The 112,997-nt window shown below is 73.2% G+C and carries 104 protein-coding genes and 1 pseudogene (1 of these 105 running past the window's edge); 64 read left to right on the top strand and 41 right to left on the bottom strand.

The genetic code is table 11. From position 1 onward, the window contains the following. Nucleotides 1–64, top strand: the 3' portion of a protein-coding gene (locus ACFPZN_RS27725; RefSeq protein WP_378285149.1) for a GSU2403 family nucleotidyltransferase fold protein. It extends 779 nt beyond the left edge of the window; the window shows 64 of its 843 coding nt (coding positions 780–843); the start codon falls outside the window, past its left edge; the stop codon is at nt 62–64. Here the strand turns inward: ACFPZN_RS27725 and ACFPZN_RS27720 are convergent. Together ACFPZN_RS27720 and ACFPZN_RS27715 are read right to left on the bottom strand one after the other, a co-directional pair. After that, nucleotides 61–2,202, bottom strand: coding sequence for a bifunctional polysaccharide deacetylase/glycosyltransferase family 2 protein (locus ACFPZN_RS27720; RefSeq protein ID WP_378285148.1), 2,142 nt, complete (start codon nt 2,200–2,202; stop codon nt 61–63). The two genes, ACFPZN_RS27725 and ACFPZN_RS27720, sit on opposite strands and share 4 nt — an antisense overlap. A 2-nt stretch (nt 2,203–2,204) precedes the next feature. Next, entirely contained in the window at nt 2,205–2,738 is a 534-nt protein-coding gene (locus ACFPZN_RS27715; protein ID WP_378285147.1) for a hypothetical protein, read from the bottom strand. Nucleotides 2,739–2,926: 188 nt separating this feature from the next. Here ACFPZN_RS27715 and ACFPZN_RS27710 point away from each other — a divergent pair, with 188 nt between their 5' ends. The 3 genes from ACFPZN_RS27710 to ACFPZN_RS27700 all read left to right on the top strand — a co-directional run bounded on the left by ACFPZN_RS27710 (nt 2,927) and on the right by ACFPZN_RS27700 (nt 5,850). Further along, nucleotides 2,927–3,733 (top strand): LOG family protein, encoded by an 807-nt coding sequence (locus ACFPZN_RS27710; RefSeq protein WP_378285146.1) that lies wholly within the window; start codon nt 2,927–2,929, stop codon nt 3,731–3,733. Beyond that, the gene (locus ACFPZN_RS27705; RefSeq protein WP_378285145.1) at nt 3,733–4,335 is read left to right on the top strand and encodes an LOG family protein; all 603 of its coding nucleotides are present in this window, start codon (nt 3,733–3,735) and stop codon (nt 4,333–4,335) included. Before ACFPZN_RS27710 ends, ACFPZN_RS27705 begins: the two co-directional genes overlap by 1 nt. Before the next feature lie 192 nt (nt 4,336–4,527). Next, a complete protein-coding gene (locus ACFPZN_RS27700) occupies nt 4,528–5,850 on the top strand; it encodes an alkaline phosphatase PhoX (protein WP_378285144.1) in 1,323 nt (440 codons plus the stop codon). Between the two features lie 101 nt (nt 5,851–5,951). Here the strand turns inward: ACFPZN_RS27700 and ACFPZN_RS27695 are convergent, their stop codons facing one another. Then, nucleotides 5,952–6,287 carry a hypothetical protein gene (locus tag ACFPZN_RS27695; RefSeq protein ID WP_378285143.1) on the bottom strand — a complete coding sequence of 112 codons (336 nt, stop codon included), beginning with the start codon at nt 6,285–6,287 and terminating at the stop codon, nt 5,952–5,954. 49 nt (nt 6,288–6,336) lie between these two features. On the opposite strand from ACFPZN_RS27695, the gene ACFPZN_RS27690 reads away from it, so the two are divergent. Genes ACFPZN_RS27690 through ACFPZN_RS27680 form a run of 3 tightly spaced genes read left to right on the top strand, consistent with a single transcriptional unit; the run spans nt 6,337 to nt 7,862 of the window. Then, entirely contained in the window at nt 6,337–6,792 is a 456-nt protein-coding gene (locus ACFPZN_RS27690) for a hypothetical protein (protein WP_378285142.1), read from the top strand. Then, nucleotides 6,789–7,277 (top strand): SRPBCC family protein, encoded by a 489-nt coding sequence (locus tag ACFPZN_RS27685; protein ID WP_378285141.1) that lies wholly within the window; start codon nt 6,789–6,791, stop codon nt 7,275–7,277. The genes ACFPZN_RS27690 and ACFPZN_RS27685 overlap by 4 nt, the downstream gene beginning before the upstream one ends. Nucleotides 7,278–7,286: 9 nt before the next feature. Further along, nucleotides 7,287–7,862, top strand: a complete 576-nt coding sequence (locus ACFPZN_RS27680; protein ID WP_378285140.1) for a DNA-3-methyladenine glycosylase I — start codon at nt 7,287–7,289, stop codon at nt 7,860–7,862. Nucleotides 7,863–7,878: 16 nt separating this feature from the next. Here the strand turns inward: ACFPZN_RS27680 and ACFPZN_RS27675 are convergent, their stop codons facing one another. Together ACFPZN_RS27675 and ACFPZN_RS27670 are read right to left on the bottom strand one after the other, a co-directional pair. Next, complete coding sequence (locus tag ACFPZN_RS27675; protein WP_378285139.1) at nt 7,879–10,479, bottom strand: FtsX-like permease family protein; 2,601 nt, start codon at nt 10,477–10,479, stop codon at nt 7,879–7,881. Between the two features lie 5 nt (nt 10,480–10,484). Continuing rightward, entirely contained in the window at nt 10,485–11,252 is a 768-nt protein-coding gene (locus ACFPZN_RS27670; protein ID WP_378285138.1) for an ABC transporter ATP-binding protein, read from the bottom strand. Between the two features lie 222 nt (nt 11,253–11,474). On the opposite strand from ACFPZN_RS27670, the gene ACFPZN_RS27665 reads away from it, so the two are divergent. From ACFPZN_RS27665 to ACFPZN_RS27650, 4 genes are read left to right on the top strand one after another with little or no spacing between them, the layout of a single operon-like run. Further along, nucleotides 11,475–12,716 (top strand): glycosyltransferase 87 family protein, encoded by a 1,242-nt coding sequence (locus tag ACFPZN_RS27665; protein WP_378285137.1) that lies wholly within the window; start codon nt 11,475–11,477, stop codon nt 12,714–12,716. After that, a complete protein-coding gene (locus ACFPZN_RS27660; RefSeq protein ID WP_378285136.1) occupies nt 12,701–13,816 on the top strand; it encodes a glycosyltransferase family 4 protein in 1,116 nt (371 codons plus the stop codon). The genes ACFPZN_RS27665 and ACFPZN_RS27660 overlap by 16 nt, the downstream gene beginning before the upstream one ends. Next, nucleotides 13,813–15,075, top strand: coding sequence for a sensor histidine kinase (locus ACFPZN_RS27655; protein ID WP_378285135.1), 1,263 nt, complete (start codon nt 13,813–13,815; stop codon nt 15,073–15,075). Before ACFPZN_RS27660 ends, ACFPZN_RS27655 begins: the two co-directional genes overlap by 4 nt. Next, nucleotides 15,063–15,713 carry a response regulator gene (locus tag ACFPZN_RS27650; RefSeq protein WP_378285134.1) on the top strand — a complete coding sequence of 217 codons (651 nt, stop codon included), beginning with the start codon at nt 15,063–15,065 and terminating at the stop codon, nt 15,711–15,713. The genes ACFPZN_RS27655 and ACFPZN_RS27650 overlap by 13 nt, the downstream gene beginning before the upstream one ends. Here ACFPZN_RS27650 and ACFPZN_RS56800 read toward each other — a convergent pair. After that, the gene (locus ACFPZN_RS56800; RefSeq protein ID WP_464041763.1) at nt 15,710–17,170 is read right to left on the bottom strand and encodes an enoyl-CoA hydratase-related protein; all 1,461 of its coding nucleotides are present in this window, start codon (nt 17,168–17,170) and stop codon (nt 15,710–15,712) included. The genes ACFPZN_RS27650 and ACFPZN_RS56800 overlap by 4 nt on opposite strands. Nucleotides 17,171–17,328: 158 nt before the next feature. Here ACFPZN_RS56800 and ACFPZN_RS27635 point away from each other — a divergent pair, with 158 nt between their 5' ends. Next, nucleotides 17,329–17,496 carry a DUF3117 domain-containing protein gene (locus ACFPZN_RS27635; RefSeq protein WP_378285133.1) on the top strand — a complete coding sequence of 56 codons (168 nt, stop codon included), beginning with the start codon at nt 17,329–17,331 and terminating at the stop codon, nt 17,494–17,496. 176 nt (nt 17,497–17,672) lie between these two features. Further along, nucleotides 17,673–19,148, top strand: coding sequence for a leucyl aminopeptidase (locus ACFPZN_RS27630; RefSeq protein WP_378285132.1), 1,476 nt, complete (start codon nt 17,673–17,675; stop codon nt 19,146–19,148). Between the two features lie 55 nt (nt 19,149–19,203). Here ACFPZN_RS27630 and ACFPZN_RS27625 read toward each other — a convergent pair whose 3' ends face one another. Both ACFPZN_RS27625 and ACFPZN_RS27620 read right to left on the bottom strand, forming a co-directional pair. Next, nucleotides 19,204–19,833 carry a hypothetical protein gene (locus tag ACFPZN_RS27625; RefSeq protein WP_378285131.1) on the bottom strand — a complete coding sequence of 210 codons (630 nt, stop codon included), beginning with the start codon at nt 19,831–19,833 and terminating at the stop codon, nt 19,204–19,206. An 11-nt stretch (nt 19,834–19,844) separates the two neighbouring features. Further along, nucleotides 19,845–20,447, bottom strand: coding sequence for an O-methyltransferase (locus ACFPZN_RS27620; protein ID WP_378285130.1), 603 nt, complete (start codon nt 20,445–20,447; stop codon nt 19,845–19,847). 254 nt (nt 20,448–20,701) lie between these two features. On the opposite strand from ACFPZN_RS27620, the gene sigE reads away from it, so the two are divergent. The 5 genes from sigE (at nt 20,702) to ACFPZN_RS27595 (ending at nt 26,238) form a co-directional block, all read left to right on the top strand. After that, the gene (gene sigE / locus ACFPZN_RS27615) at nt 20,702–21,484 is read left to right on the top strand and encodes an RNA polymerase sigma factor SigE (RefSeq protein ID WP_378285129.1); all 783 of its coding nucleotides are present in this window, start codon (nt 20,702–20,704) and stop codon (nt 21,482–21,484) included. A gap of 51 nt (nt 21,485–21,535) precedes the next feature. Beyond that, on the top strand, nt 21,536–22,234 hold the full coding sequence (locus ACFPZN_RS27610) for an anti-sigma factor family protein (protein WP_378285128.1): 699 nt from the start codon (nt 21,536–21,538) through the stop codon (nt 22,232–22,234). Then, on the top strand, nt 22,231–23,544 hold the full coding sequence (locus tag ACFPZN_RS27605; protein WP_378285127.1) for a sigma-E factor regulatory protein RseB domain-containing protein: 1,314 nt from the start codon (nt 22,231–22,233) through the stop codon (nt 23,542–23,544). Before ACFPZN_RS27610 ends, ACFPZN_RS27605 begins: the two co-directional genes overlap by 4 nt. Before the next feature lie 221 nt (nt 23,545–23,765). Then, nucleotides 23,766–25,736 carry a S1C family serine protease gene (locus ACFPZN_RS27600; protein ID WP_378285126.1) on the top strand — a complete coding sequence of 657 codons (1,971 nt, stop codon included), beginning with the start codon at nt 23,766–23,768 and terminating at the stop codon, nt 25,734–25,736. A 139-nt stretch (nt 25,737–25,875) separates the two neighbouring features. Beyond that, nucleotides 25,876–26,238, top strand: a complete 363-nt coding sequence (locus tag ACFPZN_RS27595) for a sec-independent translocase (RefSeq protein WP_378285125.1) — start codon at nt 25,876–25,878, stop codon at nt 26,236–26,238. A gap of 198 nt (nt 26,239–26,436) precedes the next feature. On the opposite strand, the gene ACFPZN_RS27590 is transcribed toward ACFPZN_RS27595, so the two are convergent. Further along, complete coding sequence (locus tag ACFPZN_RS27590; RefSeq protein WP_378285124.1) at nt 26,437–27,576, bottom strand: Mrp/NBP35 family ATP-binding protein; 1,140 nt, start codon at nt 27,574–27,576, stop codon at nt 26,437–26,439. Nucleotides 27,577–27,635: 59 nt separating this feature from the next. On the opposite strand from ACFPZN_RS27590, the gene ACFPZN_RS27585 reads away from it, so the two are divergent. Beyond that, nucleotides 27,636–28,178, top strand: coding sequence for a MarR family winged helix-turn-helix transcriptional regulator (locus ACFPZN_RS27585; protein WP_378285123.1), 543 nt, complete (start codon nt 27,636–27,638; stop codon nt 28,176–28,178). Here the strand turns inward: ACFPZN_RS27585 and ACFPZN_RS27580 are convergent. Together ACFPZN_RS27580 and ACFPZN_RS27575 are read right to left on the bottom strand one after the other, a co-directional pair. Then, nucleotides 28,129–28,626, bottom strand: coding sequence for a DUF1003 domain-containing protein (locus ACFPZN_RS27580; RefSeq protein ID WP_378285122.1), 498 nt, complete (start codon nt 28,624–28,626; stop codon nt 28,129–28,131). The two genes, ACFPZN_RS27585 and ACFPZN_RS27580, sit on opposite strands and share 50 nt — an antisense overlap. Nucleotides 28,627–28,697: 71 nt before the next feature. Beyond that, a complete protein-coding gene (locus tag ACFPZN_RS27575; protein WP_378285121.1) occupies nt 28,698–30,044 on the bottom strand; it encodes a magnesium transporter MgtE N-terminal domain-containing protein in 1,347 nt (448 codons plus the stop codon). Between the two features lie 198 nt (nt 30,045–30,242). Here ACFPZN_RS27575 and ACFPZN_RS27570 point away from each other — a divergent pair, with 198 nt between their 5' ends. Both ACFPZN_RS27570 and ACFPZN_RS27565 read left to right on the top strand, forming a co-directional pair. Continuing rightward, nucleotides 30,243–30,836, top strand: a complete 594-nt coding sequence (locus ACFPZN_RS27570; RefSeq protein WP_378285120.1) for a carboxymuconolactone decarboxylase family protein — start codon at nt 30,243–30,245, stop codon at nt 30,834–30,836. Continuing rightward, complete coding sequence (locus ACFPZN_RS27565) at nt 30,833–31,786, top strand: RNA polymerase sigma-70 factor (RefSeq protein ID WP_378285119.1); 954 nt, start codon at nt 30,833–30,835, stop codon at nt 31,784–31,786. The genes ACFPZN_RS27570 and ACFPZN_RS27565 overlap by 4 nt, the downstream gene beginning before the upstream one ends. 72 nt (nt 31,787–31,858) lie before the next feature. Here the strand turns inward: ACFPZN_RS27565 and ACFPZN_RS27560 are convergent, their stop codons facing one another. Next, a complete protein-coding gene (locus ACFPZN_RS27560; RefSeq protein ID WP_378285118.1) occupies nt 31,859–32,464 on the bottom strand; it encodes a hypothetical protein in 606 nt (201 codons plus the stop codon). A gap of 43 nt (nt 32,465–32,507) precedes the next feature. Here ACFPZN_RS27560 and ACFPZN_RS27555 point away from each other — a divergent pair, with 43 nt between their 5' ends. Together ACFPZN_RS27555 and ACFPZN_RS27550 are read left to right on the top strand one after the other, a co-directional pair. Next, the gene (locus tag ACFPZN_RS27555) at nt 32,508–33,449 is read left to right on the top strand and encodes an HpcH/HpaI aldolase/citrate lyase family protein (protein ID WP_378285117.1); all 942 of its coding nucleotides are present in this window, start codon (nt 32,508–32,510) and stop codon (nt 33,447–33,449) included. Between the two features lie 603 nt (nt 33,450–34,052). Continuing rightward, the gene (locus tag ACFPZN_RS27550) at nt 34,053–35,111 is read left to right on the top strand and encodes a CPBP family intramembrane glutamic endopeptidase (protein ID WP_378285116.1); all 1,059 of its coding nucleotides are present in this window, start codon (nt 34,053–34,055) and stop codon (nt 35,109–35,111) included. A gap of 15 nt (nt 35,112–35,126) precedes the next feature. Here ACFPZN_RS27550 and ACFPZN_RS27545 read toward each other — a convergent pair whose 3' ends face one another. Together ACFPZN_RS27545 and ACFPZN_RS27540 are read right to left on the bottom strand one after the other, a co-directional pair. Further along, complete coding sequence (locus ACFPZN_RS27545; RefSeq protein ID WP_378285113.1) at nt 35,127–35,789, bottom strand: hypothetical protein; 663 nt, start codon at nt 35,787–35,789, stop codon at nt 35,127–35,129. 42 nt (nt 35,790–35,831) lie between these two features. Then, complete coding sequence (locus tag ACFPZN_RS27540; RefSeq protein ID WP_378285111.1) at nt 35,832–36,221, bottom strand: NUDIX hydrolase; 390 nt, start codon at nt 36,219–36,221, stop codon at nt 35,832–35,834. A gap of 108 nt (nt 36,222–36,329) precedes the next feature. On the opposite strand from ACFPZN_RS27540, the gene ACFPZN_RS27535 reads away from it, so the two are divergent. The 4 genes from ACFPZN_RS27535 (at nt 36,330) to ACFPZN_RS27520 (ending at nt 39,587) form a co-directional block, all read left to right on the top strand. Further along, nucleotides 36,330–36,977, top strand: coding sequence for a DUF6758 family protein (locus ACFPZN_RS27535; protein WP_378285109.1), 648 nt, complete (start codon nt 36,330–36,332; stop codon nt 36,975–36,977). Nucleotides 36,978–37,005: 28 nt separating this feature from the next. Further along, the gene (locus ACFPZN_RS27530; protein WP_378285107.1) at nt 37,006–37,857 is read left to right on the top strand and encodes a PHP domain-containing protein; all 852 of its coding nucleotides are present in this window, start codon (nt 37,006–37,008) and stop codon (nt 37,855–37,857) included. Nucleotides 37,858–37,955: 98 nt separating this feature from the next. Further along, nucleotides 37,956–38,666 carry an MBL fold metallo-hydrolase gene (locus ACFPZN_RS27525; protein ID WP_378285106.1) on the top strand — a complete coding sequence of 237 codons (711 nt, stop codon included), beginning with the start codon at nt 37,956–37,958 and terminating at the stop codon, nt 38,664–38,666. A 33-nt stretch (nt 38,667–38,699) separates the two neighbouring features. Continuing rightward, nucleotides 38,700–39,587: a RecB family exonuclease gene (locus tag ACFPZN_RS27520; protein WP_378285105.1), complete on the top strand. Its 888-nt coding sequence runs from the start codon at nt 38,700–38,702 to the stop codon at nt 39,585–39,587. A gap of 381 nt (nt 39,588–39,968) precedes the next feature. On the opposite strand, the gene ACFPZN_RS27515 is transcribed toward ACFPZN_RS27520, so the two are convergent. Next, a complete protein-coding gene (locus tag ACFPZN_RS27515; protein WP_378285104.1) occupies nt 39,969–40,877 on the bottom strand; it encodes an oxygenase MpaB family protein in 909 nt (302 codons plus the stop codon). A 96-nt stretch (nt 40,878–40,973) separates the two neighbouring features. Continuing rightward, a complete protein-coding gene (locus ACFPZN_RS27510) occupies nt 40,974–41,852 on the bottom strand; it encodes an alpha/beta fold hydrolase (protein WP_378285103.1) in 879 nt (292 codons plus the stop codon). A 69-nt stretch (nt 41,853–41,921) separates the two neighbouring features. On the opposite strand from ACFPZN_RS27510, the gene ACFPZN_RS27505 reads away from it, so the two are divergent. After that, nucleotides 41,922–42,653: a glycerophosphodiester phosphodiesterase gene (locus tag ACFPZN_RS27505; protein ID WP_378285102.1), complete on the top strand. Its 732-nt coding sequence runs from the start codon at nt 41,922–41,924 to the stop codon at nt 42,651–42,653. Nucleotides 42,654–42,855: 202 nt separating this feature from the next. On the opposite strand, the gene ACFPZN_RS27500 is transcribed toward ACFPZN_RS27505, so the two are convergent. Continuing rightward, nucleotides 42,856–44,529, bottom strand: coding sequence for a DEAD/DEAH box helicase (locus ACFPZN_RS27500; RefSeq protein ID WP_378285101.1), 1,674 nt, complete (start codon nt 44,527–44,529; stop codon nt 42,856–42,858). A 455-nt stretch (nt 44,530–44,984) separates the two neighbouring features. On the opposite strand from ACFPZN_RS27500, the gene ACFPZN_RS27495 reads away from it, so the two are divergent. Further along, complete coding sequence (locus tag ACFPZN_RS27495) at nt 44,985–46,829, top strand: serine/threonine-protein kinase (RefSeq protein ID WP_378285100.1); 1,845 nt, start codon at nt 44,985–44,987, stop codon at nt 46,827–46,829. Next, nucleotides 46,826–48,748 carry a serine/threonine-protein kinase gene (locus ACFPZN_RS27490; RefSeq protein ID WP_378285099.1) on the top strand — a complete coding sequence of 641 codons (1,923 nt, stop codon included), beginning with the start codon at nt 46,826–46,828 and terminating at the stop codon, nt 48,746–48,748. The genes ACFPZN_RS27495 and ACFPZN_RS27490 overlap by 4 nt, the downstream gene beginning before the upstream one ends. Nucleotides 48,749–48,901: 153 nt before the next feature. On the opposite strand, the gene ACFPZN_RS27485 is transcribed toward ACFPZN_RS27490, so the two are convergent. The 6 genes from ACFPZN_RS27485 to ligD (ACFPZN_RS27460) form a co-directional block, all read right to left on the bottom strand. Next, nucleotides 48,902–49,183, bottom strand: a complete 282-nt coding sequence (locus tag ACFPZN_RS27485) for a GlsB/YeaQ/YmgE family stress response membrane protein (protein ID WP_378285097.1) — start codon at nt 49,181–49,183, stop codon at nt 48,902–48,904. A gap of 142 nt (nt 49,184–49,325) precedes the next feature. Next, on the bottom strand, nt 49,326–49,562 hold the full coding sequence (locus tag ACFPZN_RS27480) for a DUF3107 domain-containing protein (protein ID WP_378285096.1): 237 nt from the start codon (nt 49,560–49,562) through the stop codon (nt 49,326–49,328). A 206-nt stretch (nt 49,563–49,768) separates the two neighbouring features. Beyond that, complete coding sequence (locus tag ACFPZN_RS27475) at nt 49,769–50,395, bottom strand: TetR/AcrR family transcriptional regulator (protein ID WP_378285095.1); 627 nt, start codon at nt 50,393–50,395, stop codon at nt 49,769–49,771. 182 nt (nt 50,396–50,577) lie between these two features. After that, nucleotides 50,578–50,814, bottom strand: coding sequence for a hypothetical protein (locus ACFPZN_RS27470; protein WP_378285094.1), 237 nt, complete (start codon nt 50,812–50,814; stop codon nt 50,578–50,580). Between the two features lie 96 nt (nt 50,815–50,910). Then, nucleotides 50,911–51,813, bottom strand: a complete 903-nt coding sequence (ligD, locus tag ACFPZN_RS27465; protein ID WP_378285093.1) for a non-homologous end-joining DNA ligase — start codon at nt 51,811–51,813, stop codon at nt 50,911–50,913. Beyond that, nucleotides 51,803–52,777 carry a non-homologous end-joining DNA ligase gene (gene ligD / locus ACFPZN_RS27460; RefSeq protein WP_378285091.1) on the bottom strand — a complete coding sequence of 325 codons (975 nt, stop codon included), beginning with the start codon at nt 52,775–52,777 and terminating at the stop codon, nt 51,803–51,805. Before ligD (ACFPZN_RS27460) ends, ligD (ACFPZN_RS27465) begins: the two co-directional genes overlap by 11 nt. A gap of 115 nt (nt 52,778–52,892) precedes the next feature. Here ligD (ACFPZN_RS27460) and ku point away from each other — a divergent pair, with 115 nt between their 5' ends. After that, a complete protein-coding gene (gene ku / locus ACFPZN_RS27455) occupies nt 52,893–53,789 on the top strand; it encodes a non-homologous end joining protein Ku (protein WP_378285090.1) in 897 nt (298 codons plus the stop codon). A gap of 108 nt (nt 53,790–53,897) precedes the next feature. Beyond that, nucleotides 53,898–54,641, top strand: coding sequence for a hypothetical protein (locus ACFPZN_RS27450; protein ID WP_378285089.1), 744 nt, complete (start codon nt 53,898–53,900; stop codon nt 54,639–54,641). Nucleotides 54,642–54,701: 60 nt separating this feature from the next. Here ACFPZN_RS27450 and ACFPZN_RS27445 read toward each other — a convergent pair whose 3' ends face one another. Both ACFPZN_RS27445 and ACFPZN_RS27440 read right to left on the bottom strand, forming a co-directional pair. Beyond that, the gene (locus ACFPZN_RS27445; RefSeq protein WP_378285088.1) at nt 54,702–55,241 is read right to left on the bottom strand and encodes a hypothetical protein; all 540 of its coding nucleotides are present in this window, start codon (nt 55,239–55,241) and stop codon (nt 54,702–54,704) included. A gap of 186 nt (nt 55,242–55,427) precedes the next feature. Next, the gene (locus tag ACFPZN_RS27440) at nt 55,428–57,581 is read right to left on the bottom strand and encodes an MMPL family transporter (protein ID WP_378285087.1); all 2,154 of its coding nucleotides are present in this window, start codon (nt 57,579–57,581) and stop codon (nt 55,428–55,430) included. A gap of 136 nt (nt 57,582–57,717) precedes the next feature. Between ACFPZN_RS27440 and ACFPZN_RS27435 the strand changes: the two genes are divergently transcribed. The 8 genes and pseudogenes from ACFPZN_RS27435 (at nt 57,718) to ACFPZN_RS27400 (ending at nt 63,467) form a co-directional block, all read left to right on the top strand. Further along, nucleotides 57,718–58,464 carry a TetR/AcrR family transcriptional regulator gene (locus ACFPZN_RS27435; RefSeq protein WP_378285086.1) on the top strand — a complete coding sequence of 249 codons (747 nt, stop codon included), beginning with the start codon at nt 57,718–57,720 and terminating at the stop codon, nt 58,462–58,464. A 307-nt stretch (nt 58,465–58,771) separates the two neighbouring features. Further along, nucleotides 58,772–59,107: a hypothetical protein gene (locus ACFPZN_RS27430; RefSeq protein ID WP_378285085.1), complete on the top strand. Its 336-nt coding sequence runs from the start codon at nt 58,772–58,774 to the stop codon at nt 59,105–59,107. A 7-nt stretch (nt 59,108–59,114) separates the two neighbouring features. Then, nucleotides 59,115–59,420, top strand: a pseudogene (locus ACFPZN_RS27425) (WXG100 family type VII secretion target); the annotation flags it as partial. Between the two features lie 816 nt (nt 59,421–60,236). Continuing rightward, nucleotides 60,237–60,494 carry a hypothetical protein gene (locus ACFPZN_RS27420; RefSeq protein ID WP_378285242.1) on the top strand — a complete coding sequence of 86 codons (258 nt, stop codon included), beginning with the start codon at nt 60,237–60,239 and terminating at the stop codon, nt 60,492–60,494. Next, entirely contained in the window at nt 60,391–61,632 is a 1,242-nt protein-coding gene (gene mycP / locus ACFPZN_RS27415) for a type VII secretion-associated serine protease mycosin (protein ID WP_378285084.1), read from the top strand. The genes ACFPZN_RS27420 and mycP overlap by 104 nt, the downstream gene beginning before the upstream one ends. Nucleotides 61,633–61,727: 95 nt before the next feature. Continuing rightward, nucleotides 61,728–62,192, top strand: coding sequence for an SseB family protein (locus ACFPZN_RS27410; RefSeq protein ID WP_378285083.1), 465 nt, complete (start codon nt 61,728–61,730; stop codon nt 62,190–62,192). Then, the gene (locus ACFPZN_RS27405) at nt 62,189–62,524 is read left to right on the top strand and encodes a DUF6317 family protein (protein WP_378285082.1); all 336 of its coding nucleotides are present in this window, start codon (nt 62,189–62,191) and stop codon (nt 62,522–62,524) included. The genes ACFPZN_RS27410 and ACFPZN_RS27405 overlap by 4 nt, the downstream gene beginning before the upstream one ends. 193 nt (nt 62,525–62,717) lie before the next feature. Beyond that, on the top strand, nt 62,718–63,467 hold the full coding sequence (locus ACFPZN_RS27400) for a hypothetical protein (protein ID WP_378285081.1): 750 nt from the start codon (nt 62,718–62,720) through the stop codon (nt 63,465–63,467). Between the two features lie 877 nt (nt 63,468–64,344). On the opposite strand, the gene ACFPZN_RS27395 is transcribed toward ACFPZN_RS27400, so the two are convergent. Both ACFPZN_RS27395 and ACFPZN_RS27390 read right to left on the bottom strand, forming a co-directional pair. Continuing rightward, nucleotides 64,345–64,590, bottom strand: a complete 246-nt coding sequence (locus ACFPZN_RS27395; protein ID WP_378285080.1) for a DUF397 domain-containing protein — start codon at nt 64,588–64,590, stop codon at nt 64,345–64,347. 2 nt (nt 64,591–64,592) lie between these two features. Then, nucleotides 64,593–65,447: a helix-turn-helix domain-containing protein gene (locus ACFPZN_RS27390; protein ID WP_378285079.1), complete on the bottom strand. Its 855-nt coding sequence runs from the start codon at nt 65,445–65,447 to the stop codon at nt 64,593–64,595. A 212-nt stretch (nt 65,448–65,659) separates the two neighbouring features. Here ACFPZN_RS27390 and ACFPZN_RS27385 point away from each other — a divergent pair, with 212 nt between their 5' ends. Next, nucleotides 65,660–65,947 (top strand): hypothetical protein, encoded by a 288-nt coding sequence (locus ACFPZN_RS27385; protein ID WP_378285078.1) that lies wholly within the window; start codon nt 65,660–65,662, stop codon nt 65,945–65,947. A gap of 39 nt (nt 65,948–65,986) precedes the next feature. On the opposite strand, the gene moeZ is transcribed toward ACFPZN_RS27385, so the two are convergent. Beyond that, nucleotides 65,987–67,168, bottom strand: a complete 1,182-nt coding sequence (gene moeZ, locus ACFPZN_RS27380; protein ID WP_378285077.1) for an adenylyltransferase/sulfurtransferase MoeZ — start codon at nt 67,166–67,168, stop codon at nt 65,987–65,989. Between the two features lie 212 nt (nt 67,169–67,380). Here moeZ and ACFPZN_RS27375 point away from each other — a divergent pair, with 212 nt between their 5' ends. The 5 genes from ACFPZN_RS27375 to ACFPZN_RS27355 all read left to right on the top strand — a co-directional run bounded on the left by ACFPZN_RS27375 (nt 67,381) and on the right by ACFPZN_RS27355 (nt 72,010). Beyond that, on the top strand, nt 67,381–68,166 hold the full coding sequence (locus ACFPZN_RS27375) for a hypothetical protein (protein WP_378285076.1): 786 nt from the start codon (nt 67,381–67,383) through the stop codon (nt 68,164–68,166). Between the two features lie 7 nt (nt 68,167–68,173). Further along, nucleotides 68,174–69,547 carry a S8 family serine peptidase gene (locus ACFPZN_RS27370; protein ID WP_378285237.1) on the top strand — a complete coding sequence of 458 codons (1,374 nt, stop codon included), beginning with the start codon at nt 68,174–68,176 and terminating at the stop codon, nt 69,545–69,547. An 86-nt stretch (nt 69,548–69,633) separates the two neighbouring features. Beyond that, entirely contained in the window at nt 69,634–70,467 is an 834-nt protein-coding gene (locus ACFPZN_RS27365) for a hypothetical protein (protein ID WP_378285075.1), read from the top strand. Continuing rightward, complete coding sequence (locus ACFPZN_RS27360) at nt 70,461–71,837, top strand: S8 family serine peptidase (protein WP_378285074.1); 1,377 nt, start codon at nt 70,461–70,463, stop codon at nt 71,835–71,837. The genes ACFPZN_RS27365 and ACFPZN_RS27360 overlap by 7 nt, the downstream gene beginning before the upstream one ends. After that, complete coding sequence (locus ACFPZN_RS27355; RefSeq protein WP_378285236.1) at nt 71,738–72,010, top strand: MGMT family protein; 273 nt, start codon at nt 71,738–71,740, stop codon at nt 72,008–72,010. Before ACFPZN_RS27360 ends, ACFPZN_RS27355 begins: the two co-directional genes overlap by 100 nt. Before the next feature lie 15 nt (nt 72,011–72,025). Here ACFPZN_RS27355 and ACFPZN_RS27350 read toward each other — a convergent pair whose 3' ends face one another. Beyond that, nucleotides 72,026–72,781 (bottom strand): YoaK family protein, encoded by a 756-nt coding sequence (locus tag ACFPZN_RS27350; RefSeq protein ID WP_378285073.1) that lies wholly within the window; start codon nt 72,779–72,781, stop codon nt 72,026–72,028. A gap of 8 nt (nt 72,782–72,789) precedes the next feature. Then, nucleotides 72,790–74,466, bottom strand: coding sequence for a hypothetical protein (locus ACFPZN_RS27345; RefSeq protein WP_378285072.1), 1,677 nt, complete (start codon nt 74,464–74,466; stop codon nt 72,790–72,792). A 252-nt stretch (nt 74,467–74,718) separates the two neighbouring features. Here ACFPZN_RS27345 and ACFPZN_RS27340 point away from each other — a divergent pair, with 252 nt between their 5' ends. The 8 genes from ACFPZN_RS27340 to ACFPZN_RS27305 all read left to right on the top strand — a co-directional run bounded on the left by ACFPZN_RS27340 (nt 74,719) and on the right by ACFPZN_RS27305 (nt 82,618). Then, the gene (locus ACFPZN_RS27340) at nt 74,719–76,404 is read left to right on the top strand and encodes a gamma-glutamyltransferase (protein ID WP_378285071.1); all 1,686 of its coding nucleotides are present in this window, start codon (nt 74,719–74,721) and stop codon (nt 76,402–76,404) included. Next, entirely contained in the window at nt 76,394–76,888 is a 495-nt protein-coding gene (locus ACFPZN_RS27335; RefSeq protein WP_378285070.1) for a RidA family protein, read from the top strand. The genes ACFPZN_RS27340 and ACFPZN_RS27335 overlap by 11 nt, the downstream gene beginning before the upstream one ends. 2 nt (nt 76,889–76,890) lie before the next feature. Next, nucleotides 76,891–78,342: an aldehyde dehydrogenase family protein gene (locus ACFPZN_RS27330; protein ID WP_378285069.1), complete on the top strand. Its 1,452-nt coding sequence runs from the start codon at nt 76,891–76,893 to the stop codon at nt 78,340–78,342. 118 nt (nt 78,343–78,460) lie between these two features. Continuing rightward, entirely contained in the window at nt 78,461–79,180 is a 720-nt protein-coding gene (locus ACFPZN_RS27325) for a TenA family transcriptional regulator (RefSeq protein WP_378285068.1), read from the top strand. Nucleotides 79,181–79,283: 103 nt separating this feature from the next. Continuing rightward, entirely contained in the window at nt 79,284–79,649 is a 366-nt protein-coding gene (locus ACFPZN_RS27320; RefSeq protein ID WP_378285067.1) for a Rieske (2Fe-2S) protein, read from the top strand. After that, nucleotides 79,649–80,872 carry an NAD(P)/FAD-dependent oxidoreductase gene (locus ACFPZN_RS27315; protein WP_378285066.1) on the top strand — a complete coding sequence of 408 codons (1,224 nt, stop codon included), beginning with the start codon at nt 79,649–79,651 and terminating at the stop codon, nt 80,870–80,872. The genes ACFPZN_RS27320 and ACFPZN_RS27315 overlap by 1 nt, the downstream gene beginning before the upstream one ends. A 17-nt stretch (nt 80,873–80,889) precedes the next feature. Next, complete coding sequence (locus tag ACFPZN_RS27310) at nt 80,890–81,273, top strand: Rieske (2Fe-2S) protein (RefSeq protein WP_378285065.1); 384 nt, start codon at nt 80,890–80,892, stop codon at nt 81,271–81,273. Further along, nucleotides 81,260–82,618: an MFS transporter gene (locus tag ACFPZN_RS27305; protein ID WP_378285064.1), complete on the top strand. Its 1,359-nt coding sequence runs from the start codon at nt 81,260–81,262 to the stop codon at nt 82,616–82,618. Before ACFPZN_RS27310 ends, ACFPZN_RS27305 begins: the two co-directional genes overlap by 14 nt. On the opposite strand, the gene ACFPZN_RS27300 is transcribed toward ACFPZN_RS27305, so the two are convergent. Further along, nucleotides 82,615–84,447, bottom strand: a complete 1,833-nt coding sequence (locus tag ACFPZN_RS27300; protein WP_378285063.1) for a helix-turn-helix domain-containing protein — start codon at nt 84,445–84,447, stop codon at nt 82,615–82,617. The two genes, ACFPZN_RS27305 and ACFPZN_RS27300, sit on opposite strands and share 4 nt — an antisense overlap. Before the next feature lie 245 nt (nt 84,448–84,692). Between ACFPZN_RS27300 and ACFPZN_RS27295 the strand changes: the two genes are divergently transcribed. Continuing rightward, nucleotides 84,693–85,145, top strand: a complete 453-nt coding sequence (locus tag ACFPZN_RS27295) for a GlcG/HbpS family heme-binding protein (protein WP_378285062.1) — start codon at nt 84,693–84,695, stop codon at nt 85,143–85,145. Between the two features lie 117 nt (nt 85,146–85,262). Next, a complete protein-coding gene (locus tag ACFPZN_RS27290) occupies nt 85,263–86,465 on the top strand; it encodes a phospholipase D-like domain-containing protein (protein WP_378285061.1) in 1,203 nt (400 codons plus the stop codon). A 152-nt stretch (nt 86,466–86,617) separates the two neighbouring features. On the opposite strand, the gene ACFPZN_RS27285 is transcribed toward ACFPZN_RS27290, so the two are convergent. Beyond that, nucleotides 86,618–88,003, bottom strand: a complete 1,386-nt coding sequence (locus ACFPZN_RS27285) for an amidase (protein ID WP_378285060.1) — start codon at nt 88,001–88,003, stop codon at nt 86,618–86,620. After that, complete coding sequence (locus ACFPZN_RS27280) at nt 88,000–89,526, bottom strand: hypothetical protein (protein WP_378285059.1); 1,527 nt, start codon at nt 89,524–89,526, stop codon at nt 88,000–88,002. Before ACFPZN_RS27280 ends, ACFPZN_RS27285 begins: the two co-directional genes overlap by 4 nt. 467 nt (nt 89,527–89,993) lie before the next feature. On the opposite strand from ACFPZN_RS27280, the gene ACFPZN_RS27275 reads away from it, so the two are divergent. The 4 genes from ACFPZN_RS27275 (at nt 89,994) to ACFPZN_RS27260 (ending at nt 97,996) form a co-directional block, all read left to right on the top strand. Continuing rightward, nucleotides 89,994–93,218, top strand: coding sequence for an ATP-dependent helicase (locus ACFPZN_RS27275; protein WP_378285058.1), 3,225 nt, complete (start codon nt 89,994–89,996; stop codon nt 93,216–93,218). A 40-nt stretch (nt 93,219–93,258) separates the two neighbouring features. Then, nucleotides 93,259–96,669: an ATP-dependent helicase gene (locus tag ACFPZN_RS27270; RefSeq protein WP_378285057.1), complete on the top strand. Its 3,411-nt coding sequence runs from the start codon at nt 93,259–93,261 to the stop codon at nt 96,667–96,669. 120 nt (nt 96,670–96,789) lie between these two features. Next, nucleotides 96,790–97,581 carry a class I SAM-dependent methyltransferase gene (locus ACFPZN_RS27265; RefSeq protein WP_378285056.1) on the top strand — a complete coding sequence of 264 codons (792 nt, stop codon included), beginning with the start codon at nt 96,790–96,792 and terminating at the stop codon, nt 97,579–97,581. 91 nt (nt 97,582–97,672) lie between these two features. Next, nucleotides 97,673–97,996 carry a hypothetical protein gene (locus ACFPZN_RS27260; protein ID WP_378285055.1) on the top strand — a complete coding sequence of 108 codons (324 nt, stop codon included), beginning with the start codon at nt 97,673–97,675 and terminating at the stop codon, nt 97,994–97,996. A 20-nt stretch (nt 97,997–98,016) separates the two neighbouring features. Here ACFPZN_RS27260 and ACFPZN_RS27255 read toward each other — a convergent pair whose 3' ends face one another. From ACFPZN_RS27255 to ACFPZN_RS27230, 6 genes are all read right to left on the bottom strand, one after another. Continuing rightward, entirely contained in the window at nt 98,017–99,615 is a 1,599-nt protein-coding gene (locus ACFPZN_RS27255) for an AMP-binding protein (protein ID WP_378285054.1), read from the bottom strand. A gap of 102 nt (nt 99,616–99,717) precedes the next feature. Then, a complete protein-coding gene (locus tag ACFPZN_RS27250; RefSeq protein ID WP_378285053.1) occupies nt 99,718–101,154 on the bottom strand; it encodes a hypothetical protein in 1,437 nt (478 codons plus the stop codon). A gap of 34 nt (nt 101,155–101,188) precedes the next feature. After that, a complete protein-coding gene (locus ACFPZN_RS27245) occupies nt 101,189–102,268 on the bottom strand; it encodes a type III PLP-dependent enzyme (protein ID WP_378285052.1) in 1,080 nt (359 codons plus the stop codon). Nucleotides 102,269–102,300: 32 nt separating this feature from the next. Next, nucleotides 102,301–103,911, bottom strand: coding sequence for an IucA/IucC family protein (locus tag ACFPZN_RS27240; protein WP_378285051.1), 1,611 nt, complete (start codon nt 103,909–103,911; stop codon nt 102,301–102,303). Continuing rightward, a complete protein-coding gene (locus ACFPZN_RS27235; protein ID WP_378285050.1) occupies nt 103,902–105,443 on the bottom strand; it encodes an IucA/IucC family protein in 1,542 nt (513 codons plus the stop codon). The genes ACFPZN_RS27240 and ACFPZN_RS27235 overlap by 10 nt, the downstream gene beginning before the upstream one ends. Then, a complete protein-coding gene (locus tag ACFPZN_RS27230; RefSeq protein WP_378285049.1) occupies nt 105,440–106,645 on the bottom strand; it encodes an ATP-grasp domain-containing protein in 1,206 nt (401 codons plus the stop codon). Before ACFPZN_RS27230 ends, ACFPZN_RS27235 begins: the two co-directional genes overlap by 4 nt. Before the next feature lie 130 nt (nt 106,646–106,775). On the opposite strand from ACFPZN_RS27230, the gene ACFPZN_RS27225 reads away from it, so the two are divergent. Beyond that, complete coding sequence (locus tag ACFPZN_RS27225) at nt 106,776–107,396, top strand: HD domain-containing protein (RefSeq protein ID WP_378285048.1); 621 nt, start codon at nt 106,776–106,778, stop codon at nt 107,394–107,396. 78 nt (nt 107,397–107,474) lie between these two features. On the opposite strand, the gene ACFPZN_RS27220 is transcribed toward ACFPZN_RS27225, so the two are convergent. After that, a complete protein-coding gene (locus ACFPZN_RS27220; protein WP_378285047.1) occupies nt 107,475–107,738 on the bottom strand; it encodes a DUF4031 domain-containing protein in 264 nt (87 codons plus the stop codon). Nucleotides 107,739–107,858: 120 nt separating this feature from the next. On the opposite strand from ACFPZN_RS27220, the gene ACFPZN_RS27215 reads away from it, so the two are divergent. Beyond that, the gene (locus ACFPZN_RS27215) at nt 107,859–109,247 is read left to right on the top strand and encodes a dipeptidase (protein ID WP_378285046.1); all 1,389 of its coding nucleotides are present in this window, start codon (nt 107,859–107,861) and stop codon (nt 109,245–109,247) included. 100 nt (nt 109,248–109,347) lie between these two features. Further along, complete coding sequence (gene nudC / locus ACFPZN_RS27210; protein ID WP_378285235.1) at nt 109,348–110,247, top strand: NAD(+) diphosphatase; 900 nt, start codon at nt 109,348–109,350, stop codon at nt 110,245–110,247. Between the two features lie 16 nt (nt 110,248–110,263). Here the strand turns inward: nudC and ACFPZN_RS27205 are convergent, their stop codons facing one another. Beyond that, nucleotides 110,264–110,551 (bottom strand): mycoredoxin, encoded by a 288-nt coding sequence (locus tag ACFPZN_RS27205; RefSeq protein ID WP_378285045.1) that lies wholly within the window; start codon nt 110,549–110,551, stop codon nt 110,264–110,266. Between the two features lie 172 nt (nt 110,552–110,723). Between ACFPZN_RS27205 and ACFPZN_RS27200 the strand changes: the two genes are divergently transcribed. Next, nucleotides 110,724–112,814 carry an ATP-dependent DNA helicase UvrD2 gene (locus ACFPZN_RS27200; RefSeq protein WP_378285044.1) on the top strand — a complete coding sequence of 697 codons (2,091 nt, stop codon included), beginning with the start codon at nt 110,724–110,726 and terminating at the stop codon, nt 112,812–112,814. The last annotated feature ends 183 nt before the right edge of the window (nt 112,815–112,997 follow it).

Below are 112,997 nucleotides of genomic sequence, written 5' to 3'. Positions count from 1 at the left end.
CGTGGCACTGGCCTCCTCCGTCCTGGCCGACGACCTCCTCCAGGCGCTGCGCCCCGGCCCCTAGGGCGCGGGTTGGTGGGCGGGGAGGTCGGGGGTGGGGTCGAAGGTGCCGGCGCGGCGGATGGTCTGCCAGCGCAGGCGTGCCCCCAGCACCGCCGTGACCAGTGACTGGACCACCACCAGGTACATCAGCTGCCGGTAGACCACCTGCTGGAGCGGCAGCACCCACAGGGTGCGGGCGCGTTCGCCGTCCAGCCGCAGGGCGTACCAGCCGGCCAGGGCCTGGAGCGCGGTGAAGGACAGCCACGTGAGCGCGAGCGTGCCGGGGTCGAGGAACAGCAGCCCGTACAGGGTGAACACGTCCACGGCGGGCGCGAACACCGGCAGCGCCACCTGGAAGAGCGCCAGGTAGGACAGGCAGCGGCGGCCGAACCGGCCGGACGCGCCGCGCTCGACCAGGGCGCGCCGGTGCTTCCACATCGCCTGCAGCGTGCCGTAGCACCACCGGTAGCGCTGCCGCCACAGCTGCCGGAGGGTGGCCGGGGCCTCCGTCCAGGCCAGCGCGGTCTCCTCGTACACGACCCGCCAGCCGGCGCGGCAGATCGCCATGGTGAGGTCGGTGTCCTCGGCGAGGGTGTCGGAGGGCACGCCGCCCGCGGCGGCGAGCGCCTCGCGGCGGAAGGCGCCGATCGCGCCCGGGACGGTGGGCATGCACTGCAGCACGTCGAACAGCCGCCGGTCCAGGTTGAACCCGATGACGTACTCGATGTGCTGCCAGCGGCCGATGATCCCGCCCCGGTTGGCGACCTTGGTGTTGCCGCTGACCGCGCCGACCCGCCGGTCGGCCATCGGCGCCACCAGGTTGCCGATCGTGTCGCGCTGGAAGACCGTGTCGCCGTCCACCAGCACCACGATCTCCGCGCGCGCCCGCGCGACGCCGGCGTTGAGCGCGCTCGGCTTGCCGCCGTTGGGCTTGCGGATCAGCGCGACGCCGGGGATCCCGGTGAACGACGCGGCGATCTCGGCGGTGCGGTCGGTGGAGCCGTCGTCGACGACGATCACCTCCAGCGGCCCCGGGTAGCCGGTGTCCAGCAGCGAGCCGATGGTCGCCGCGATCCCGGCCTCCTCGTTGTAGGCCGGGACGATCACCGACACCGGCGGCAGGAACGGGGGCGCCCCGCGCCGGGCCCGGCGGTGCCGCGCCCGGCGCGTCCCCGCGATGTGCGTCCGCGCGAACGCCAGCAGCAGCACCAGCCGCAGCACCGTCAGGACGGCCGCGACCCCGAACAGCGCGGTCAGGCCGCCGACCACCCAGCCGGAGCCGAGCTGCCCCAGCACCAGCGCTTTGCCGACCACCCTGGAGGTGAACGAGGCGGGCGGGTTGCCGTCCCGGAGCCCGATCGACTCCGACACCGTGGTGAACCGGTAGCCGCGTGCGGACAGCCGCTCGAGGATCTCCTCGACCGCCCGCACGGTCTCGCCGCGGTCGCCGCCGGAGTCGTGCAGCATCACGATCGCCCCGGCCCGGCCCGTCCCGGCGGTGGCGCGCCGCACGATCGCGTCGGCGCCCGGACGCGCCCAGTCCTCGGTGTCCCGGTCGGTGAGCACCGTCAGGTAGCCGCGCCCGGCCGCGTCCCGCGCCGCCCGCCACTGCGCCCCGGTGAGCGCGGCCGGCGTCCCCGAGAACGGCTGCCGGAGCAGGCGGGTGCCGCGGCCGGTGGCGCCCGCCAGCGCGCGCTGGCTCAGGTCGAGCTCCAGCCGGGTCCGCCAGGACGGCGCGTTGCCGAGGTCGACGTGGGTGTAGGTGTGCGACCCGATCTCGTGGCCCTCGCGCACCATCCGCCGCGCCAGGCCCGGATGCCGGGCGACCTTCGAGCCGACGGAGAAGAACGTGGCGCGCGCGTTGTGGCGGCGCAGCACCTCCAGCAGGCGCGGCGTCCACTCCGGGTCGGGGCCGTCGTCGAAGGTGAGCGCGATCGTCCCGGCGGAGGGGCGTGCGCTGCGCAGCGTGCCGCCTGTGAGGTTGAGCACCGGCCCGGCCCGGGTCGCGGCGTCCGGCGCCCTGCCGCCCGCGGGTCCGGGACGCTCGGTGCCCTCGCCGATCTCGCCGGTGGCGAACCCGTTGACCAGGAGCGCCGCGAACAGCGCGACACCGGTCAGCAGGAGCAGGATCCAATGGCCCTTGGGGGGTCTGGTCCGCACCGCTAGCCGTTCGGCTTGGGCTTGCCGCGCGTCTGGCCGGGCGGTGTGGCCGGGGCCCTGCCGCGGGTCTTGGACGGCGGGGCGGGCGTCGCCGAGGAAGAGGCGCTGCGCGTGGCCGTCGTGCCGCCGGACGGTGATGCGCCGGACCGGGGGGCCACGGTGCTGGAGGCGGCCGGGGCCGGGCCGCTCGGGGAGTGGGTGCCCGGCTTGCCGCCGTCGCCCGCTGGTTCGCGGGTCGCGCCGGATCCCGATGGCCAGGGGGTCAGCGGGGCGTCCGCGCCCATGGCCAGGTTGAGGCCGATCACCGCCAGGTACGCGAGGAGCCCGACACTGGCGAGGATCCCGAGGCGCCGGACGAGACGGGCGCGGCGTCCCGAGGCGTCCACGAAGACGGGTGCGGCGTCGGCGACGGGCAGCACCGCCGTTCGCGAGGCGGTGTCCTCGGGCACGCGGTCCGGCGGCGACGGCGGCAGCCACGCCGGGACGAGCGGCGCGGGCGCCTGCGGCGCTGGCCGCTGAGCGTGCCGGGCGGGCATCCGCTGGACCGGCTTCCGCGGGGCGGGCTCCGCCGGGGGGCGGGCGTGCCGGCCGCGTGTCCGGGGTTCGGGGGCTTTGTGGGGATCTGTTGCCACGTTGGAAACAGCGCCGAACGCCAGGGAACCGTCACTTCGGGCCGCCGGAAACAGGCGGCCCGCCGGGCGGGGGCTTGGCTACGGTGTGGGGCATGACATCCGAAGAGAATCGGCGCAGCCGGCGGCAGGGGCCCGCCATGCTGCGCGGGAGGGCCGTACCGCAGACGACCACCGACCAGCGCCTGCTCGACGGCCGCGGGCCGTCCGACTGGGTGCACGCCGACCCGTGGCGCGTGCTGCGCATCCAGGCGGAGTTCGTCGAGGGCTTCGGCCTGCTGGCCGAGATCCCCAAGGCGGTCAGCGTCTTCGGCAGCGCCCGCACCAAGCCCGGCTCGGACGAGTACGAGCTGGCCGTGGACATCGGCCGGCGGCTGCACGAGGCCGGATACGCGGTGATCACCGGCGGCGGGCCCGGGATCATGGAGGCGGCCAACAAGGGCTGCGACGACGCCGGCGGGCTGTCGGTCGGTCTCGGCATCGAGCTGCCGTTCGAGCAGAAGCTGAACGACCACATCGACATCGGGCTGGAGTTCCGCTACTTCTTCGTCCGCAAGACGATGTTCGTGAAGTACTCGCAGGCGTTCGTGGTGCTGCCGGGCGGGTTCGGCACGCTGGACGAGCTGTTCGAGGCGATCACGCTGGTGCAGACCGGGAAGATCACCCGCTTCCCGATCGTGCTGGTCGGCACCGAGTTCTGGGGCGGGCTGCTGGACTGGGTGAAGCAGGTCATGCTGTCCTCGGCCAAGATCTCCGAGGAGGACCTGGACCTGTTCCACGTCACCGACGACCCCGACGAGGTCGTCCGGGTGATCGTGGACGCGCACGTGAAGCAGGCGCGGCTGCAGGAGGAGGAGCAGGCCGCAAGGGAGGCCGCCCGCGCGGCCGGGAACGGCACCTGATGTCCCCGTCCTCCGGCCTGGCCGTGTGCGTGTTCTGCGCGTCCAGCAGCAAGATCGACAGGGTGCACGTGGAGCTGGCCGCCGAGGCCGGCGCCGAGCTCGCCCGCCGCGGCCACAGCCTGGTCAGCGGCGGCGCCCAGGTGTCGTGCATGGGCGCGGTCGCCCGCGCCGCCCGGGCCGGCGGCGCCCGCACCGTCGGGGTGATCCCCGAGGGCCTGGTCAGCGTGGAGATCTCCGACGAGGACAACGACGAGCTGGTCGTCACGCCGGACATGCGGACCCGCAAGGCCGAGATGGACCGGCGCAGCGACGCGTTCCTGGTGCTGCCCGGCGGGATCGGCACCCTGGAGGAGCTGTTCGAGATCTGGACCGCCCGGGTGCTGGGCATGCACGCCAAGCCGGTGGTGATCCTCGACCCGGCCGGGGTGTACGAGCCGCTGCGCGAGCTGATGAAGAGCCTGGCCGACAAGGGCTTCGCCCGTCCGAAGATCTTCGACGCGATCGGCTGGACCGGCTCGGTCGCGGAGGCGTTCGACCTCCTGGAACGCTCCCAGCCCCGGATCGAGGCCACCCCCGAGGACTACGCCGAAGCCGAACTCTGACCCCCGGCACGGGACCAATCCGACGCACGGCGAACTTTCCTTTCCGTCACTTTGCGTAACGGCGGGATTAGGTGGAAGTTCGCCGTGCGGAACTGTGTCCTGGGGGTTTTTCCCTGGGACGGTGGTCGTTCACCGATGGTTCAGGGCGGCGCACGAAGCTCCCCGTGATCGCATTGAAGTGAAGGAGACGCCATGTCCGTGTCCCGTCGCGGGGTCGTGAAGGGCGGCGCCGCGGGCGCCCTGTCCATCGCGCTCGCCGGAAGCCTTGACACGATCTTCCAGACCTCGGCCTCCGCCGCCGGGAAGGGCGAGGCCTACGGCTACGGCCCGCTGGTGCCCGACCCCAAGGGCGTGCTGGACCTGCCGGAGGGCTTCTCGTACAAGACCCTGTCCGCCGAGGGCGATGTCATCTCCGGGAGCGTCCGGGTGCCCGGCAAGCACGACGGCACCGCCACGTTCACCGGTTCCCGTAAGGACACCGTCCGCCTGGTCCGCAACCACGAGCAGACCGCCAGCGGCGTCAAGCCCGTCGCGGACGCGCGGCTGGTGTACGACCCCGCCGCGTTCGGCGGCACCACCACGCTGGAGGTGGACCGCGAGGCCAACCTGGTGAAGCAGGAGATCAGCCTCGCCGGCACCGCCACCAACTGCGCCGGCGGTGTCACCCCCTGGGGGACCTGGCTGACCTGCGAGGAGACCGAGGGCTTCGGCGCGCAGACCAAGTCGCACGGCTGGGTGTTCGAGGTCGACCCGACCGGCAAGCGGACCCAGCCGGTGCCGATCACCGGGATGGGCCGTTTCGCGCACGAGGCCGTCGCCATCAACCCGAAGACGCTCGAGGCGTACCTGACCGAGGACGCCGGCGGGCCGTTCGGGCTGTTCTACCGCTTCCGCCCCCGCGCGCACCGCGGCCAGTACGGCGCCTACCTGGAGGGGGGCCGCCTGGAGGCGATGTACTCCCGGGACCTGCCCGACCTCTCCCTCGCGCAGACGCCGGGCGAGGAGTTCCGCGTCAAGTGGGTGAAGGTGCCCGACCCGTCGGCCGCCACGACCTCGATCCGCAAGCAGTTCGAGGACGGCAAGGTCACCCGCAGCCAGAAGCTGGAAGGCGCCTGGTGGGGCCGCGGCAAGGCCTACTTCGTGGCCAGCTACTCCTCCAAGGAGGACGGTGCCGCGGCCGACCACGCCGGCCAGGTCTGGACCTACGACCCGAAGACCGACCGGATCCGGCTGGAGCTGATCTTCAAGCCGGGCGGCCGGTTCGACGGCCCCGACAACATCACGGTCTCGCCGTACGGCGGCGGCGTGATCCTGGCCGAGGACGGCGACGGCGAGCAGTACCTGGTCGGCACGACCCGCAAGGGCGAGCCGTTCGCGTTCGGCCGCAACGCCTTCAACGACAGCGAGTTCACCGGCGTGACGTTCTCCCCGGACGGCCGGACGCTGTACGCCAACCGGCAGACCCCGGGCCTGACCTTCGCGATCACCGGCCCCTGGAACCAGGTCCGCGCCTGACCCGACCCTCCCTTCAGGATCTCCGGATCCCCGGTTCTTCCCCGGAGCGTGAGCCCGCCGTCGCCCCCCGCGGCGGGCTCACGCGTTTCCGGACCCCGGGGTCAGGCGAGGCCGCGCCGGGTGAGGGCGGGCGGGCGCGTCCCCTCGATCGAGGCCACCATGTCCAGCACCTGCCGCAGCGCGGGCAGTTGCCCCTCGGGCGCGCGGAACGCCCGTACGCCCAGCCAGGCGTAGACCGAGGCGGCCGCGAGCAGGCCGGGATCGGGCTCCGTCCCCTCCGGCGCCTCCGGCGCATCCAGGGCGAGCGTGACCAGAACCGGTTTCCCGGTGGCCACCAGATCCGCCACGCGGTCCGCCGATGGCGCCGCTCCGGCGTCCAGCAGCCCCTCCGGCACGGGTGCTTTGTCCGGCAGTACCCACGGCTCGTGCGACTCCATGCCTCCGATCGTGGCACGATCTGTTACGGGTGGCGTCGACAGATCGGAGTTGATCGTGGTTGTGGTCCTCGTCCTGGCCTGCCTGGCGGTGCTGGGCGCCGTCGTGGCCCTGGCCATGGGCCTGGGCGGCGAGCTGTCGCCGGCGCATCGCGATCATCCGCCGCTGCGGCCGCCGGCGCCGGGGGTTCCGCCGTTCGCCGGGTCCTCGCCGCATCCGCGCCTGCCGCGCGGGCTCTGGGGCTATCAGACCGATGTGGCCGACCGGGCGATCGACGGCATCATGACGGCCCTGCACGAGCGCGAGGCCCGGATGGCCGCCCTCGAACGGCAGGTCACCGACCTGGAGGGCCGTCTCCGGGAGCGCGACCACGGCGGTTCCGAGGGACGCGCGGACGCCGGGGAGATCGCGCCGCCCTGGGCGTCCTCCGAGCCGGGCGGCATCGCCGACGTCGACCTGGCGAAGAACAACGGCGGCACCGCGAACCAGGAGGAGGCCCGTCCATGAGCCGTGTGGCGATCCATGCCGACGCCGAGTCGTCCGCGCCCGCCGAGCGGGTCTTCGAGCTGCTGACCGACTGGCCCCGCCACGACGAGTGGATGCCGTTCACCTCGGCCCGCGGCGGCCGCGGCGTGGGCGCCGAGCTGGAGGCCCGGACGGGCGTGGGCCCGGTCGGGTTCACCGACACCATGGTCGTCACCGAGTGGCTGCCGGGCCGCAGGGTGCATGTCCGCCACACCGGGAAACTGGTGCGCGGCGAGGCGTTCTTCGAGGTCGTCCCGCTGCCGGACGGCGGCAGCCGGATCCGCTGGGCCGAGGCGATCGATCTCCCGCTGGGCCCGCTGGGCCGGATCGGCTGGCTCGCGGCCGGACCGGTGATCGGCGCGTTCCTGCGGCTGGGCCTGCGCCGCCTGGCCGGGCTGGCGGCACGGGCGGACGACGGGGCGGACGACGGGGCCGGGGCGGTCAAGGATGTCGGAGGGGTGCGGTAGAACGGGTCGGTGACCACCGCGATCCTCGGTGACGACGGTCTGGCCCGCTGCCCCTGGGGGCTGTCGGCGCCCGACTACGTCGCCTACCACGACGACGAATGGGGCCGCCCGGTCCGCGACGACCAGGGCCTGTACGAGCGGCTGTGCCTGGAGGCGTTCCAGTCCGGCCTGTCCTGGCTGACCATCCTGCGCAAGCGCGAGGGCTTCCGCGCCGCCTTCGCGGGGTTCGACCTCGCGAAGGTCGCCGCGTTCGGGCCCGGCGACGTGGAGCGGCTGATGGGCGACGCCGCCATCGTCCGCAACCGGGCCAAGATCGACGCCGCGATCGCCAACGCGCGGGCGGCGCTCGACCTGCCCGGCGGCCTGGCCGCGACCGCGTGGCGGTACGCCGACCGGGACGCCCCCGCGCCCAAGGCGCTGGAGGACGTCCCGGCCCGTACCGACGGGTCCAAGGCGCTGGCCAAGGAGCTGAAGAAGCACGGCTTCCGCTTCGTCGGCCCCACCACCGCCTACGCCCTGATGCAGGCGTGCGGGCTCGTCGACGACCACCTGATCGACTGCCACCGCCGCGGCGCCTACGCCTGACCCGCCGTCCGGACGGTCATTCGGCCTTGGCCGCCTCCAGGACGGGGACGCCCGAGGCCCGGCGCGCGGGCAGCGCCGACGTGGCCGCGGTGACGGCGGCGGCCCCGGCGACCACCAGCGCCACCAGCCAGGGCGGCGGGTTCGGATCGAGGAAGGAGCTGCCCGTCGCGACGTGCAGCAGCCCCACGGTGCCGACGGCCGCGCCGAGGCCCATGAGGGAGCCCAGCAGCACGACCGTCGCCGCCTCCCAGCGCACGATCGCGCGCAGCTGGCCCGCGGTGGCGCCGACCGCGCCGAGCAGACCGAACTCCCTGGTGCGTTCCGCGACGCTCATCGAGACCGTGGTGGCCATCCCGAACAGCGCCAGCACGAGCGACATACCGATGAAGCCGTAGGCCACGTGGACGCCGTTGAGGAGTGCCCCTGACGCGTGCTCCACGTAGGCGGCCTCGTCCATCACCGTGACGCCGGGCACTCCGGCCATGGCGCGGGCGAGCGCGCCGGGGTCGCCGCCGCGCACCAGGACGGCCTGTGTCTGCGCCTGCCGGTCGAGCCGCTCCATCGTGGCGGGCGCGACGAGGGCCTGGTCGGCGAACAGGTGGGACGGGTCGTGGTAGGCGCCCGCGACCGTGAGCGCGACCCGGCCCTGCGGCCCGCGCACCACGATCCGCCGGCCCGGTTCGAGCCCGAAGGCCTTCATGGTGGTGGACGACAGCCCGATCCGCCCGGGTGCCAGCGGCGGGAGCCGTCCGCCGAGGCCGAGCACGGCCGGCAGCGCGGCCTGGTCGATCCCGTTGACCATGAAGTCGGCGGGCAGCGGTTCACCTGCCTCGGGGATGCGCGGCGCCGGGTCGACCAGTTTGACGGTCGTCGCCGTGAGGGACGCGGCGTGCGTCACCCCCGGCACGGCGGCGGCCTTGGCGGCGGTGTCGGCGGGGAGCGGCGCGGTGCCCGACGCGGTCTTGCCCGTCGTCGTCACCACGTGGCCGGCGCGCAGCACCTGCCGTCCCGCCTCGTCGAAGCGGTCCTGGGCCGACAGCATCACCAGCGCGGTCGCGGCGACCAGGGCCACGCCCAGCATCAGCGAGGACGCGGCCGAGGAGACCCGGCGCGGGCTGCGGGTGATGGTGGCGCGGGCCAGCCGCCCGGCCTCGCCGCTCACCGCCATCCCGATCCGGCCGACCAGCCCGCCCAGCGGGCCGACGAAGAACGGCGCGAGCACCGCCAGCGCGGCGACCGTGACCATCGACCCCAGGAGCAGCAGCACGGAGACGCCGATGGTGCGCTCCGGGCCGGGCGGTTCCTCCGCGGCGATCGCGAACGCGGGGCCGTAGAAGAACCAGGCGCAGGCGAAGACCGCCAGCGCGCCCGCCAGCCGGGGCCACCGGCGTCCGGCGGTCTCGGCGGACGCGGTGCGCAGCGCCTGCATGGGCGCGACCCGGCCGGCCCGCCGCGCCGCCCGCCAGGCGGCCAGCTGGGTGACCAGCAGCCCGGCCGCCGCCGGGACGGCCAGCGCGATCCACCCGAACTGGGCGTCGGCGGCGGAGATGTCGAACCCGTCCTCCGCGAAAAGCCGGGTGAGCAGCGAGGACACCGGGTAGCCGAGCAGCACCCCCGCCGCCGACGCCACCAGTCCCAGCGCGAGCGCCTCGAGCCGGATCAGCCGGCCGATCTGCCGCGGGGTGGCGCCGATCGCGCTGAGCAGCGCCAGCCGCCGGGTGCGCTGCCGGACCAGCGTGCCGAAGGTGTTGGCGACCACGAACAGCCCGACGAACACCGACACCGTGGACAGCATGCCGATCGCGCCGCCGACCGAGACGCCCGCCGCCTGCGTGTCGGCCGACTGCCGGTCGCGCAGGGACGCCGCGGTCCGCACCGTCACCGCGTCGCCTCCACCGGAGCGGAGGCCGCGGGCGAGGTCGGCGCGCAGCCGCGCCGCGGGCACGCCGGGCGCGGCCTTCACCCAGACGGTCTGCCAGGTCCCCTCGGGCAGGCCCGCCGCCCGCTGGACGGTCTGCGGCGGCGCCAGGATCAGGTCGCCCGCGGCCACCGCGCTCCGCCCCTGCACGGTCACGACCCCGACCACCTTCATCCGCCGGGACTCGCGCGGCAGCAGCAGCGTGAGATCGGACCCGGAGGAGAGTTTCCCGGCACGGGCCACATGCCGGACGACCGCGACCTCCCCGTCGGCCGCCGGGGCACGCCCCTCCACCAGCGTGTACGGGTTCAGCCGGGCGTCGGCCACCCACGGGCGCAGCAGCGTGCGGCCGCCCGCCGGGGCCAGGATCGGCTTCCCGTCCCGTCCCGCCGCCGACGCGGTGACCATGGCGTCCCCGGCCACCGCGGCGACCCCCGGCCGTCCCGCCACCCGGTCGAGCGGGACGCGGCCGTCCGGCGGCGCGTACACGTCGTCGGGGTCGGCCTGCCCGCCCTGCACCAGCACGTCCGCGCGGGCGTACTCGCTGGCGTCGCTGCCCGAGACCGCCTCCTGCGCGCGCAGCGTGAACTGCAGCGACCCCGCGATCAGCGCGACCGAGAACGCGGCGGCCAGCAGCGTCGCGAGCAGCCGCGGCCAGCCCTCGGTGAACGAGCGGCGCGCGATCAGCCACATCGCCATCGCCCTCAGCTCTCCATCCGGCGCATGCGGGCGTGCACGGTGTCGGTGGTGGGGCCGTCCAGCTCGTCCACGACGCCGCCGTCGGCCAGGAACAGCACCCGGTCGGCGTGCGCCGCCGCCACCGGATCGTGCGTCACCATGATCACCGTCTGCCGGTAGGCGTCCACCGCCGTGCGCAGGAAGCCCAGCACCTCCGCCCCGGACCCGGAGTCGAGGTTTCCGGTGGGCTCGTCGGCGAACACCACCTCGGGACGGGTCAGCAGCGCCCGCGCCACCGCCACCCGCTGCTGCTGCCCGCCGGACATCTCGGCCGGCCGGTGGCCGAGCCGGTCGCGCAGCCCGAGCGCGTCCACCAGCGTGCCGAACCACTCGGGGTCCGAACGCCGTCCGGCCAGCCGCCCGGTCAGCCGGATGTTCTCCTCGGCGGTCAGCATCGGCAGCAGGTTGAACGACTGGAACACGAACCCGAGCCGGTCGCGGCGCAGCCGGGTCAGCCCGGTCCGCGACAGCCGGGTGATGTCCACCCCGCCGATGAGCACCTGGCCGGAGGTGACCGAGTCCAGCCCGGCCAGGCAGTGCAGCAGCGTGGACTTCCCGGAGCCGGACGGGCCCATGATCGCGGTGAACCGGCCGCGGGCGAACGCGGCCGTGACGCCCCGGAGCGCCGTCACCGCGCCGTCCCCCGACCCGTAGGTGCGGACGAGGCCGATCGCGGCGGCCGCGTGATCGTCGTGAAGGTGCGCCGGGGCGGGCGCGGCGGATGTGGATGCCATGCCACCACCCAACGCCGGAGGACCCCGCCCGCGCAGTGGCGTGGACCGGAGAAGGCGCCGTGGGGCCAGCCCTACTACGGCCGCCTCGACCCCGGAGGTAGACCTGGCTCTACCCCAAGGTCGGCGGTCAGACCTAGAGATCTCCACGCTTCGGAACGGTTGCCTTGAAGGGCGCGAAAGCGCTGCTCAACAGCCCTCACGCGACCCTCGGAGCGGAGATCGATGACGCCCACGCATGCCCTGAGACACCTCCCCGCCCCCGTGCGCGGACGGGGTCGGGGCTCCTTCGCCGTCCAGCCCGCCCTCTACGCCGGGTTCGCGGTCTTCGCGGCCGTGACCGCGGCGGTGACAGGGCTGGCGCCGCACCGCGCGTGGGGCGGGCTCGCCGCCGTCGCGTACGGGCTCGGGGCGCTCGCCGCCCTGGCGCCGTGGGGTCGCCGCCACCGCGCGCGGGTCGCGGCCGGGGTGCTGGCGTCGGCCGTGCTCGTCCCGCTGGCCGTGCTGGTCGCGACCGGGCAGGCGCAGCCGGAGGTCGGCGTCGTGCAGCGCTCGGGCGCCCACCTGCTGGAGCACGGCACGCCCTACCTGGGCGCGGTGGAGCTGGCGGCGCACGGCGGCTACGAGGCGTACAACCCCTACCTGCCCGGGATGGCGCTGCTCGGCCTGCCGTGGGCGGTCGCGGGCATCGACGCCCGGCTGCTGTTCGGCGGGCTCTTCCTGCTGCTGCTCCTGGCCGCCGGCGGCCTGCTGCTGCGCGGGCATGGAGGCATCGGCGCGCGGTCGCTGCCGCTGCTGGTGCTCGCGGGGTCGCCCCTGGTCTCGCTGCCGCTGGTGGTCGGCGGGGACGACCTCCCGGTCATCGGGCTGGTCTGCCTGGGCCTGGCGCTGGCCGTACGGGACCGTCACGGCGCGGCCGGGCTCGCGCTCGGACTGGCCGCCTCGCTCAAGGCCACGGGCTGGCCCGCGCTGCTGGTCTGCCTCGCCCTGGTGGCGGCCAGCGCGCAGGGCCGGGCCGCCATCCGCCGGTACGGTACGGCGGCCTCCGGCGTCCTCGCGGCCGGGGTGCTGCTCCCCGCGCTCGTGGATCCGGAGGGGTTCGTCCTCAACGTCGTCCGGTTCCCGCTCGGCCTGGCCGGGACGGCCTCGCCCGCCGACAGCCCGCTGCCCGGCCGCCTGCTCGCCGACCTCGGCCCCCACGGCCACGCCACCGCCCTGACCCTGCTCGGCCTCGCCGCCCTCACGATGGGCGCCTCGCTGCTCGTCCGGCCCCCGGCCGGCGCCCGCCAGGCCGCGCTCCGGCTCGCCCTCGGGCTGCTGCTGGCCACCGCGCTGATGCCCGCCACCCGCTGGGGCTACCTCGTCTACCCGGCCGTCCTCGCCCTCTGGGCCCGCTTCGGCGTCCCGCCCGCCCCGCGAAAGCCCGCCCCGCGAAAGGAGGACGAGGAGCTGTGCCTCGTTGCCTGATCGTCACCAACGACTTCCCGCCCCGGCAGGGCGGCATCGAGACTTTCGTGTACGAGGTGGCCCGCCGCTTCCCGCCGGACGAGGTGATCGTCTACACCTCGTCCGAGCCGGGCGCCGCGGCCTTCGACCGCGCGCTGCCGTTCCCGGTGGTCCGCGACCCCGCGCGCACCCTCCTCCCGACCGCACGGGTGGCGCGCACCGCCCGCGCGCTGGCCCGGAGCCACGGCTGCGACAGCGCCTGGTTCGGCGCCGCCGCCCCGCTCGGGCTGCTGGCCGGACGGCTCGGCCTGCCCTCGGTCGCCACCACCCACGGCCACGAGATCTGGTGGGCGAACGTCCCCGGCACCCGCCGGATCCTGCGCCGCATCGGCGACCGGGCCGGCATCGTCACCCACCTCACCGAGCACACCCGGGCGCGGATCGCGCCCGCGCTCGGCCCCCGCGCCCGCACCGCCCGGCTGGTCCCCGGGGTGGACGCCGAGGCGTTCCGTCCCGGCGCCGACGGCACCACCGTCCGGGACCGGTACGGGCTGGGCGACCGGCCCGTCATCCTGAGCGTGGGACGGCTCGTCCCGCGCAAGGGCCACGACCGGCTTGTCCGCGCGCTGCCGCTGGTGCGCGAGGCCGTACCGGACGCCGCCCTCCTCATCGTCGGCTCCGGCCCGCAGGACTTCTGGCTGCACGGCCAGGCGGGAGAGGGCGTGGTGTTCGCGGGCGGCCGCCCGCACGCCGAGCTCCCGCCGTACTACGCCGCCGCGGACGTGTTCGCGATGCCGTGCCGCTCCCGCCGGCTCGGCCTGGAGACCGAAGGGCTCGGCATCGTGTACCTGGAGGCCGCCGCCGCGGGCCTGCCCGTGCTGGCGGGCGACGCGGGCGGCGCCCCCGAGGCCGTCCGCGACGGCGAGACCGGCCACGTCGTCGACGGCACCTCCGTGGAGGCGATCGCCGCCCGGCTCGTCGAGATGCTGGGCGACGCCCCGGGGCGGGCCGAGATGGGCCGGAAGGGCCGCGCCTGGGTCAGCGAGGAGTGGACCTGGGACGCCTCGTACGAACGCCTCCGTGAGCTCCTGCGCCGCGCGTCCTCTACGGTCGGGGCATGACCGAGGAGGAACGGGGGGCGGGGGTCTGGCGGGCCATGGCGGGGAGCCCCCGGCGGTTCCTGCTGTCCTCCTGGCCCTGGCGGTCGCTGGCGTACCTGGCGACGGGCCCGCTCGTCGCCCTCGTCTGGCTGGCGGTGGTGTGCGGCCTGATCTTCGCCGGGATCCTGCTGGCGCCCGTGGTCGTCGGCCTGGTGCTGCTGGCGCTGATCCCGGTGTCGGCGGTCGGGTACGCGGCCGTCGAGCGGCGCCGGGCCCGCTGGCTGGACCCCCGGCCCGCGCCCACCCCGCACCGCGAGCCGTCCCGTCCCGGCCTGCGCCCGTGGTTCTTCTTCCGGCTGCGGGAGGCGGCGACCTGGCGGGAGTTCGGGTACGCGCTGCTGTCGTCCCTGCTGGCGGTCGTGGACTTCGGCGTGCCCTTCGTCCTGATCGTCGGCTCCACCGTCTCGGCCTCCGCACCCGCCATGATCAGCGGCGGGGACCAGATCATGTACGGCCCCCACGTGACCGTGGACAGCCAGGAGGAGGCGTGGCCGGTCGCCCTGGCGTCCGTCCCGCTGTTCGCGCTGACCCTGTACGCGCTGAGCGCGCTCGCCGGGGCGCGGGCCGCGCTGGCCCGCGCGCTGCTGGTGCGTCCCGTCGAGGAGGAGCTGGTCGCGGTACGGGCGTCGCGGGCGCGGATGGCCGACGCGTTCGAGGCCGAGCGCCGCCGGATCGAGCGGGACCTGCACGACGGCGCCCAGCAGCGGCTCACCGGCCTGATCATGACGCTGGGCCTGGCGAAGCTGGACGGCGCCGACCCCGGGCTCATCGACAAGGCGCGCGCCGACGCCAGGGCCGCGCTGGAGGAGCTGCGCGACCTGGTCCGCGGCATCCACCCCTCCGTGCTCACCGACCGAGGGCTGGGCGCCGCCGTGGAGTCCCTGGCCGAACGGTCCGCGATCCCCGTCGAGGTGCGCGCCGACCTGCCGGAACGCCCGCCCGAGAGCCTGGAGTCGGCCGCCTACTTCGTCGTCGCCGAGGCGCTCGCCAACGTGGCCAAGCACAGCGGCGCCGCCCGCGCCCGCGTCACCGCCCGGCTCACCGGCGCCGCGCTGGTCGTCGAGGTCTGGGACGACGGCTCCGGCGGCGCGGACCCGTCCGGCGGCACCGGCCTGCAGGGACTGGCCGACCGGGTGGCGGTGCACGACGGCACGGTCCGGCTGTCCAGCCCGCCCGGCGGCCCTACGATCGTGCGGGTGGAGATCCCATGCGCGTCGTGATCGCCGAGGACTCGGTGCTGCTGCGCGAGGGCCTCGGCCAGATCCTCGCCCGGTTCGACCACGAGGTCGCCGCGGCGGTCGCCGACGCCCCCGCGCTCGCCGCCGCCGTCGCCGAGCACGCCCCCGACATCGTCGTCACCGACGTGCGGATGCCGCCCGGCTTCCGGGACGAGGGTCTGCGCGCCGCGCTCGCGCTGCGCGCGGACCGTCCCGGGCTGCCCATCCTGGTGCTGTCGCAGTACGTCGAGCAGTCCTACGCCGCCGACCTGCTCCAGACCGGCGGCGGCGTCGGCTACCTGCTCAAGGACCGGGTCGGGGAGGTCGCCGAGTTCGTGGAGGCGCTCGACCGGGTCGCCGCCGGCGGCACCGTCATCGACCCCGAGGTGGTCCGCGGCCTGCTCGCCCGCCGCGGCGCCGACGCGCCGCTGGAACGGCTGACCGGCCGCGAGCGCGAGGTGCTCGCGCTCATGGCCGAGGGCCGCTCCAACGGCGCCATCGCCCGCGCCCTGGTCGTCTCCGAGGCCGCGGTGATCAAGCACGTGGGGTCGATCTTCACCAAGTTCGACCTGCACCAGACGCCCGACGACCACCGGCGCGTGCTGGCGGTGCTCACCCACCTGCGCGGCGTCTCCCTCTAGCGTCCCTCGAAGGTGGGCTGCTGCTTCTTGAGGAACGCCTCGGTGGCGTTGCGGTGGTCCGAGGTCTTCTCGCACTCGTCCTGGAGCACGGCCTCCTTCTCCAGGGTGGAGGCCAGATCGTGCGAGGCGGCGTGGTCGAGCGCGGCCTTGACGGCGGCGTACGACCGCGTCGGCCCCGCGGCCAGCCTGCGCGCCAGCTCCACCGCGGCGGGCGCCAGCTCGTCGGCGGGAACGACCCGGTTCACCAGGCCCAGTTCCAGGGCCTCGGGCGCCTTCACCGGGTCGGCCAGGAGCAGCAGCTCGGCCGCCTTGGCCCGCCCCACCAGGCGCTGCAGCGTCCACGACATCCCGCTGTCCGGAGCCAGCCCGATCTTGGTGAACGCGGTCGCGAACGACGCCTTCTCCGACGCCACCGCCAGGTCGCAGGCGAACACCAGCGCCGCGCCCGCGCCCGCCGCGACGCCGTTCACCGCCGCGACCACCGGCTTGGGCATCGACGCCAGGCCCCCGGCGATCGGGTTGTAGTGCTTGCGGACGGTGTCGTCCAGGCCCTTGCCCGAGGCCAGGTTGTCGGCGTGCTCGCGCAGGTCCTGACCTGCGCAGAAGGCCCGTCCCGCACCGGTGAGGAGCACCGCCCGGGCTCCCGGGTCGCCGGCCGCGCGTTCCACGGCCGCGCGCAGCGCCTCCTTCATCTCCTCCGTCAGCGAGTTCATCGCGTCCGGGCGGTTCAGTGTGATTGTGGCCACACCGTCGGTCAGGTCGTACAGCACCGTCTCAGGCACCCTCGTCCTCGCCTTCTCCGTGCTCGTGCCGCGTGCCCGCCCTCCGCGGCGCGGCCTCTCGCCCATCCTCCAGGCAACGATCGACGAAGCGGGAGGCGGGGGCAAGAGACGCGCGGCGGCCTCGTCGAAGAACCGGGCCGCCCGCGCGACCAGGCCGTGCGGGTCGCCCTCGTAGGCGGAGCGGAAGCGCTCCGCCCGCACCGACTCGGCGGCCAGCAGCGGATCCAGCTCGGGGTTGGCGAGGGGGCCGATCCACGTCGCCTCGTCCAGGCGGGCGTAGCCGAGGTAGGAGAGCCCGGCGACGAGGCGCTCACGGCGGGCCCGGGCCCGGACGCGTTCCACGACCAGAAGGTGCCAGTGGCCGTCCCACGGGCCGAGATCGCGGTAGACGCGCTGCGCGGCCTCGTCCAGGCGCCGCACGGCCCGCGGCGTCAGCGCGTAACCGGGCACCGGGGCCGGGCCGTCACCGTCCGGGGCGCCGCCGTCCAGGCCCCGGGGGAGCCGGACCGGTTCCAGCCACCCCTGCCGCACCATCCGGGACACCGCGGTGCGGACGGCGGGGGCGGCCACGTCCAGCGCGGCCGGCAGCCTGACCAGGGCCGCGACCGGGGCTTTGCCTCCACGTTCCCTGAGGTGGTCGCCGTACAGATCGAACAGCGCCGAACGAGCGTTCATGGCAGCAGTCTCCCGGCCCCCAGTGGCTGATCGTTACCACTTCGCGCCCTGGACACGGGATAATGAACCACTACTGATGACGCGGATGCGACAGGCGGCCACGCGGCCAACGGTGCCCGGAGGCCCCACGCGGCCCTAGGCAGGAAGGGGATGCACGCATGGCGGCGATGAAGCCGCGGACGGGAGACGGTCCGCTCGAAGTGACCAAGGAGGGGCGCGGAATCGTCATGCGTGTCCCGCTCGAAGGTGGTGGTCGCCTAGTGGTCGAGCTGTCCGCCGACGAGGCCAAGGAGCTCGGCGAGGCGCTCAAGGCAGTCGTGGGCTGACCCCGGCGGCGGGGCCCGGCGCCAGGCGGCGCCCGAACGCTCGGACCGCCGGCCCCCGCCCGCCGCCGGGCCGGCACCCGTGCGAACCCGCGCCCGTGACTCGAGCCCGCGAGCCCGCGTACGCGGGCCCGGGCGCCGTTGACCGTCGTCGAACCAGATCAGGGGGGACCACTGCCATGCCCATCGAGACCCGCGTCCGGGAAGCCGGGACCGACCTCCTGGAGGCGGCCGGCCGGCTGGGCGCCGAGGTGCTGGCGGTCCCCGTACGGCCCGGCCCGGCGGCGCCCCCGACCGCGGTCGCGGACGCGCTTCCCTGCACGCTGGACGAGCTGCTCGCCCTGCACCGTGCCAAGGGCGAGGCGGGGGAGATCGTCTCCACCTCGGCACGGATCGGCGACAAGCCGCGCGAGCTGCTGCTGTACGGCGTCGGCGAGGGGAGCCCGGCCGAGCTGCGCCGGGCGGGCGCGGCGCTGGCCCGGCGCGGCCGGGGCCGCACCGCCCTGGTCGCGCAGGCCCCGGACGCCGCGCCGGCCGGTCTGGCCGCGTTCGCCGAGGGCGCCCTGCTGGGCGCCTACACGTTCAAGATCGGCACCGCTCCCGGCCGCGCCGCCCTGGCGACCCTGGCGCTGACCGGCGACGACCCCGGCGCCCTCCGGGACGCCGCCGAGCGCGGCACCCGGATCGCGGGGGCCGCCGCGCTGGCCCGCGACCTGGCCAACACCCCCTCGGGGGAGAAGGACCCGTCCTGGCTGGCCGGGCGCGCCGAGGAGATCGGCGCGGAGGCCGGCCTGACGGTACGGGTCCGCGGCGAGAAGGAGCTGGCCGAGGGCGGCTTCGGCGGCCTGCTGGCGGTGGGCTCGGGATCCGCCCGCCCGCCCCGCCTGATCGAGATGTCCTACCCGGGCGCCGGCGGCGGGCGGCACGTGGTCCTGGTCGGCAAGGGCATCACCTTCGACACCGGCGGCCTGTCGCTCAAGCCCAACGAGGGCATGAAGACCATGAAGACCGACATGGCCGGCGGCGGCGTGGTCATGGCGGTCATGAGCGCGCTGCGCGACCTCGGCGTGCGCGACCGCGTCACCGGGCTCGTGGCCGCCGCGGAGAACATGCCCTCCGGCTCCGCGATGCGGCCCGGCGACGTGATCACCCACTACGGCGGCACCACCTCCGAGGTCCTCAACACCGACGCCGAGGGCCGGCTGGTGCTGGCCGACGCGCTCGCCTACGCCGACGCCGAGCTCGACCCCGACGTCGTGGTCGACGTGGCCACCCTGACCGGCGCCGCCAAGGTCGCGCTGGGCCTGCGGCACGGCGCGCTGTTCGCCCGCGACGACGACCTCGCCGGGGCGCTGGCCGAGGCGGGCGCCGCGGCGGGCGAGCCGGTCTGGCGGCTGCCGCTGGTCGAGGACTACCGGAAGGCCATCGAGTCCGACGTCGCGGACGTGGCCAACATCGAGCGCCGCGGCTTCGGCGGCGGGTCGATCATGGCCGCCCTCTTCCTGCGCGAGTTCACCGGCGGCCGCCCGTGGGCGCACCTGGACATCGCGGGCCCGGGACGGTCGACGTCCGACGACGGCGAGCTGACCAAGGGCGCCACCGGCTACGGCGCCCGCCTGCTGCTGGCCTGGCTCACCGGCGCCGCCGCGTCCTGAACGGCCTGGGGCGGTATCGGGCGTTCCCGGGCGGTCCGGGGCGTCCGGCCGCCGGTCACTTCTTCCGGCGGTCGACCACCGGGATCTCGTGGCGGCGGCGGGCCTGCACCACGACCTCCTTCAACGGGACGTCCCAGCCCCGCTCCACCTCGAAGCACCAGGCCGCGGCCTCCGCGGTCGCCGGGACGTCGGGGAGAGTGAGCGCGATCAGCTGGGGCCGTTCCGCCGTCCGGGCCATCTCCAGCAGCTCGCCGGACGGCAGGAACACCAGGAAGTCCTGCTCGCCCCGGCGGGTCCCGGCCATGCCGCGGCGCACCGCCGCCATCGCCGTGACCCGCGACCAGGGAAGCAGCCGGTCGCCGCTGCGCGGCATCGGCCAGCGGGCGGGGCGCCGCACCCCCTCGTCGGTCAGCTCCAGCAGGGGCCGCCGGCCGAGCAGCTTCCCGAACGCGCCCAGCAGGCCCGCCCCGAACACCACCAGCCCCAGCGCGCCCAGCACGACGAACACCGCGCTGCCCGTGCCGGCGCCGCGGATCAGCCCGCTCCCGACGAACCCGGCCGAGGCCACGACCAGGACCAGCATCGCGATCAGCTGCCCCGAGTCGCGCCAGGTCGCCTTGATCCGGACCTGGAACGTCGTCTCGGGGGGCGGCGTCGCCGTGTCGTTCTCGGCCGGTTCGCTCATGGCCGGGGACTCTAGTCGCGTTTGACCGCGCAGAGCAGCCCGTCGCCGACCGGCAGGAGCAGCGGCACCAGCCGCTCGTCCTCGCGGATCATGGTGTTGACCTCGCGGATCGCCCGCGTGTCCGGGTCGCGCTGGGACGGGTCGGCCACCCGGTGGTGCCACAGCGCGTTGTCGAAGGCCACCACCCCGCCCGGGCGCAGCAGCCGCAGCGCCGCGGTCAGGTACTCCGGGTACTCGCTCTTGAGCGCGTCGCAGAAGACCATGTCGTAGGCGCCGTCGGTGAGCCGCGGCAGCACCTCCAGGGCCCGCCCGGTGATCATCCGGGTGCGGGAGGCGCCCAGCCCGGCCTCGGCGTAGGCGTGCTTGGCCAGCCGCTGGTGCTCGGGCTCCACGTCCACGCTCGTGAGCACCGCGTCCCTGGCCATCCCGCGCATCAGCCAGATGCCCGAGACCCCGCAGCCGGACCCGACCTCCACGACCGTGCGCGCGCCGATCAGGGACGCCAGGAAACGCAGCGCCGCCCCGCCGCCCGGGCCGATCGGCGCGGCACCGACCTCCTCGCCGCGCCGCCGTGCGTTCAGGAGCGGCTCGTCCTCGGGAACGAATTCCTCCACGTAGGCCAGGGTGGCCTGAATGGCGTCGATGGCTGCCTCCTCGCGGGACCCCCGCCTGGCTCATGCTGGAAAGACCATATCGCTGGTCGGGAACCACCCGGCCGTTCAGCGCGTTGTAGCCAATGACCGCGTCCACCCGTCAGGGGGGACGAGAACTTGATAGTCGAACTCGGTACAGGACCGCCCCAGCCCAGGCGCGACCGTGTCGTTCCCAAGCGACAGCATTGGCCATCAGAGAGGAACAGCCCGGCACCATGGGAGTCGCAGCACTGACATTTAAGGGCGCGGTGGGGGTCGGTCCCCGGCAGGGCGGTGGGCTTTCCGCCGCGACCGGACGTGGCCGGGCGGCCGCGGCGGCGCGGGAGAACGCCCCCGACGCCGAGTGGGCGCCGCCCTCCTGGGACGAGGTGGTCCGCGAGCACTCCGGCCGCGTGTACCGGCTGGCGTACCGGCTGACCGGCAACCAGCACGACGCCGAGGACCTCACCCAGGAGGTCTTCGTCCGGGTGTTCCGTTCACTGTCGAACTACACCCCGGGCACGTTCGAGGGCTGGCTGCACCGGATCACCACCAACCTGTTCCTCGACATGGCGCGGCGCCGCCAGCGCATCCGGTTCGAGGGGCTGGGCGACGACGCCGCCGAGCGGCTGCAGGGCCGCGAGCCCACGCCGGCGCAGGCGTTCGACGACCGCAACTTCGACGCCGACGTGCAGGCGGCGCTGGACGCGCTCGCCCCCGAGTACCGCGCGGCCGTGGTGCTGTGCGACATCGAGGGCCTGTCGTACGAGGAGATCTCCGCGACGCTGGGCGTCAAGCTCGGCACCGTGCGCAGCCGCATCCACCGGGGGCGGGCGCAGCTGCGGGCCGCGCTGGAGCACCGCGCGCCGCGCCGCCGTACGGCCGCCGCCGAGGTCGCCGGGGCCACCGCCGCGATCGCGACGGCCGCGACCGGGGCGACGGCCGCGACCGGCGTGCCGGGGGAGATCGCCGGGGCCACCGCCGCGGCCGCGTTCACGGGGGCGCCGGAAGGCGCGTGACGGCCGGGTCGAGAGACTGCGCGAGACTGGATCGGATCAATAAGGAGCCGCGTGAGTTGTCTGGGGGAGCGTCTGACCGCTCTGGTCGACGGTGAGCTGGGGCACGAGGAGCGTGATCGTGCGCACGCCCATCTCGCGGTCTGCGAGCGCTGCCGGTCGGAGGCCGACTCGCTGCGCAAGCTGAAGGGCCGGCTGCGCGGTCTCGGCGGCCTCCCGCCGAGCGACGGCGCCGACGACCTCCCCTCCGGTGACTTCATGGCCCGGCTGCGCGGCCTGGCGCAGCCCGAGGGCGGCGGCCTCCCGGGCGAACGCGGCCTCCCGGGCGAGGGCTCCCCGGGTGACCGGCGCCGCGATCACGACGACTTTCCGGGGCGGCGCGGCCCCGACGACGCGCCCTCGCCGGCGCCGCGCACGCGCCCGCAGCGGGGCCTGGGAGCCTCGTCGACATCGGCGCGCCCCCGTGACAACCGCCCCGCGGGACGGGTCGCCCTCGCGCCCGGCGGCGGGCGCGGAGCGGGCGCCGTGGCGGTCCGCCGGGGCTCCTCGCGCCGCTACCTGGCCGTCGGCGCCGCCACCCTGGTGATCGGGCTCGGCGCCGCCTCCTACGCCGCGGGCGGGCAGGCCGAGGTGCCCACCGTCAGCCCCGCCTTCGACCGGTTCGCCGTGGAGCACGCGCTGACCTCGGGTGATGTGCCGATGACGGATCCGGTCGACGGCGCCACCCCGGTGCCGTCCGTTCCGGAGCCGTGATCGGGCGGACCCCGGCCGGGTGGCCAGGGCGGCGGATGCGGGTCGCGCTGGTGTGCGGGCTCGCCGGGGCGGTGACGCTGGCCGCCGCGCTGGCCGGCGACACCCGCGAACGGCGCGTCCGCAACGATCCCGACGCGGTCCGCCTCTTGAGGGCGGCCGCGGACGCGGCGCTGCGCGTGCACTACGAGGGCACCCAGTTCCTCACCACCTGGAACGCCTCAGGGCCCGCCACCCACCGGGTCAAGGTCGAGCACACGCCCGGCGACGGGACGTATTTCACCCCCGATCCCGCCTCCGGTTCGTCCACCCCCGCCGGCCCGCAGGACCTGCCCGGGTCCGGGCAGCCGGCGGCCCCGCAGTCGCAGGCCCCGAGGCGCGTCGGCGCCTCGGCCGCGCCCGGCGCGGAGGCGCCGTCCGCGGCCGGTGCGCGACCGGAGGCCGGGCGGGCGTACCAGCCCGACACGCTGCCCGTGTGGGGCGGTTCGGTGGGCTTCACCGCCGAGATCCTCGGGCTGCTGATCCGCAACTACGCGGTCGTCCGCGGGCCCGAGGCCGTCGTCTGCGGACGCCGCGCCCGGGTCGTGGAGGCCCGCCGCGCCGACGGCACGGCCGCCGGGCGCTTCTGGATCGACGCCGCGACCGGGCTGATGCTGCACCGCGAGATGATCGACGGCCGGGGCCGCGCGGTCGCCGCGACGGGCTTCAGCGAGCTGCGCGTGTCGCCGGCCGGCGGGGGCGGGAACGAGCCGCTCGCGATGGCCGGCACGAAGACGCCGGTGCCGTCGGCACGGCCGTCCGCGTCGGTCCCCGCCGCCCTTCCCTGGGCCGACCGGCTGGAGGACGAGGAGCTGGCCGTCCTGCGCGACCAGGGCTGGCCGGTTCCGGGCGCCCTGCCCGGGCGGCTCACCCTGTACGACGCGCGCCGCCCCGCGTCCAAAGAGAAGCGCCCGGGGCGATCGGCCTCGGGCGCCGGGGGCCGCGACCGCGCCGGGGGCGGTGTCGTCCACCTCAGCTATTCCGACGGCGTGGCCGCGGTGTCGGTGTTCGTCCAGCGCGGCACCCTCGACGAGACCGCGTTCTCGGGATGGCGGCGCACCGCCTCCCGCGGGCGCACGGTGTTCCGGCGCGATTCCCTCCAGCGCTGGGCGGTCTGGGAACGGGACGGCTATGTTTTCACGGTCTTGACCGACGCCCCGGAGGACACGGCCGACTCCGTGGTCGCCGCCCTCCCGCATGGCGAGGACGCCTTCCGGGCCCGGCTGGGACGCGGTTTCCGCAGGTTGGTGTCCTGGATCAACCCGGTCGGCTGAAAGGGCCGAGATGTCCTTCTGGTGGAATTGTGCGAATTGAGGCGCCGTGCGGGGAATGATGTCATGGAGCCCATCGCGGGGCGCGCGCGTCACAGCCAGTGGGAACGCGCAGTAGGACAGGTCCGCAGGAAACGGGGACTCGGGCCTTTTATGCTCATCACACGCCCCGCTGGGCAGGATGAGCGCGATGACGAGGACCATGCTCGGTAGGAGAGATGGGGATGACGGAAGAGAGCCGCGAGCCGGTCAGGGGGACGTCGGACGATGACGACCTCGCCCCCGGTCGCGGGCACGGCCGCCAGGACGCCCCGGGTGCGGGGTCCACGGCCGGTGCCCAGGAGGTCGTGGACGGTCCCCAGCAGGCCGGTGGCCTCGACGACACGCCGGTGGACGACCCCCCGGCCTCCGGGGCGGGGGCCGGTCTGAACCTCGGCAAGGACCGGAGGCCCGAGGACGACCCGCCCGGGCAGGGCGGTCCCGGCGTGGCCGACCAGCTGGTCGCGGGCTTCGCCCCGCCGGACTCCTTCACCCGTGACACCGACATCCCGGGCCCGCCGCCCGCCACCGCCTTCGACCAGCCGCTCCCCGGCGCCTCCGGGGGCCCGGGCGGTCCTGGAGGCCCTGGCGGTCCCGGCGGTCCCGGAGCGCCGGGCGGTCCCGGAGCGGGGGAGCCGGTCGGGCACGAGATGGTGCCCGACGGGATCGTCCCGGACGGCCCGGTGCCCGACGGCCCCGTGCCGCCCGCGCCCGGCCCCGGCGCCGGACCCGGCCTTGAGCAGGGGAGGCCCCGGCCCGGTTTCGTACCGCACGGCTACGAACAGCAGGACCCGCGGATGGCCGCGGCCCACCAGCAGCCCGGCGACCCCCGCGGGGGAGGCCAGGGCACGCCCTACGGGTGGCCGCCGCAGCAGTCCCACCAGCAGCCTCCGCCGCTCGCCGGGCGTCCCCCGGGCGGGCCGCCCCCGGGTGCCGGGCCGATGGGCCCGCCGCCCGGCGGTCCCCGGCCGATGGGCGTCCCCGGCGGCCCGCCCGGGGCGCCTCCCGGCTCGCCCAACTGGGCCCCGGTGCCCGCGCTGCCGTCGGCCTCGCGCGGCGGTCCCGGCCTCGGCGTCCTCGCCGTGGTCGTGCTGATCGTGGCGCTGGTGGCCGGGGGCCTGGGCGCCGGCATCGGGGTGATGGCGGCCGACGGCGAGGCCCCGGGCTCGGTCAGCCTCGGCGGCGGCGACGGCTCCGGCCAGGTCAACCGGCCGCCGGACTCGGTCGCCGGCGTGGCCCAGAAGGTCCTGCCCAGCGTCGTGATGATCAGGGTGTCGGCGGGCGGCGAGGGCGGTACCGGCGGTACCGGCTTCATCGTCAACGGCGGCTACATCATCACCAACAACCACGTGGTGGCGCAGGGCGGCGACATCCAGGTCGTGTTCAACGACAAGAAGACGCTGCGCGCCACGGTCAAGGGCCGCGACCCCCGCTCGGACATCGCCGTGCTCAAGCCGGAGGGCCAGCACTCGCTGCCGCCGCTGACGCCCGGCAACTCCGACCAGCTGGCGGTCGGCGACCCGGTGATCGCGATCGGGTCCCCGCTGGGCCTGCAGGGCTCGGTGACCACCGGCATCGTCAGCTCGCTGAACCGGGCCGTGCCCACCGGCGGCGAGGGCGGCGGCGAGACCACCTTCCTCAACGCCATCCAGACCGACGCGGCCATCAACCCCGGCAACTCCGGCGGTCCGCTGGTCGACGCCAAGGGCCGGGTGATCGGGATCAACACCGCGATCGTCAGCCTGGGCGGCGGCGGGGGCGGGCTGCCCGGCCAGGGCGGCCAGGCCGGCAACATCGGGCTGGGCTTCGCCATCCCGATCAACCAGGGCAAGCGGGTCGCCGAGTCGATCATCAACACGGGCAGCGTCAAGACGGCCATGATGGGCGTCGTCCCCGACCCGCGCTACCAGCAGGGCGGCGCGCGGATCATCGACCAGGCGACCGGCGGGCAGGAGCCGGTCACCAAGAACGGCCCGGCCGACCGGGCGGGCCTGAAGCCCGGCGACGTGATCACCAAGGTGGACGGCCGTCCGATCGAGGACGCCACCGACCTGATCGCGCTGATCCGCAGCAAGGCTCCCGGGGACCGCCTCAAGGTGACCTACCAGCGCGGCGGCCAGGAGAGCACCGTGGACGTGACGCTGACCGCCGGCTGAGCGATCCCGCCGGACCGGCCCGATCGGTCGGTCCGGCGCGATCGGGCGGAGCGACCGGCGGCGTGATCGCCGGAGCCGGATACGCTGGGGGGACCGGGCCGTTCAGGGCCGGCCCCCCTTGGTGTTCGTGGAGGTCGAGTTGTTCGACGTCGGACTGGGCGAGATGCTGGTGCTCGTCGTGCTCGCCCTGGTCATCTTCGGGGACAAGCTTCCCCAGGCCGCCGGTCAGGCGGGCCGTGCGCTGCGGCAGCTGCGCCAGATGGCCAACAGTGCCAAGGCCGATCTGCAGGAGGGGCTGGGGCCGGAGTTCAAGGACTTCGACGTCGCCGACCTCAATCCCAAGACCTTCGTCCGCAAGCACCTCCTCGAGGACCATCCCGACGATGACGTGCGCTCCAACGTGAAGCGCGACGGAATCTTCGACGACGAGCCCGAGTACGCGGGTGTGCCGGGAGGCCTGGAGTACGGCGAGCGCCCGCCGTTCGACAACGAGGCGACCTGACGCCCGAGGCCGCCCCCGAAGGCCCCTGACACCCGAGGACGCCCCTGGAGGCCCTGGAACGTGAGGGCTCCTGGAACGCGAGGCCTTGGAACGCGAGGCCCTGACGTGGGGCCCTGAACGTGGGCCCCTGGAACGCGAAGCCTGAGGAGCCCCTTTTCGGGGGCTCCGGCCACGGGCGTCGTTGGTGTTCGGGACGGGTCAGCGGCGCTTGGGACTGAGGCCCAGCGACATGCCCGCCAGGCCGCGGGAGCGTCCGCCCAGCGTGTCGGCCATCGTGCGCAGCTCCTTGGCCGCCTCGGCGTCGGGGTCGGACAGCACCAGCGGGGTGCCGTTGTCGCCGCCCTCGCGCAGCCGGGCGTCGATCGGCACCTGCCCCAGCAGCGGGACCCGGGTGCCGAGCGTCTTCGTCAGCGCGTCGGCCACCGTCTGCCCGCCGCCGGAGCCGAAGAGCTCCTGCCGCTCGCCGCAGTGCGCGCAGGTCAGGTACGACATGTTCTCGATCACGCCGACCACCTGCTGGTGGGTCTGCGCCGCGATCGCCCCGGCCCGCTCGGCCACCTCGGCCGCCGCCTGCTGCGGGGTGGTGACCACCAGGATCTCCGCCGAGGGCAGCAGCTGAGCCACCGAGATCGCGATGTCGCCGGTGCCGGGCGGCAGGTCCATCAGGAGGATGTCGAGGTCGCCCCAGTAGACGTCGGCGAGGAACTGCTGCAGCGCGCGGTGCAGCATGGGGCCGCGCCACACCACCGGCTGGTTCCCGGCGGTGAACATGCCCACCGAGATCACCTTCACGCCGTGCGCGGACGGCGGCATGATCATGTCCTGGACCTTGGTGGGCGGGGCGTCCACGCCCAGCATCCGCGGCACCGAGTGGCCGTAGATGTCGGCGTCGACCACGCCCACCCGGCGGCCCTGCGCGGCCAGCGCGGCGGCCAGGTTGACGGTGATCGAGGACTTCCCGACCCCGCCCTTGCCGCTGGCCACGGCGTACACCTTGGTCAGCGAGCCGGGCTTGGCGAACGGGATCTCCTTGGCCGGTTCACCGCCGCGCAGCTTGGTCTGCAGCGCCTTGCGCTGCTCCTCGCTCATCACGTCCAGGTCGACCGCGACCGACGTCACACCTTCCAGCCGGGAGACGGCCTGGGTGACGTCGCGGGTCAGCGTGTCCTTCATCGGGCAGCCGGCCACGGTCAGGTAGATGCCGACGCGTACCGCGCCGCCTGGCGCGATGTCGACACCCTTGACCATGTCGAGCTCGGTGATGGGCTTGCGGATCTCGGGATCGTTCACCGTGGCGAGCGCCTCGGTCACCTGCTCCGTCGTCAACTGGGAGGCCATGCCCCCATGGTATGAACTGACCGGCCGTGGTCGCGAACCCGGCCCGCTACGATCGTGTCGTGACCATCCCTGGCGGTTCCCTTTCCGCCGAGGAACTCGCCGTCTGGCGTGCGATGTTGCGCGCCCAGGCGCGGATCTCCCGGCGGCTCCAGGCCGATCTGCTGGCCGAGCACGACCTCGCGCTCGCCTCCTACGACGTGCTCACCCGGCTGGGGGAATCGGCGGGCGGGCGGCTGCGGATGAACGACCTGGCCGACCGGGTGCTGCTGTCGCGCAGCGGCCTGACCCGCCTGGTCGACCGGATGCAGCGGGAGGGCCTGGTGGAGCGGGAGTCCTGCGCCAGCGACGCGCGGGGCCTGTACGCCGTCCTGACACCGCGGGGCAGGGCGAAGCTGGACGAGGCGGGGCCCACCTACCGGCGCGGCGTCCAGGACTCCGTGCTGAGCCGCCTCGACGAGGACGACCTGCGGACGCTCGCCCACGTCATGGGCAAGCTCGCCGACGACCAGCCCCCGCCGGGCGGCGATCCTTCCGCGGCGGGCGGCAGGGCGGTCACGACAGCGTGGGATGGGACTCCTTGCGCTCCCCGTCCAGCTCCTTGAGCATCTGCTGCAGCTCCGAGCGCAGGAAGTCGCGGGTCGCCACCTCGCTGATCGCCAGCCGCAGCCCGGCGATCTCCCGGGTGAGGTACTCGGTGTCGGCGATGCTGCGCTCGTTCTGGGAGCGGTCCTGCTCGTACTGCACCCGGTCGCGGTCGCCCTGCCGGTTCTGCGCCAGCAGGATCAGCGGCGCCGCGTACGACGCCTGCAGCGACAGCATCAGCGTCAGGAATATGAACGGGTAGGGGTCCCAGCGCAGCCACGACGGCGCCAGGATGTTCCAGCCGATCCACACCGCCACGAACGCGGTCATGTAGACCAGGAACCGGGCGGTGCCCAGGAACCGGGCGAAGACCTCGGCGAGCCGTCCGAAGGACTCCGGGTCGTAGTGCGGCCGCGGCAGCAGGGTGCGGCGCAGTTCGCGCGGCTGGTCCAGGCGTGGCGTCGTCATCAGTGCGTTCCCCGAGTCGTCGTGCCGGTGGTCGGTCGATCGGCCGATCGAGTGATCAGCTGATCGAGTGATCAGGTGGTCAGGCCGGAGCGGCCGCCGCGCAGCGCCTCCTCCTCGGGGTCGGCGACGGCCTCGGCGGTGGCGTCCATCACGTTCTCCCGCCAGTCCGCGGGCAGCAGGTGGTCGAGGACGTCGTCGATGGTGATCGACCCGAGCAGGTGCCCGTTCTCGTCGACGACGGCGCCCGCGGCCAGGTTGTAGGCGGCCAGGTACATCGCCACGGCCTGCAGTGAGACGGCGGGCCGCAGCGGGTCCAGCTCGCTGTCCACGATCCCGCTGACCAGGGTCGGCGGGGGCTCGCGCAGCAGCCGCTGGAAGTGCACGGTGCCCAGGTAGCGGCCGGTGGGCGTGGCGGTGGGCGGGCGGCACACGTACACCTGGGCGGCCAGCGCGGGGTTGAGGTCGGGGTTGCGGATCCGGGCCAGCGCCTCGGCCACGGTCGCGTCCGGCGGCACCACCACCGGCTCGGTGGTCATCAGCCCGCCGGCGCTGTCGTCGGGGTAGGTCAGCAGCCGCCGCACCGGGGCCGCCTCCTGCGGCTCCATCAGGGTGAGCAGCCGCTCGCGCTGCTCGGTGGGCAGCTCGCCGAGCAGGTCGGCGGCGTCGTCGGGGTCCATGGCCTCCAGCACGTCGGCGGCCCGGTCCACCTCCAGCCGGCCCAGGATCTCGATCTGGTCGTCCTGCGGCAGCTCCTCCAGGACGTCGGCCAGCCGCTCGTCGTCCAGCGCGGCCGCGACCTCGCTGCGCCGCTTGGCGGTCAGCTCGTGCACGATCCCGGCCAGGTCGGCGGGCTTCATCCGCTCGAACGCGGCGATCAGCCCGGCGGCGCCCTGGCCGTGCTCGACGGCGGAGAAGCCGTGCACCGCGTCCCAGTCGATGACCATCGTCTCGCCGCCGGGGCGGCGCAGCGGGGTGCGGCCGCGCCCGGGGCGGCCGTTGCGCCCGCCCTTGATGCGGCGCACCGCGACCTTGCTGACCAGCCAGTCCCGGGTGCGGGTGGGCTCCATCGCCACGTCCACGACCGCGACCGGGTCGTCGCCCTCCACCAGCCGGACGGTGCGGTCCAGCATCTCGGCGATCACCAGTGTCTCGGACTCGCGCTTCTCGAAGCGCCGCACGTTGAGGCGGCCGTCGAACACGATCGCGTCCGCCTCGATCACGGTGACCCGGGTGATCGGCAGGAACACCGGCCGGCGCGGCGAGACCTCCACCACCAGCCCGAGGACCCGCGGCGGCCGGGAGCCCAGGCGCAGCGCCACCACGACATCGCGGACCCGGCCCACCTGGTCGCCGGCCGGGTCGAACACGGCGATCCCGGCGAGCCGCGCGATGAACACCCGCGCCGGAACTCCGGTCATGGGACGGAGGTTACCCACGATCACCGAGGTCATCCGATCCCCGCCGGGGGACGGGCGGGGGTCGGGCGGGGAACGGGTACATGGCGGGGGGACGGCGCGCGTGCGGCTTCGCGGACGCGTGTCACATCCTCGGGCCCGGCCGCGTCCTTGCTGGTGACGTCCCGCGAAGGACGCGGGGACTGCGAAACGGAGGACGTCATGGCCCGCATCTCCCTCGATCCGCCACGGACGCTGCGCTACCGCGTCGGCTCCTGGTTCTTCCGCCGCAAGTTCGGCACCGACCTGGACCCGGGCCGCGCGATGGGGCACCACATGGGCGTCTCCACCGGGTACGCGACGATGGAGATGCAGGCGCTGCGCTGGAAGGCGGTGCCGCACCGGCTCAAGGATCTGGCGGTGATGGCGGCCGCGGTCAGGATCGGCTGCTCGTGGTGCGTGGACTTCGGCACCTGGGAGTCCACCACCCACGGCGTCCCGCTGGAGAAGCTGGAGGCCGTCCCGCACTGGCGCGACAGCGACCTGTTCGACGAGGACGAGCGCCTGGTGATGGAGTACGCGGAGGCGATGAGCGCCGACCCGCCCGAGGTGACCGACGAGCTGACCGCCGCCCTCCGCCGGTACCTGGACGAGCGGCAGCTGGTGGAGTTGACGATGATGGTGGCGCTGGAGAACCTGCGCTCGCGGTTCAACGCGGCGGCCGGGCTGACCGGCCAGGGCTTCAAGGACCGCTGCGAGATCCCGTCCGGCCCCGGGCGGGACGGAGGACGCGGCAGGGAGGCGGCGCGGTCGTGAACGAGAAGCCCGGCGGGGGCCAGGAAGGCGGTGCGGTCATGGGCGAGGAGCCCGGCGGGGGACCGGACGCGGTGTTCCAGGAGCATCGCAACCTGCTGTTCGCGGTCGCGTACCGGATGCTCGGCATCGCGGCCGACGCCGAGGACGCCGTCCAGGACGCCTGGCTCCGCTGGTCGGCGGCGGACCGGTCGGGGGTCGCCGATCCCCGCGCCTACCTGGTGCGGATCACCACCAACCTGGCGCTGGACCGGCTCCGGTCGGCGCAGGCGCAGCGCGAGTCGTACGTGGGCCCCTGGCTGCCCGAGCCGATGCTGACCGCGCCGGACGTCGCCGAGGACGCCGAGCTGTCGGAGTCGGTGTCGATGGCGATGCTGGTGGTGCTGGAGACGCTCAGCCCGCTGGAGCGCGCCGTCTTCCTGCTGAAGGAGGTGTTCGGGTTCCCGTACGGGGAGATCGCGCAGGCGCTCGACCGTTCCGAGACGGCCGTGCGGCAGCTGGGGACCCGGGCCCGCAAGCACGTGGAGGCGCGCCGTCCCCGGTTCGAGACCGACCGGCGGGCGCGGCGGGAGGCCACCGAGCTGTTCCTGGAGGCCTCCCTCGGCGGGGACCTCAACAAGCTCATGGAGGCGCTGGCGCCCGACGTGGTGCTGTGGACCGACGGCGGCGGGAAGGTCAGGGCCGCGCGGCGGACGATCCACGGCGCGGCGAAGGTGGCGCGCTGGGTGGTCGCCGTGACGGGCCTGCCCTACGCGGGGGTCCGGCCGGAGGACATGCGGCTGCGGTGGGCCGAGCTGAACGGCCTGCCCGGCCTGGTGCTCGACGGACCGGACGGCCCCATCGCCACGATCACCCTGGAGGTCGACGGCGAGGGCCGGATCGCCGAGATCCACATGGTCGCCAACCCCGACAAGCTCCGCGCCATCAGCGCGAACAGCGAGCTCCCGATGTGAACCGGGGACGGCGGGGAAACGGGAAGCGGGGAAGTGGGGGCGGGGAAGCGGGGGCGAAGCGGCGCGGGCGGGTCAGCGGTCGACGCGGCGCTTCTTCCCGCCCAGCAGCCGCGGCGGGGGACCGGCGGTGGTCGCCGGGCTCGGCACCGGCCGCACCACGGCGTACCCCTCCGGCCGGTCGTGCGGCCCCTCGATCACCTCGCCGGTCGGGGTGAGCCGGACGATGTACGACTCCTCCGCCCAGCGCACCAGCTGCCCCTCGTGGGTCTGGGCGTTGAGGCGGTCCTTCATGAGCAGCGGGGCGACCTCGTCCCACAGCCCGGTGCCCGGCTCGACCCGCTCGCAGGCGGCGACGAACGAGATCAGCCGCCCGCCCTTGTCCTTGCTGCGCAGCGTCACCGGCACCCGCTCCGCCTCCGGCAGGCCCGGCAGCGGCTGCTCGCCCTCGCCGCCGGTGAGCACGTAGGCCGAGCCGTCGTGCCACAGGTGCCAGGCGGCGCGGGGCTGGGGGAGACCGGGCAGGTCGAGCCACAGCAGCCCCGACTTCTTGGCCGCCTCCTCCACCAGCGCCGTCCAGCTCCGCCCGGCGGACTCCTTGGACTCCGTGGACTCCCCGGACGGCTCCCCGGCCCGCTGGTCGGCGGGGTCGGCGGCGGCGTCGCTCGTACCGGCAGGCATACCGGCAGCGTGCCACAAAACGGCGGTGGATAGCATCCGGGCCATGCGCTCGCGACGTACCACCCTTGCGGTCCCCGGCAGCAACCCCCGTTTTATCCAGAAGGCCCAGGGCCTCCCGGCCGACGAGATCTTCCTGGACCTCGAGGACGCGGTCGCGCCCAGCGCCAAGGAGGAGGCCCGCAAGAACGTGGTCGCCGCGCTCAACGAGGGTGACTGGACCGGGAAGGTCCGCGTGGTGCGGATCAACGACCTGGAGACGCACTGGGCGTACCGCGACGTGATCGAGGTCGTGGAGGGCGCCGGCGCGGCCCTGGACTGCGTGATGCTGCCCAAGGTGCAGGACCCGTCCCACGTGCAGTGGCTGGACCGGCTGCTCACCCAGATCGAGAAGGCGATGGGGTACGAGCCGGGCCGGATCGGGATCGAGGCCCAGATCGAGGACGCCCGGGGCATGGTCGCCATCGACGCGATCGCCGCGTCCTCGCCGCGGCTGGAGACCCTGGTCTTCGGGCCGGGCGACTTCATGGCCTCGATCAACATGAAGACCCTGGTGGTGGGGGAGCAGCCGCCCGGCTACACCGAGGGCGACGCCTACCACTACATCCTGATGCGCATCCTCATGGCCGCCCGCGCGAACGACCTGCAGGCCATCGACGGGCCGTACTTCAACGTCCGGGACGTGGACGCCTTCACGCGCGTGGCCCAGCGGTCGGCGGCGCTCGGCTTCGACGGCAAGTGGGTGCTGCACCCGTCGCAGGTCGACGCCGGGAACCGGGTGTTCTCGCCCGCGCAGGAGGACTACGACCACGCGGAACTGATCCTGGACGCCTACGACCACAGCACGCGGGTGGAGGGGCGCGGCGCCGCGATGCTGGGCGACGAGATGATCGACGAGGCGTCCCGCAAGATGGCGCTGGTGATCGCGGCCAAGGGCCGGGCCGCCGGGCTGGTCCGCACCTCGGCGTTCGAGCCGCCCGAGGCCTGACCGGTGCCTTGAGGGCCCCGGCCCGCGGGATCACTATCGGCACAAGCGTCGCCTTCCGGCACGTACGCTCTGTTACAGCGGAAGGGCCTTCGGGCCGCTGACCCAACAGGGAGGTCGCGCGTGTCGGATCCGGCGGACAACGGCTGGGCTCCGCCCGATCCCGGGCTGCCGGGTGAGAACGGCTCTCAGGGGCCCGCAGCGCCTCTGCCTCCCGCGAACCCGTCCCCGCCGTCCCCGGCACCGGCCTGGCCGGGACAGGGGCCGCAGGAGGGCCCTCAGGGCTGGCCTGAGATGGCTCCCGACACCCGCCCTGGCATGAGCCCTGGTCAGGGGCCTGGTCCGGGTGAATACCCGCCGCCCTACCCGCACCTCTACGGGGCTCCGCCCGGCACCCAACCGCATCCGCAACAACAGCCGTACCCGCACCCGCAGCAATACCAGTGGCACCCGCAGGCTCAGCACCAGCCCTACCCTCACCCGTACGCGCCTCAGAGCGGATATCCCCAGCCCTACGGCCCGCAGGGGATGCCCTACGCGGGCTATGGGGTTCCGGTCAAGCGCCCGTGGGACGTGCCGACTCCGCCCGGATCGCCGTACCACCGCATGGCCCGCACGGCGGTGCACCGCTGGTGGCGGCCCTGGGTGGGGACGCTCGCGATCCTGTTCGGCGGCTTCTCCTCGGTGATGGTGCTGGGCATCGGCGCGATGGTCATCGCGGCCGTGGTCACCGGCGAGGTGCCCGACGGGACCGGCTCCGGCACCACCATCCTCGGCAACGAGATCGCCGATCTGGGCTTCAACCTGGCCGCGCTGGCGGTCTTCCTGCCGTTCGCGATGCTGGTGCCCTGGTGGGTGCAGCGGCGCCGCCCCGGGACGGTGTCCTCGGTGGTCGGGCGGCTGCGCTGGCGCTGGCTGCTGGTCTGCGCCGGGCTGGCGCTGGCGTTCTGCGCGGTCTCGCTCGGCACGTCCTGGGTGGCGGGCCTGGCCGTGGACGACCCCGCACCGGCCGCCGAGCAGTGGGTCGGGTGGGAGCGCTTCCTGGTCGCCGCCGCGTTGATCGTGGCGCTGGTGCCGTTCCAGGCGTCCGCCGAGGAGTACGTCTTCCGCGGCTGGCTGCTGCAGGCCGTCGGGGCGTGCACGCTGGAGACCCGGCGGGGACGGGTCGGGCGGGCCCTCAGCGTGGTGTTCCGCACGCCCTGGCCGGGCATCGTGATCGGGTCGGCGCTGTTCACGTCAGGGCACGGCTACACCGGCTGGGGGATGCTGGACGTCTTCGTCTTCGGCGCGATCGCGGGCTGGATGACGGTGCGCAGCGGCGGCCTGGAGGCGGCCATCGCGCTGCACGTGTTCAACAACCTGATGGCGTTCCTGATCCCGGCCGCGGTGGGGCAGCTCGACATCGTGCAGGGCGCGGTGCCGTGGCAGTACGTGGTGGCCGACGTGATCCCGATGGTGCTGTACGCGGTCGCCGTGACGTGGCTGGTGAAGCGGCTGAGGATCCAGACCGTGGTGCCCGATCCCGACGCCGCCGCGCTCGCCTCGCCCGAGGCTCCGGCCCCTCCGGCCGGGCCGGAGGCGGAGCACGCGGGCGCGACCGCTCCCGGGGATCCGGTGGACGACGTGCCCGACGCCCAGATCAGCCCCGGAACCGGCTGGCGCTGACCGTCCGCCCCGGGGTCAGGGCTTGGCGGGGTCGGCGGGCGCGACCGGGACCCGGACGCCGTCGACCGTGACGGCCCCGGCGGCGGGCTTCAGCGCGGGCGCGGGACGCGTCGCCCGCCCTAGCGTGACGACGCCGACCTGGTCACCGCCGGGTAGCACGATCCAACCGCCGGCGAGCCGGGACCCCCGAACCGTCGAGGTCGCGCGGTACAGGCCCGCGGGCGCCTTCACGGCCCCGGCGCGGAAGGCGAACAGGCCGTCCTCGTCCAGGCTGGCCGCCCCGACCACGCTGTCGCCCTGCACCGACCCGGTGACCAGGCCCTCGGGTCCCTGCAGCCGGATCAGGCCCTCGGGGTGGATCCGGCCGCGCAGCCAGGCCTCCAGCCGCTCGCCGTCGCAGACGTAGGCGATCGCGGCGCCGTTCTGGACGGTGAGGGCCACCACCGCGCGGGAGTCTTTGACCCGGGCGGCGTAGGTGGTCGCGGGGCCCAAACTCGGCAGGCCGCCGGACGGCGACGGCAGGACGGTCCGCGCCGGCGCCGTGGGCGGCGGGGCTCCGGCGGGGCGGCCGGTCTCGTCCGGATCGGAGGAGACGGTCCGCACGAGCACGACGGTGCCGATGACGATGAGGGCCAGCAGGCCGGCGAGCAGTGCCGGCGGCGACCCCGTCCGGCGCATGGCTCCCCCGACCGCGGTGATGCCTTCGTCCGGCCCACCATCTCACAGCAGGCCCCACCCGCCCAGTGCGTCCAGGAGGCCGGGGGCGGCCGGGAGGGCGCGGAGCTCGGCGGGCGTGAGCCAGCGGGCCTCCGCCGCGTCGTCCCCGGCGCGCAGGGCGCCGCCCCGCACGGTGACCTCGTAGTCGTGGATCTCGTAGGTGACGCCGTCCGGGCCCGGCCGCTCCACCGTGCCCACCAGGCGGCCCACGGCCACCTCCAGGCCGGTCTCCTCGCGCATCTCCCGGACGACGGCGGCCTCGTCGCTCTCGCCCGGCTCGACCCGGCCGCCGGGCACCGACCACGTCCCGGCGGCGGGCGCGCGGCCGCGCTTGACCATCAGCAGCCGGCCCGAGCCGTCCCGGACGATTCCCCCTACGCAGCGCACGTTCACGTGCCCATTCTCCGTGCCCCCGCGCCCGGGCATTTTGTGCCCCTTTTCCGCCGGGTTGAGCTGGGACAACTTGACGTGAAGACTCCTTACACCGCACTGTTGGTAGCCATGAGGGCGGAGCCCACGTGCCCGCGCTGCGGCGGGCCGCTGCACGCGCCCAGCCTCTGGTCGAGCGACTGGAGCTGCGACGCTCACGGCGTGGTGCTGCCGAGGCAGCCGCCCCGAAGCCCCAGCGCCGAAGGGCTCGCCGCCGTCCTCCGCGAGGCCCGGGTGCCGGTGTGGGTGCCGTGGCCGCTGCCCCTGGGATGGCTTGTCACGGGCTTCTGCACGGTCGGCGACGACCGTACCGGGGCCCGCGCCTGCACGGTCGCCCTGTCCGGGCCGGGCCTGCTCCGCGGCCCCGCCGACATGCTCCTCATCGCCGAGCAGCCGGGGACGGGCCTGGGGGCCTTCTACGCGGGCCTGGACGCGCCCGATCCCGGCAACGTCTTCGAGGGCAGCCCGGCGGACGTCAAGATCGACGTCCAGGGGCCCACGGCGACCTGCGGGCACTCGGTCCCGATGTGGGCGGTGCCGTCCAAGCCCGACCGGGCCGTGTACGTGGGCGAGGCCATGGGCGAATGGCTGTGGGTGGTGCTGTGGCCCGCGGACGCCGGCGTCCTGATGCTGGAACGGCCCCACCTGATCGACCTCCGCGAGCCCGGCATGGAGGTCGACCTTCCGTACGGGGCGTTCAGCCCCCGCCTGGAGAGCTGACGTCACCGCTTCCTGGTAGATACGGGGCATGCGCATCGATCTGCACAGCCACAGCGACGCCTCCGACGGGATCCGGCCGCCCGCCGAGGTCGTACGCCGTGCGCGGGAGGCCGGGCTGGACGTGCTGGCGCTGACCGACCACGACACCGTCTCGGGCTGGGACGACGCCGCGCGGGCCCTCCCGGAGGGGCTGACGCTGGTTCCGGGCATCGAGCTGTCCTGCCGGTACGAGGGCCGCAGCCTGCACCTGCTCGGCTACCTCTTCGACCCGTCCGCCCCCGCCCTGGCCGCCGAGCTGACCGCCATCCGCGCGCACCGGGTGGACCGGGCCCGGAACATGGTCGACCGGCTGCGCGCCCTGGGCGCGGACGTCTCCTGGGACCGGGTGCGCGAGCTGGCCGGCGGCGAATCCGTGGGACGGCCCCACGTCGCCCGCGCGATGGTGGAGGCCGGGGTGGTGGCGTCCCTCGACGAGGCGTTCACCGGCGACTGGATCGCCGATGGCGGCAGGGCACACGTCGGCCCGTACCCGCTGGACCCGGCCCGCGCCGTCCGGCTGGTCCGGGAGGCGGGCGGCGCCTGCGTGCTGGCCCACCCGCGGCCGGGGCGGAGCGCCTACACCCTGGGCGACGAGGCGATCGAGGAGCTGGCGGCGGCCGGGCTGGCGGGGATCGAGGTCGACCACCCCGACCACGCGCCCGAGGACAGGGCCCGGCTGCGCGACCTGGCCGCCGGGCTGGGGCTGTTCGGCACGGGCTCCAGCGACTACCACGGCGAACTCCCCGACGACCGCCTCGGCCGCGAGACCACCGCCGTCCCCGCCTACGAGGCCCTCCTCACCTCGACCTCCGGCACCATACGACCACTCACGAGCACCTGAGCCCACGCCGGACCCGCCGGAGATCGTCCTGCCGCAAGGCGCGCCCGGACGATCTCCGGCGTCCCCATCCGGTGGACGGCGCGCGATAGGGTGCGGGCGTGGACGCGCGCATCGAACAGGTGGTGACGTCGGGGACGATCACCCTGGACGACACCGAGTACGACGTCGAGAACAACACCTACCTGGTCGGCGACGACGACGAGGTCATCGTGATCGACCCGGCCTACGACGCCGACGCCATCCTCAAGGAGGTCGGCGACCGGGAGGTCATGGCCGTCATCCTGACCGACGGCAACGAGCACCGCCTCGGCGTGGTGCTGGAGGTCGCCGCCGCCGGCGAGGACGACGAGGAGAACTGGGCGCCGATCGCCCTGCACCGCGCCGACCGGCTGCTGTGGCGCGACTACTTCGGCCGCCTCGCCAAAGAGGAGGAGGACGAGGACGACGCCAAGGCGCTGCGCTCGGTGGAGCCCGACATCTGGCTGGAGGACGGCGGCGTGTTCGAGATCGCCGACGCCCAGCTGGAGATCGTGCAGACCCCCGGGCACACCCCCGGCGCGGTCTGCGTGATCAGCGAGCAGCTCGGCGTGCTGTTCTCCGGCGACACCCTGCACCGCAACCGGCCCGGCTCCATCGGCGGCCAGTTCGAGGACCTGCGCAAGCAGCTCAACTCGATCGGGGCGCTGCTGACGCCGCTGCCCAAGGACCTGCGGGTGCTGCCGGGCCAGGGCGAGGAGACCACGGTCGGCGACGAGGACGCCCGCTGGGAGAGCTGGGGCGAGCTCGCCCGCGAGGGCGACAAGGACTGACCCGCTCCCCGCCTCCGACGGACGGTTCCTCTCATGGTCGCCGAGCAACTCGGCCTCGAAGGTATGCCGCAGCGGCTCTACACGTGCACGCCGTCACGGCTGAACAACTGGCTCGACTGCCCGCGCCGGTACCGGATGACCTACCTGGACCGGCCTTCGCCGCCCAAGGGACCGCCCTGGGCGCACAACAGCGTGGGCTCCAGCGTGCACAACGCCCTGGCCGCCTGGTGGCGGCTCCCCGAGCCCGAGCGCACCGTCGAGGCCGCCGGGTCGCTGCTGGCCCGCGGCTGGCTCACCGACGGCTTCCGCGACGACGCCCAGTCCGCCGAGTGGCGCGGCCGGGCCCGCGAGATGGTCGAGCGGTACGTCGCGCGCCTCGATCCCGCCGACGAGCCCCTGGGCGTGGAGCGCACGGTCGCGACCCGCACCGACCGGATCGCGGTGTCGGGACGCATCGACCGCCTCGACGCGCGCGGCGAAGAACTGGTCGTGGTCGACTACAAGACCGGACGGCACGTCCTGACCTCCGACGACGCCCGCGGCTCCCTGCAACTGGCGCTGTACGCGCTGGCCGCCGCCCGCGTGCTGCGCCGCCCCTGCCGGCGGGTGGAGCTGCACCACCTGCCCAGCGGCGAGGTCGCGGTCTGGGAGCACACCGACGAGTCGCTGCAACGGCATCTGCGGCGCGCGGAGCAGATCGCGGCGGAGGCGGCGGAGGCCGACGCCGCGTACCGCGAACGGCTGCGCCCGCCTGCGGTGCCGCGCCCCCGTCCCGGCGAGGGCGCCGCGGTCGACCACACCCCGTACGACGAGGCCTTCCCGCCCCGCCCCGGCGGCCTGTGCTCCTACTGCGACTTCGCGAGGCACTGCCCCGAGGGCCTGGAGGCCGCCCCCCGCAAAGACCCCTGGGCCGCTGTTTAGTTTTTGCATGCACGAGCTGCGCTCCTCGCCTGGCGGCTCGTCGCTGTGTTTATTGCGTTCGCGAGCTGCGCTCCTCGCCTGGCGGCTCGTCGCTTGTCGCGAACGCGGCGATCGCTGCATCGCTCCGAACTCGCCTTGACGGCTCGCTTCGCGATCAGGTTCTCGCTTCGCTCGAACCTGGCTTCGCACGCGATCGCAGCGCTTGAGCGACCGTTCGGGGCTGAGTCGACGGGCTGAGCTCGTCCGAAAGGGGAAGAGGCCGCGCGGTTCCGTGCCGCACGGCCCTCTTGGTTTTCGGTGGTCAGGCGTCGGAGGGTCAGTCCGGCTTTTTGCCGGGGAGTCGGAGGGGTCGCCACCCTCAGAGTGTTACTACCGTCTCTGTCAGGCGGATACGAGCGCTTCGCGCTCTTTCCAGCGGCGGGGGCTCTTGAGGCCGTAGAGGCCGTGGCTCAGGTCGTAGCCTTCGGCGGCCAGGCGGTGGCGGGCCCGGTCCAGCATGTCGCGGGTGGGCTTGGCGAAGGCGTAGTCGTGCATACGTTCCGGTACGGAGTTCATCGCCATCCGGAACGACCGCAAGGCGGTGGTGACGGCGGGCCGGGGGACTTCGGGCAGGGCTCCGTACATCTGGCGGGCCCAGTCCGGGAGCGTGTAGTAGCACAGGGCGCCGAAGGGGAACCAGCCGGGTTTGCCGGGGGCCAGGTACTTGAGGTTGTCCGGCATGGTGGGCCACATCAGGAACCGGACGGTGGCGGCGGCCTCCTCGGTGACGCGGAGCCGGGGCCGCATCTCGGCGAAGTAGGCCTCCATCTCGGCGACGCTGCCGGGGACGTCCTCGGCGTGCAGGCCGACGAGGGTGGCGCTGCGCCGCTGCTCGTCCAGGTAGCGGTCCGCCATGGCGTCGGTCAGGAGGAGTCCGGCGCGGCGGGCGACCTGGAGGTAGGAGTAGACCTCGGCGCAGTGCACCCAGAGCAGGAGTTCGGGCTGGTCGAGGCGTTCCTTCCTGCCGGTGTCGTGGTTGTGGATCCGCAGGCTGCGGTGGATGTCGCGGACGCGTCTGGCCGCGGTCTCCGCCTCCTCGGGGCTGCCGAAGGTTCCGATTCCGACGAAGTCGGACGTCCTCTGGAGCCGTCCGAAGGGGTCCTCCTGGAAGTTGGAGTTCTGCCAGACGCCCCACATGGCGACGGGGTGGAGGGCCTGCAGCATGAGGCCGCGCACCCCGCCCACCCACATGGACCGGTCGATGTGGACGCGCCAGGTGACGCTTTCCGGGGGCTGGACGGTCGCCGGCATGCACGCACCTCGCATCGTGAGACAAACTTCAGTAAGTGTGTCATTACACGGGCGCGCCCGCATCACCGGCCCCCGTGACAGGCGCGTCGGCGCAGGTCAGCGGGTGCAGCGTTCGCAGTGGTTCCAGAAGTCGGTGAGGGCGTGGGCGGTCGTCTCGGGCGCCTCGACGGCCGGGGAGTGCGCGGCGCCGGGGATGACCACCCTGGACGCGTCGAGCCGCTCGGCCATGGACGCCTGCTCGCGCGGGTCCCAGGCGTCGTCGTCCTCGCCGTACAGCACCAGGGTGCGCAGCCCGGTGTCCTCGGTCAGCTTGGCCAACTCGTCGACCTGGTCGGGGCAGCCCAGCAGCTCGTGCGCCATCGCCACCAGGGCGGTCTCGGAGTTGCCCATGGTGCGGGCCTGGAGGAAGTCGACGATCTCCTGCGGGAGGCCGCGCCTGCGGGCGTCCGGCTCCAGGCTGAGCGTCCAGATCTGCCCCAGGCCCAGCTGCGGGATCGCGTCCCGCAGCGCCGTCGCCCTGGCGGCCACCGGCCCGGTCAGCCCGGCCGGGCCGGAGCTCATGATCGTGTACGAGGCGGGCCGGAGGTTCCCCGACAGCAGCGCCTCCCGGGTGACCAGGCCGCCGAAGGAGTGCCCCACCAGGTGAACCGGGTCGGGCCCCAGGGCCGCGGCCAGGGCGGCGATGTCGTCGCCGAGCGCGGCCCGGGTGTAGGCGGACGGGTCGTCGGGCCCCGGGGTCTGGTACTGGCCGCGCATGTCGACGGCCACGACCCGGCGCCCGGCGCGGGCGAGCGTCTGGAGCACCGCCAGGAAGTCCTCCTTGCTGCCGGTGTAACCGGGCACCAGCAGGGCCGGACGGCGTTCGGGCACACCCGATCCGGGGAGGGCCTCCAGCACGGCGAACGCACCGCGGGAGGTCTCGACCGACGTCCGGCGAACGCCGGGGGGCAAGGTCAGGAACCGGGGCGTACTCACAGGTGGCCACCATACTCAATCTCGACGGGACGACACCGGTCAAGGCGCTTCGGTGGTAGCGTCCAGGCCGTGGATCAGGGCGCTGCACGGGACGACGGCGTGCCGCCGCTGCCGGGCGCCGCGGCGGCGATCTCCGCGCACCGCCGGGACGAGGCGGGCCTCGCCGGGCTGCGGGACGCGGTGGCGTCCGGTGCCGAGTACGTGGAGATCGATGTCCGGCGTACCGCCGACGGAGTCCTGGTCGTCCATCACGATCGTACCGCCGCGGGTGTGCCGCTGAACCGCTGCTCCTACGCGCGGGTACGCGAGCTGGCGCCCGATCCGGTGCCGCGGGTGACGGAGGCGCTGGAGATCATCGGGGGCCGGGCGCGCGGCCATCTGGACCTCAAGGAGCGGGGCTGCGAGCACGAGGCCGTGGAGCTGGCGCGGGAGGCGTTCGGCGAGGACGGGTTCGTGGTGACCACCCGCGAGGCCGGGTCGATCGCGCTGATCAAACGGGACTTCCCCGGGGTGACCGCGGCGCTGTCGGTGGGGCGCGGGCTGTGGGAGCGCGGCGCGGTGCGCGACTTCGTCCCGCTGCGCGCGATCCGCGAGTGCGGGGCGGACATGGTGGCGCTCAACCATCGGCTGGCGCGGGCCGGCGTGCTGCGCCAGTGCGCGCGGGCCGGGTTCCCCGCCATGATCTGGACGGTCAACGCGGTGCCGCTGATGCGCCGCTTCCTGGACGATCCGCGGGTCGCCGTGCTGATCACCGACCATCCGGGGGCCGCGGTGCGGCTGCGCGACCACCGGCGGCGCTGAGCCCGCCGCGCTGAGCGAGAGCGCCGCCGAAGGGGCGCGACCGTGGCCGCGCCCTCCGGGTCGCCCGCCGTCTCGGGCGGGACACTGCGAGATCACGTGGCGAGCGCGTGATCCCGCAGTGGGAGCCGGGACGCTGATCGGTGCGGCGCATCCCGGCCGGTCGGTCGGTCGTGTCGGTCAGGTGTCGTCGTGTCGTCAGGTGTCAGGTGTTCTGCGAGGCCTCGCTCGCGGCGGCCGGGGCGGTCTCGCCCTCCGCCACGGGCTTGCCGGCGCGGGTGCGGCGGCGGCCCCGGCTGCGCTTGCGCTCGGTCGCGACGGCTCCGCCGGACCGCTCGCCCTCGCCTCCGGGCTCGTCGGCCGCGGCCGGCTCGTCCCGGACGGCCCTGGTCGCGGCCTGTCCGGCGCCCTCGTGCGCGGCCGCGTCGACCGGCTTGCCGCCGCGGGTCCGGGCGCGGCTGCGCTTACGCCGGCGAGCGGGCCGGTCATGGTCGCGGTCCTGGTCCCGGTCGCGCCGGTGCGAGGAACGGACCTTGCCGGTCTCGCCGATGTCCTCCAGCTCCTCGGCGTCCAGCCCGGCGCGCTCGCCGCGCTGCTCCTTGGGGAGCTTGCCGGTGGTGCCCTCGGGGATGCCGAGCGCCGCGTAGAAGTGCTCGGAGGTGGAGTAGGTCTCCTCCGGTGCCGCGAAGTCCAGCGACAGGGTGCCGTTGATCAGCTTCCACCGGGTCAGGTCGGACCAGTCGACCAGGGTGACCGCGACGCCCTCCTTGCCGGCCCGGCCGGTGCGGCCGATCCGGTGCACGTAGGTGTCGGCGCTGTCGGGGCACTCGTAGTTGACCACGTGGGTGACGTCGTCGACGTCCAGCCCGCGGGCCGCCACGTCGGTGGCCACCAGCACGTCGATCTTGCCGTTGCGGAACGCGCGCAGCGCCCGCTCCCGCTGGCCCTGCCCGAGGTCGCCGTGCACCGCCGCGGCGGCGAAGCCGCGCCCGGCCAGGTCGGAGGCGACCCGGTCGCAGGCCCGCTTGGTCTGGCAGAACACCATGGTCAGCCCGCGGCCCTCGGCCTGCAGCAGCCGCGCCACCATCTCGGGCTTGTCCATCTGGTGGGCCTGCCAGACGTGCTGGACGACCTGCGGCGTGGCCTCGGACTCGGTGTGCGACTCGGCCCGCACGTTGGTGGGCCGGGTGAGGTACTTGCGGGACAGCGCCACGATCTCGCCCGGCATGGTGGCCGAGAACAGCATCGTCTGCCGCTGCGCGGGGATCCGCTCGACGATCCGCTCGATGTCGGGCAGGAAGCCCAGGTCGAGCATCCGGTCGGCCTCGTCCAGCACCAGCACGCCGACCTCGGAGAGGTCGAGGTGCTTCTGCTTGACCAGGTCGAGGAGCCGGCCGGGGGTGCCGACGACCACGTCGACGCCCTCCCGCAGCGCCTCGATCTGGGGCTCGTAGGCGCGGCCGCCGTACACCGACAGCACGCGGGTGCCGAGCTTGCCGCCGGCGACCAGGAGGTCGTCGGTGACCTGCAGCGCCAGCTCGCGGGTCGGGGCCACCACCAGCGCCTGCGGGCGGCCGCGGCCGTGGGTGATGCGCTGGAGCAGGGCCACGCCGAACGCCAGCGTCTTGCCGGTGCCGGTGCGGGCCTGCCCGATGATGTCGTGCCCGCCCAGCGCGATCGGCAGGGCGAGCTCCTGAATGGGGAACGCGTCGACGATGCCCTCGCTGGCGAGGGCATCGGTTATCTCGGGTACGACCCCGAGTTCACGAAAGGTAACCAGGGCTTCCAGCCTCCAAAAGTGCGGGGTCCTCGCTCCCGGGGCGGCGCTGCTCCGGGACCCGGCACCGCGATGCCGCGGTGGGCCGGGCCGATCGAACACACCGGCGCCGGCCGGGCCGTCCCGCGGGGACGGTCGCCGGGTCGCCAGGTGTGGCCGCGCGCTCGCGCGGGAGGGACCAGCCGTCGATCAAAATTCCTTCGGCGACCGCAGTCAGGGGTTGAAAGCAGTCACTCGCTGTGGCTGCGTGCGGTCACACTCCGCGACGCAGTGTACCGACCGTTGGATCCGTACACCAATGGCCGATCATAGGAAGGAACGCTTCCACCCGTAACGGCTATTCCCCGGGCGCCGGAGGTTGGTGTATATGGGGCGGTTGATTCGCGGTGGCGGGGCGGCGTTCGCGGGACGGATGGGACGACGCGCCCCCGGGCCCCGGCCGTCTCAGGGAAGGACCGAGACGGCCACAGTCGGCCATCGGAACGTTCCCGGCCCCTCGATCGTTCCCGCGTCGTTCGTCACGGACGGCATGCGCATGATCCTGACATTCTTGGCTCGTGAGCGATGGCAGGGACATGACGGGCGCGCCGTCCGGGGCCTCCGGGGCCCTGTGGCGGCTGCCCGGTTTCACCGAGGTGCGGGAGCTGGGCGCCGGTGCGCAGGGCCGGGTGGTGCTGGCCCGGCACGACGAGGGCGGCGGCCCCGTCGCGATCAAGTACCTGGCCCGGCGGGACGGCGACGTCCCCGAGGTCGAGCGGCTGCGGGACGAGGCGGCGATGCTCTCCCGGGTCACCGACGAGCACGTGGTGCGGCTCTACCGGTTCGTGACGAGCCGGCACGGCGCGGCGCTGGTCATGGAGGCCGTGGACGGGGTGTCGCTCGGACGGCTGCTCGCCGAGACCGCCCCGCTGGAGCCGGAGGCGGCGCTGGCGATCCTGAAGGGCTCGCTGCTGGGGCTGGCCGCCGCGCACGCGGTGGGGGTGGTGCACCGCGACTACAAGCCGGCGAACGTGGTGGTGCGGGGCGACGGGCTGAGCAAGCTGATCGACTTCGGGATCGCGGCGCCGGCGGGGGAGGGCTCGCGGTCGGGGACGCCCGCGTACATGGCGCCCGAGCAGTGGCGCGGCGAGGCGGCGTCCCCGGCGACCGACGTGTACGCGGCGACCTGCGTGTTCTTCGAGTGCGTGACCGGTGACCGGCCGTTCCGGGCCGAGGCCGCGGCGGGGCTGATGCACCGGCATCTGAACGAGGAGGTGCCGGTCGAGGACGTCCCGGAGCGGCTGCGCGACCTGGTGGCGCGCGGCATGGCCAAGGAGCCGGGCGCGCGGCCGCCGGGGGCCGAGGCGTTCGTGGCGGAGCTGGAGTCGGCGGCGGCCGAGGCGTACGGCGCGGACTGGGAGCGGCGCGGCGTGCGCGCGCTGGCGGTGGCCGCGGTCGCGCTGGCCGCGCTGTTCCCGCTGGGCGCCGCCGCGATCGGGTCGGGCGGTGCGGCCGTGGGGGTGAGCGCGGCCGGGGCGGCGAGCGCCGCCGGGTCGGGAGTCGGCGCGGGCGCGGTGTCGGGCGGTGCGGCTGCGGGCGGCGGCGTCATGGCCGCGACCGGGGCGAAGGTGGCGGTGGCGGTCGGCGCGGCCACCGTCGTGGCCGCCGGCGGGGGGACGGCCGCCTACGTCGCCGCCGACCGGGGAGAGGAGCCGGCCGTGCGCCCGGTCGCCGCCGTCTCCACCCTCAACCAGTCGACCCCGCTGCCGGGACGGCCCGCGCTCCAGGTCCAGAACGCCCAGTTCATCCGGATCAGCGGCCTACCGGACGCCGATCTGCTGCGGCGCGTCAACACCGCGCTGCGCGCGCCACTCGACCAGGCGATCCAGGGGCTCCGCAGGCAGGTGACCGGGCCGGTCTTCGGCGAGGCCAACCGCCCGCGCTGCGCCACCGTCGGGAGCCGCGCCGCCGTCCGCTACAGCGGCCCGCGGCTGGTCTCGGTGCTGTACGAGTTCGAGACCCGCACCTGCTCGGTCGCCGATGAGCAACCGGGGTTCAAGGGCGCCGTCAACGTCGACCTGCGGACGGGCCGGGCGCTCACCGCGGCCGACATCTTCCGCGACCTGGGCCCGAACGGCCTCGCCGCGCTGACCCGCGTCATGCCGGACATCGGCGACGCCCAGCGCGACTGCCTGCCCGGCGGCCGCCTGCGGCGCGCCGACCTCGAACCCGCCCAGGCGGGCGGGGCACCGATCCAGGTGGTCTTCACCCGGGAGCGGGCGGAGCTCACCCTGGTCGCGCCGGGCCTGGCGTGCGGCACCTTCGTGGTCTGGCCCGTCCCGTACTCCGGGATCATGAACCTGATCAAGCCCGAGGTGGCGGCGCTGCTGCCCGGTGCGTCCCCGAGCCCGGAACGGACATGAGCGTGAACTGGCAGGTCGACGGCTTCACCGAGGTGCGCGAGCTGGGCTCCGGCGCCCAGGGGCGGGTGGTGCTGGCCCGGCACGCGACCGGGAGCCCCGTCGCGATCAAGTACCTGGTCCGCCGGGACGGCGACGACGCCGCGATCGAGCGGCTCCGGGACGAGGCGGTGATGCTGGGCCGGATCACCGACCCGCACGTGGTGCGGCTGTACCGGTTCGTGAACGGGGAGCACGGCGCGGCGCTGGTGATGGAGGCCGTGAACGGCGCCTCGCTGAAGGAGATCCTGGCGCGGCACGGCGCGCTGGGGCCGGAGGCGGCGCTGACCGTGCTGAAGGGGTCGCTGCTGGGGCTGGCCGCCGCGCACGCGGTGGGGGTGGTGCACCGCGACTACAAGCCGGCGAACGTGGTGGTGCGGGGCGACGGGCTGAGCAAGCTGATCGACTTCGGGATCGCGGAGCCGGCGGGCGAGGGCTCGCGGTCGGGGACGCCCGCGTACATGGCGCCCGAGCAGTGGCTGGGCGAGCCCGCGTCCCCGGCGACCGACGTGTACGCGGCGACCTGCGTGTTCTTCGAGTGCGTGACGGGCCGCCGCCCCTACGCCGTGGGGGAGGGGCTGGGCGCGCTGCGCGAGGGCCACCTGAACGGCGCCGTGCCGGTGGAGGCCGTGCCGGGTCCGCTGCGCGACCTGCTGCGACGGGGCATGGCCAAGGGCGCGGCCGAACGCCCGCCCGGCGCGGCGGAGTTCGTCACGGAGCTGGAGACGGCGGCGCTGGCCGCGTACGGGCCGGGCTGGGAGCAGCGCGGGATCCGTGCCATGGCGGGCGGGGCGGTGGCGCTGGCCGCGATGTTCCCGCTGGTCGCCGCGGGCCTGGCGCCGTCCGCGACGGGAGTGGCGGGCACCGCCGCGGCGTCCGGGACGGCCGCGGGCGCGGTGGGTACGGCGGGCGCGGGAGGCGCTGCGGCGGGAGGAACGGCGGCGGGCGCGGGAGGCGCGGCGGTGGGAGGCGGCGCGGCCGGGGGCACCGCGGCGGGGACTGCTTCGGGCGCCGGCGGTGGCGGGATCTTCGCCGCCGCCAGTGCGAAGATCGTCGCCACCGTGGCCGCCACCACCCTCGCCGCCGGGGGCGTGGGCGCCTACGCCGTCGGCACCCGCGACGACGGGCCGCCCGCCGGGGCCACGCCCGCGCTCGTCCCGGTCAGCGCCCGCGTGGTGACCGCGAACCAGCCCGCGGGCGGCGGCGCGGCGGTCGCCGCGCAGCAGTACGTCACCGTCAGAGGGCACCGGGACAAGGCCGTCGAGCGGCGGATCAACGCCGCGCTGCGCGCCGCGTCCGACCGCGGACTGTCCACCTACCGCCGGGAGTACGCGGGCCGCCCGGACGTGCAGGAGGTCCACTCCACCGCCGAGATCACCCTGAAGACGAACCGGCTGGTCTCGGCGTCGTACTCGTTCGGCGTCACGCCCGTCCCGGACGGCTCGGGCAACTGGGTGAAGAACTTCACCAGCGAGGCCACGATCGTCGTCGACCTGGTCACGGGCCGCACGCTCGGTCCGAACGACCTGTTCACCGCCGCCGCGTTCACCCCCGCCGGGCTGGTCCGGCTGGCCGACCGGATCGCCCCGCACGACGAGCGGCGATGCCTGCGGCCCGGTCCGGTCCCGGGCGAGGCGAACAAGCCCTTCCGGATCAAGGCGTCCGACCTCCAGCGGACCGGCTCGCCGGTCCAGATCGCCCTGGCGCCGCGCGAGGCCCGGTTCGAGATCGCCGTGGAACGCCTCGACATGACCATGGCGGGGCAGGTGTGCCAGGTGACGGACGCGAGGGTCCCGGTGGACGAACTCGCGGATTTCCTGACGCCTGCCGTGCTCAAGGAGATGCGCTCGGCCACTCCGACGCCCACGCCCAGCCCGTCCTGACGATCCTGACGGCACGTGGACGTGCGGAAGGCCCCCGCGTGCAGGGCGCGGGGGCCTTCCGGTCTCGGGGCGCCGACTCTCTGGACGCCGTTTCCGTGTTCGTGTTCTCTTCGTTCTCCTCGTGCGCCGTACCCCGCGCGGGGGAGCGGCGCGTCAGTGCGTGTGCCGGCGCGCGCCCCAGCGGCGCCCGCCGCCGCGGGAGTTCACCGAGGTCAGCACGGCCACGCCGAGCGCGGCGATGAGCACCGAGAACACGATCGCGACGAGGGTGCCGGCGCCGAGCGCGTCCGACACCACGCCGCCGAGGATCGCGCCGGCGATCCCGACGAGGATCGTCAGCAGCATCCCGATGGGGTTGCGGCCGGGAACGATCAGTCGCGCCAGTGCCCCGACGACGGCACCGACGATGATGAACCAGAGAATCGTCGTGAGCATGGTCGATCACCATCCGTTTTTCTGGGGGTCGTTGTGCATCTTCCGCGTTCACGACCCGCGGTCGGCGATCGATATGCCCGTTGTGTCGGTTTCAAACGTGCCCCTCGCCGGACGGACCCGGAAAAGGGGATGAAAGCGCAGGTCAGGCGTACTGGCTCCCGCCGAAGCCCACCGTCTGCCGCTCCTCCTCGGCGATCTCCAGATAACCCACCCGGTCGGCCGGGATCACCACCCGGCCGCCGCGCTGGTCACGGAGCACCAGGACGCCCCGCTCCTCTCCCAGCGCGTCGGCCAGCGCCCGCTGCACCTCGTCGGCGGACTGCGTGGTCTCGACCACCAGCTCCTTGGGCACGAACTGGACGCCGATGCGAACCTGCACGCGAAGCTCCCTGTGCTCACCCGCCCCGCCACCCCCGGCGGGACGTCCTGCTCCGATGGTCGCACGCGGACGGGGCGAAACGCCCTCCGGACGCTTCGCCCCGAGTGAAACCGGAGTGAACCGGGCGCAGGGCCCGGCACTGGACCGGCCGCCGGGCCCGGTGCCGGGGCCGGTCCCGGGCGCCGTGCCGCGCGGCGGCGCCGGGGTCAGCCGGCGGGCGTCATCGGGAAGCCGGAGATCCCGCGCCACGCCAGCCGGGCGATGATCTTCTCGGCGGTGTCCTTGGGGATGGCCCGGTGCTGGGACAGCCAGTAGCGGGCGCTGACCTCCGCCATGCCCACCAGGCCCATGCCGAGCAGGTGCGCCTCGTCGCCGGGCGCGTCGGTGTCCTCCGCGATCACGCGGGCGATCATCTCGGCGCACTGCTGGTTGGCCCGCTCGACGCGGGCCCGCACCGGGGCCACGTTGCGCAGGTCGGACTCGAACACCAGGCGGTACGCCTCGCCCTCACCGGCCACGAAGTCGTAGAAGGCCTGCATGCTGGCCTGCACCCGCAGCTTGTTGTCCGAGGTGGACTCCAGCGCGTCCCGCACGGTCTTCACCAGGGCCTCGGCGTGCTCGTCCAGCAGCGCCAGATAGAGCTCGAGCTTGCCCGGGAAGTGCTGGTAGAGCACAGGCTTGCTGACGCCTGCGCGCTCGGCGATCTCGTCCATCGCCGCGGCGTGATAGCCCTGGGCGACGAACACCTCCTGGGCCGCGCCGAGCAGTTGCCTGCGGCGCGCCAGTCGCGGCAGTCGCGTGCCACGAGGGCGGGCGTCCGGGGTCGCGGTCACCACACTCTCCGATCACCGAATCAGTGCGACGGAAAGGGGTACCCGTCGCTGGGAACCAATCCCAACATCCTACGCGCCGGTAACCTCGCCGGTCACCCGCAACACCGAGGTCGCCCGACCGGAGCCGGCCCGGACCGTCCCGGGCCCTCCCGGGCGCGGCCGCGGCGGCCCCTCGTCCGGCCTCAGCGGTAGTCGTCCTCGTCGAGCTCGACCACCCGCCGCTGCTCGGCCGCGTCGGCCTCGTCCGCGTCGAAGGGTACCGGTTGCGGCCAGCCGGAGCGGTCCTCGTCGTCGCGCAGCGCCGTCCGCTGCTCGGCCGCGTCGGCCTCGGGGGCGTCCACGCTCAGCTCGGCCTCCTGCTCCGTGTCAGGCTCGGCCGCGGTCGCGCGGTCGGGCTCGGCCTCGTTCATCTCGCTCATCGCTCCTCCTGGGGGAGGTCCGGGCCGTGGCGGCGACGTACTACCCGGCCGCGACGAGGTCTATGCCGTGGATCGGGGCCCGATCGGGGGTCGTCGTCACGGCAGCGCCCGCCCGTGCTCGCCCAGCAGCGGTTCCAGCAGGTCGCCGTGCTCCTCGATCCGCTCCAGCACCTCGTCCGGCGAGAAGACCAGCGCCGCGGCGTCGTCGCAGTCGTCCAGCTCCTCCCAGGTCACCGGGGTGGAGACCGACGGGCTCGGCGCGGCCCGCAGCGAGTACGCGGCGACGGTGGTCTTGGCCGGGTTGTTCTGGCTCCAGTCCACGAACACCTTCCCCTTGCGCAGCCGCTTCTCCATCCGGCTGACGACCAGGTCGCCGTGGTCGGCGGCGAGGCGCTGCGCGGCCTTCTTCGCGTACTCGGAGGTCCGTTCGCTCTCTCTGATCGGCACGTACAGGTGGAGCCCCTTCTTCCCGCTGGTCTTCGGGTACGAGTCGAGGCCGTCCTCCGCCAGCAGATCGCGCAGCAGCCGGGCGACCTCGCACGCCTCCACGATCGTCGCCGGCGCCCCCGGGTCCAGGTCGAACACCACCAGGTCCGGGTCGTGCAGCCCGCCGCGCGGCCCGACCGTCCACTGCGGCACGTGCAGCTCCAGCGCCGCGAGGTTGGCGCACCACACCAGCGTGGGCAGGTCGTCCACCACGACGAAGTCCAGCGAGTCGCGCCCGGACGAGCTGCCCGGCGTCGGGACGCGCGCCGTGCGCACCCAGTCGGGGGTGTGCGACGGCGCGTTCTTCTCGAAGAACTTCTGGCCGTCCACGCCGTCGGGGTACCGGATCCGGGTCGCCGGACGGTCCTTCAGGTGCGGGAGCAGCACCGGCGCCGCCCGCACGTAGTAGTCGATGACCTCGCCCTTGGTGAACTCCGGGTACAGCTTCTTGTCCAGATTGGACAGCGCCAGCTCCCGGCCCTCCACCGTGACGGCGGTCTTCTTAGGGCTCACGGATCACCTCGAGTGGGTCCTTGTCGTCGCGCAGACCGCGCCATGAGGGGAAGCGCAGCCGGCCGTCCCTGGTCCGCACGCTGTAGGCCACCTCCCCGACGAGGACCGGCTCAACCCACTGGGCGTCGCGGGCGAACTCGCGCGGCACCGGCTCGTCGAACGGGCCGACCGCGCGGCGCAGCGGCCACAGCGTCTCGTACAGCTCGTCCAGGGCCCGGTCGCTGAACCCGGTGCCGACGTGGCCGACGAAGCACAGCCGGCCCTTGGCGTCGTACTCGCCCAGCAGCAGCGACCCGACGCCGCCCTCCCGCCGCCCCTTCCCCGGCTTCCAGCCGCAGATGATCACCTCGCGGGTGAGGAAGTTCTTGACCTTGCGCCAGAAGTCGACCCGGCGGCCCGGCCGGTACACCGAGTCCAGCCGCTTGGCCAGCAGCCCCTCCAGCCGCTGCTCCTTGGTGAACTCCATCAGCTCGGCGACCTGGGCGGTGTCGCCGCCGTCCAGGAACGGGGGCACCTCGACCGGGCCGGTGCCGCCGAGGTCCAGCTCGGCCAGCAGCGCCCGGCGCTCGGTGTACGGGACGTCGTAGAGCAGCCGGCCGTCCAGGAACAGCAGGTCGAACACCACGTAGCGGACGGGGACCTCGCGGATCAGCCGGGGGTCGGGGCGGCCGACGTGCATCCGGCGCTGCAGCCGCTCGAAGCTGGGGCGGCCGTCCTCGAAGGCGACCACCTCGCCGTCCAGGACCACGTCGTGGTGGGGGAGGAGGTCGGCCAGCGCGGACAGCTCGGGGTAGCGGCCGGCCAGTTCGGTGACGCGGCGCCCGCTGGCCCGCACGCCGTCGGCCGAGACGTAGCTGATGACGCGGACGCCGTCCCATTTGAGCTCCAGGGCCCAGCGTCCGGTGTCGTCGGGGAGTTCTCCGGTGGCGGCCATCATGGGGTGCACGGGCCACGGCATGGTCATATCCGCGTCTTACCCTCCCCTTCGTTCGGAGAAAAAAGGATCAAGAGCGCGTTCTGGTGCAATTCGCCACCGGTTGGGACGCTAAGGAGCACAGGCCCCGGGGTAAGGACGGACCATGCGCAGTATCTGGAAGGGCGCGATCTCCTTCGGGCTGGTCACGATCCCGGTGAAGCTCTACTCGGCGACGGAGCAGCGGGACGTGTCCTTCCACCAGGTGCACCGCGAGGACGGCGGCCGGATCAAGTACAAGCGGGTCTGCACGGTGGACGGCGAGGAGGTCCCCTACTCCGACATCGCCAAGGGCTACGAGCTGCCCAGCGGCGAGATTGTCGTGCTGACCGACGAGGACTTCGCCGACCTGCCCCTGTCGAGCAGCCGCCGCATCGACGTGCTGCAGTTCGTGGAGCGCGACGAGGTCGACCCGATCTACTTCGCCAAGACCTACTACCTGGAGCCCGACCAGCAGGGGGCCAAGCCGTACGTGCTGTTGCGCGACGCGCTGGAGGACTCCGACCAGGTCGCCATCGTGAAGGTGGCGCTGCGGCAGCGCGAGTCGCTGGCCACGCTGCGGGTGCGCGAGGGCGTCTTCGTGCTGGAGACCATGCTCTGGCCGGACGAGGTGCGCGAGCCCGACTTCCCGTTCCTGGAGGAGGACATCGAGGTCCGCAAGCAGGAGCTCAGCATGGCCACCTCCCTGATCGAGAGCATGCAGGGCGAGTTCGACCCGGGCCAGTACAAGGACGCCTACCGGGAGGCGCTCCAGGCCGTGATCGAGGCCAAGATCGAGGGGCGCGAGGTCACCCGTCCCGAGGCGGAGGCGGCCGAGGAGCCCGCCGCCGACCTGCTGTCGGCCCTGCGCGCCAGCGTCGAGGCGGCGAAGAAGGAACGCGGGGAGAAGAAGCCGCCGGCCAAGTCCAAGGGCCGTGGGAAGGCCGCCTCGTCGCAGTCCGCGTCGTCGTCTTCGTCGTCGAAGAAGGGCGAGTCCAAGCCCCGCGGCCGCAAGTCCGCCTAGCCGGCCGCGGGGCCCTCCCCTTCAAGGGAGGGCACGCAATCGGTCAAGAACACGCCGGGGGCCGTCTCCGCCCCGCCCGACCCGGGAATCGCTCCCGGGGAGGTCGCGGTGCAAGCGTGGTTCACCAAGGAGATCGTGGACGGCGGCAGGCTGCGGCTGCTGTGCTTCCTGCTGGCCTTCATCGCCGCGTTCCTGTTCATCCGCTTCAGCGTCCGGATGATCCGCAGGCAGGCCCGCTGGTGGCCCGGGAACGTCACCCCGGGCGGCCGGCACATCCACCACGTGGTCTTCGGCATGGTCTTCATGTGCGTCGGCGGCATCGGCGGGCTGGTCGTGCCCGGGGTCTCCTCCGGCTGGGCCGCGGCGACCTCCGCCGTGTTCGGCGTGGGGACGGCGCTGGTCCTGGACGAGTTCGCCCTCGTCCTGCACCTCAGCGACGTCTACTGGACCGAGGAGGGGCGGCTGTCGGTGCAGGTCGTGATGATCGCGATCGCCCTCTCCGGGCTGCTCCTGCTGGGGTTGCGGCCGCTGGGCGTCGGCGAGAAGGACGTGCCGGGCGAGCCCTGGCAGATCGCCTTCGGGCTGCTGCTCAACCTGGCCATGTCGCTGATCGCGCTGCTGAAGGGGAAGACCTGGACCGGGCTGATCGGCCTGTTCATCGGGCCGCTGGCACTGGTCGGCGCGATCCGCCTGGCCCGTCCGGGATCGCCGTGGGCCCACCACCGCTACACCGAGGGGTCCCGCAAGTGGTCGAAGGCCCAGGTCCGCGACCGCAGGCTCCGGGCGCCGGTGCAGCGGTTCATGATGAGGTTCCAGGACTTCGTGGCGGGACGGCCCGACCAGGGGCGGTGACCGGAACGTCCTGCGGCGTGGCGGCGGGCCCGTGCCGGACCCGCCGCCGCGCGCGGTCGATCAGCGGCCGAACGGGACCGTGGTGCAGAGGAGCCGGGCACCCGCCTCCCCCGTGCGGCGGTCGGTGGGCTTGGCGTGGATCACCACCGAACGCTGGCCCTTGGCGACCCGCCACGGCACGACGGCCCGGGAGTGGCCGCGGCCGTCGCGGTCGATCCGCACGTCCAGCCAGATCTCCTTGAAGCGCAGCGGCGTGCTCGACCTGGCCAGCCGCTGGTAGTGCGTACCGGAATGGGACGCCTTGGGCCCGCACTTGTTCTGGTGGACGTGGGCGCCGAAACGCTTGCCCGCGGCGGACCTCGGGAACCCGGACACCCGCAGGTCGACGACCGTCCTGCCGCGCGCGCCGTGGACGGTGACGACCTCCTTCACCGCGGAGTAGCCGCGGTGGTAGGTGTGCGTCGGCCCCTTCACCCTGGTCACGCCCTGCCGGTGCTTCGGGCACGCCGCCGCCGGCGCGGCGATCAGGCCGAGAGCGATCCCGGCCGCGGCCGAGGTGACCGCCGCGCGCCTCAGGGCGGCGCGTCTCTTCGTCGGCATCATCTTCCCCTTCGTCGGTTGAAGGACGGGGCCGATCATGCCCAGGGCGTGACGCCCGCGCATCGCTCCGTGACCGCGCGTGGGAGGCGTGAGGCCGAGATTTCACCAACGCAAGACCAGGCGCGGCCCCGGCGGCCTGGTCCGTGCCGCCGGGGCCGCGCCCCCGCCCCGTTCTCCCCTCGGGGTTCAGGTGCCGGCGGGTTCGAGCTCGCGCTCGGGCGCCGGAGACTCCTCGCCCTCCCGGATCCCGTACCGGCGGTACACGCGGACCAGCGGACCCGGCGCCCACCAGTTGGCCCGGCCCAGCAGCCGTATCGCGGCCGGGACCAGCAGCGCCCGCACGATCGTCGCGTCCACCACGATGGCGATCACCATGCCCACCCCGGTCATCTTGATGAAGGTGATCCCCGAGGTGGCGAACGCCCCGATCACCACCACGAACAGCAGCGCCGCGCTGGTGATGACCGCCCCGGTGCGCTGCAGCCCGGCGGCGATCGCGGTGGTGTTGTCGCCGGTCAGGTCGTACTGCTCGCGGACCCGCGACAGCAGGAACACCTCGTAGTCCATCGAGATCCCGAACAGCATCGCCAGCATCAGGATCGGCATCGCCGGGGAGATCGACCCGGTGGCGGTGAAGTCCAGCAGGCCCGACAGGTGGCCGTCCTGGAAGATCAGCACCACCGCCCCGAACGTCGCCGACAGCGACAGCAGGTTCATGACGATCGCCTTGAGCGGCAGCACCACCGAGCCGAAGGCCAGGAACAGCAGCACGAACGTGGCCAGCCCGACCGTCACCCCCAGCCAGGGCAGCGTGGCCCCCATGCTGTCGAGCTGGTCCACGACCGCGGCCGTGACACCGCCGACGTAGGACTCGGCGCCGGGCGGCGGCGGCACGTCCCGCACCCTCACCACCAGGTCGCGGGCGGCATCGGAGTTCGGATCGTGGTCATACCCCAGCGCGATCCGGGTCGTCTCGCCCTTCGCACCGGTGACGACGGTTCCGGTGACGCCGGAGACCCCCTCCAACCGCTCGGCGTACGCGCGGACCGCGGCCTGATCAGAGGTGCCGTGCACGACCGCCGTGATCGGGCTGGTGGCGTTGCGCGGGAACCGCGTCTCCAGCGTCTCCGCCACGACCTGCGCCTCGTTCCCGGCGGGCAGCACCTTGCCGTCCACGCCGCCCCAGTTGATCCCCAGGAACGGGGCGCCGAGCGCCAGCAGCAACCCCACCGTGGCGACCGTGTAGACGATCGGACGGCGCATCACACTGCGCACCAGCCGCGGCCACCAGCCGGACCCCGCGCCCTCCCGCCTGCGGACCGGCAGCGCGTTCACCCGGTGCCCGAGCACCCCGAGCAGCGCCGGCAGCACGGTCAGCGCGCCCGCCATGCAGACGAACACGGTCGCGATCCCGCCGTACCCCATCGACAGCAGGAACCGCTGGTCGAACAGCAGCAGCCCGGCCAGCGACACCGCCACCGTCACGCCGGAGACCGCGACCGTGCGCCCCGCCGTCGCCATCGTCGCGGCCAGCGCCCGCTCGGTGGACGGATCGCGCCGCAGCTCCTCCCTGAACCGCCCCACCATGAACAGCCCGTAGTCGATCGCCAGCCCCAGCCCGAGGAACGTGGTGATGTTGATCGCGAAGATCGACACGTCGGTCACGTACGTGAGCAGGTGCAGCGCCGTGAACGACCCGAGGATCGCCAGCCCGCCCACCAGCAGCGGCAGGCTCGCCGCCACCAGCCCGCCGAAGATCACGATCAGCAGCACCACCAGCACCGGCAGCGCCATCCCCTCGGCCCGGGCGATGTCGGACGACACCCGCTCGTTGATCGCGACCTCGGTGGCCAGCGTCCCGCCGACCTTCGCGGTCAGCCCGCCGCCGACCTCCCCGAACCGGCCGCGGAGCGCCTCGTACCCGTCCTGCCGGGCCTCCGCGTCCCCGGCCAGCCGCACCACCGCATAGGTGGACGCACGATCCCGGCTGACCAACTGCGGAGAACCCGTCGACCAGTAGGTCCCGGTGGAGGCGACCTTGTCACGCGGCAGCGCCCCCAACGCCGCCTCCACCGCACTCCGGTAGCGGGGATCGTCCACCGTGAGACCACCATCGGCCCGGTAGAGGATCACCACATCGGCTGCGTCCCGTCCCAGCTCACGCTCGGAGACGCGCTCCGCCCGGTCGCTGTCGCTCCCGGGCGTATCGAAGCCGCCCCCAGGGGAGAGCGCGCCGAACACCCCCGTCCCCCACACCGCGGCGACGGCCACGAACAGCAACGCCACCGCGAGGACCGGCCGGCGCCGCCGGTAGGTCCACCGCCCCCAACTCTCGAACATCCCCACCCCGCTACACACTGTCACTAGAGTGAACATCGTTTACTGCGAACGCCGTTAACATCGCACACGCCGTAAGCTTCCGTCAACGGCGTTCATGGTGAATCATGTGGGGACGTCGACGAGGGAGTCAGAGGCTTTGGGGGAGTCACGGCGCGACCGGATGCGCGCGGCGACCGTTCAGGAGATCACCCGGACGGCCCGGCGCATCCTGGTCGAGCAGGGCCCGGACGCGGTCACGCTGCGGGCGATCGCCCGCGAGATGGGCATGACGGCGCCCGGCCTGTACCGCTACTTCGACAGCCACGCGGAATTGCTGCGGCACGTCGTCGGCGACATCTTCGCCGACCTCACCGCCGAACTGCACGCCGGACTGTCCGGAGTCCCCGACGGTGACATGAGCGGAAAACTCCTGGCCGTCGCCCGCAGTTTCCGCCGCTGGGCCTTCGCGCACCGCCGCGAATACGCCCTCCTCTTCGGCTCCCCGATGCCCGATCTGGCCCACCGCAAGGAAGTCGACTTCGCCGAGGAAAGCGCCCAGCGCTTCGGCTGGGCCTTCCTCTCCCTTTTCCTGGAACTGTGGCGGAAGGCCCCATTCCCCGTCCCCGCCGACAAGGACATCGACCCGCGCCTGAGAGGCCAGCTCCGCCGCTACCGGGACTTCACCGTAGAGGGCTCCGACCTGCCCCTGGGCCTGATCCAGACCTTCCTGCAGTGCTGGGTCCGCCTCCAGGGCGCCGTAAGCCTGGAAGTGTTCGGCCACCTGGAATTCGCCCTGGACGACCCCGAACCAATGTTCGAACTAATGCTATCCGAAATGGCCCCCATCCTAGGCCTCACCTACTCCCCGCCCGCACGACATCCCAAAGACGAGCCGGACCGGTAGCCGCCGCCCTGGAAGCTGTCGCGACCAGGCTCGCCGCGACACCGTCCCAACGCTTGCGGCGGACCTTAGGTCACGCCCTCAATGCGCGGTGCAGCCCGTCCACAAACGCAGGCGCTGCGACTCCTCCGGGCGCCGGCGAGCATCACTGCAGGTAGTGACCTTGATATCGCTCCAAGTTACGAAGTGTCTGGACGGGCACGATGCCCTGCACTATCTTTGATCTCCGGGTCAAGGGGCTTGTCATTGCGGGGGCCTGGATAGGTGGGCGACCCGATTTCCCCACCCTCCAAGGCTAGAACGGGGTGAAATGTCCGAAGTAGAGGTCGTCCGGTCAGCACTACGCCACGTAGCCAAGAACCTCGACCGAACGCTCCAGTCCTTCGAGGGCGCAGGCTCTCCCGATGATCTACGGACGAGAGCAGCCATCACCGCACAGCACCTGGGCAACTGGGACGCGGGCCAGACCCTGTCCATCACCACCGGTCTGGCATCCCGCCACCTCGGAGGCTCCTATCGCGAGTTTCTGACCGAGTACCAGGCCGCAATCTCGGCCCTCCTCAAGGTCGCCGAAACCTACGACGATGCCGAAGAGATGACCGAGAAGCGAGTCCGCGACGTCATGACCGGCACCGACGAGGGATGACCTGATCGTGGGGAATGAGCGTCCCCTCCGCGGACCGGAGCCGACCGGTTCGGTGGAAGGGCTCAAACTAGAGCAGGTCCGTGCCCGCCTGCAGTCGACCAGCCCTGAAAAGGTCGCAGCCGCCGGACACGCCTACAACGCAGCCGCTGCGAAGCTCTCAACCGCCCACCGCGAACTCAGCGAGGCGATCACGTACCTAACGCAGCGCTGGCGAGGCCCCGCTGCCAACGAGGCGCTGGCTGCGTTGATCAAACTGAGAGACACGGCCCAAGAAATGGCGGCGAAGAGCGGGCAGACAGGGAAGGCTCTGCAACAGTACGGCGAAAAAATCTTGCCCTGGTACAAAAGCCATCTGCCTGACGACGGATTCATCCGCTCCGGCCGAGACGATGAATACGCCCAGAAGCTGATGGCCAGGCTGAACAGCCGCATCACCCAGACCCACGCTGCCCTGCCCGACGGCCTGAGGGTCAAGCTTCCGGGCATCAGTCAGGGCGGCGAGTCGGCTCGTGACCACTCACCCCTCGGCCCCGGCTCTCCACACGGGGGCTCTCCGGTTGGGCAGTCCGGCGGCGTATCGCTTTCCTCAGCAGCAGATTCAGCGTTTCCTCCATCAGCGAGCCCAGGGAGCGGAGGTGCCGGCCATGACCCGAGGGGCGCTGGTTCGGGCTATGGACAGACCAGCACACCGGGCCTGATCGGGACAGAGTTGGCTTCGACCCAGACAGGCATGCCGACAAGCACAGGTAACAGCCCGGGGCTGGGCGCGCCCCCCACCGGGGCGCCCGTCTCCAGCACGCCAGTTGGCGGAAGCGTTGGGGGACCTGTACCGATGTCTCCGGGGGTTGGCCCGCGAAATCCCTCGCCAGGTGTGAGCGGTCGGGGGCTAGGCCAAGGCGGCATGAGTGCCTCTGGCCGCGGTCCTCGGGGCGGAGGAACAGCTTCGATGGTCCCAGGAGGCAACATCCTCGGAGGTATGGGCGGTGCGGGGCGTTCAGAGGATGAGCACGAGCGTTCGACGTGGCTTGCCGTGGATCCGGACATCTGGGGAGCCGATGATGAACAATGGGCACCTCCGGTAATCGAAGGCTCTGAGCCCGCACGCCCAATTGAGGGGCCTCTAGGGCGAGTGAACCAAGCCGACCAACCGTTGGCTCCCAGCGCTGAGCAGCCCGAGGCGAGCGGCGAGGAAGACGAACTGGATCTGGTTCTGGCTGAACTGGAAGCCGAGTTGGAGCGGGAACTTGAGATGGCAGGTCTCCTGGAGGAGGGACGCAGTGCCGATGGGCAGGAGAATCCGGCGCTGGATGACGGTCCCAACGGCCTGCTTGGTCGCCTTCCCCATCACGACACCAGCCTTGGCGGCGATTCCCAGGCCACGAAGTGAACAATGGTGGCTACGCCAGTGGCAGGCGGAGAAGATCTGGTCACTTACCCAGGGGCAGGGCGTGACCGTCGCGGTGCTAGATGGCGGAGTCAACGCTCACCTGCCCGACTTGGCGGGAAGGGTGCTTCCTGGTGGGGATATGCTGGGCGGCGGAACGAACGGCCTCAAGGATCTTGATACGCGCCAGCACGGCACGAATATCGCCGGTTTGATCGCGGCGCAGGGACAGGGCACAGGAATGCTGGGGATCGCACCCCGATCCCGAATCCTTTCGATCCGCATGAACAACGAAACACATGGCTCGGGGTCGGATAAGAACATGGCCGCGGCGATTAGGTCGGCAGTCCGCCAGGGAGCCAAGGTCATCAATATATCGCTGGCTGCCGGGTCGGACACTGGGCGCGTTTGCGATCCAGAGCGGGAGGCGGCGGTCACCGAAGCTCTGCAGCGAGATGTCATCGTGGTAGCAGGGGCGGGCAATAACATCCACGAGAGGAACGTGCCGTTGCAGCCAGCCGCTTGCCCCGGGGTTCTTGCGGTCGGATCGCTCGATAGGAAAGGACGCCCCGATCTTTACTCGCAGCCACAATCGTACGTCGCCGTCTCGGCACCGGGTGTAGAAATCGCCTCAATCAGAGAGGAGTCCTTCGCGCCCAAGGGATACATCGAGAAGGATTTGCGCGGGACAAGTCTCGCCACGGCCCTCGTCTCGGGTGTCGTCGCATTGGTGCGCTCCAGATATCCGCAGATGCCTGCACGTGAGGTGCTGCGCAGGATCACCGCCACGGCCGAGGACGTCAAGCCGAAGGGGCGCGATACTAAGACCGGCTTCGGTGCTGTCCGCCCATATGAGGCGTTGACAGCGCAGCTTCCCGCGAGCGCCCCCAATCCCGTCTACGAGGCGTGGGAGCGATCACGCCGTGAACGCGCCCTGCATCCCCTTCCCGGGCGGACCCAGGAGACCATCCGAGACGTGGTGCCCCTACGCACACGGATGATTCAGATCGGGACAGCAGTGGGCGTACTCGTGCTCGTCGGGATCGGCACCGCAACTGTAGTGGTTCTCATAGTCAGGCGACGAACCCGAACCCGTTCCCGGCCCTTCAGAAGCGATCCCGGTCCAGCGCCGAGGTTGTGAAGTGAAAGGTATGGCGGCCTGATATAGCCAATTGTGATTTGGGGTGATTCTGATTCGACGGATCACCTCGATGGAGCCGGGAGGACTTACGTGATATGAGTAGGGATCTTGGTGGGATGCTGAATAGGAGCACCCCATTCGCCCCGACGAGCGAAGACGAAATATCCAAGCGTCTGGAAAGTCCAAGGCCGGGCCAGGCGGCTGATGCGAAAACGCGTCCCTCCACACTGCCTCCAGAAAGCCAAACGACACACGATGATGTCCAGGAGGAGAGCGAAACGGCTAAATGGGAGGTATATGTGCCCGTGGCTGAGAAGCCGCACAGGGACGACGGACCTGTGGTTGTCGAATACGAAGTCCGCGAGACCGAACAGGGGTCGGGGGCGGTCCTCGTTTATACCTCACCAGAGATTCTTCAAGGTGAGCTGGGGCAGTTTCAGCCGATGGTCAAGGTCGACATCATCGAACTCCTACATCATATTCACGGGCAAGTGCCGGTCGTGGTGAATCCCACCCTTAAAAGTGGGGTTCAGAGGCGCCAAGCAGAGGAGGATCAGTGAGTGAATTTAGTGCTCAAATCGATTCTCTCGTGGATGCTGGACGGCAATTTCAGAAGATTGCCGTCGACTACAAGGGGGATATATCGGGTGGCTTTGAACGCCCTTCCACAGGCAATGGTAAATCCGACGCCATGTTGGAAACAACGCTTAAGCTGATTGATCTCCTGCATGGCGCCCTGGCTGACGCTGTATGGCAACACGGCGAAAAACTCCAGTTGGTGGCTGAGGAGTTCCAAACTGCCGAGGACGCCAACATCACCGTTCTATACAAGGCTGCCGTAAATGCCTCCACCACCCCCGGAGACATGCCAAGTATTGGCGCCAAGAAATAAAGGCGGGACAACGATGGCCCCTGGCAGGGAGAAGCGAGCAGAGCCACTACCAAGCATTCCTCCGGCGGAAACGCCAAAAATGCGTGCATATATACCCCCAACCTGGGGGAAAGTGTACATTGAGGGGGATTGGAATGGGCTTTCTGCTCTGGCTGGAAAACTCTACGCATTCTCGCAGGCCGGTAATCCGCGAGTGGACGAGCTCACCGGCCAGGTGAATAAGCTGCTCGGATATCAGAGCACTGTGAAGTACAGTGGTAGAAGTGCTGAAGCCTTCAGGACGAACTATGGCCAGGATGCCCTGATGATGGCAGGCTTGAATAAGATCATCAACGCCGCTGCAGGCATTATCGACGCACTGGCCTCAAGGCTTGCAATGCTCGAGCAGCGTATCGAGAACGCCCTAGTCGCAGGGCGTCAGGCAGGCTACTTTGCGCAGGACGACAACGTCCACACGAGGCACGCACCCACTCTTCCCGACCCTCCTCCGATAGGATCCGTCACCAGGATGGATGAATGGCATGATCTGCGTAGAAGGTGCTTGGCGGATGCCGAGAAGTCCCGTGTACTCGCGGCGGCACAGTTGAGCAAACTGGCAGACGCGTTGATGGAGGGCTTGAACTACTATAAAGGCCAGAGGACGGTTGGAACCCTCGACCCAAACGGCTTGCTCCGTAAGGGGCAGGTCGATTGGTACTCTCCTCGAATCGAGGAATTGCGTAAGAAGCTCGAAGAGGGCAAGGGTGATCTGAATCTAAAAGGTTCGGATGCGAATACTGTCCTGAAGGACATGAAGGCAATCGGTGGCGGCGCGAGTGCGGTTGGTGACGCAATTTCAGGAATTCCCCACCCGGCTGCGCAGGGGACCGGTGGAGCCGTAAGCGCAGTCGGTGGTGTACTCACCGCACTGTCGGGTGTTGGAGAGCATTTTTCCAAGAAGTAGTAGCGATGGAGAAGACACAGGGGGCAATCCCTTTTCTAGTGGTTTGCTCACCTCTAGTCCGCACTTCGCGACTTGCGGAACCGTGCAAAACGCGCACAGAAGCATGGTGGCAGGGGCAGCTTTGATGAAGGATGTGGAGTTTTATGGATCAGGAGACCGGCCCTCGCCATTGCCGTTGGCCTCTGTTTCACGCTGTGGACGGCGGCAATCTTGTGGTGTTCAAAGCGCTCGTGGCTACGCCACTGCTTGGAACGTTTCTTGTTGGCTGCTCAGGGTCGACAGAGTCTCTGCCCACCTCATCCGCCGTCCCTAAAACTCCTGTTCCTTCGACGTCAGTGATGTCTCGGGGTTTCGAAAGGGGAGAGATCCGGACCACGCCGGATCCGCGGACTCTGCTTTCACCTAGCCTGCGCCGGGACCTGCGATTCGCGGACGCCAAAGCCTCAAGTTGCAAGAAGGAAAAGGCATACGATCGGGTGGAAAAATGGGTATGTCACCTGTTCACGCCTCAGGAGTCGTCCGAGAGCGATATGATCTCGATCCGCGTGGAGCTGCCAACACCTGAGAATGGGAGGACTGCAACGGAGAAAGCGACCAAAGAGTTCGCTGATCTGAAATGGTCCCTCCGAAATTTTTCCCCTTGCTCAATCCGGGTTCAACTCGGTGACGAGGCATGTCAGTCTCCAAAGTACACCTCATCCCTAAAATCGAGCGCCGTTCTGTTCCGAATTCGAAATGTGAACGTGCAGATCATGGCGGCTACCGGCGATAAGGACAGAGCCAGTGTGTCAGCGTTGTCTGACGAGCAAGGGCGCCGGGCTTGGCGGGTCGCTTCTGAGTTGGCTCGGGGGCTTGAGCGGCGTGGGTGATGGGGGCGTTAGTGGGTGAAGAAGTCGAATTCGGCGTTGCGGACGCCGGCTAGGAAGGCTTCCCATTCACTGCGGGTGTAGACGATGACCTCGGCGTCGGGGTGGTGGCTGTGGCGTACGGCGACGCGTTCGGTGCCGTCGTTCAGGGGACCGGCCTCGACGCAGTTGCCCCCGTTATTGGGGCTGTAGGTGCTGATGTGCCACGCGACGCGGGCACGTTCTTGAGGGCTGAGTCCTTCGGCTGCCTCTGACATCCTTACTGCCATTCCTCTGCTATCGCCGAAATCAGGTCGGCGGACTCGGTCGGCCCGAGGGCCATGCGCTTGTGCCCATCGTAAGCCCGGACGAACCGTTCAGACTCGGGCGGCTCAACGTAGATGCCGCCTGCCATCGTCTCGGTGTACGCCATCTCGGGGAACGGGGCCGGCAGTTCGAAGATCTCGAAGGTGCCATACGTGCTGGCCGGGGTGCCTGCGCGGAAGGGGAGCACCCGGATGTCGATCTTGGACCTGCTGGAGCATACTGTGAGATGACGAAGTTGGGCCGCCATGATCTGCGGGCTGCCGATCGGGCGTCGAAGGATGGACTCGTCCAGGATCACTGAAAACCGGGTGGGAGCGTCTCCGGTGAGGATCTGCTGCCGGGTCATCCGCAGTTCGTGCCAGCGCTTGATCTGCTCGGGTGTGGCGTCGGTGTCATTGATGCGGATGACGGTCTCGGCGTACTCGGGTGTCTGGAGCAGCCCGGGTACGACGATTGCAGCGTACGACCGAACGTGCGTGGCACGTGACTCCAGCCAGACATAGTCGATAAGTGAGCCGACGACGTCTGTGGAGTAGCCGTCCCACCAGCCCTTTTGCCAGACATCCTGGCTGAGCTGTAGGAGTGCTTCGCGGCGCTGGGGATCGGAGACGCCGTACAGGTCCAGGAGGGCCAGCAGGTCGGGGCGGCGAATCGGGTAGAAGCCGGATTCGAACCGGCTGACTGTCCCCGGGTCACGCTGGAGATATTCGGCGACCTCCTTGATCACGAGCCCGCTGTCGTCGCGCAGTTCACGAAGCTGCTGGCCAAGCCACTGGGAGCGCAGAGTCGCCCGCTGCGGAGTGCGCATGCCCGACTCTCCTTCCGCCGATATCGCGCCGCGAAGATCATTAACAATAATCGAGCTGAACAACTTGTTCCTTGCTCGACGTGATGGAACTATACCAACCGTAGGTCAATGGCTACGGTCCGCGACTGAAAGCGGGTCAAGAGGAGGGCCGGGACGCTGATCGCGTGGTGGCGGAGGCGTCCCGGCCCGGTTGCTCGGAAGGGAGCACCCTGATGGATGGCATCCACGAGTCCGAACCATCATTTGTCTACCACGTCGACGACCGGGCCGCCGCTGAGGTAGCCGAGCTGGCCGGGGGTGCGGTGGCGCGGATGTTCGCGCTGGTCCAGGAGTACGACGACGACAACGAGCAGCCCGTGCGTGAGGTCGTGGCCTACGGGATGGAGTTGCCGGGCGGGCTCGTCATGACGGTTCCGCCGTCAGGGGCGGGGCTCTCCAAGTGGCAGAGTCCGGACAGTGCTTCGCGGCGGACGGGAGCGGAGCTGGTCTGGCTTGGGTGAGTGCGGTGGCCCCGGGGCCCGGCCCCGGGGCCATCGGTGTCAGTAGGAGGGGAGGCTTGGGTCGATTTGCTTGACCCAGGCCAGGACGCCGCCGCCTACGTGGACGGCGTCGGAGAAGCCGGCGTTCTTGACGACGGCCAGGGCCTCGGCGCTGCGGACGCCCGACTTGCAGTGCAGGACGATCTTCTTGTCCTGGGGGAGGCGCTCCAGGGCGCTGCCGTCCAGGAACTCGCCCTTCGGGATGAGCGTGGCGCCCGGGATGGAGACGATCTCGTACTCGTTGGGCTCGCGCACGTCCACCAGGAAGATGTCGTCGCCGCGGTCCTGCATGGACTTCAGCTCGGTGGCCGAGATGGTGGAGTCCTTCACGGCCTCGGCGGCCTCGTCGGAGACGGCGCCGCAGAAGGCCTCGTAGTCCTCCAGCAGCTCGGTCTGCGTCGGGTTCTTGCCGCACAGCGGGCACTCGGGGTCCTTGCGGACCTTGACCTGGCGGTAGTTCATCTCCAGGGCGTCGTAGATCATCAGGCGGCCGACCAGCGGGTCGCCGATGCCGGCGAGGAGCTTGATGGCCTCGTTCACCTGGATGGAGCCGATCGAGGCGCACAGGACGCCGAGGACGCCGCCCTCCGCGCAGGACGGGACCATGCCGGGCGGCGGGGGCTCGGGGTAGAGGCAGCGGTAGCAGGGGCCGTGCTCGGCCCAGAAGACCGACGCCTGGCCGTCGAACCGGTAGATGGACCCCCACACGTACGGCTTGCCGAGCAGGACGGCGGCGTCGTTCACCATGTAGCGGGTGGCGAAGTTGTCCGTGCCGTCGACGATCAGGTCGTACCGGCCGAAGATGTCCATGATGTTGTCGCGGTCGAGCGCGGTGTTGTGCACAACCACGTCGATCAGCGGGTTGATCTCACGGACGGTGTCGGCCGCGGACTCGGCCTTGGGCTTGCCCAGCGACGACTGCCGGTGGATGACCTGGCGCTGCAGGTTCGACTCGTCCACGATGTCGAAGTCGATGATGCCCAGCGTGCCCACGCCCGCCGCGGCCAGGTACATCAGGGCGGGGGAGCCGAGGCCGCCCGCGCCGACGCACAGGACCTTGGCGTTCTTGAGCCGCTTCTGCCCGGCCATCCCCACGTCGGGAATGATCAGATGTCGCGAGTAACGGTTGACCTCGTCGCGGGTGAGCTCCGCCGCGGGCTCTACCAGAGGTGGCAACGACACTGTGGGTGCTCCTGTGCTGACGCTCGGCTGTAACGGGGGTACTTCCTCCCACCGCACAACCTTGCCATGCCGCAGGGCATTCCCCGAACCCCCCTGCCGGGCTTAGTCGCACGTCAGTGCGTATGGAGGGGGTTCGGGGAAGTGTCGCCCGCTTGACTGATCACCCTGACGGCAGGGCGCAACAGGTCAAACCACAGCTAATCTTGACGGTTGTGGCGTTCCTGCCCCCCAACCCCTCATCGGGCCCTCCGGCGACCGTGCTCGGGCTGCACGCCCGGCAGTGGATGGTCGTCGCCGTCGCGCTCGGCTGCTGCTACCTGGTGGTCGCCGCGGTCGCGCTCACCGGCGCCTGGGCCATGCTGAACCGCGAGCCGACCACCGCCGAGCTGCAGCGCGCCGCCGACGCCGAGGTGGCGCGGCGCTGGGAGGCCTGGCCCGCGGGGAGGATCTTCCCCGAACGGGTCGGGTACGACCTCGGCCGCGGCCGGAGCGAGTTCGCCTCCCGCGTCGGCATCGCCGCGCAGGGCACCTGCCAGACCGCCGTCGACCCGGAGATCGCGGCCGTGCTGCGCCGGCACGGCTGCCGCGCCCTGCTCCGCGCCACCTACACCGACCAGTTGCGGGGCGTCGTCGTGACGGTCGGGGTGGCCGCGTTCGCCGACGCCTGGAAGGCCGACCGGGCGTTCAAGGAGCTGCCGACGGCCGCGCTGCCCGACCGGTCCAGCGGGGTGCGGCCCGCGCTGCGGGCTGTCTCGTTTCCTGGTACGGCCGCCGCCCGGTTCATCGACGCCGCCCGGCAGGATCGAACCGCCGACCGCGGCGGCCCGTACGTGTTGCTGACCACCTCGGGCCACGCCGACGGGCGTCCGGCCACCGCCGTCACCAAGGAGCATCCCGGTGATCCCTACGCGCTGGCGCCGCAGGTGGCGCGCGGGATCTCCCGCCCGCTGGCGCAGAAAGCCCTGCCGGACTGCTCTCGGCGCGAGTGGCGGTGCTGACGTGCGGATGAGGAGAGCGGCCGCGGGCGTCGTGCTGGCGCTGCTGGTGGCGGTGCCGTTGCCCGCGCACGCCGACGAGGTCCGCGACCGGCAGCGTCCCATGATGGCGACGCTGGACGTGGAGACCGCGTGGAAGAGCACCCGCGGCTCGGGCGTGACCGTCGCGGTGGTGGACTCGGGCGTGGACGCCGGCCACGCCGACCTCGCCGGCTCGGTGATCAGCGGCCCCAACATGCTGGCGGCCGTCGACGGCGACACCAGGCCGACGCGGATGCACGGCACCGGGATGGCCTCGCTGATCGCCGGGCACGGCCACGGCCCCGGCGGCCGGGACGGCGTCATGGGCATCGCGCCGGAGGCGAAGATCCTGGCGATCCGTGCCCTCGCCGAGCGGGAGGACCCGAGCTACCGGCTGGCCCGCACCTCCGAGCAGGCCGACGACGCGGTGGCGCGGGGCATCCGGTACGCCGCCGACAACGGCGCCGACGTCATCAACCTGTCCCTCGGCAAGAACGACGCGGACCTCCAGGAGCGCGAGGCCATCGGCTACGCCATCGGCAAGGGCGTGGTGGTGGTCTCGGCGGTGGGCAACGACGGCGACAAGCGCGACCGGCTGGACCGCGACGGGTTCGCGCCGTACTCCTACCCGGCCGCGTTCCCGGGCGTGATCGCGGTGGCCGCCACCAACTCCCGGCACGCCCGTGCCGCGTTCTCCAACCGGAACTACTCCGTCGTGGTGTCGGCGCCCGGCTCCGGGCTGCCGGTCGCCGGTCCGGGCGGGGACTACTTCCTGACCGACGGGACGAGCGACTCCTCGGCGCTGGTGTCGGGGATCGCGGCGCTGATCCGCTCGCGCCACCCGAAGCTGCCCCCGACGCTGGTCGCGCAGGCGCTCATCCAGGGCACCCGGCACGGCCCGAGCGGCACCTACGACCCGAACGTGGGCTTCGGCGAGGTCAACGCGGCCCGGGCGCTGACCGCGTCGGACGCGCTGACCACGCCGCGGGCGGGGGCGGCCGGCAAGCCGGCCGGGCAGCGCTTCGGCACGGGCGCCCAGGAGCCGGTGAAGGTGATCCACCGGCCCGCGTGGGTGAGCGCGGTCATCGTGATCGTCACGGTGACCGGTGTCGCGGGCGCGGTCGGGGCCGTCGTGATCGCGGTCATGCTGGCCCGCCGCCATCCGCGGCGGCCGCCGCCCCAGGCCGGTCCCGGCGCGGGGTTCGCACTGGCCGGGCCGGGGGTGTGGGGTGGTCCGCAACCGGGGCTCGGCCGGCCGGGGTTCGGCGGGGTGCCGGCGCGTGCCGAGCCGTGGCCGCCGCCGGATCCGCGGGCGGCCGGACATCCGCGGATGGAGCCGCCGCCTCCCGGCGGGCCCTCCTGACCTGGGACGCCGCGGACTGGCCGGTTCCGGACCCGCCGTTGTGATCATGATGAGACACGGTGCCAGTTGTATCTGGCGACGTGTCCATGACTCCTGATCCGACCGTCCCGCCGCCGCCCGAGCCCCTGCCCGCGCCGGCGTTCCCGGCCGTGTCCCCGCCGCCCGGACGTCCCCGGCGGTCCGCGCGCTCGATCGCGGCGATCGCCGTGCTCGCGCTGCTCGGTGTGGCGGCCGTCGTGGGCGGCGCGGTGCCCGTCGTCGCGGACCTGACCCGCGAGCCGACCGAACGCGAGGTCAGGGCCGCGGGCGAGAAGGAGATCGGCGTCCGCTGGCGCGTCCTGAAGGCGTCCGCGATCTTCCCCGCGCGGCTCGACCATCGCGTCCGGCTGAGGAGCGAGGGCGGCCGGGCGGTCGATCCGCCGGCCTGGAGCGCCCTGCGGGCCGGGATCGCGCCCGCGGCCTCGTGCGCCAGGGCCTTCGACGCGGCGTTCGCGCGCGTCATGGACCGGCACGGCTGCCGTACGGTGCTGCGCGCCACCTACGTCGACGACACCGGCACCCTCGTCGCGACGCTCGGGCTCGCGGTGATGCCCGACGCGGCCCGGGCGCTGCGGGCCGAGAGCGATCTCGGCGCCACGTACAGCCGGGCGGCGCTCGACCGGACCGGGCTCCGGGCGGTGCCGTTCCCGGGGACGGCCGCGGCCGGTTTCGGCGACGCCCGCCGCGCCGCCTTCGGGATCGAGTCCAACGGGACGCCCTACCTGTTCTTCCGGGCGAGCGGCTGGGTCGCCGACCGCGGCAGGCCCGCGCCGGGCGCCGTCGCGGAGAGGTTCGAGTTCGCCCGCACCGGGCTCAACAGCATCGTGGCGATCTTCGCGGCGACCACCGCGGTCTGCGAGCGGGAGGGCGTGCGATGCTGATCCGCCGTCTCTCCGCGGCCTCGGCCGCCGCGGCCCTCCTGCTCGGTCTGCCCCCGCCGCTGACGGGCGCGGCCGAGGCCGCGGCGCCGAAGGACTGGGCCCTGCGGTTCGCGACCGACTTCCTTGAGGCGCAGCGGGTCTCCAAGGGCGAGGGTGTGAAGATCGCGCTGCTGAGCGACGGGGTGACGCCCGGCATGCGGACGCTGTCCGGGGCGCTGGGCAAGGGCCGTGACCTCGTCGGCACGCCCCGGCCCAAGTCCTTCATGGGGACGCTGTCGGCGACCATGCTGGTCGGGAGCGGGCCCACCGCGCGCTCGCCGCTGGGGGTGCGGGGCGTGGTGTCAGACGCCACGCTGCTGCCCGTCCGGGTCTATCCCGCCGAGGAGACGGCGGCGGCGGGGCGCTGGTGGAACGAGGAGGACATCTCCGCGACCGTGGCCCGGGGCATCCGGCACGCCGCCGACCGGGGCGCCCAGGTCATCGCTGTGGAGCCCAGCGTGGACGACGTCGAGGCGTACACCACCACCGGCGGCCTGATCCGTTCGGCGCTCGTCCACGCCGCCGCCAAGGGCGCCGTGGTCGTCGCGGCGGCCCACCCCAAGAACGAGCCCGCGAAGCCCGGCTATCCGGCCGCCGCGGCCGGGGTGCTCGGCGTCGGCGCCACCGACGCGAAGGGGCGCCGCCACAAGAAGTACACCGCCGCCAGCACGGCGGTCGCGGTGTCCGCGCCGGGGATCAAGGTGGCCACGACCGGGCCGGGGGACCGGCCCTACGAGTTCTGGGGGCCTTCGGTGGCCCTGGCCTGGGTGACGGCGGCGGTCACGATGGTCAGGTCGGAGTACCCCAAGCTCACCCCGCCGCAGGTCGTGGAGGCCGTCACCTCGTCCGCCCGGCACCCCAAGGGGGGCGGCCGGTACGACACCGAACTCGGCTACGGGTACCTGAGCGCGATGGGGGCGCTCACCGCGGCGCGCGCGCTCTCGGAGAGGCCCGCCCCGGCGACCGGTGCCGCCGCGCCGTCGGCCGTGAAGGACGCGGCGCACTTCGGGGGCGACGGCCCGCCGGCACCCGTGCGGGCGGTGCCGTACGACCCCGCGATCCTCGGCGGCTTCGGCGGGCTGATCTTCGCGGGCCTGGTCGCGATCGGGGTCGCGCTGGCGCTCGCGCTGCGGCCTCCCCGCCCGGCCCCGGCGCCCGGTGGCGGAGCCGGACAGCGGGGCGTCAGAATCGGCGGGTGCGAGCGGACCCTGATGACTACGCCGAGGCCGTACTGGACGCGGTCGAGCGGATTCCGCCCGGCCGCGTCCTGGCGTACGGCGACATCGCCGAGCTGGTGGGGAGCGGAGGCCCGCGCCAGGTCGGCCGGGTGATGTCCCTGTACGGCGGCGGGGTGCCGTGGTGGCGGGTGATCCGCGCCGACGGCAGCCCGCCGTCCGGGCACGAGGTCGAGGCCCTGGAGGAGTACCGGGTGGAGGGGACCCCGATGCGCCCGGACGGCCGCCGCGTGGACATGCGCCGCGCCCGCTGGGACGGCCGTTCCTGAGCCGTCCGGCCCTGGCTAGGCCAGGCGGCGGCGGTGCAGGGGGAGCGCGGCCAGCATGACGGCCAGGACGATCGCGGGCCCCAGCGCCCCGGCGACGATCGGCGCGGGGCCCATCAGCGCCCCGCCGGCCGCCGCGCCGGCGGCGAGCGCGGCGATCACGGCCGTGCGCAGTCCGGAGGCCGCCGCCGAGCCGATCGCCAGGGCGCCCATCATCGAGGTGAGGGTGCCGGTGACGAACGTGGTGGTGATGCCGTCGGCCGCCAGCGTGCGCGCCGCGGCGGTCTGCACGCCCATCGCGGCCGACGACAGGGCGACGAGCGCGAGCAGGGTGCCGCCCTCGGGACGGGCGCCGGTGGCGATCCAGCCGGCCAGGAACAGCAGCTGCAGGACCAGGTCGGCGGCCAGCGCGCGGGTCACGGCGGGCGGCCAGACCCGCTCGGGGTCGCCGCGCCCGGACATCCGGAAGCCCAGCAGCAGGCCCAGCGCGAACGCGACCGTGGCCGCGCCGCAGCGCGCGAGCTCGGCGCCCGAGCCCTCGCCCGCCGCCATGCCGAACAGGACGATGTTGCCGGTCATGTTGGCGGTGAAGACCTGGTGCATGCCGAGGAAGCCGACGATGTCGATGACCCCGGCGGCGAAGGTCAGGGCGATCAGCAGGGCGGCGCGGGCGCGCCTGGCTCCGCGGCCGGACGGACCCGGTCCGGCCGTTGCGGGCCGGGCCGGGTCCGGGGCGGCGGGGGGCGGGGTCGGAGTGGTGGCGGACGTGGTCAACGGGCTCCTCAGAAGATCGCGATTCCGATCAGGGTGGACACGACGAGGCCCGCGATGACGGGCAGGAACGAGCGGCGCACCAGCTCCAGCGCGGAGACGCGGGCGAAACCGGCCACCGCCAGCAGCGACGACCAGGCGATCAGCACGCCGCCGCCCGCCCAGATGCTCCCCATCTGCCCGATGGCGGCCAGCAGCGCCGGGTCGACGCCCGCGGCCGGGCCGAGCGAGCCGGACAGCGAGCCGGTCAGGGGCAGCCCGGAGAACCCGGAGCCGTCCAGGCCGGTGAGGATGCCGATCAGCAGCAGCCCCAGCCCGACGATGATCCCGTTGTCGGGGATCGCGCCCTCGATCCTGGTCACCAGGTCGAACAGGAAGCCGGGGGCCTTGGCGCCCTCGTCCAGCGCCAGGATCTTCCCCGCGAAGTCGGCGTTGCCGAGGAAGAAGAACCCGGCGATGGGGATCACCACGCCCATCGCCTTCACCGCGAAGACCAGGCCGTCCACGATGTGCTCGGCGCAGGTCTCCAGGCAGCCCCGGCCGTCGCCCATCAGCGCGGCGACCAGGAGCAGCAGGACGGTGGCGCCGCCGACCAGGGCCGCGGCGTCGTTGCCGACGACCTCGGGGACGGCGCCGGTGAACTTGCCGAGCAGCATGTAGCCGACGAGCCCGGCGAGGGTCAGCGGGACCAGCAGCGCGAACAGCTTGGAGCGCCGTACGCGGTCGGCGCCCGCGTCCCCGCCGGAGCCGGAGCCGGGGCCGCCGGCGGACAGGGCGGCGTCGGTCATGGCGTCGCGGCGGGCGGGCCCGCGGTCGAGCACGGCCGTGGCGGCGCCCGCGGCGTCGTCGCGTCCCGCGCCCGCCGAGCCGCCGGAGGCGGTCCTCGCCTCGGCGCCCTCGGCCGCCTTCACCTTCTCGTGGACGGTCTCCGCGGTCTCCGCCGCGGCGCCGGAACCGCCGGAACGGGAGGCGAAGAGGAACAGCCTGCGCCTGACCCGCACCGCCGGCTCCACCGTGCCCGTCTCCCAGGCCACCAGGTGCCGGACGTCGGGCTCCCGGAACTCCCGGCGCTGCATCACGTACACCAGCGCCAGCGCCACCGCGCCCGTGATCAGCGACAGGACCATGGCGCGGTCGGCGACCTCGGTGGTGCCCACGCCCGCGGCCTTGGCCGACAGCCCGGGGGCGACCTGGATGACGTAGTCGCTGGACAGCGCCATGCCCTGCCCGGCGATGGCGATCGCCAGCGCGGCGGCGACCGGCGGCAGCCCGGCGGAGATCGCGGCCGGCAGCAGCACCGCGCCGATCAGCGGCACCGCCGGGGTCGGCCAGAAGAACAGGCTGATCAGGTAGGTCATCCCGGCGATCACCCAGAACGAGGAGTGCCCGCTGCGCATCACGTGCCGGAACGGCTCCACCATCCGGCGGTCGGCGCCCAGCGCGCGCAGCGCCCCGAGCAGCGCGGTGACCAGCGCGATGATCAGGAAGATGTTGAACAGCTCGGAGGCCGCGGTGAGGCTGGCGTTGAACAGCGACTGGAGTGCCGTCACCGGGTTCCCGGTGTAGGCGAGCGCGGTGCAGAAGGTGGCCGCGATCGCGGGGACCACCACGTTCCTGCGAGCGATCATGACCGCGATGATCAGTACGATCCCGGACAGAAAGACCCAGTGGGCGGCGCCGATCTCCACGCCACCACCTCCTTGTCGACCTCGGGGACGAGGCGAGGCTCGCGAGTGGTTGCAGAGAATCTGCTGGATGGCCCGTCGATGAACAATGAGGAACGTGCACAGCCCGGCCGTGGTCGTTTTGTGCATCGTGCCGGGCGGGCCGCCGACCGAACGGCTCGGCGCCGCCCGATGTGCGCACTGCCCAAGGAAGGGCGCTGATCTTCGGCATTCGGTCCATGTCGGACGCCCCGACCCGGCCCTGACACTGGGGTCATGCCAGCAGAACCAGCAGTGCCGGCGGCCGAGGCGGCCGAAGGACGGGATGCGGCGGCGCGCGCCCTGGCGGGGGAGTTCGGCTGCCAGGGGCGCGGCCCCACGGTCGGGACCGGCGGGATGGCCGCCTCGAGCCACCCGGCGGTGAGCCGGATCGGCGTGGACGTCCTGGAAGCGGGCGGCAACGCCGTGGACGCGGCCCTGGCGATGGCCGCCGCGTCCTGGCTCGCGCTGCCGGGGCAGTGCGGGATCGGCGGTGACGCGTTCGTCCTGCTGCGGCGTCCGGACGGCACCGTCACCGCGTTCGGCGGCAGCGGGTTCGGCCCGGACGGCGGCGACCCCGGTTTCTACCGGGAGCGCGGCCTGGACGCCGTGCCGCTGGAGGGGCCGCTGGCCGTCGCCGTCCCCGGGGCGGTGGCCGCGCTGGCCGCGCTGCACGCCGACGCGGCCTCCTGGGGCCTGCCCCGCCTCTGGGAGCCCGCCGCGCGGATGGCGGAGCGGGGGCTGCCCTGCACCTACAAGACGCGGGACGACGTCGTCGAACGCCGCGCGGCGCTGTCCCGCGACCCCGGCACGGCGGCCGTCTACCTTCCCGGCGGCGCCCCGCCCCGCGTCGGCGCCCCGCTGCGGCAGCCCGAATTGGCCGCCACCCTCCGCCGCGTCGCCGCCGACCCCGCCTCCTTCTACACGGGCGAGACGGCCGAGCGGGCCGTGTCCTCGCTGGCGGGCGCGGGCGCGCCGTTCAGCGGCGGGGAGTGGGCGGCGACCGGTGAGGCGCTGGTCGGTGACGCCCTGACCTGCGCTTACCAGGGGGTCACCGTCCACCAGACGCCGCCGCCCACGCCCGGCTGGATGATGCTGCAGCAGGCCCTCCTCAACGACGGCGTCCTCGCCGGGCTGCCGTGGCTGTCGGCGGAGGCCGTGCACCGGGCGGCGGGTGCGGCGCGGCTGGCGTTCGCCGACCGGTTCGCCGGCTGCGGGTCCGAGAACGACCACTGGAAGAGCCTGCTCACCGCGGACGCCGTCGCCGCCGCGCGCGCCCGGCTCGACGCCGGCGACCCGCCCGCGCCCGCGACCCCGGCCGTCCCGGTCGACGGCGACACCACCTCGATGGTCGTGGTGGACGGCGACGGCACGGCGGTGAGCCTGATCCACTCGCTGGCGTTCACCTTCGGCGCCCGCGTGTCGGTGCCCGGCACCGGCATCGTGCTCAACAACCGGCTCGGCCGGGGCGCGTACCTGATCGACGGCCATCCCAACGAGGTCCGCCCGCGCCGCCGCCCCCTGCACACCCTCAACGCGTGGCTGGTCACCGGCCGGGACGGGGCGCTGCGGCACGTCGGCAACACGCCGGGCGGCGACGGCCAGGTCCAGTGGAACGCGCAGCTGCTGTCGCACCTGCTGGACCACGGCCTCGACCCGGCCACGGCGGTGGCCGCGCCCCGCTTCACCGTGCACCCCGGCAGCGACGCCGACGTGATCGGGCAGCCGCCGGAGCTGCGCTGCGAGTCCCGCCTCGGCCGCGCCCGCCTCGATGCGCTGCGCGCGCTGGGGCACGACGTCCGGGTCCAGGGGCCGTGGGCGGCGGGCGGCAGCGCCCAGATCATCTCGGTGGACGCGGACACGGGCGCGCTGCTCGGCGCGTCCGACCCAAGGCAGGACGGAGTGGCCCTCGGTGTCCAGTGAGAAGGCGGGGCTGCCGGACGCGCCCCGTCCCCAGGGCGACTACGTGCCCGCCGTCATCGCCCCCTGCGATCCCGGCCTTCACCTCGTGACGAGTGCGGGCATGACCCCGCGACGCGACGGGACGCTCACCGTCACCGGCCTGGTCGGCCGCGACGTGGACCTGACCGCCGCCCGCGACGCGGCCGGGCTCGCCGCCCGCAACGCGGTCTCCGCCGTCGCCGCAGCGGCCGGCGGGCCCGAACGGATCCGCACCTGGCTGCGCATGACCGTGTACGTCGCCTGCGACGACGGCGTCACCGAGCTGTCGGCCGTCGCCGACGGCGCGTCCGCCGCGCTGGCGGAGCTGACCCCGGACGCGGCGCTGCCCGCCCGCAGCGCCATCGGCGTGCGGGCGCTGCCCGGCGGCGCCCCCGTCGAGGTCGAGCTGACCGCGCTCGCCCTCGTCCCGCAGACAGCCGCTCCACAGGAAAGCGAGGACCGCTGAGCATGCAGACCCGACCACCGCACGCCGGGCTGAACTTCGTCGCGGGGGAGTGGGCGCCCGCCGCCGGCGGCCGCGCCTTCGCCCGCCGCAACCCCGCCGACCGCGACGACCTGGTCGGCGAGTTCCCCGAGTCGTCGGCGGCCGACATGACCGCCGCGATCGGCGCCGTGGCCGAAGGCGCCGCCGAATGGGCCGCCGCCCCCGCCGAGCGCCGCGCCGGGGTGCTGGAGGCGGCCGCGAACTGGCTGGAGGAACGGGCCGGGGACCTCACCGAGGAACTGGTCCGGGAGGAGGGCAAGACCCGGGCCGAGGCCGCCATGGAGACCGGCCGCACCCCCAAGAACCTGCGCTTCTACGCGGCCGAGGCGCTGCGCATCACCGGCACGTCCTACCCCGCCGATGACGGCGGCCTGGTCTACACGCGCCGCGAGCCGGTCGGCGTGGTCGGCGCCATCACGCCGTGGAACTTCCCGCTGAACATCCCGTCCCGCAAGCTCGGGCCGGCGCTGGCGGCCGGCAACGGCGTGGTCTTCAAGCCGTCACCGGTCACGCCCCTGCTCGCGCAGCGGCTGGTGGAGGCGCTGCTCGCGGGCGGGCTGCCGCCGCGCGCCATCGCCCTCGTCCACGGCGGCGCCGAACCCGGTGCCGCGCTCGCCGCCGATCCCCGCGTGGGCGCGGTGACGTTCACCGGGTCGACCGCGACCGGACGCGCGATCCACGCGGACGTCGGCCCGTCCCGCCGCAGCCAGCTGGAGATGGGCGGGAAGAACCCGGTCATCGTCCTGGACGACGCCGACCTCGACCGCGCCGCGCAGATCATCGTCAAGGGCGCGTACGGGCTGAGCGGCCAGGCGTGCACCGGGACCAGCCGTGTCATCGCGCACGAGGCCGTCCACGACGCCCTGCTGGAGCGCGTGGTCCGCCTCGCCGAGTCCCGGACGGTCGGCAACGGCCTGCACGAGGGCGTCGACATGGGGCCGCTGGCCGCCGACTTCCAGCTCCGCAAGGTCCTGGAGTACGTCCGGATCGGCGAGGAGGAGGGCGCCAAGCTCCTCACCGGCGGCCGCCGCCTCGACGACGAGTCCGGCTTCTTCGTGACCCCGGCCGTGTTCGCCGGCGTCACCCCGGGCATGCGGATCGCCCGGGAGGAGATCTTCGGGCCGGTGCTCGCCTTCCAGCGCGCCGCGGACCTGGACGAGGCGATCGCGCTCGCCGACGACACCGAATACGGCCTTTCCGCCGGCATCGTCACCCGCGACCTGGACCGCGCCCTCGCCTTCGCCCGGCGCGTCCGCAGCGGCCTGGTCAAGGTCAACCAGCCGACCTCCGGAATGGCGATGACGGTGCCGTTCGGGGGCCTCAAGGAATCCAGCACGCAGACATTCAAAGAGCAGGCGGGCGACTCGATGATGCTCTTCTACACGCAGGAGAAGAGCGTCTACATCTCCCCCTGAGCAGCGGCTACAGGGTGCACACTGCACACGCGACGGCCCCGGTGCTGTGCGTTCCGGCCATGGCGGACCGGGCCGGCGCCCACCTAACTTCGAAAGACGGATGGAAAGGAGCCCGAAAATGGCGGAACTGCTCTCCAAGGACGATTTCCGTAAGGAACTCGAGAATGCCATCAAGGGGCGGGAGGCGAAGAACGCCTCGTTCAGCCGCGCCTGGGCCGAGGGCGAGCTGAAGCGCGAGCACTTCGCCCGCTGGGCGGAGAACCACTACCACTACGTGGGCCCGTTCGCCGACTACCTCGCCCACGTCTACGCCAACACCCCCGACGAGTTCACCGCGGCCAAGGACTTCACGCTCCAGAACATGTACGAGGAGGAGCTGGCCGACATCCGGCACACCGACCTGCTCATCCGGTTCGCCGAGGCGTGCGGGACCACCAAGGAGCGGGTCGAGGACCCCTCCAACATGAACGCCATCACCCGGGGCCTCCAGGCGTGGTGCTACGCGGTCGCGATGCGCGAGCACTTCGTGGTCGCGACCGCCGCGCTGGTGGTCGGGCTGGAGTCGCAGGTGCCGAGCATCTACAAGAAGCAGATCGTGCCGCTGCGCGAGGTGTACGGGTTCACCGAGGACGAGATCGAGTTCTTCGACCTGCACATCACCTCGGACGTGGTGCACGGCGAGCGCGGCTACCAGATCGTCCTGGACCACGCCGACACCCCGGAACTCCAGCAGCGCTCCCTGCTGCTGTGCCGGTGGGGCGCTGAGATGCGCTTCTCCTACACCCAGGGCCTCTACGACACCTACGTCAAGCCCGACCTGGTCGGCAGCCCCGCCTGACCCGGGCCGCCTGACCCGGACGGGGCCCCGGGAGGCGGCGGGCGATGAGGCACGGCGCCCGCCCGCCGCCGCCCGGCGGCCCCACGAGCGATCGAGGAGTGAGATGACGACGACGGACCAGTGGGTGGAGGCCGCGCGCCTGGCGGACGTGCGCCGCCGCAAGCGGCTCGCGGTCACCGTCGCCGGGCGGGACATCGCGCTGTTCCTGGTCGGCGAGACCGTGTACGCGCTGGACGACGTCTGCGTGCACAAGCAGCGCCGGCTGACCAGGGGGACGCTGCTGTACGGCCGGGTGATCTGCCCCGGCCACCAGTGGAAGATCGACCCGGCGACCGGCGAGATCGAGGACCGCGAGGAGTGCCAGCCCACCTACCCCGTGCGGGTGGAGGCCGGAGTCGTCTACGTCGACCCGGGCGCGCGGGTGCCGGCCGCGCCGGCCGCCGCGGCCGTCCCGGACGAGGAGCTGTGATGATCGAGTCCGTCATCGTCGCGGGGGCCGGGCAGACCGCCGCGGTCGCCGCCCGCACCCTGCGCCGCCGCGGCTTCGACGGCCGGCTGACGCTGGTCGGCGAGGAGCCGGAGGCGCCCTACCAGCGGCCGCCGCTGTCGAAGGAGTACCTGACCGGCGACCAGGACCGCGACGAGCTGTGCCTGCTGACCCCGGAGTGGTGCGCGTCCAACGCCGTGGAGCTGCGCCTGGGGACGCGGGTCACCGCGATCCGGGCCGGCGGCCGCGCGGTCGAGTACGCCGACGGCTCCGCCGAGACGGCCGGGGCGGTGCTGATCGCGACCGGCGGGCGGCCCCGGCGGCTGCCGGGCGTGGAGGGCGAGCGGGTCCGCTACCTGCGCACCCTCGCCGACGCCGAACGGCTGCGCGCCGAGCTGCGGCCGGGCACCCGGGTCATCGTGATCGGCGCCGGGTTCATCGGCTCCGAGGTCGCCTCGACGGCGCGCGGGCTGGGCGCCGAGGTCACCGTGATCGAGCAGGCCGGGCAGCCGCTGGGACGGGCGCTCGGCGAACTGATGGGCGACGCGCTGGCCGCGCTGCAGCGCGCCGCCGGGGTGGACCTGCGGACGGGCGAGAAGGTCGAGTCGTACCGGGAGACCGCGACCGCCGCCGTGGTCACCACCAGCGGCGGCGCGACCGTCGAGGGCGAGGTGGTCGTGGTCGGCGCCGGCATGGTGCCCAACGCCGAGCCGGCCGCCGGACCCGGCTCGGCGGTCGAGATCGCCGGGGACGGCGGGATCGTGGTGGACGAGTACTGCCGCACCGGCCAGGAGGGCGTGTTCGCCGCCGGGGACGTGACCAGCTTCCACCACCCGCTGTTCGGCCGCCGGATCCGCGCCGAGCACTTCGACAACGCCAACGCGCAGGGTATGGCCGCCGCCAAGAACATCCTCGGCAGGCGGACCGCGCACGCCGCGTCCCCCTGGTTCTGGTCCGACCAGTTCGACCGGAACCTCCAGTTCACCGGGTTCACCGGCGACGCGGACCGGATGGTGGTGCGGGGTCGGCTGGAGGACTTCGACTTCGTCGCGTTCTACCTGGCCGGGGGCGTGCTGCGGGCCGCGTTCGGCGCCGACCGCGGCGGCGAGGTGGCCGTCGCGCGGGAGCTGATCGGCGCCCGCCTCGCCCCCGACCCGGACGTCCTGCGCGACGAGGACGCCGACCTGACCGACCTGCTGAGCTAGCTGAGGGGGCTTATCCGATGGAGACTGCGGAGGACGTCGAGTACCACTATGTGGCCCGGTCGGGCCAGGTGCCCGAGGGGGTGGTGCGGCGCTTCTTCGTCGGGGACGACGAGGCCGAGATCGCCGTGGCGCGGTCCGAGGGCGTCGTGCACGCGATGTCGAACTACTGCACCCACCTGGACTGCCTGCTGTCGTCCGGGCGGGTCACCGAGGACGGGCTGCTGTGCTCGTGCCACGGCAGCGTGTTCGACTACGCCGACGGCGAGCCGATCACGCCGCCCGCCACCAGGGCGGTGGCCGTCTATCCGATCAAGGAGGCGGACGGGAAGATCTGGGTGGCGATCCCGCCGGGCACCGAGCGGCCCGGCCCGCGACGGCGGCGGCAGGGTGTCGAGCGATGACCTGACCGGCGGGGGCGGCGGGGCCGGGCGGTGGGCGGCGCTGGTCCCGCTGCTGCTCGGCACGTTCACCGGCACCGTCGCCAACACCATCGTGAACGTCCCGCTGAGCCTGATCCTGGACGATCTGGGCGTGCCGGTGTCGGCGGGCTCGCTGCTGGTGATCGCGTTCACGGTCACGTTCGCGGTGCTGCTGCCGATCTCCGGCTGGCTCGGCGACCGGTACGGCCACCGCCGGGTGTTCACGGCGGCGACGGCGGTGCTGGGCGCGGCCTCGGCGGCCGCCGCGCTCGCCCCCGACCTGACCTCGCTGGTGGCGGTGCGGGCCGTGCAGGGCGCCGCGACCGCCGCGATGCTGCCGACCGTGATGTCGCTGATCGCGGCGCTGTTCGACGGCGCGCGGCGGGGCCGGGCGCTGGCGCTGTGGGCGGCGGTGAACGGCATCGGGCAGGCGGCCGGGCCCGCGCTGGGCGGCGGCCTGGCCACCTGGGCCGGGTGGCGCGCGGTGTTCTGGCCGATCGTGCCGCTGGGGCTGGCCGCCGCCGCGGTCGCGGTACGGCTCGTGCCGCGCGACCGGCCCCGCAGCGTCCCGCTCGACTGGCGGGGCGCGTCGCTGCTGACCCTCGCCGCCGGGCTGGCGCTCGGGGCCGCGTCCGCGGTCGCGCCGCTCGGCGCCGCGTCCCCGGTGGTGTGGCTGGGGGCGCTGGCGGGCGCGCTGGCGGCCGTGGCGTTCCTGTTCGCCGAACGGGGACGGGCCGACGCGTTCCTGCCGCCCCGCCTGCTGCTGGAGATCCGCTACCTGCGGTCGTGCCTGACCGTGCTGGCGCAGATGTTCTGCCTGGGCGCGACGCTGCTCGGCGTCCCCCTCTACCTGACGACCGTGCGGCGCACGGAGACGCTGACGGCGGGGGCGCTGCTGCTGTGCCTGCCGCTCGCGATGTCGGTGTTGGCGCCGGTCGTCGGCGTCCTCATGGAGCGGCTCGGCGCCCGTCCGGTGCTGCGGTGCGGGCTGGTCCTGCTGGTGGCGGGGCAGTCGGGGGTGGCGGCCGTGCTCACCGGGCACGGCGGCGTGCCGGGGCTGCTGGCGGCGCTCCTGCTGACCGGCGCGGGCGTGGCCCTGGTGCAGACGCCCGCGGCCACCGGCGCGACCCGTTCCGAGGCGGGCCGGTACGGGGCGGGCCTGGGCCTGTTCAACCTGGTGCGCTTCGGCGGGTCGGCGCTGGGCGCGGCCTGGGTGGCGGCGGTGCTGGACCGCTCGCCCGCGTTCGGCGCCGTCTTCGTCGGCTGCGCCGCCATCGCCGCACTCGGCCTGCTGTCCTCCTTCACCGGCCCGGACCCCGCCCGCTAGCGGCGTTCGGCGGGCGGGGTCAGCTCGTCGGCGAGCGTCTGGGTGACCGAGCTCAGCGTCTCGATGTGGTGCGCGAGCCAGAACATGAACTGCGCGTCGGCCGTGCGGATGTCCATGCGCAGCGCCCGCGACGCACGGTCGAGCTTGTAGAGCATCGTGTTGCGGTGCAGGGTGAGGGAGCGGGCCGCGGCGTTCAGGTTCCCCGCGTTCCTGATGTAGGCCAGCACGATCGGCTCCAGGTCGCCGCCGCCCGCCTGCCGCAGCGGCGCCAGCGTCTCCGCCGCGAACGCCTGCCCCTCCGCGCTGCCCGCGACCTCCTTGAGCGCCGCGAACACCCGCAGGTCGTCGTACCCGCACACGCGGTCGGCGTCGGTGTGCCACGACAGGCCCATCGCCAGCCGCGCCTCGTAGTAGCCGGTCGCCACGCCCGCCGCGCCCTTGCCCGGACGGCCGTGCGTCACCCGCAGGTCCTCGCCCAGCGACGGCAGCAGCCGGCGCCGCAGCCGCTGCGCGAACCGGCCCGCCTCCTGCCGCTCGCGCAGCGGGTCGCCGCACGCCGCCAGCTGCCGGATCACCACGATCGTGGAGCCGATCGAGGCGGTCAGCGTGCTGCCGTCCGGCTCCATCGCCTGCGCGATCCGGGTCGCGGTCAGCTTGTGCCGCAGGTAGTCGCGGCCCACCGGCAGCAGCGCGGACGCCGACACCACGTGCACCGCGAACGTCCCGGACACGTCGAAGCCGTGGTGCCGGGCGCGGGCGCCCAGCTCGTGCGGGTCGGCGAACCGGCCGTGCACCAGCGCCTCGACGAAGTCGCCGCGGGCCCGCTCCTCGGCCGCCCGCACCGACCGCTGCCGCAGCATCTCCGAACCGGTCAGCGTCGCGCCGTGCTCGGCGATCACCCGGTGCTGGGCGAGGTCGTGGTCGTCGGGCGGGAACGCGCGCTCCAGCAGCACCAGCCGCCCGTACGGCTCCCCGCCGACGATGATCGGGGCGAGCAGCGCCCGGACCGGGTCGCCGTCCGGGGACGGCCGCAGGTCCAGCTCCACCGGATGCCCGCCCGCCGCACCGCCCGCCGCGCCCGGTGCCTCGGGGCCGCCGGGGACGGGGCCCGGCTCCGCGGCCGGCTCCGGGACGGCGGGCAGGGCGGCGGCGATCCCGTCCGGGTCGGTCGCGGTGCCGCCCGGCGGCTGCTCCCAGGCCAGGCGCTCGCCGTCCTCGTCCAGGATCAGCACCGGGCAGCGCGACAGGTTGGCGATCGCGTGCGCCATCGCCGGGATCCCCGACCCCTGCGCCAGCACGTCGGCGAGGGCGCGGTGCACCCGCGCGCCGTACTCCAGCACGTGCGAGGTCTGCGCCAGCGCCTTCTGCCCCACCAGCCGGCTCACCGCCCGGTAGTCGGCCTCCTCGCGCAGCGCCAGCAGCGGCACCCGGGCCCGGTCGGCGGCCCGCGCCGCGGCCTTCAGATCGCACCGGGTGCCCGGCTGCTGCCAGGCCAGCAGCGCCGCGGCGCCGCGCCGGGACAGCTCGTGGATCAGCGCGATCGCCTCGTCCGCCGCGGCCAGCATGGTCGCGGGCAGGTGGACGGCGATGCCGCCGAGGTCGGCCGAGCCGACCTGCCCCTCGGCGTAGCGGCGGGTCTCCGACAGCGGCAGGCACCAGGAGACCCGGCGGTCCAGCCCGGCCGCGCCCGCGACCAGCCCGCCGCGCAGCAGCGGCTCGGCGAGCAGCGCGCCCACCGTGACCCGGCCGTCGGCGTCGCTGTCGGGGGCGGCGTCGTGCCCGGTGTCCGGGGAGGGGGAGTCGATGATGTCCACGTGCTGATGTGCCATGTGCCCACATCCTGTCCCGATGGTTCGGCAGAGTGTACATAGTCCGGTTCGCCGGGGTCCCGGAGACTGACTGCCGTGACCGCCGGAGGGGACGGGCGGGGCCAGGGAGGGCCTTCCTTTTCTCCGCAGCCTCCATTCTGCGGCACGAAATCGAATCGAGCAATACCTGAATTGCGGATAAAAATGCGGCCGGCGGTCGCGGATCCGCAATTCTCTGGATTGCCTGAACGGGAACAGGAGGACGAATGCAGACCGTTCATCGGCTGACCCTGGAGGACGCCCTGGTGCTGCTGGAGGCGGCCGAGGCGGAGGCGGAGCGGATCGGGGTCAAGGAGACGATCTGCATCGCCGACGACGGCGCCCACCCCATCGCCCTGCACCGGATGACCGGGGCCCGGCTGACCGGGGTGGAGATCGCGATCGCCAAGGCGTTCACCGCCGCCGGACACCAGCGCGACACCCACAAGTTCAACGAGCCGCCGGACGGGCCCGCGCTGCCGGGCAACGAGGCGTTCGGGATCAACCAGATGCACCCCGGCAAGTTCGCCATCTTCGTGGGCGGCTTCCCGATCGTGTACGAGGGCCGGGTGATCGGCGCGGTCGGGGTCAGCGGCGGCAACGGCGAGCAGGACAAGGCGGTCGGGGCGGCCGCGCTGCGCGCCTTCGAGGAGAAGGTCGCGCCGCGTACCGCGCCCTGACCGGCGGGCGATGCATGGGGGACGCGGAGCGGGGTAGGCGCGATCCGGACGTAACCGGCAAGAGGGGGCAATCTTCCGGTCACGTCCGGACCATGCCGCCGACGATCAGGAGCACCCATGGCCGCGTCTCCCGCCGCCTCCCCCGACCAGGGGACCGAGGGCACCGAGCACTCCGGGCAGCGCATCCGCCGCCGCCTCGAGCGGCTCATCGGGATCGCGGCCACCGAGGGCAACGAGGTGCTGCCGCTGCGCAACGGCGACCGGATCTTCCCCGCGATGCTGGAGGCGATCGGCCGCGCCGAGCGCACCATCGACATGATGACCTACGTCTACTGGCGCGGCGACATCGCCCGCCGGTTCGCCGACGCGCTCGGCGAGCGCGCCCGCGCCGGGGTGCGGGTCCGGCTGCTCCTCGACGGGATCGGCTGCCATCCCATCGAGAAGGACCTGGTCGACCGGATGAGCGCGGACGGCGTCACCGTGGCGTGGTTCCGCAAGCCGCCCTACCTCTCGCCGTTCAAGCAGAACCACCGCTGCCACCGCAAGGTGCTGGTGGTGGACGAGGGCACCGCGTTCACCGGCGGCGTCGGCATCGCCGAGGAGTGGTGCGGCGACGCCCGCGACGAGAACGAGTGGCGCGACACCCACGTCCGGGTGCGCGGGCCCGCCGTGGACGGCGTCGCCGCCGCGTTCGCGCAGGGCTGGGCCGAGTGCCACGACGAGCTGTTCGACGAGCGCGACCGCTTCGGCGGGCACGAGCCCGCGGGCGACGCGGTCGTGCAGGTCGTGCGCGGCTCGGCGAGCCTGGGCTGGCAGGACATGCAGACCCTGATGCGGGTGGTGCTGGAGTCGGCCGAGGAGCGGGTCCGGGTGTCCACCGCCTACTTCGCCCCCGACCGTTACTTCACCGAACTGCTGGGACGCACCGCCCGCCGCGGCGTGGAGATCGAGATCCTGCTGCCCGGCCCGCGGATCGACAAGCGGGTCTCGCTGCTGGGCGGCCAGCAGCACTACGAGCGGCTGCTGGCCGACGGGGTCCGCATCTGGCAGTTCCAGCCGACGATGCTGCACACCAAGGTGCTCACCGTCGACCGGGCCGTGTCGCTGGTCGGGTCCACCAACATCAACCGCCGCTCGATGGACCACGACGAGGAGATCATGCTGGCGGTCGTCGACCGCGACTTCACCGCCGCGCTGGACGGGCATTTCGACGACGACCTCCGGCGCAGCGAGGAGATCCGCGAATGGCGCTGGAAGAAGCGGTCGAGGCTGCAGCGCGCCGCGGAAGTGTCCATCCTCCCCATCCGCAGATTCCTCTGAACGAGGCCGATCAGCCCCCGCGCGAGCGCGTTACCTGCCCGGTGAGGCGATGCCGAAGGCGAGCCTCACCGGGCAGATCGCGAAGCGATGCCGCGCTCGCCCAGAAACCCGGTCAGGGTGCGAGCCGCTAGGCGAGTGCCCTGGGCCGGGGTTCAAGAAAGCACAGCTTCCACGGCCGCCGCCGCGGCCAGCACCAGCGCGTCGGCGTGCCGCCGCCCGACGATCTGCAGCCCGACGGGCGCGCCGCCGGCCCGTCCCGCCGGGACCGACACCGCCGGATGCCCCGACAGGTTGAACGGGAACGTCACCGCCAGCGCGCCCCAGTGGTCCACCGGACGGCCCGCGATCTCGGCCGGCATCGGGCCCTCGGCGGGGAACGCCGGGACCTGCGTGGCCGGGGTCAGCAGCAGGTCGAAGCGGTCGAACGCCTCCGCCAGCGCGGCCACCAGCCGGGCCCGGGTCTGGTGCGCGTCCACCAGCGCGTCGGCGTCCAGGGCCGCCGCGGCGTCGCCGTACCCGCGCACCGTGGGGTGGACGGATCCGAGCCTCCCGGGCGGCGCGGCGCGCAACTCGGAGTGCACGTCCGGCACCGACAGCGTCCGGTACGCGGCGCCGCACGCCGCTTCCAGGCGCAGGTCGGCCGGGACGCGCCGCACGCCCGCGCCCGCGATGAACTTCTCCGCCGCCGCCTCCACCACGGCCGCCACCTCGGGGTCGCACGGCGCGTTGCCGAGGTCGGGCGTCCACGCCACCCGCAGTCCCCGCAGGCCGGCCGGGCGCAGCGCGTCCTCGAACGGCTCGGACGGCGCGGGCAGCGAGGACCGGTCGTACTCGTCGGACCCGCACACGCAGTCCAGGAGGCGGGCGGTGTCCCGGACCGTGCGGGTCAGGACGCCGTAGTGGTCGTTCTCGGCCGTCCCCCAGTGGTACGGCCCGCGCGGGACCCGCCCGTAGGTGCCCTTGAACCCGACGAGCCCGCAGTACGACGCCGGGATGCGCAGCGAGCCCGCGCCGTCCGTGCCGGTCGCGACGGGCACCATCCCGGCCGCGACCGCGGCGGCCGACCCGCCGCTCGACCCGCCAGGGGTCAGGTCGCGGTTCCACGGGTTGCGCGTCACGCCGTGCAGCGCGGACGCGGTGAACGATGCCCGCCCGAACTCCGGCGACGCGGTCGCCCCGATCGGGATCGCCCCGGCCGCCACCGCCCGCGCCACCAGCGTGGACGTGTGGCCGGCGATCCGGTCGGCGTGCAGCGCGCTGCCCATCGCGAACGGCCAGCCCGCCACCGCGTGCAGTTCCTTCACGCCCAGCGGCACCCCGGCCAGCGGCCCGGGATCGTCGCCGCGCGCCACGCTCTCGTCGATCTCGCGGGCGCGGGCGAGCGCGCCGTCGGCGTCGATGTGGACGAACGCGCCCAGGTCGCCGTCCAGCTCCGCGATGCGCGCGAGCGCCTCCGCCACCGCCTCCCGGGCCGCCAGCTCGCCCGACCTGACCAGCGCCGCCGTCTCGACGACGGTCCGCGGCGCGGCCGGGCTCACAGCACCACCGTCGCGATCGCCGTGGCCACCACCAGCCCGGTCACCACCGGGACGAACAGCCGCCGGGCCAGATCGACCACCGAGACCCCGGTGAGCCCGGCCACCACGATCAGCGAGGACCAGATGACCAGCGTGCCGCCGCCGGTCCAGCTGGCGCCGTTCTGCGCGATCGCGGCCAGCGTCGCCACGTCCGCGCCCGATCCGTCGCCCAGCGAGGAGGCCAGCGACCCGGTGAACGGCAGTCCCGGCCAGCCGTTGCCGTCGAGCCCGATCACCATCCCGACCAGCAGCATCGCGAACGAGGCGAACACCGGGACCTGCGGGATGTGCGGCTGGACGTGCGCGATCGCGTCCAGCAGGAACGCGGGCGCCTTGGCGCCCTCGGGCAGGCCCAGGATGTCGCCGGAGTAGTCGGAGAGGCCGACGTAGACGAACCCCGCGACCGGGATCACCATCCCCATGGTGCGGAACGAGAACGCGATGCCCTCGGTGAAGTGCCCGCCGACGTCCTCCAGCCAGCCCTTCCGGTTCGCGACCAGCGCGATCGCCACGAGCGCGAGGGCGGCGGTGCCGCCGACCAGCGGGGCGCCCATCCCGTCGTCGATGTTCGGCACGAGGGAGGTGAACCGGCCGAGCAGCATGAACACCAGCAGCGCCGCGAACAGCACCGGCACCGCGACCGCCACGATCCGCGCCTTGGACGAGGCCGCCGCCGGCTCGTCCTTGCCGCCGGAGGAGGCGGTGGTCAGCGTGGCCGTCCCGCTCCCGCCGCCGGTCTCCGCGGCGGCGCCGCCCGCACGCTGCCCCGCGGTGCCGGTGTGGACCGTTCCGACGTGGTGCGCGGTGGCGGCCTCGGACACCGGCAGGACGACGGCCGCGGAGGCGATCGGGTCGAGCATCCTGGTGCGCACGTCGCGAAGGTACGCCACGGCCAGCGCCACCACCCCGGCGACCAGCGAGATCACCATCGCCCGGTCGGCGATCAGCCCGGCCGGGACGTCGGCGCCCTCGGCGGACAGACCCGGCGCCACCCCCATGATGTAGTCCGAGCTGAGCGCCATGCCCTGCCCGGTGATGGCGATCGCCAGCGCCGCCCCGAACGGCGCCAGCCCCGCCCGCACCGCCGCGGGCAGCAGGATCGCCGCGATCAGCGGCAGCACCGGCGTGGGCCAGAACGACAGCGACAGCAGGTACGTCACCACCGCCAGCACCACGTAGGAGACGTGCCCGTTGCGGAACAGCCGGCCCAGCGGCCGGATCATGACCGCGTCCGCGCCCAGCCCCCGCATCGCCCCCAGCATGGCCGTGACCAGCGCGATGATGATGAAGACCGGCAGCAGCTCGCGGGTGCCGACGATCGCGGCGTTGAAGACCGATCCGAGCCCGGTGGTGACGCTGCCGCCGTAGGCCAGCCCGGTGAGGAAGGTCGCGACGACGGCGGGCGCGATGACGTTCTTCTTCGCCACCACGGTGGCGATGAGCACGGCCAGGCCGAGCAGGTAGATCCAGTGGGCAGCGGACAACGCGTCACCATCCATTGCGGGGAAGGGCTGGCAGGGGAAGGCTTACAGGGGCGGCTGGTAGGCTCTGTTAAACGTTGATTTCGGGGTTGTTACGGGATCCGTCCGAGGGGGCCCGGCGGTTCCAGAGACTCTGTCCGATCGGTTATCGACGGACAATGAGAAAAGCGCACACCCGGCCCTGTGAGGCTTTGTGCAAGGTGCCGGATGACATTTCCGCCGCATTCCGATAGGTCTTCCGCAGGCCCGGTGCGCGCCCGCGCCGTGATGCTCCGTCCTACTCCGTGGCGTCCGTCACGTCCAGTCGCGTCCCGTCACGGGATGCCCACGGACCGTGCCGGCGGCGGCGCCGCGGCGCTCACGTCCCGTGATCGTGTGCGGTCTCATCCGCGACATGCGGCGGATGTGGTCAGAGCAGCCCCGGTGATCTGCTCCAATGAAATGTTGTGCCACCAGCCTCCTACCGTCTCGTGCGCCGCGCGGGTCCCGCGCGGGCCGTCCCGCCGGTGCTCGACGAGCGGCAGCGGCGGGTGGTCGAGCATGCCGGCGGCCCGCTGCTGGTGCTGGCCGGGCCGGGCACCGGCAAGACGACCACGATCGTGGAGGCGGTGGCCGACCGCATCGACGAGCGCGGCACCGACCCGGAGCGGGTGCTGGTCCTCACCTTCAGCCGCAAGGCGGCGGGGGAGTTGCGCGAGCGCATCACCGGGCGGCTGCGCCGCACCACCCGCACGCCGCTGGCGCTGACCTTCCACGGCTACGCCTACGCGCTGCTGCGCCGCGACGCCGTCCTGAACGAGGAGCCCCCGCCGCGGCTGCTGTCGGGCCCCGAGCAGCTGCTGGAGGTGCGGCGGCTGCTGGAGGGCGAGCTGGCCGACGGGGCGCGGGACTGGCCCGAGCGGCTGCGCGCGGCGCTGGCCACCCGCGGCTTCGCCGAGGAGCTGCGCGACTTCGCCCTCCGCGCCGCCGAGCGGAGCTACTTCCCCGAAGACCTGGTCGCCACCGGCCGCACCCGGGGCCGCGACGACTGGACCGCGATCGGCCGGTTCATGGAGCGCTACGCCGAGCGCTTCGCCGTCGACCCGGTGCAGACCTACGACTACGCCGAGCTGATCCACATGGCCGCCGGGCTGCTCGCCGCCGACGAGGACGCCATGCACCGCGAGCGCGACGCCTACGACGTGGTGTTCGTGGACGAGTACCAGGACGCCGACCCCGCCCAGGAGGCGCTGCTGCGGCGGCTGGCCGGCGACGGCCGCGACCTGGTCGCCGTGGGCGACCCCGACCAGTCCATCTACGGTTTCCGGGGCGCCGACGTGCGGGGGATCCTGGAGTTCCCCGAGCGGTTCCCGACCATCGGCGGCGACCCGGCCCCGGTGGTGGCGCTGCAGGACTGCCGCCGCATGGGCCCCGACCTCCTGGAGGCGTCCCGGCGGATCGCGCGGCGGCTGCCCGCCGGGGTGCTGGCCGCCGAGCACCGCGCGCTGCGTCCCGTCGAACGCCCCGAGTCCGACGACGCCATCGGCGACGAGGTCAGAGCCGTGATCGCCGACTCCGAGAGCCAGGAGTCGGCGCTGGTCGCCGACGAGCTGCGCCGCGCGCACCTGCTCGACGGCGTCCCGTGGTCGCGGATGGCGGTGCTGGTGCGCAGCGCCGTCCGGCAGGTCCCCGCGCTGCGCCGCGCGCTCGCCCAGGCCGGGGTGCCCGTGGTCGTGGCGGGCGACGAGGTCCCCCTGATCGCCGAGCCGGCGGTGCGGCCGATCCTGGTGCTGCTGCGCGCGGCCCTGAAGAAGGACTTCATGGACGAGGTGGTCGTCGAGGACCTCCTCACCGGCCCGCTCGGCGGCGCCGACGCCCTCGGCATGCGGCGGCTCAAGCGGGCGCTGCGCGACCTGGAGGACCTGTCCGGCGGGCACCGCACCCTCGGCGAGCTGCTGGTGGCGGCGGTCGACGACCCGCGCGAACTGATCCCCGTCCACGAGAAGGTCCGCGCCCCCGCCGAACGCGTCGCCCGCCTCATCGGGCTCGCCCGCGAGAGCGCGCACGGCGGCGGCTCCGCCGAGGACGTCCTGTGGGCGGTGTGGCGCGAGAGCGGCCTGGCCGACGAGCTGCTGGAGCAGAGCGTCCGGGGCGGCACCCGCGGCGCCGCCGCCGACCGCGACCTCGACGCCGTCGTCGCGCTGTTCGACCACGCCGCCCGCTTCGTCGACCGGCTGCCGCAGGCCGGGCCCGAGCTGTTCGTCGACACCATCGCCTCCCAGGAGATCGCCGGCGACACCTTGGCCGAGCAGGCCCCGGAGGGGGAGGCGGTGCGGATCCTCACCGCGCACCGCTCCAAGGGCCTGGAGTGGGACGTGGTCGTCGTCGCCGGCGTCCAGGAGGGCGTCTGGCCCGACCTGCGGCTGCGCGGCTCGCTGCTGGGCATCGAGGAGCTGGTCGAGCTGTCGGCGGGCAGCGAGCTGGAACGCGAGGCGCAGGCGCACGCCGAGGCCCTCGCCCGCGCCGGCGGCCGCGACGGCGGCGGCAGCGCCGCGGCGGCGGGCGCGTCCATGGCCGCCAAGATGATGGACGAGGAGCGCCGCCTCTTCTACGTCGCCGTCACCCGCGCCCGCCACCGCCTCGTCGTGACCGCCGTCGGCGGCGACGACTCCGAGGAGCGCCCCTCCCGCTTCCTCAACGAGCTGCTGCCCGGCGCGATCGAGCAGTCCCAGCTCGACGAGAAGACCCGCTGGCTGTCGCTGCCCGCCCTGGTCGCCGACCTGCGCTCGGTGGCGTCCGACCCGTCCCGGCCCGAGCCGATGCGCCGCGCCGCCGCCGGCCACCTGGCCCGGCTGGCCCGCGCGGGCGTCCGCGGCGCCCGCCCGGAGAACTGGTACGCCATCACCGCCCTGTCCGACCCCGGCCCCGCGTTCGCCGAGGACGAGCAGATCACCATCTCGCCGTCGCAGGTCGAGGCGTTCACCACCTGCGGGCTGCGCTGGCTGCTGGCCTCGGCGGTCGGCGCCCAGGAGGGCGGCCCGAACGAGTTCTCCACCATGGGCAAGGTCATCCACGCGGTCGCGGAGATGGCCGGCGCCGACGACGGCGTCACCGAGGTCGACCTGGCCCGGCGCCTCGACGACATCTGGAACGACCTGGAGTTCCGCAGCTCCTGGTACTCGGAGAAGCAGCGCGACCAGGCCGCCACGATGGTCGACAGGTTCCTCGGCTGGCACCGCGACAACCCCAACGAGGTCGTCGCGCTGGAGGAGTCCTTCAAGGTCGACCTCGGCCGCGTCGTCATCAAGGGCCGCATCGACCGCGCCGAACGCGACGAGCACGGCCGCGCCGTCATCATCGACATCAAGACCTCCACCACCGCCGTCCCCAAGGACGACCTGGCCCGGCACCCGCAGCTCGGCGTCTACCAGTACGCGGTGATGCTCGGCGCGTTCGAGCGGCACGGCCTGATCGAGCCGGGCGGCGCCAAGCTGATCCAGGTCGGCAAGGCCGCGTTCACCGCCAAGGCGCGCGAGCAGGAGCAGCCCCCGCCCGGCGACGACCCCGACCCCGAGTGGCCCAAGAAGCTCATCGAGGTCGTGGCCACCGGCATGGCCGGCGACGTGTTCCAGGCCCGCGCCAATGACAAGTGTCGGACCTGCCCCGTACGGTCCTGCTGCCCCGTCCACGACGAGGGCGGGCAGGTCGGGCCATGAGGCGGCGCTCCGGGGCCGGGGCGCGGGAGGGTGAGGGCGGGTGATCACTCCGGCGGAGCTGGCCCGGCTGCTGGAGATCCCCGAGCCGACCGACGAGCAGGCCCGGGTGATCGAGGCGCCGCTGGCGCCGATGGCGGTCATCGCGGGGGCCGGGTCGGGCAAGAGCGAGACGATGGCGGCGCGGGTGGTGTGGCTGGTCGCCAACGGGTTCGTGCGGCCCGAACGGGTCCTGGGCCTGACGTTCACCCGCAAGGCGGCGGCGGAGCTGGGCGCGCGCGTCCGCAAGCGGCTGGACCGGCTGCGCGAGGTGCTGCCCGCCGACGAGCTGGCCCGGATCGGCGGGGAGTCGCTGTTCGACGGCGAGCCGATGGTGTCGACGTACCACTCCTACGCGTCCCGGCTGTTCGGCGACCACGCCCTCCGCGAGGCGCTGGAGCCGACCATGCGGCTGATCTCCCCGGCCGTGGCCTGGCAGATCTGCTCGCGGGTGGTGGACGCCTACGACGGCCCCATGGACCGCATCGACTGGCAGCCCGACACCGTCACCAAGGCCGTGATGGAGCTGTCGGGCGACCTGTCGGAGCACCTGCGGACGGCCGAGGACGTCCGCAAGGTCGGCACCTGGCTGGACGAGCGGTTCGCCGTGCTGAAGAAGCCCCTGAAGGCGCAGCGCGACATCCTCGCCAAGCACGCCGTGCGCGAGCAGATGATGCCGCTGATCGAGGCGTACCACCGCGCCAAGTCGGGCCGCGAGGTCATCGACCACGACGACCAGATGGCCCTGTCCGCCCGCATCGCCCACAAGCACCCCGAGGTCGGGATGATCGAGCGGTCGCGGTTCTCGGTCGTGCTGCTCGACGAGTACCAGGACACCAGCCAGGCGCAGCTCGTCCTGCTCAAATCGCTGTTCGCCGGGGGGCACCCGGTGACGGCGGTCGGCGACCCGTGCCAGTCGATCTACGGGTGGCGGGGCGCGAGCGCGGGCAACCTGCTGCGCTTCGCCTACGACTTCCCGCTGCAGCCGGCGGTGGCCGGGCGGCGTCCCGACGCGGCGCCGGTCGTGCAGCTCAGCCGCAGCTTCCGCAACGGCGAGCGGATCCTGGACGCCGCCGCGAAGGTGCAGGAGGAGCTGCGGGCCGAGACGTCGGCCGTGCCGCGGCTGGTGCCGGGCGCCGGACGGGAGGAGCGCGGGCGCGTCGAGTGCGCGCTGTTCGAGACCGTCGAGGACGAGGCCGAGCGGATCGCCGCCCGCATCAAGCAGCTGCTGGCGGGCGATCCGGCGACCGCCCCCGACGGCGGGCCCTGGATCGGGCCGGAGCCGCTCGAGTACGGCGACATCGCGATCCTGGCCCGCAAGCGCTCCCAGTTCCCGCTGCTCCGGCGGGCGCTGGAGAACCGGAAGATCCCCGTCGAGGTGGTCGGGCTGGGCGGGCTGCTGACCGTCCCCGAGGTGCAGGACGTCGTCGCCACGCTCCGCGTGATGCACGACCCCACGGCGGGCGCCTCGCTGGCCCGGCTGCTGACCGGGCCGCGCTGGCGGCTCGGCCCCCGCGACCTGGTCGCCCTCGGCCGCCGCGCCCGCACGCTCGCGCAGGAGGCCGGACGCGACATCACCCCGCCCGAGAAGAGCGAGGACGAGGCCGTCCAGGATGCCGCGGCGGAGGGCTCGGAGGGCTCGGACGGCTCGGACGGCGAGGGGGCAGCGGCGGAGGGGGGCGCGGACGATCCGCTGCGGCAGCTGGTCAGCGAGCTCAACCAGGAGACCGGCAGCCTGGTCGACGCGCTCGACGACCTCGGCCCCTACGAGGCGTACTCCCCGGAGGGCTTCGGACGGCTGCGGCGGCTCCGCGACGAGCTGCGCCACCTGCGCGGCCAGGTCGGCCTCGCGCTGCCCGACCTGGTGAACGAGGTCGAACGCGCGCTCGGCCTCGACATCGAGGTCGCCGCCCGCTCCGGCCTCGACCCCGTCACCGCCCGCGCCGACCTCGACGCCTTCATCGGCGCCGCCGCCACGTTCGCGGGCGACGCCGAAGACCCGACCCTCGGCGCGTTCCTCGCCTACCTCAAGGCCGCCGAGAGCGAGGAGTTCGGCCTGGAGGCCGGGCGGGTCGGCGAGACCAACAGCGTCAAGCTGCTCACCGTGCACGCCTCCAAGGGCCTGGAATGGCCGGTCGTCATCGTCCCCGGGCTGTCCTACACGCCGCAGAAGAGCGGCGGCCCGGCCAAGGGTTCGATCTTCCCGTCGCCGCCGCAGAACGCCACCCGCTGGACCGCCAACCCGCGCGTGCTGCCGTTCATGCTCCGCGGCGACCGCGCAGACCTGCCCGCGCTGCACGGCCTGGAGAAGGACGACCTGAACGCCTTCGACGCCGCGTGCGCCGAACGCGACCTGCGCGAGGAGCGCCGCCTGGCCTACGTGGCGGTGACCCGCGCCTCCAGCCTGCTCATCGTCACCGGCTACTGGTGGGGCGCGTCCGGGCGGCCGCTCGGGCCGTCCCCGTTCCTGGAGGAGGTCCGGCAGGTGTGCCTGGCCGGGGCGGGCTCGGTCGCCGTCTGGGCCGAACCGCCCGAGGAGGGCACCGCCAACCCGCTCCTCGCCGAGCCGGAGACCTCCGACTGGCCCCCCGAGCAGGGCGCAGGGCTCGGCGACGCCGCGTCCCGCGAACGGTACGAGGCGATCGTGGACGCCGCCCGGATGGTCGAGGACGCCATGCTGGGCCGCACCCGCCCGTGGGCCGGCACCGACGGGCTCGGTGCCGCCGACCGCGGCCGCATGACCGCCTGGGCCCGCGACGTGGAGCTGCTGCTGGCCGAACGCGACCGCGGCCGCGGCGGCGACGGCACGCTCGTCGAGCTGCCCGCCCACCTGTCGGTGTCGTCGCTGGTGTCGCTGGCCCGCGACCCGGCGGCGCTGGCCCGCCAGATCCGCCGCCCGATGCCGCGGCCGCCCGCCCCGTACGCGCGCCGCGGCACCGCCTTCCACGCCTGGCTGGAGGGCCGCTGGGGGCAGCAGCGGCTGCTCGACCCCGACGAGCTGCCCGGCGCCGCCGACGAGGGCGCCGCCGACGACTCCCACCTGGAGGAGCTGCGCGACAGCTTCGAGCGGTCGGAGTGGGCGGCGCGCGAGCCGCTCGACGTCGAGGTCCCGTTCGAGACGATCATCGGTGACCGGCTGGTGCGGGGCCGCATGGACGCCGTGTTCCGCGACCGCGACGGCCGGTACGAGGTGGTCGACTGGAAGACCGGCCGGCCGCCGTCCGGCGACGACGCCCGCTTCGCCTCCGTGCAGCTGGCCGCCTACCGGCTGGCCTGGGCCGAGCTGGTGGACGTCCCGGTCGACCAGGTCAGCGCCGCCTTCCACTACGTGCGCGCGAACGTCACGGTCCGTCCGGCGGACCTGCTGGACGCGGCCGGGCTCACCGCGCTGCTGGAGAGCGTCCCGGCGGTCTGACCGGTTCGACGGGCTCGACGGATTCGACGGGTTTGAGGGGTTCGCGGCGGGCGATCGCGATCCGCCTCTGGTCACGGTGCGTGGTTTCAGGGATGATGCGCGCAACGACCCCGCGGGTGAGTGGAGGCACTAGTGGTGGTGGCGCACGACGAGAAGGTCGTACAGGAGTTCTCCAAGCAGGCGGAGGGATTCGGGGATCCGCGGCTGAACGTCGCGTTCACCCGGCATCTCGGCCGGCTGGTGGAGTTCATGGAGCCGGAGCTGGACCTGGAGGACGTCGTGCTGGAGGTCGCCGCCGGGACCGGGCTGGTCTCGCGCGCGATCGCCGGGCGGGTGCGGCACGTGACCGCGCTCGACCTCACCCCCGCCATGCTGGCCCAGGGCAAACGGGAGGCCGACCGGGACGGCGTCACCAACGTCACCTTCACCCGCGGCGACGCCGCGTCCCTGCCCTACGCCGACCGGTCGTTCACGCTGGTCGCGACGCGGTTCGCGCTGCACCAGGTGGCCGACCCGGAGGCGGTCGTGACGGAGATGGCGCGGGTCGGCCGGCCCGGCGCGGCGCTGATCATCGCCGACCTGGTGCGCCCGGACGGCCTGGAGGGCGACCCCGACCGCATCGAGCGGCTCCGCGACCCCTCGCACGGCGCCCTGCTCACCGAGGAGCGCATCACCGAACTGGTCGCCGCGACCGGCGCCGAGGTGCGGCGGGCCGAGCGGTTCGAGTTCGTCCGGCCGGTGGAGCCGTGGCTGGGCCTGGCGCACACCTGCGCCGACGCCGCCGCGCAGATCCGCAAGGAGCTGGCGGACGAGCTGGCCGGCGGCGCCCCCACCGGCATGCGCCCCAGCGAGGTCGACGGCGAGCTGCACTTCACCCACTCCTACCTCTACCTGCACGCCAACGTCGCGTAGCCCGCCGCGCAGCTCCGCTCGACGTGGGACACGCGAGTGATTTCCGGGAGAAGTGCGACCGGAGTCGCTCGTGTGTTCTATGTTGTCGACCATGAGTTCAGGTGCGCGTGCGACGGGTGGCAGGGAGCCGGCGGCGCTGGCGATGCGGATCGGCCTGGTCGCGGCGGAGGCGGCCCTGGCCACCTTCGCCCGCAACCTCGACCTCGACGAGCTCGAGTCCGGCGAGGTCGACTTCCGCGGCTCCATCGGGCCCGCGGAGTGGCCGGTGTTCTCGCTGGTCATCGACACGCTTGCGGAGGCCGACCCGGGCGACGAGCGCCCGCTGGACGAGCGGCGCGTGGACGCGCTGAACGACCTGGCCCGCATCTGCATGGCCGCCAAGCAGCGCACCGGAGCCGGCGCCGGAGTCGCCTGACCTTCGCGCCCCCGGTCAGATCAGGTCTGCTTCACCTTGCCGGTGCTGGTGCGCGGCAGCTCGTCCACGAAATGCACCTCCCGCGGCACCTTGTACCGGGCCAGCCGCTCCCTCACCAGCGACTTGAGGTCATCCTCGGTCACCGACGCGCCGGGCGCCCGCACCACGTGCGCGGACAGCCGCTGCCCCCACTGCTCGTCCTCCACCCCGGAGACCGAGACCTCGGCCACCTCGGGATGGTCGCCGAGCAGGTCCTCCACCTCACCCGGGAAGACGTTCTCGCCCCCTGACACGATCATGTCGTCGGCGCGGCCGTCCACGAACAGCCGCCCCTCGGCGTCGAAGTGGCCGAGGTCGCCGGAGCCGACGAGACCGTCCCGCTCCCGCCTGTCCTCGCCCCCGGTGTACCCGGCGAACCGCAGCCCGCCGCCGGTGTGGATCTCGCCGACCTCCCCGGTCGGCAGCGCGCGGCCGTCCTCGTCCAGGACGCGGACGCGGAGCCGGAACGACGGGCGGCCGACGGTCCCCGGGGCCTCACGGGCGTCCCGGGGCGTGGCGATGGTCGTCCAGCCGGTCTCCGTCGACCCGTACACGTTGTGGATCACGTCGCCGAACGCGTCCGTGAACGCCTCCGACAGGTGCGGGTGCAGCGCCGAACCGCCGCACACCACCACGCGCAGCGACGCGGGCCGCGGGCCGTCCGGGACGTCCAGGAGCCGCCGCAGCATGATCGGCACCGCGACCAGCGTCTCCGCCCGGTGCTCCTCTATCGTCTCCAGGACCCGGCGCGGGTCGAAGCGGCGGAACAGGATCAGCGGCATGCCCAGGCCCACCGCCACCGACATGTAGGCGTACCCGAGCACGTGGAACAGCGGCGGCGCCACCACGATCGGCGCGCCCGACCGCACCGGCACCCGGACCATGTGGCTGAGCGCGGCGGGCAGGAGCGAGCCGAGCGAGACGTCGTGCCGGGCGCCCTTCGGGGTGCCGGTCGTGCCCGACGTCATCAGGATCACCCGGCCGGGGCGTTCCGGCCGCAGCGGCTCCGGCTCGGTGCCCGCCAGGCCGTCGATCGTCTCGTACGGTCCCGCGCGGCCGTCGCGCCAGGCGTGGATCCGCCGGCGGCCGTAGCCGGCCTCGTCCACGACGGGGTCGAACTCGGCGTCGTGGACCAGCAGCCCGATGCCCTCGCGCTCGGCGACCTCGCCCAGCTGCGGCGCGGAGAAGTCGGTGTTCAGCAGCACCACGTCGGTGCCGAGCCGGGACCCTGCCAGCACCGCCTCCACGAACCCCCGGTGGTTGCGGCACAGCACCCCGATCCGGCGCTCCTTGCCCGGCCCGGCCAGGCGGGCCTGCAGAGCGGTGGCCAGGCCCGCGGCGCGCCGCTCCAGTTCGGCGTACGTCAGCGTCCCGCGCTCGTCGATGATCGCCGTGCGGCCGCGGAAGCGCAGCGCCGCCATCGCCCCCACGGTGGCGGGCACCGGACCGTACCGGCGGTACTGGAGCGGCAGCCGCACGGCCCGGTCGGGGCGGACGGGACGGAACGCGCCCACGTCCCACAGCGCCCTGACCGAGCGCGCTCCCAGAGCTGCCAGCGTTCGCATCCGGTCGAGCGGCACGGCGCCTTCTCCTTCACGGGATCGTGGACGGACGGACCACCACGCCATACCCGCACCTTCGCCCGATATGTGACCGCGGAGCCGACGGCGTTCTGCGCGTTGTCACTGCTGGTCGGAGGCACTGGATGGAGGGGGATCGGCGAGGTCGTGCAAGAAGTCGGCGGCCGCTTCGGCGGGGTCTTTGCCGATCAGGGAGCCGATCGATGATTCCCATGTCACGGCATGCTGCTCGACTTCTTCCCGAAAGGAGGCGTTCAGCGTTTCTTCGTTCAGCAGTCCCGCCAGATCGAGGAGCGGCCGGCCCGGCCCGCGTCCGGTTACCGTCACCCGCGGATTGATCAGCCACATGCCGTTGTCGGACGGCGTTCCGCCGACCGTCACCGCCATCGACATGAACGGGTGGTCGAGGGACGCCCTGACCGAGGGCGCGGCGGTCAGGTCGGCCTCCAGCCGCCAGTTCCGGCGGGTGAGGGCCGCCCACGGGCCTGGGACGGCATGCTCGCCCGTGACGCGCAGAGGAGTCCGGCTTCCCGGGCTCGGCAGGGACGCCGTCCAGGAGTGGTGCCCGCGCGTGCCGTCCATCCGGATCCCGCCTTGGCCGTCCCGCAGGAGCGTGACGGCGGGCTCCGGGCCGTCCTTCCGCTCGCGGCGCTCTCGCTTGGGCCGCCGCTCCTCGGCTGCCTCGCCCAGGGCGGCGGTGAAGGCGTCCAACCAGTCCTTCGGGACGGCCGTCACGGTCGTCTCGTCGCGCAGCACCAGGGGCCCGCGCGCCGGGGACGCCGCCAGCCTGGGCGTGAACTCCCGCCGCCAGGTATGGGCGAACCCGTTCAGCGCCTTGCGGTAGCCGATCGCCGTCCTGCGCCGCCTGAACAACAGGAACGCGGCGACGAACGGCAGGGCGGGGCCCCGGCCCCGCACGATCGCCGTCGGGGTGACGGCCCAGCCCTTGGCGGCCTTCCTGACGCTCACCCGCAGCCCGGCGCGGAACGGTCCCGCGGTGAGCGTGACCGCCACCGGCCCCGCGTCACCGCCGCCCTGGCTCCTGCGGCGGGACGCGGCGTCGTCCCACCAGCGGCGCAGATCGGCGCGCGCGTCCCAGGACACGCGGATCAGCCTGGTCCCGCTCCACCAGGGGCCGGTGCCGCGGCCGTCGCCGCTCACCCGTACGGCGCGCAGCCGGCCGCCGGTGCGGTCGAGGACGACGGTCGCCCACGCGGCGACGTGACCGCCGGCGACGTTCACCCGGAGCCTGCTGATCCCGGACGGCCGCCAGGCGATCACCTCCACGTCGGCGCGCCAGGCCCCCTCCGGGGAGAGGGTGATCTCGTACGCGGCGCCGTCGGCCAGGTGCCGCCCGCGCACGAGCCGCACCGCCTCGACACCGGCCTCGGCCTCGGCGCCGGTCGGAGTCCCGAGGTCGAGGCGGCCGCCGTCGGCGAAGCGGAGTTCCCCGGCGGCCTCGTACAGGAGCCCGGTCGCGTGTTCGACCAGGTCGCGGGGCAGGGCGGTCAGCCCGATCTCATGCCGGAAGCGGGTCATAACCGACGATCATGCACCACCCGGGCGGAACGGTTCAGCTCAGGTAGTGGAACGCCGGTTTGGGGTGCATCAGGAAATCGTGGTGGGAGATGTTCCAGGCGTACGCGCCCGCCATGCCGAAGGCGATGAGATCGCCGGGGCGCAGGGACGACGGGACCGGCACGTCGCGGGCGAACACGTCCTTCGGCGTGCAGAGCTGGCCGACGAGCGTGGCGGGGGCGGGCGCGGTACGTCCGCCGCCGTCCCGGGGCAGCACGGTGAAGGGCTGGTCGTGGCCCTTGGTCACGGGCGTGCGCAGGTGGTGGGTGCCCCCTCGCAGGACGACGTAGGTCTCGCCATGGGTGGTCTTCACGTCGAGGACGTCGGTCACGTACCACCCGTGGTAGGCGGTCAGGGCGCGCCCTGGTTCGATGCGGAGCCTGGCCGCGCAGTCGGGCAGGCCCGCTGCGTACGCCCCCCAGTCGAACCGGGATTCGGGGGAGCGGTAGTCCACGGCCATGCCGCCGCCCAGGTTGAGCTCGGGCCTCTCCACGCCGTGGGCCTCCAGCCAGGGCAGGGCCCAGTCGATGATGTGCCGCGCCAGGTCGAGCATCGCGGGGGCGTCCAGGCCGGAGGCCAGGTGGGCGTGGACGCCTCTGAGGGTGAGGTGCGGGGTGTGGGCGATGCGGTGCGCGCACGCGTTGAGGGCTTCCTCGTCCATGCCGAAGGGGCCGCTCATCTGGAGTGCGGCCCCGGCGGTACGGATCGGGAGGTTGGCCCGGAGGAGGACGGCGGCGCGGCGTCCCATCTCGGCGAGACGGGCCAGTTCGTGGGGGCTCTCCACATGGATGCGCTCCACGCCGAGATCGAGGGCCAAGGCCAGCTCTTCGTCCGTCTTGCCGGGGCCGCCGAAGGCGAGGCGCGCGGCGGGCAGGGTCTCCCGTACGTGCGTCAGCTCGCCTCCGGACGACACCTCGAAGCCGTCCACATGGGGGTCGAGGGCGCGGAGTATGGCCGCGTCGGGGTTGGCCTTGGCGGCGTAGAAGAGCTCTGGACCGAGGGCGCCCTTCATGGACGCGCTGATGGACGCGGCGTGCTGCTTGAGGCCGTTCAGGTCGTAGACGTAGGCCGGCAACCGCGTCAGACCGCGTAGAAAGCCGTGCGGGGTCATGATCCGGCGAAGGGGTTGGGGACGGGCACGTAGGTCGCGGTGCGGTCGGCGGTGCGTGCCCAGCGCGCGCGCAGGTTGGCCTTGGCGGGGAAGGGGACCCCGGCCAGCAGCGCGCGCAGCTGCGGATGGTCGCCGCAGGAGGCGAAGTGGGGGCGTGCCGCAGGCCAGAGTTCCGCGTCGATGCCGGGGTGCAGGTCGGCCACGGCCGCCGCTATCTCGGTCAGGTGATTGACCAGGAGGCAGTACACGACGCGGTTCCAGGCGCGTCCCGGATCGTAGGTGAGGGCGTCGCGCACGCGGGGCGGGAGGGCCGCGAGACGGTCGTGCCAGGCCGGGGTGAGCTTGGTCCCCTCCAGGTCGCGGAAGGCCGTCTGGACCGGCATCCCCTCGTCGTCCACGGCGACCAGGACGTTCTGCAGGTGGGCCTCCAGGACGATCCCGTGTTGCAGGTACACGCGCAGGGCGGGACGTGCCACGTGCCGTACGTAGGCGTCCCACCAGGCGAGGGCGCCTTCCGGGGTGGCCAGAGCCGGGAGCCCGGAGAGGGTGTCGCCGTAGGGATCGGCCAGGGCGGCGGAGAGAAGGGGCGTTCCCTTCAGCCCGCCCACGCCCTGGCGCAGGATCACCCCGAGTCCCTCGTGCAGTCTCCGGTCGGCCAGGGCGACGCTGCGGTAGGCGGGTTCGGCCAGGAACGTGCAGCCGTCCAGTGAGGCGAAGACGGGTTGGACGATCTCGTTGAGGGCCACCGCGCCGGTCAGTTCGTACCAGGCGTTCTTACGGACGCAGTTGGTGATGCGGATGTCCAGGCTGAACTTGCAGAAGACGTCGGCGGCGGGCACGTAGGCCGTGCGGACCGACGATGTGGGCGCCACCTCGGGGGCGGCGGGTCCCAGGTCGTGGAGCAGCCCCTCGGCGAAGGCCCGGCGCAGGACGGGGCGGTCGGCCAGGAGCGAGAGCTGCCACGGGTGGGCGGGCAGGAGGCGATGGCCGGGCGGTGCGGCGGGGCCCAGCTCGTCCAGGACGGAGAACGCGGCGCGGTCCCCCTCCTCGATCAGCAACTCTTCCCGTACGGCGAGCCAGCGCGGGAGGAAGCGAGCCCTGGTCTCCGGCGCGTACGGCAGCCATTGGGCCGGGTCGCCCTGGCGCGCCTTGGGCGAGGGGTGGAAACGGTGCCCGGAGAGCAGGGACTGCTCCGATTCCACGTAGGCGTCGACGGAGGGGTCCGCCGGTGATTCTTCGCGCGCCCGCAGAAGCGCGGCCAGGGTGGAGTGGCTGTCGCGCACCTGTGCGAGGAATTCGGGATTGGCCTGGCCGGTGGCCAGTTCCAGCTCGCCCGTCACCAGGTCGGCCAGCCGGTCCCAACCGGTGGCGATCCAGGCGGAGTCGCGGTGTTCCTCGAACGGGGGAGCGAGCCTGTAGGTGGGGCCGGACGGGGGCCTGGCCAGGCCCGTGCGGAGCGTGACCCCGACGCGGGGCAGCCGCACCACCAGGTGCCCTCCGTCCTCCCGCACCTGCTGCTCGGGCGCGCACACCTCCCGGACGAGGCAGTTCAGCAGGGCGGTGGCGGTGGCGTCGTCGGCGGTGAGAGCCGGTCGTGTCAGCAACACGTGTCGTCCCGAAGGTAGTTGGGCCCCGGCGGGCCGTAGTGCTTGTTGATGTCGGCGGAGCCGGTGCGGGCCTTGTCGACGAGGGTTCCGGCGGTGACCATCGCCTTGGTCGGCAGGGTGCCGGCGTCCAGGGTGCGGGCCCGGAGGAAGGCGTCCCCGGGGCCGAGCGCCGCGTCGAGCCGGTCGCGGATCATCGCCAGACCGTCCGGCAGCGGCAGCAGCCCCCGCTCGGCCAGCCCGAAGGCGGGCGCGGCGGCGCACAGGTGGAGCGTGATGGTGACGAAGACCCTGGCCAGCGCCTCGGGGTCCTGCGTCGCCATGCGGGGATCGATGAACGAGCCCTCGTGGGACTCTCCGTCCCCGAGTACGAGGGTGCCGTCATAGTCCTTGACGAGCAGCTTCAGCCCGCCGCCCTCCAGTCCGTCCTGGGGAAAGGCCGCGTCCAGGACGAGGGACACGTTCTGCTGGTGCGCCTCCAGGGCGATGCCGCGCCGGAACAAGGTGACGTTCCAGGACAGCAGCGCGTCCAGGTAGGCGCCGAAGAGCGTGGGCACGTCCCAGCGTTCGATGACGAACCCGCCCTCGGGTGCGCGTGCGAGCAGGGCCGCGACCGGGACGACGTGCGCGCGCGCCGTTTCGGGTGGGAAGCGGCGTACCAGGTAGGCGAGCAGGGGTGAATCAGCGTGCCCGTAGGTCTGCTCGTCGGCCAGCAGGATGGGGAGTCGCGGTTCTTCTTGGAGGACGCGGCGGAGGAGGCGTTCGGCCAGGGCGCCGTCGGGAAGCGTGCGCGGAACGATCGTCCGCCTGTTGCGCAGCCCCAGGGTGCTGGTGGGCAGAGGGACTTTCAAGTGCGTGAGCCGGTCCGCCTCCACGACCATGCTGCGCATCGACAGCGTCGGGGCGACGGGGACACGCGGCTCTGGAGCGAACGTCACGCCCGTGAGGTGGGGCACCGTCAGGGGGTGCACAGGGAAGAGGCCGTCTCCGGGCCACCACTCAGGCAGCACTCCCATTTCCGTGACCCGCTCCGAAGGGACTCGTGCCCAGTGCATCGGGAACGTCGGCGCGAACTCGGGCGCGTGGCGTTCCAGGTCTTCCGGCTCCAGCCCAAGGCGGCAGCGGCCCATGGGGTGGACGGGGTGGTCGGTGTAGGCGGCGAGGGTCTCGTAGTAGGCGCCGGGGCCGACGCGCAGCTCGTCGGGCAGGCGCGCGAGCCGTTCCAGTACGGCGGGCTGGGCCGACTCGTGCAGGCGCGCCGTGGCCAACATCTCCCGGCACTCCCGTTCAAAGGCCGCGACGTCATCGCGCGGGTCGGCCAGTGACCGCACCAGGGCGAGGACATCGTCGAGCCTCAGATCCTGTGCCGGGTCCACGACGTGGGTCGAAAGGAAGCCCCCGCCGATGAGGCGCACGCTTCTCCTGCCGCCGCCGGGCAGATCCAGGGTCCGCCCTCTGGCGAAGCGGCGAAGACCCGCGTAGTCCTCGCGCAAGAGGGCGTCGAGCACCCGCGCGGCGAGCGTGGCCTCGTTCACGCGATCGTCCAGGAGTGCGCCTTGCGGAAGCGCTCCAGGGCTGATTCGACCTCGTGCTCAGAGGGGCCGATGGCGCGGATCGTCCCCAGGAAGTCGCGGTTGGTGCGGGTGACGGCGATCCGCTCGCCGACCTTGCGCTGCGGCCGGTACGACACGTGCACGCCGCCGTCGGTCAGTTCCATGGGCTGGGGGGCCGCGGCCAGGACGCCGTCCCGTTCGGCAAGGACGACCTCGGCGACGGCGTGGCGGCCCTCGCCGTCCGCAGGGGGTTCGTAGGCGGGCAGGCGCTCGCCCAGATGCACCCGGAGGATCCAGTCGAAGAGGGGCACCCCGAGCAGGTCCGCCATGAGGAAGTCGCAGTGGTCGCCGATGAGCCGGTAGTTGACCTCGATCAGCCGCGCGCGCCCTTCGTGCACGACGAACTCGGTGTGGCAGGCCCCGAAGCCCACGCCCAGCGCCTCCAACTGCGCGATCACCTGGCCCGTCTCGGGGAGAGGCGGCGCCCATGCGAGCCGCTCTTCGATGAAATAGGGGGGCGGCGACAGCTTCGTATGGAACGAACCGAGCACACGCAGCGAGTGGCCGTCCCCGAGCGTTTCCAGGGTGTGCAGTTCCCCGGGCAGGTACTCCTCCGCGACGAGGGGATCGGAGCGCCGTGCCCGGATCTCCGCTCGGCGTGCGGCCAACTCCCTGGCGTCGTGCACGAGGAAGACGTCCTCGCTGGCCACCCCTTCGCGAGGCTTGAGGACCAGTGGGTACGGGGCGTTGCCGGGCACCCTGTCCGCCGCCGCAGAGAAGACGGGGTCGATCCCGGCCAGATGGCGCCGCATGAGGGCCTTGTTCTTGGCGCGGGTGGCCGCCCTCCAGTCCTTGCCGGGCAGCCCGTAATACGCGGCGGCCAGGGCGGTGGGGGCCTGCAGGAAGTCGCTGTTGGAGAAGAGCGCCGCGGGCGCGCCCGGCCCGGCCAGGTCCTCGCACCGCGCGATGATGTCGCGGTAGTCGGACACCTCGCACCGGACGATCGGGCCGTCGAACACCTCGGCGTGCTCGTCCGGCCGGTCGGTGAGCACCGTGACGGGCGCGCGGCCGGCGGACGCGGGGGCGAGCCGGGCGGCGGCGGGCAGGAACCCGGACGTCACCGAGTCGGTGACCTTCCCGGCCACGAGGACGAGGGGGAGCGAGGCGGAGAGCGGGGCGCCCACGGCCACCTTCCTGTACTGAGGTAAGGCTTGCCTAACTCGAAGAAGGCACCCATAGTGTCGGGGCCGCGGGCCCGGTGCAAGCAAGGCGCCGGGCGTGTCTCGCGGGCCCCCGTCCGACAGGATGGGGACCATGGATCTGGTCGATCGCTGGGTCGCGCTGGCCGGCCCCCAGACGCGCCGCATAGGGGCGGAGCTCGACGCGCGCTACGGCGAGAAGCACCGCCGCTACCACACGCGCGAGCACCTCACCGCCGTCCTGGACCTCGTGGACGAACTGGCCGGGCACGCCGACGCCCCCGACGCCGTACGCCTGGCCGCATGGTTCCACGACGCCGTCTACGACCCCGAACGCGCCGACAACGAGGAGCGCAGCGCCCGCCTGGCCGGCCGCATGCTGGCCGACACCGACCTGGCCGACGACGTGGTCGCCGAGGTCATCCGGCTGGTGGAGCTGACCGAGACGCACGCCCCCCAGGCCGGCGACCGCAACGGCCAGGTGCTGTGCGACGCCGACCTGGCGATCCTGGGCGCCGACCCGGAACGGTACGCGGCCTACGCCTCGGCCGTGCGGGAGGAGTACGGCTTCGTCCCCGAGGAGTTCTTCAGGGTCGGGCGAGCGGAGGTGCTCAGCGGCCTGCTGGCCCTCCCGGCGCTCTTCCACACGCCCCAGGCGCGCGAACGGTTCGAGGCCCAGGCCCGCCGCAACCTTGAGACCGAACTCATGCTCCTCAAGGCCACCCCGCCCTCTTAGCCCCGTCCGGCGAACCGCTGGGCGGCGCATCCCGCTCATAGACCGCATGGCACCCTCCCTGGGGGCACAGGGAGGGTGCTAGGCGCGGGCGAACTTGCGGCGGCGCAGGCCCGCGCGGGTGAGCCGGTGCAGGAGTTCCTGGCAGCCGACCTCCTCGGCCCCGAGAGTGACCGCGGCGCCGTAGAGTTCGGAGGGCACGTCGTAGTGGTCGCGTTCGAAGGCCCGTGGAGGCAGCCCGAGATCGGCCGCGAAGACGTGCAACTCCTGGAACGACACGTCGCTGACCATGTGCGACCACACACGTCCCCGCGCGGGCCACAGGGGCGGGTCAATCAGGATCACGGGGCCTCCCGACGCTCGTTCGCCTGCCCTTGTCCTATGCCGGTGCCGGCGCCTTCCGCAAGTCGCCCGCCGCCGGGAGCGGCCGGAGCGGCGTCAGAAACATGCACAAGGAGATAGCTGGTGGACGTTTCCGAATACATCGGGGCGAGCAAGGAGCGGTTCTTCGCCGACCTGAAGGAGTGGCTCGCCATCCCCTCCATCTCGGGGGATCCCGAGCGCAGCGCGGACGTACGGCGCTCGGCCGACTGGCTCGCCTCCTACCTGCGCGGCATCGGCTTCCCCACGGTCGAGCTCTGGGAGACGCCCGGCCATCCCGCCGTCTTCGCCGAATGGCCCGCCGCCGACCCGGACGCGCCCGCGGTCGTCGTCTACGGCCACCACGACGTGCAGCCGGTCGAGCCGCTGGACGAGTGGGAGACCGACCCGTTCACCCCCGTGGAGAAGGGCGACCGGCTCATCGGCCGCGGCACGTCCGACGACAAGGGGCAGGTGTTCTTCCACACCCTCGGGATCCGCGCCGGGCTCGCGGCCTCGGGCGCGACCGCGCCGCCCGTCACCGTCAAGCTGCTGGTGGAGGGGGAGGAGGAGTCGGGCTCGGTGCACTTCGCCGAGCTTCTGCGCACGCATCGCGAACGGCTGTCCTGCGACGTTGTCGTCATCAGCGACACCACGATGTGGTCGGAGGACGTCCCGTCCATGTGCACGGGCATGCGCGGCCTCACCGAAGCCGAGGTGGCCCTGTACGGCCCGGAGCGCGACCTGCACTCGGGGTCCTTCGGCGGGGCCGTCCCCAACCCGCTGCACGCGATGGCCGCTCTCCTGACGGCCCTGCACGACGCCGACGGCCGCGTCACCGTCCCCGGCTTCTACGACGACGTCGTCCCGCTCACGGACGAGGAGCGCGACCTGTTCGCCCGCCTCCCCTTCGACGAGGCCGAGTGGCTCCGCACCGCGGGCAACAGCCGAGCCCCGTACGGAGAGAAGGGCTACACCACCCTGGAGCGGGTCTGGGCGCGTCCAACAGCCGAGATCAACGGCATGTGGGGCGGCCACACCGGCCCCGGCGGGAAGACCATCGTCCCCCGTGAGGCACACGCCAAGATCTCGTTCAGGCTGGTCGCCGGACAGGAGCCGGGCAAGGTGCAGGAGTCGTTCCGCGCCTGGGTCGAGCAGAACACCCCGCCCGGCGTGCGCGCCGAGGTCACCATCCCGGGCGGCGGCGTGCGCCCCTGCTTCTCGCCGATCCGCTCGGCCGGCGTGCAGGCGGCCAGGCGCGCCATGGAGAAGGCGTTCGGCAAGGAGGTGCTGTTCACCCGGGAGGGCGGCAGCGGCCCGGAGGCCGATCTGGCGGACATATTGGAGGCCCCGCTGGTGTTCCTGGCGGTGGGCCTCAACGGCGACCGCATCCACGCCCCCAACGAGAAGGTCGAGATGCCGCTGCTCCTCAAGGGCGCCGAGGCGGCCGCCTACCTGTGGGACGAGTTCGCCACCGCGTTGCGTTCTTCCTGAGGACGGCGCGTGGCCGGCACGAGGTCGGCATGATGAGAGACCGGGCCGTACAAGAGGAGGGTCGTTGACAGACGCGAAGACCGAGCCGCCCACCGAGTCGATGCTGGAATGGCTGGCTCTGGCGCGCGGCACCCTGGACAGGGCCGCCGAGCGCCGCCGTGACCAGGACTGGGTGGAGGCCACCTGGGCGGACCCGCGCACGCGGGTGTTCACGATCGAGGGCGGACGCGTGCTCGTGTCCTACGATCCGGGCCCCGCACTGGTCTTCACGCCCTCCGGCAAGGCCCCCGAGGGGGAGCGCTACCTGCTCGGCGTGGACGACGAAGGCGTCGCCTACTTCGTCGTACGAGGAACGCTCCCCACCATCGAGGGGGCGGAGCGGGCGGGCCTGAGGCGAGTGGGCGCGCTCCTGGGAGACCAGGACTCGGGCCTGCTCACCCACGCGGTCGCCCTGGAGCACTGGCACGCGACCAACCCGTACTGCCCGCGCTGCGGCGGACGCACGGAGGTCACCGCGGCGGGCCACGTGCGCGTGTGCCCGGCCGACGGCTCCGAGCAGTTCCCCCGCGTGGACCCGGCCGTCATCATGCTCGTCCGCGACGACCAGGACCGCGTCCTGCTGGCGCGCGGTCCGAGCTGGCCCGCCGACCGCCGCTCGATCCTGGCCGGCTTCGTCGAACCGGGCGAGTCCCTGGAACAGGCCGTCGCCCGCGAGGTGCGCGAGGAGGTCGGCCTGGACATCGACGACATCCAGTACCTGGGCAGCCAGCCGTGGCCGCTGCCGCAGAGCCTCATGCTGGGCTTCTTCGCGCGCGCACGAGGCGACCAGGAACTGCGCCCCGATCCCGAGGAGATCCTGGACGCGGCCTGGTACACCCGTGACGAGCTGAGGGACGCCCTGGAAAGCGGCCGGATCGTGTCACCCGGCCCGCTCTCCATAGCGGCCCAGCTCATCATGCGCTGGTACGGGGGCCCGCTCCCGGACATGCCCCCGTTCTGACGTCCCGGGGAGAGTCTCAGACGCCGAGGAGGCGCTTGACCTCCTTGGCGCTGGGGTTGGTCAGCACGTGCCGTCCGGCCTCCGGCGTGTCGATGACGACCGTGGGCACCGTCTGGTTGCCGCCGTTGACGCTCATCACGAAATCCGCCGCGGCCGGGTCGCGCTCGATGTCGACCTCGACCATCTCGATGCCGTCCCGGGCGAGCTGGCTCTTGAGCCGCCTGCAGAAGCCGCACCAGGTCGTGGTGTACATGGTGAGCGGCCCGGTGGGCGCGTTCGCCTGGTCCGTGGTGGGCGTGGCCATCGGCGCGTCGTCTCCTTCGTCTGACACTGCGACTGATGTGGTGCGTAGGGCGATCGAACGATTCAGGCGATGGCGACAACACCCGGCCGGCGCCTCGCATTCCGCTCAAGGAGGTTATCCACAGACCCGGCAGGAGGCCGATCCGGTCCCCGCCTGGTGCCAGGATGGGGGCATGGAGGCTGAGCGTGTACTGGCGGGGCTCGACCCGGAGCAGCGGGCCGTGGCCGAGGCGGTGAAGGGCCCGGTCTGCGTGCTGGCGGGCGCCGGCACCGGCAAGACCAGGGCCATCACGCACCGGATCGCGTACGCCGCGCTGACCGGCGTGGTCGCGCCGCAGCGGGTGCTGGCCGTGACGTTCACCAACCGGGCGGCCGGCGAGCTGCGCGCCCGGCTGCGGCAGCTGGGCGCGCCCGGCGTGCAGGCCCGCACGTTCCACGCCGCCGCCCTGCGCCAGCTGACCTACTTCTGGCCGCGGGTGATCGGCGGCGAACCCCCCAAGATCATCGAGTCCAAGATCGCGCTGGTGGCGGACGCCGTCCGGGCCTGCCGGCTGGCGTTCGGCCGCACCGAGCTGCGCGACATCGCCAGCGAGATCGAATGGGCCAAGGTCACCCAGCACCGCCCGGAGGACTACGCAGGCGCGGTCGCCACCGCCTCCCGCAAGATGACCGTCGACGTGGCCGACGTCGCCCGCGTCTACGACATGTACGAGACGCTGCGCCGCGAGCGCAACCTGCTCGACTTCGAGGGCATGCTCGAGCTGACGGCCGCCGTGCTCACCGAGCACCGCGAGGTCGCCGCCCAGGTCCGCGAGCAGTACCGGCACTTCGTCGTCGACGAGTTCCAGGACGTCAACCCGCTGCAGAAGCTGCTCCTCGACACCTGGCTCGGCGGCCGCGACGACCTGTGCGTGGTCGGCGACCCCAACCAGACCATCTACTCCTTCACCGGCGCCAGCCCCTCCTACCTGCTCGACTTCACCCGCCAGTTTCCCGACGCCAAGGTGGTGAAGCTGGTCCGCGACTACCGCTCCACCCCCCAGGTCGTGCGGCTGGCCAACGGCGTCATCGGACAAGCCAGGGGCGAGGCCGCCCGCCGCCACCGGCTGGAGCTGGTCGCGCAGCGCCCCGACGGCCCCGACCCCGTCTTCAACGAGTACGACGATGAGATCGCCGAGGCCGACGACATCGCCCGCCGCGCCCGCAAGCTGGTCGAGGAGGGCGTGCCCGCCCGCGAGATCGCCGTCCTCTACCGCGTCAACGCCCAGTCCGAGGCCTACGAGTCGGCGCTGGCCGCCGCCGGCGTGCCCTACGTGCTGCGCGGCGCCGAGCGGTTCTTCGAGCGGCCCGAGGTCCGCGAGGCGGTGATCCGGCTGCGCGGCGCCGCCCGGGCCGGCGCCGACGCCGAGACCGACGGCACCGGCCTGATCGCCACCGTCCGGCACGTCCTGTCGGGCGCCGGGTTCTCCGACCGCCCGCCCGAGGGCTCGGGCGCGGTCCGCTCCCGCTGGGAGTCGCTGGCCGCGCTCGCCCAGCTCGCCGAGGACATCGCCGCCGACGACCCGCGCGCCGGGCTGCCGGAGTTCGTGGCCGAGCTGGAGGAGCGCGCCGCCGCCCAGCACGCCCCGCCGCTGGAGGGCGTCACGCTCGCCTCGCTGCACGCCGCCAAGGGCCTGGAGTGGGACGCGGTCTTCCTTACCGGCGTGGTCGAGGGCACCCTCCCCATCATCTACGCCGAGACCCCGGAGCAGGTCGAGGAGGAGCGCCGCCTGCTGTACGTGGGCATCACCCGGGCCCGCGAGCACCTGTCGCTCTCCTGGGCGCTGTCCCGCTCCCCGGGCGGCGCCCGGCGCCGCCGCCCGTCCCGCTTCCTGGACGGCCTCACCCCCAAGACCATGACCCCCGTCCCGGCCCGCGTCGACCGCACCCACCGCCGCGCCGGCAAGGGCCCCCAACCCTGCCGCGTCTGCGGCCGCCCCCTGACCGCCGCCATCGAACGCAAGCTGGGCCGCTGCGAGAACTGCCCCGCCGAGCTCAACGAGGACCTCCTCCTCGCCCTCAAGGACTGGCGCTCCCAGACCGCCGCCGACCAGAAGATCCCCGCCTACGTCGTCTTCACCGACGCCACCCTCCAGGCCATCGCCGAACACAACCCCGGCTCCGCGGAGGAGCTGGCCAAGATCCCCGGCGTGGGCAAGGTCAAACTGGACCGCTACGCCGAAGCCGTCCTCTCCCTGTGCACAAGCACCTCCCCACCCCCCTGACCCGACCCCGCGAAGCCCCGGATCGGCCAGGAGGACTGCCGCGCAGCGGGTCGAGCGGTTCTAGAAGACTGCTGAAGATCTTGGGGTTCTGGCCCCGTCGCGGTTGCGGCGGGGCCAGTGTGGTGTGGTGTGGTGATGGGTGAATGGGCCGGGGAGAGGGTCGGTCCGGATGTGTGGGAGACG

The sequence above is a fragment of the Actinomadura rugatobispora genome (assembly GCF_042656285.1).
Lineage (GTDB): Bacteria > Actinomycetota > Actinomycetes > Streptosporangiales > Streptosporangiaceae > Spirillospora > Spirillospora rugatobispora.
This window is presented reverse-complemented; position numbering and strand designations above follow the sequence as displayed.

Coding starts and splice junctions, on each gene's coding strand:
- ACFPZN_RS27715 (WP_378285147.1), bottom strand. CDS start 2,738: ATGCCCGCCCGGCACGCTCAGCGGCCAGCGCCGCAGGCGCCCGCGCCG.
- ACFPZN_RS27710 (WP_378285146.1), top strand. CDS start 2,927: ATGACATCCGAAGAGAATCGGCGCAGCCGGCGGCAGGGGCCCGCCATG.
- ACFPZN_RS27705 (WP_378285145.1), top strand. CDS start 3,733: ATGTCCCCGTCCTCCGGCCTGGCCGTGTGCGTGTTCTGCGCGTCCAGC.
- ACFPZN_RS27700 (WP_378285144.1), top strand. CDS start 4,528: ATGTCCGTGTCCCGTCGCGGGGTCGTGAAGGGCGGCGCCGCGGGCGCC.
- ACFPZN_RS27695 (WP_378285143.1), bottom strand. CDS start 6,287: ATGGAGTCGCACGAGCCGTGGGTACTGCCGGACAAAGCACCCGTGCCG.
- ACFPZN_RS27685 (WP_378285141.1), top strand. CDS start 6,789: ATGAGCCGTGTGGCGATCCATGCCGACGCCGAGTCGTCCGCGCCCGCC.
- ACFPZN_RS27675 (WP_378285139.1), bottom strand. CDS start 10,479: ATGGCGATGTGGCTGATCGCGCGCCGCTCGTTCACCGAGGGCTGGCCG.
- ACFPZN_RS27670 (WP_378285138.1), bottom strand. CDS start 11,252: ATGGCATCCACATCCGCCGCGCCCGCCCCGGCGCACCTTCACGACGAT.
- ACFPZN_RS27665 (WP_378285137.1), top strand. CDS start 11,475: ATGACGCCCACGCATGCCCTGAGACACCTCCCCGCCCCCGTGCGCGGA.
- ACFPZN_RS27655 (WP_378285135.1), top strand. CDS start 13,813: ATGACCGAGGAGGAACGGGGGGCGGGGGTCTGGCGGGCCATGGCGGGG.
- ACFPZN_RS27650 (WP_378285134.1), top strand. CDS start 15,063: ATGCGCGTCGTGATCGCCGAGGACTCGGTGCTGCTGCGCGAGGGCCTC.
- ACFPZN_RS56800 (WP_464041763.1), bottom strand. CDS start 17,170: ATGAACGCTCGTTCGGCGCTGTTCGATCTGTACGGCGACCACCTCAGG.
- ACFPZN_RS27635 (WP_378285133.1), top strand. CDS start 17,329: ATGGCGGCGATGAAGCCGCGGACGGGAGACGGTCCGCTCGAAGTGACC.
- ACFPZN_RS27630 (WP_378285132.1), top strand. CDS start 17,673: ATGCCCATCGAGACCCGCGTCCGGGAAGCCGGGACCGACCTCCTGGAG.
- ACFPZN_RS27625 (WP_378285131.1), bottom strand. CDS start 19,833: ATGAGCGAACCGGCCGAGAACGACACGGCGACGCCGCCCCCCGAGACG.
- sigE (WP_378285129.1), top strand. CDS start 20,702: ATGGGAGTCGCAGCACTGACATTTAAGGGCGCGGTGGGGGTCGGTCCC.
- ACFPZN_RS27600 (WP_378285126.1), top strand. CDS start 23,766: ATGACGGAAGAGAGCCGCGAGCCGGTCAGGGGGACGTCGGACGATGAC.
- ACFPZN_RS27590 (WP_378285124.1), bottom strand. CDS start 27,576: ATGGCCTCCCAGTTGACGACGGAGCAGGTGACCGAGGCGCTCGCCACG.
- ACFPZN_RS27580 (WP_378285122.1), bottom strand. CDS start 28,626: ATGACGACGCCACGCCTGGACCAGCCGCGCGAACTGCGCCGCACCCTG.
- ACFPZN_RS27575 (WP_378285121.1), bottom strand. CDS start 30,044: ATGACCGGAGTTCCGGCGCGGGTGTTCATCGCGCGGCTCGCCGGGATC.
- ACFPZN_RS27570 (WP_378285120.1), top strand. CDS start 30,243: ATGGCCCGCATCTCCCTCGATCCGCCACGGACGCTGCGCTACCGCGTC.
- ACFPZN_RS27560 (WP_378285118.1), bottom strand. CDS start 32,464: ATGCCTGCCGGTACGAGCGACGCCGCCGCCGACCCCGCCGACCAGCGG.
- ACFPZN_RS27555 (WP_378285117.1), top strand. CDS start 32,508: ATGCGCTCGCGACGTACCACCCTTGCGGTCCCCGGCAGCAACCCCCGT.
- ACFPZN_RS27550 (WP_378285116.1), top strand. CDS start 34,053: ATGGCCCGCACGGCGGTGCACCGCTGGTGGCGGCCCTGGGTGGGGACG.
- ACFPZN_RS27545 (WP_378285113.1), bottom strand. CDS start 35,789: ATGCGCCGGACGGGGTCGCCGCCGGCACTGCTCGCCGGCCTGCTGGCC.
- ACFPZN_RS27535 (WP_378285109.1), top strand. CDS start 36,330: ATGAGGGCGGAGCCCACGTGCCCGCGCTGCGGCGGGCCGCTGCACGCG.
- ACFPZN_RS27530 (WP_378285107.1), top strand. CDS start 37,006: ATGCGCATCGATCTGCACAGCCACAGCGACGCCTCCGACGGGATCCGG.
- ACFPZN_RS27520 (WP_378285105.1), top strand. CDS start 38,700: ATGGTCGCCGAGCAACTCGGCCTCGAAGGTATGCCGCAGCGGCTCTAC.
- ACFPZN_RS27515 (WP_378285104.1), bottom strand. CDS start 40,877: ATGCCGGCGACCGTCCAGCCCCCGGAAAGCGTCACCTGGCGCGTCCAC.
- ACFPZN_RS27490 (WP_378285099.1), top strand. CDS start 46,826: ATGAGCGTGAACTGGCAGGTCGACGGCTTCACCGAGGTGCGCGAGCTG.
- ACFPZN_RS27485 (WP_378285097.1), bottom strand. CDS start 49,183: ATGCTCACGACGATTCTCTGGTTCATCATCGTCGGTGCCGTCGTCGGG.
- ACFPZN_RS27470 (WP_378285094.1), bottom strand. CDS start 50,814: ATGAGCGAGATGAACGAGGCCGAGCCCGACCGCGCGACCGCGGCCGAG.
- ligD (WP_378285091.1), bottom strand. CDS start 52,777: ATGACCATGCCGTGGCCCGTGCACCCCATGATGGCCGCCACCGGAGAA.
- ku (WP_378285090.1), top strand. CDS start 52,893: ATGCGCAGTATCTGGAAGGGCGCGATCTCCTTCGGGCTGGTCACGATC.
- ACFPZN_RS27445 (WP_378285088.1), bottom strand. CDS start 55,241: ATGCCGACGAAGAGACGCGCCGCCCTGAGGCGCGCGGCGGTCACCTCG.
- ACFPZN_RS27440 (WP_378285087.1), bottom strand. CDS start 57,581: ATGTTCGAGAGTTGGGGGCGGTGGACCTACCGGCGGCGCCGGCCGGTC.
- ACFPZN_RS27430 (WP_378285085.1), top strand. CDS start 58,772: ATGTCCGAAGTAGAGGTCGTCCGGTCAGCACTACGCCACGTAGCCAAG.
- mycP (WP_378285084.1), top strand. CDS start 60,391: ATGGGCAGGAGAATCCGGCGCTGGATGACGGTCCCAACGGCCTGCTTG.
- ACFPZN_RS27410 (WP_378285083.1), top strand. CDS start 61,728: ATGAGTAGGGATCTTGGTGGGATGCTGAATAGGAGCACCCCATTCGCC.
- ACFPZN_RS27395 (WP_378285080.1), bottom strand. CDS start 64,590: ATGTCAGAGGCAGCCGAAGGACTCAGCCCTCAAGAACGTGCCCGCGTC.
- ACFPZN_RS27390 (WP_378285079.1), bottom strand. CDS start 65,447: ATGCGCACTCCGCAGCGGGCGACTCTGCGCTCCCAGTGGCTTGGCCAG.
- ACFPZN_RS27385 (WP_378285078.1), top strand. CDS start 65,660: ATGGATGGCATCCACGAGTCCGAACCATCATTTGTCTACCACGTCGAC.
- ACFPZN_RS27370 (WP_378285237.1), top strand. CDS start 68,174: ATGAGGAGAGCGGCCGCGGGCGTCGTGCTGGCGCTGCTGGTGGCGGTG.
- ACFPZN_RS27365 (WP_378285075.1), top strand. CDS start 69,634: ATGACTCCTGATCCGACCGTCCCGCCGCCGCCCGAGCCCCTGCCCGCG.
- ACFPZN_RS27360 (WP_378285074.1), top strand. CDS start 70,461: ATGCTGATCCGCCGTCTCTCCGCGGCCTCGGCCGCCGCGGCCCTCCTG.
- ACFPZN_RS27340 (WP_378285071.1), top strand. CDS start 74,719: ATGCCAGCAGAACCAGCAGTGCCGGCGGCCGAGGCGGCCGAAGGACGG.
- ACFPZN_RS27330 (WP_378285069.1), top strand. CDS start 76,891: ATGCAGACCCGACCACCGCACGCCGGGCTGAACTTCGTCGCGGGGGAG.
- ACFPZN_RS27325 (WP_378285068.1), top strand. CDS start 78,461: ATGGCGGAACTGCTCTCCAAGGACGATTTCCGTAAGGAACTCGAGAAT.
- ACFPZN_RS27320 (WP_378285067.1), top strand. CDS start 79,284: ATGACGACGACGGACCAGTGGGTGGAGGCCGCGCGCCTGGCGGACGTG.
- ACFPZN_RS27315 (WP_378285066.1), top strand. CDS start 79,649: ATGATCGAGTCCGTCATCGTCGCGGGGGCCGGGCAGACCGCCGCGGTC.
- ACFPZN_RS27310 (WP_378285065.1), top strand. CDS start 80,890: ATGGAGACTGCGGAGGACGTCGAGTACCACTATGTGGCCCGGTCGGGC.
- ACFPZN_RS27300 (WP_378285063.1), bottom strand. CDS start 84,447: ATGGCACATCAGCACGTGGACATCATCGACTCCCCCTCCCCGGACACC.
- ACFPZN_RS27295 (WP_378285062.1), top strand. CDS start 84,693: ATGCAGACCGTTCATCGGCTGACCCTGGAGGACGCCCTGGTGCTGCTG.
- ACFPZN_RS27290 (WP_378285061.1), top strand. CDS start 85,263: ATGGCCGCGTCTCCCGCCGCCTCCCCCGACCAGGGGACCGAGGGCACC.
- ACFPZN_RS27260 (WP_378285055.1), top strand. CDS start 97,673: ATGAGTTCAGGTGCGCGTGCGACGGGTGGCAGGGAGCCGGCGGCGCTG.
- ACFPZN_RS27250 (WP_378285053.1), bottom strand. CDS start 101,154: ATGACCCGCTTCCGGCATGAGATCGGGCTGACCGCCCTGCCCCGCGAC.
- ACFPZN_RS27225 (WP_378285048.1), top strand. CDS start 106,776: ATGGATCTGGTCGATCGCTGGGTCGCGCTGGCCGGCCCCCAGACGCGC.
- nudC (WP_378285235.1), top strand. CDS start 109,348: ATGCTGGAATGGCTGGCTCTGGCGCGCGGCACCCTGGACAGGGCCGCC.
- ACFPZN_RS27205 (WP_378285045.1), bottom strand. CDS start 110,551: ATGGCCACGCCCACCACGGACCAGGCGAACGCGCCCACCGGGCCGCTC.
- ACFPZN_RS27200 (WP_378285044.1), top strand. CDS start 110,724: ATGGAGGCTGAGCGTGTACTGGCGGGGCTCGACCCGGAGCAGCGGGCC.